This window comes from Pseudomonas sp. SED1 (assembly GCF_034044025.1).
GTDB lineage: Bacteria > Pseudomonadota > Gammaproteobacteria > Pseudomonadales > Pseudomonadaceae > Aquipseudomonas.
The window spans coordinates 1-113,022 of sequence record NZ_JAXCIS010000238.1 but is presented as its reverse complement, the minus strand read 5'-3'; the positions used below and the strand labels follow the sequence as shown (position 1 = coordinate 113,022).

At 60.5% G+C, this 113,022-nt stretch carries 102 protein-coding genes, 2 tRNA genes and 1 pseudogene (1 of these 105 only partly in view); 52 read left to right on the top strand and 53 right to left on the bottom strand.

Annotated elements, in window-relative coordinates:
* From SNL23_RS31200 to SNL23_RS31150, 11 genes are all read left to right on the top strand, one after another.
* Positions 1-351, top strand: the 3' portion of a protein-coding gene (locus tag SNL23_RS31200; protein ID WP_076013865.1) for a cysteine dioxygenase. 246 nt of this gene lie to the left of the window's left edge; only the last 351 of its 597 coding nucleotides appear in the window; its start codon lies off the left edge, out of view; the stop codon is at positions 349-351.
* A gap of 133 nt (positions 352-484) precedes the next feature.
* On the top strand, positions 485-1,132 hold the full coding sequence (locus SNL23_RS31195; RefSeq protein WP_318304716.1) for a glutathione S-transferase family protein: 648 nt from the start codon (positions 485-487) through the stop codon (positions 1,130-1,132).
* A gap of 25 nt (positions 1,133-1,157) precedes the next feature.
* Complete coding sequence (gene metC / locus SNL23_RS31190) at positions 1,158-3,872, top strand: cystathionine beta-lyase (RefSeq protein WP_318304715.1); 2,715 nt, start codon at positions 1,158-1,160, stop codon at positions 3,870-3,872.
* A 108-nt stretch (positions 3,873-3,980) separates the two neighbouring features.
* On the top strand, positions 3,981-4,481 hold the full coding sequence (gene tpx / locus SNL23_RS31185; RefSeq protein WP_003207496.1) for a thiol peroxidase: 501 nt from the start codon (positions 3,981-3,983) through the stop codon (positions 4,479-4,481).
* A gap of 231 nt (positions 4,482-4,712) precedes the next feature.
* Complete coding sequence (locus SNL23_RS31180) at positions 4,713-6,020, top strand: MdtA/MuxA family multidrug efflux RND transporter periplasmic adaptor subunit (RefSeq protein WP_076013868.1); 1,308 nt, start codon at positions 4,713-4,715, stop codon at positions 6,018-6,020.
* Positions 6,017-9,118, top strand: coding sequence for an MdtB/MuxB family multidrug efflux RND transporter permease subunit (locus tag SNL23_RS31175; RefSeq protein WP_076013869.1), 3,102 nt, complete (start codon positions 6,017-6,019; stop codon positions 9,116-9,118). The genes SNL23_RS31180 and SNL23_RS31175 overlap by 4 nt, the downstream gene beginning before the upstream one ends.
* Complete coding sequence (locus tag SNL23_RS31170) at positions 9,115-12,222, top strand: efflux RND transporter permease subunit (RefSeq protein ID WP_318304712.1); 3,108 nt, start codon at positions 9,115-9,117, stop codon at positions 12,220-12,222. Before SNL23_RS31175 ends, SNL23_RS31170 begins: the two co-directional genes overlap by 4 nt.
* On the top strand, positions 12,219-13,751 hold the full coding sequence (locus tag SNL23_RS31165; RefSeq protein ID WP_318304711.1) for an efflux transporter outer membrane subunit: 1,533 nt from the start codon (positions 12,219-12,221) through the stop codon (positions 13,749-13,751). The genes SNL23_RS31170 and SNL23_RS31165 overlap by 4 nt, the downstream gene beginning before the upstream one ends.
* A 273-nt stretch (positions 13,752-14,024) precedes the next feature.
* On the top strand, positions 14,025-16,136 hold the full coding sequence (locus SNL23_RS31160; protein ID WP_318304710.1) for a putative bifunctional diguanylate cyclase/phosphodiesterase: 2,112 nt from the start codon (positions 14,025-14,027) through the stop codon (positions 16,134-16,136).
* A gap of 67 nt (positions 16,137-16,203) precedes the next feature.
* Positions 16,204-17,328 (top strand): Kelch repeat-containing protein, encoded by a 1,125-nt coding sequence (locus SNL23_RS31155; protein WP_318304708.1) that lies wholly within the window; start codon positions 16,204-16,206, stop codon positions 17,326-17,328.
* Positions 17,329-17,428: 100 nt separating this feature from the next.
* Positions 17,429-18,175, top strand: a complete 747-nt coding sequence (locus SNL23_RS31150) for an SDR family oxidoreductase (RefSeq protein WP_076013874.1) — start codon at positions 17,429-17,431, stop codon at positions 18,173-18,175.
* 116 nt (positions 18,176-18,291) lie between these two features.
* On the opposite strand, the gene mapR is transcribed toward SNL23_RS31150, so the two are convergent.
* The 3 genes from mapR to SNL23_RS31135 form a co-directional block, all read right to left on the bottom strand.
* The gene (gene mapR, locus SNL23_RS31145; RefSeq protein WP_076013875.1) at positions 18,292-19,701 is read right to left on the bottom strand and encodes a GntR family transcriptional regulator MpaR; all 1,410 of its coding nucleotides are present in this window, start codon (positions 19,699-19,701) and stop codon (positions 18,292-18,294) included.
* Positions 19,702-19,808: 107 nt separating this feature from the next.
* Positions 19,809-21,224 (bottom strand): cytochrome c oxidase accessory protein CcoG, encoded by a 1,416-nt coding sequence (gene ccoG, locus SNL23_RS31140; protein WP_076013876.1) that lies wholly within the window; start codon positions 21,222-21,224, stop codon positions 19,809-19,811.
* A gap of 184 nt (positions 21,225-21,408) precedes the next feature.
* The gene (locus SNL23_RS31135; protein WP_076013877.1) at positions 21,409-21,648 is read right to left on the bottom strand and encodes a DUF3203 family protein; all 240 of its coding nucleotides are present in this window, start codon (positions 21,646-21,648) and stop codon (positions 21,409-21,411) included.
* 120 nt (positions 21,649-21,768) lie between these two features.
* Between SNL23_RS31135 and SNL23_RS31130 the strand changes: the two genes are divergently transcribed.
* Positions 21,769-22,260, top strand: a complete 492-nt coding sequence (locus SNL23_RS31130) for an MgtC/SapB family protein (protein WP_076013878.1) — start codon at positions 21,769-21,771, stop codon at positions 22,258-22,260.
* Here SNL23_RS31130 and SNL23_RS31125 read toward each other — a convergent pair.
* The gene (locus SNL23_RS31125) at positions 22,257-22,415 is read right to left on the bottom strand and encodes a hypothetical protein (RefSeq protein WP_167664995.1); all 159 of its coding nucleotides are present in this window, start codon (positions 22,413-22,415) and stop codon (positions 22,257-22,259) included. The genes SNL23_RS31130 and SNL23_RS31125 overlap by 4 nt on opposite strands.
* Before the next feature lie 205 nt (positions 22,416-22,620).
* Between SNL23_RS31125 and SNL23_RS31120 the strand changes: the two genes are divergently transcribed.
* From SNL23_RS31120 to glgB, 3 genes are all read left to right on the top strand, one after another.
* Entirely contained in the window at positions 22,621-24,618 is a 1,998-nt protein-coding gene (locus tag SNL23_RS31120) for an alpha-1,4-glucan--maltose-1-phosphate maltosyltransferase (RefSeq protein ID WP_318304705.1), read from the top strand.
* Positions 24,619-24,791: 173 nt separating this feature from the next.
* Entirely contained in the window at positions 24,792-28,139 is a 3,348-nt protein-coding gene (gene treS, locus SNL23_RS31115) for a maltose alpha-D-glucosyltransferase (RefSeq protein ID WP_318304704.1), read from the top strand.
* A complete protein-coding gene (gene glgB, locus SNL23_RS31110; RefSeq protein WP_318304703.1) occupies positions 28,136-30,370 on the top strand; it encodes a 1,4-alpha-glucan branching protein GlgB in 2,235 nt (744 codons plus the stop codon). The genes treS and glgB overlap by 4 nt, the downstream gene beginning before the upstream one ends.
* Positions 30,371-30,481: 111 nt before the next feature.
* Here the strand turns inward: glgB and SNL23_RS31105 are convergent, their stop codons facing one another.
* The 18 genes from SNL23_RS31105 to SNL23_RS31020 all read right to left on the bottom strand — a co-directional run bounded on the left by SNL23_RS31105 (position 30,482) and on the right by SNL23_RS31020 (position 54,004).
* Positions 30,482-33,076, bottom strand: coding sequence for an autotransporter family protein (locus SNL23_RS31105; RefSeq protein WP_318304702.1), 2,595 nt, complete (start codon positions 33,074-33,076; stop codon positions 30,482-30,484).
* Between the two features lie 95 nt (positions 33,077-33,171).
* Positions 33,172-33,933: a PIG-L deacetylase family protein gene (locus SNL23_RS31100; protein ID WP_076013883.1), complete on the bottom strand. Its 762-nt coding sequence runs from the start codon at positions 33,931-33,933 to the stop codon at positions 33,172-33,174.
* Between the two features lie 187 nt (positions 33,934-34,120).
* Entirely contained in the window at positions 34,121-34,780 is a 660-nt protein-coding gene (locus tag SNL23_RS31095) for a glycosyltransferase (RefSeq protein WP_167664991.1), read from the bottom strand.
* Positions 34,777-35,376 (bottom strand): SAM-dependent methyltransferase, encoded by a 600-nt coding sequence (locus SNL23_RS31090; RefSeq protein ID WP_318304700.1) that lies wholly within the window; start codon positions 35,374-35,376, stop codon positions 34,777-34,779. The genes SNL23_RS31095 and SNL23_RS31090 overlap by 4 nt, the downstream gene beginning before the upstream one ends.
* Positions 35,373-36,131, bottom strand: coding sequence for a PIG-L deacetylase family protein (locus tag SNL23_RS31085; RefSeq protein WP_167664989.1), 759 nt, complete (start codon positions 36,129-36,131; stop codon positions 35,373-35,375). Before SNL23_RS31085 ends, SNL23_RS31090 begins: the two co-directional genes overlap by 4 nt.
* The gene (locus SNL23_RS31080; protein WP_318304699.1) at positions 36,128-37,126 is read right to left on the bottom strand and encodes an acyl-CoA dehydrogenase family protein; all 999 of its coding nucleotides are present in this window, start codon (positions 37,124-37,126) and stop codon (positions 36,128-36,130) included. Before SNL23_RS31080 ends, SNL23_RS31085 begins: the two co-directional genes overlap by 4 nt.
* Position 37,127: 1 nt before the next feature.
* A complete protein-coding gene (gene glgX, locus SNL23_RS31075) occupies positions 37,128-39,287 on the bottom strand; it encodes a glycogen debranching protein GlgX (protein ID WP_076013888.1) in 2,160 nt (719 codons plus the stop codon).
* A gap of 122 nt (positions 39,288-39,409) precedes the next feature.
* Positions 39,410-39,676, bottom strand: coding sequence for a DUF2934 domain-containing protein (locus SNL23_RS31070; protein WP_318304697.1), 267 nt, complete (start codon positions 39,674-39,676; stop codon positions 39,410-39,412).
* A 24-nt stretch (positions 39,677-39,700) separates the two neighbouring features.
* The gene (locus SNL23_RS31065) at positions 39,701-42,457 is read right to left on the bottom strand and encodes a malto-oligosyltrehalose synthase (RefSeq protein ID WP_318304696.1); all 2,757 of its coding nucleotides are present in this window, start codon (positions 42,455-42,457) and stop codon (positions 39,701-39,703) included.
* Positions 42,454-44,538, bottom strand: a complete 2,085-nt coding sequence (gene malQ, locus SNL23_RS31060) for a 4-alpha-glucanotransferase (RefSeq protein WP_318304695.1) — start codon at positions 44,536-44,538, stop codon at positions 42,454-42,456. The genes SNL23_RS31065 and malQ overlap by 4 nt, the downstream gene beginning before the upstream one ends.
* Positions 44,535-46,286: a malto-oligosyltrehalose trehalohydrolase gene (gene treZ / locus SNL23_RS31055; protein ID WP_318304694.1), complete on the bottom strand. Its 1,752-nt coding sequence runs from the start codon at positions 46,284-46,286 to the stop codon at positions 44,535-44,537. The genes malQ and treZ overlap by 4 nt, the downstream gene beginning before the upstream one ends.
* A 17-nt stretch (positions 46,287-46,303) precedes the next feature.
* Positions 46,304-47,863 carry a glycogen synthase GlgA gene (glgA, locus tag SNL23_RS31050; protein ID WP_076013892.1) on the bottom strand — a complete coding sequence of 520 codons (1,560 nt, stop codon included), beginning with the start codon at positions 47,861-47,863 and terminating at the stop codon, positions 46,304-46,306.
* A gap of 523 nt (positions 47,864-48,386) precedes the next feature.
* Positions 48,387-49,340 (bottom strand): D-2-hydroxyacid dehydrogenase family protein, encoded by a 954-nt coding sequence (locus SNL23_RS31045; protein ID WP_318304693.1) that lies wholly within the window; start codon positions 49,338-49,340, stop codon positions 48,387-48,389.
* Between the two features lie 26 nt (positions 49,341-49,366).
* Positions 49,367-50,380 (bottom strand): alpha/beta fold hydrolase, encoded by a 1,014-nt coding sequence (locus tag SNL23_RS31040; RefSeq protein ID WP_318304692.1) that lies wholly within the window; start codon positions 50,378-50,380, stop codon positions 49,367-49,369.
* A 56-nt stretch (positions 50,381-50,436) separates the two neighbouring features.
* Positions 50,437-50,868 (bottom strand): YqaA family protein, encoded by a 432-nt coding sequence (locus SNL23_RS31035; protein WP_167664982.1) that lies wholly within the window; start codon positions 50,866-50,868, stop codon positions 50,437-50,439.
* Between the two features lie 3 nt (positions 50,869-50,871).
* Positions 50,872-51,318: a DUF411 domain-containing protein gene (locus tag SNL23_RS31030; protein WP_318304690.1), complete on the bottom strand. Its 447-nt coding sequence runs from the start codon at positions 51,316-51,318 to the stop codon at positions 50,872-50,874.
* Between the two features lie 154 nt (positions 51,319-51,472).
* The gene (locus SNL23_RS31025; RefSeq protein WP_076013896.1) at positions 51,473-51,928 is read right to left on the bottom strand and encodes an SRPBCC family protein; all 456 of its coding nucleotides are present in this window, start codon (positions 51,926-51,928) and stop codon (positions 51,473-51,475) included.
* A gap of 81 nt (positions 51,929-52,009) precedes the next feature.
* On the bottom strand, positions 52,010-54,004 hold the full coding sequence (locus SNL23_RS31020) for a methyl-accepting chemotaxis protein (protein WP_076013897.1): 1,995 nt from the start codon (positions 54,002-54,004) through the stop codon (positions 52,010-52,012).
* A 199-nt stretch (positions 54,005-54,203) separates the two neighbouring features.
* Here SNL23_RS31020 and SNL23_RS31015 point away from each other — a divergent pair, with 199 nt between their 5' ends.
* Entirely contained in the window at positions 54,204-54,602 is a 399-nt protein-coding gene (locus tag SNL23_RS31015; RefSeq protein WP_167664980.1) for a hypothetical protein, read from the top strand.
* Between the two features lie 6 nt (positions 54,603-54,608).
* Here SNL23_RS31015 and SNL23_RS31010 read toward each other — a convergent pair whose 3' ends face one another.
* A complete protein-coding gene (locus SNL23_RS31010) occupies positions 54,609-55,604 on the bottom strand; it encodes an aldo/keto reductase (protein WP_318304689.1) in 996 nt (331 codons plus the stop codon).
* A 119-nt stretch (positions 55,605-55,723) separates the two neighbouring features.
* Here SNL23_RS31010 and SNL23_RS31005 point away from each other — a divergent pair, with 119 nt between their 5' ends.
* Positions 55,724-56,641 (top strand): LysR family transcriptional regulator, encoded by a 918-nt coding sequence (locus SNL23_RS31005; protein ID WP_167664978.1) that lies wholly within the window; start codon positions 55,724-55,726, stop codon positions 56,639-56,641.
* On the opposite strand, the gene SNL23_RS31000 is transcribed toward SNL23_RS31005, so the two are convergent.
* Positions 56,632-57,537, bottom strand: coding sequence for an AraC family transcriptional regulator (locus tag SNL23_RS31000; protein ID WP_076013901.1), 906 nt, complete (start codon positions 57,535-57,537; stop codon positions 56,632-56,634). The genes SNL23_RS31005 and SNL23_RS31000 overlap by 10 nt on opposite strands.
* A gap of 102 nt (positions 57,538-57,639) precedes the next feature.
* Here SNL23_RS31000 and SNL23_RS30995 point away from each other — a divergent pair, with 102 nt between their 5' ends.
* Genes SNL23_RS30995 through SNL23_RS30975 form a run of 5 tightly spaced genes read left to right on the top strand, consistent with a single transcriptional unit; the run spans position 57,640 to position 62,067 of the window.
* Positions 57,640-58,200: a carboxymuconolactone decarboxylase family protein gene (locus tag SNL23_RS30995; RefSeq protein ID WP_017477603.1), complete on the top strand. Its 561-nt coding sequence runs from the start codon at positions 57,640-57,642 to the stop codon at positions 58,198-58,200.
* Positions 58,201-58,252: 52 nt separating this feature from the next.
* Positions 58,253-59,314 carry an acyl-CoA dehydrogenase family protein gene (locus SNL23_RS30990; protein WP_318304688.1) on the top strand — a complete coding sequence of 354 codons (1,062 nt, stop codon included), beginning with the start codon at positions 58,253-58,255 and terminating at the stop codon, positions 59,312-59,314.
* Positions 59,311-60,114 (top strand): ABC transporter ATP-binding protein, encoded by an 804-nt coding sequence (locus tag SNL23_RS30985; protein WP_076013903.1) that lies wholly within the window; start codon positions 59,311-59,313, stop codon positions 60,112-60,114. The genes SNL23_RS30990 and SNL23_RS30985 overlap by 4 nt, the downstream gene beginning before the upstream one ends.
* Positions 60,101-61,300, top strand: coding sequence for an ABC transporter substrate-binding protein (locus tag SNL23_RS30980; protein ID WP_063030691.1), 1,200 nt, complete (start codon positions 60,101-60,103; stop codon positions 61,298-61,300). Before SNL23_RS30985 ends, SNL23_RS30980 begins: the two co-directional genes overlap by 14 nt.
* 14 nt (positions 61,301-61,314) lie before the next feature.
* Positions 61,315-62,067, top strand: coding sequence for an ABC transporter permease (locus tag SNL23_RS30975; RefSeq protein ID WP_318304736.1), 753 nt, complete (start codon positions 61,315-61,317; stop codon positions 62,065-62,067).
* A 47-nt stretch (positions 62,068-62,114) separates the two neighbouring features.
* Here SNL23_RS30975 and SNL23_RS30970 read toward each other — a convergent pair whose 3' ends face one another.
* Entirely contained in the window at positions 62,115-65,432 is a 3,318-nt protein-coding gene (locus SNL23_RS30970) for a membrane-targeted effector domain-containing toxin (protein ID WP_318304686.1), read from the bottom strand.
* 147 nt (positions 65,433-65,579) lie between these two features.
* Positions 65,580-65,717: a hypothetical protein gene (locus SNL23_RS30965; RefSeq protein WP_010171564.1), complete on the bottom strand. Its 138-nt coding sequence runs from the start codon at positions 65,715-65,717 to the stop codon at positions 65,580-65,582.
* A gap of 174 nt (positions 65,718-65,891) precedes the next feature.
* On the opposite strand from SNL23_RS30965, the gene SNL23_RS30960 reads away from it, so the two are divergent.
* Positions 65,892-66,086: a hypothetical protein gene (locus SNL23_RS30960; RefSeq protein WP_003207574.1), complete on the top strand. Its 195-nt coding sequence runs from the start codon at positions 65,892-65,894 to the stop codon at positions 66,084-66,086.
* A gap of 1 nt (position 66,087) precedes the next feature.
* Here SNL23_RS30960 and SNL23_RS30955 read toward each other — a convergent pair whose 3' ends face one another.
* Positions 66,088-66,465, bottom strand: coding sequence for a fe2+ zn2+ uptake regulation protein (locus SNL23_RS30955; protein ID WP_076013904.1), 378 nt, complete (start codon positions 66,463-66,465; stop codon positions 66,088-66,090).
* Between the two features lie 242 nt (positions 66,466-66,707).
* Between SNL23_RS30955 and pvdQ the strand changes: the two genes are divergently transcribed.
* Positions 66,708-69,005: a bifunctional acylase PvdQ gene (gene pvdQ, locus SNL23_RS30950; RefSeq protein ID WP_318304684.1), complete on the top strand. Its 2,298-nt coding sequence runs from the start codon at positions 66,708-66,710 to the stop codon at positions 69,003-69,005.
* 214 nt (positions 69,006-69,219) lie between these two features.
* Positions 69,220-69,293 (top strand) — tRNA-Cys (locus SNL23_RS30945).
* A 356-nt stretch (positions 69,294-69,649) separates the two neighbouring features.
* On the opposite strand, the gene SNL23_RS30940 is transcribed toward SNL23_RS30945, so the two are convergent.
* Positions 69,650-70,021, bottom strand: a complete 372-nt coding sequence (locus tag SNL23_RS30940) for a hypothetical protein (protein ID WP_318304683.1) — start codon at positions 70,019-70,021, stop codon at positions 69,650-69,652.
* Positions 70,022-70,407: 386 nt separating this feature from the next.
* Positions 70,408-72,433, bottom strand: a pseudogene (locus tag SNL23_RS30935) (DNA cytosine methyltransferase).
* Between the two features lie 44 nt (positions 72,434-72,477).
* Here SNL23_RS30935 and SNL23_RS31440 point away from each other — a divergent pair.
* Both SNL23_RS31440 and SNL23_RS30930 read left to right on the top strand, forming a co-directional pair.
* Positions 72,478-72,915, top strand: coding sequence for a hypothetical protein (locus tag SNL23_RS31440; protein WP_336417750.1), 438 nt, complete (start codon positions 72,478-72,480; stop codon positions 72,913-72,915).
* A gap of 84 nt (positions 72,916-72,999) precedes the next feature.
* Positions 73,000-73,167, top strand: a complete 168-nt coding sequence (locus SNL23_RS30930) for a hypothetical protein (RefSeq protein ID WP_318304682.1) — start codon at positions 73,000-73,002, stop codon at positions 73,165-73,167.
* 56 nt (positions 73,168-73,223) lie between these two features.
* On the opposite strand, the gene SNL23_RS30925 is transcribed toward SNL23_RS30930, so the two are convergent.
* Positions 73,224-73,424, bottom strand: coding sequence for a hypothetical protein (locus SNL23_RS30925; protein WP_318304680.1), 201 nt, complete (start codon positions 73,422-73,424; stop codon positions 73,224-73,226).
* Between the two features lie 893 nt (positions 73,425-74,317).
* Between SNL23_RS30925 and SNL23_RS30920 the strand changes: the two genes are divergently transcribed.
* Both SNL23_RS30920 and SNL23_RS30915 read left to right on the top strand, forming a co-directional pair.
* Complete coding sequence (locus SNL23_RS30920; protein WP_318304678.1) at positions 74,318-75,103, top strand: toll/interleukin-1 receptor domain-containing protein; 786 nt, start codon at positions 74,318-74,320, stop codon at positions 75,101-75,103.
* 176 nt (positions 75,104-75,279) lie between these two features.
* Positions 75,280-76,047 (top strand): hypothetical protein, encoded by a 768-nt coding sequence (locus SNL23_RS30915; RefSeq protein ID WP_318304677.1) that lies wholly within the window; start codon positions 75,280-75,282, stop codon positions 76,045-76,047.
* Positions 76,048-76,087: 40 nt separating this feature from the next.
* Here SNL23_RS30915 and SNL23_RS30910 read toward each other — a convergent pair whose 3' ends face one another.
* The 5 genes from SNL23_RS30910 to SNL23_RS30890 all read right to left on the bottom strand — a co-directional run bounded on the left by SNL23_RS30910 (position 76,088) and on the right by SNL23_RS30890 (position 79,194).
* Positions 76,088-76,297, bottom strand: a complete 210-nt coding sequence (locus tag SNL23_RS30910) for a hypothetical protein (protein WP_318304676.1) — start codon at positions 76,295-76,297, stop codon at positions 76,088-76,090.
* 215 nt (positions 76,298-76,512) lie between these two features.
* Complete coding sequence (locus tag SNL23_RS30905) at positions 76,513-76,818, bottom strand: DUF6124 family protein (protein WP_318304675.1); 306 nt, start codon at positions 76,816-76,818, stop codon at positions 76,513-76,515.
* Positions 76,819-77,308: 490 nt separating this feature from the next.
* Positions 77,309-77,689, bottom strand: coding sequence for a DUF1090 family protein (locus SNL23_RS30900; protein ID WP_318304673.1), 381 nt, complete (start codon positions 77,687-77,689; stop codon positions 77,309-77,311).
* A 225-nt stretch (positions 77,690-77,914) separates the two neighbouring features.
* Complete coding sequence (locus SNL23_RS30895) at positions 77,915-78,142, bottom strand: hypothetical protein (RefSeq protein ID WP_076013956.1); 228 nt, start codon at positions 78,140-78,142, stop codon at positions 77,915-77,917.
* A 95-nt stretch (positions 78,143-78,237) separates the two neighbouring features.
* Complete coding sequence (locus SNL23_RS30890; protein WP_318304672.1) at positions 78,238-79,194, bottom strand: glycoside hydrolase family 6 protein; 957 nt, start codon at positions 79,192-79,194, stop codon at positions 78,238-78,240.
* A gap of 145 nt (positions 79,195-79,339) precedes the next feature.
* Here SNL23_RS30890 and SNL23_RS30885 point away from each other — a divergent pair, with 145 nt between their 5' ends.
* Together SNL23_RS30885 and SNL23_RS30880 are read left to right on the top strand one after the other, a co-directional pair.
* Complete coding sequence (locus tag SNL23_RS30885; RefSeq protein ID WP_318304671.1) at positions 79,340-79,858, top strand: DUF1993 domain-containing protein; 519 nt, start codon at positions 79,340-79,342, stop codon at positions 79,856-79,858.
* A gap of 80 nt (positions 79,859-79,938) precedes the next feature.
* Positions 79,939-80,262, top strand: a complete 324-nt coding sequence (locus tag SNL23_RS30880) for a helix-turn-helix domain-containing protein (protein WP_076013958.1) — start codon at positions 79,939-79,941, stop codon at positions 80,260-80,262.
* Between the two features lie 34 nt (positions 80,263-80,296).
* Here the strand turns inward: SNL23_RS30880 and SNL23_RS30875 are convergent, their stop codons facing one another.
* From SNL23_RS30875 to SNL23_RS30865, 3 genes are read right to left on the bottom strand one after another with little or no spacing between them, the layout of a single operon-like run.
* Positions 80,297-81,673: a hypothetical protein gene (locus SNL23_RS30875; protein WP_318304670.1), complete on the bottom strand. Its 1,377-nt coding sequence runs from the start codon at positions 81,671-81,673 to the stop codon at positions 80,297-80,299.
* 4 nt (positions 81,674-81,677) lie between these two features.
* Complete coding sequence (locus SNL23_RS30870; RefSeq protein ID WP_318304668.1) at positions 81,678-82,865, bottom strand: DUF6384 family protein; 1,188 nt, start codon at positions 82,863-82,865, stop codon at positions 81,678-81,680.
* Complete coding sequence (locus SNL23_RS30865; protein ID WP_318304666.1) at positions 82,865-84,004, bottom strand: merozoite surface protein 3b; 1,140 nt, start codon at positions 84,002-84,004, stop codon at positions 82,865-82,867. Before SNL23_RS30865 ends, SNL23_RS30870 begins: the two co-directional genes overlap by 1 nt.
* 210 nt (positions 84,005-84,214) lie before the next feature.
* Between SNL23_RS30865 and SNL23_RS30860 the strand changes: the two genes are divergently transcribed.
* The 4 genes from SNL23_RS30860 to SNL23_RS30845 all read left to right on the top strand — a co-directional run bounded on the left by SNL23_RS30860 (position 84,215) and on the right by SNL23_RS30845 (position 86,768).
* Positions 84,215-84,823, top strand: a complete 609-nt coding sequence (locus SNL23_RS30860; protein ID WP_076013962.1) for a LysE family translocator — start codon at positions 84,215-84,217, stop codon at positions 84,821-84,823.
* 392 nt (positions 84,824-85,215) lie between these two features.
* Positions 85,216-85,503: a helix-turn-helix domain-containing protein gene (locus SNL23_RS30855; RefSeq protein ID WP_318304665.1), complete on the top strand. Its 288-nt coding sequence runs from the start codon at positions 85,216-85,218 to the stop codon at positions 85,501-85,503.
* Between the two features lie 354 nt (positions 85,504-85,857).
* A tRNA-Leu gene (locus tag SNL23_RS30850) sits at positions 85,858-85,944 on the top strand.
* Positions 85,945-86,120: 176 nt separating this feature from the next.
* Positions 86,121-86,768, top strand: a complete 648-nt coding sequence (locus tag SNL23_RS30845; protein WP_076013964.1) for a hypothetical protein — start codon at positions 86,121-86,123, stop codon at positions 86,766-86,768.
* Between the two features lie 139 nt (positions 86,769-86,907).
* On the opposite strand, the gene SNL23_RS30840 is transcribed toward SNL23_RS30845, so the two are convergent.
* Together SNL23_RS30840 and SNL23_RS30835 are read right to left on the bottom strand one after the other, a co-directional pair.
* Positions 86,908-87,249, bottom strand: coding sequence for an ASCH domain-containing protein (locus tag SNL23_RS30840; protein WP_076013965.1), 342 nt, complete (start codon positions 87,247-87,249; stop codon positions 86,908-86,910).
* Positions 87,250-87,421: 172 nt separating this feature from the next.
* The gene (locus tag SNL23_RS30835; protein WP_076013966.1) at positions 87,422-87,853 is read right to left on the bottom strand and encodes a hypothetical protein; all 432 of its coding nucleotides are present in this window, start codon (positions 87,851-87,853) and stop codon (positions 87,422-87,424) included.
* 279 nt (positions 87,854-88,132) lie between these two features.
* Here SNL23_RS30835 and SNL23_RS30830 point away from each other — a divergent pair, with 279 nt between their 5' ends.
* A complete protein-coding gene (locus SNL23_RS30830; RefSeq protein WP_318304664.1) occupies positions 88,133-89,158 on the top strand; it encodes an alpha/beta hydrolase in 1,026 nt (341 codons plus the stop codon).
* Here the strand turns inward: SNL23_RS30830 and SNL23_RS30825 are convergent.
* The gene (locus SNL23_RS30825) at positions 89,148-89,471 is read right to left on the bottom strand and encodes a MoaF-related domain-containing protein (RefSeq protein WP_318304662.1); all 324 of its coding nucleotides are present in this window, start codon (positions 89,469-89,471) and stop codon (positions 89,148-89,150) included. The two genes, SNL23_RS30830 and SNL23_RS30825, sit on opposite strands and share 11 nt — an antisense overlap.
* A 239-nt stretch (positions 89,472-89,710) precedes the next feature.
* Here SNL23_RS30825 and SNL23_RS30820 point away from each other — a divergent pair, with 239 nt between their 5' ends.
* The 5 genes from SNL23_RS30820 to SNL23_RS30800 all read left to right on the top strand — a co-directional run bounded on the left by SNL23_RS30820 (position 89,711) and on the right by SNL23_RS30800 (position 92,205).
* A complete protein-coding gene (locus tag SNL23_RS30820) occupies positions 89,711-89,872 on the top strand; it encodes a hypothetical protein (protein WP_167664954.1) in 162 nt (53 codons plus the stop codon).
* Between the two features lie 5 nt (positions 89,873-89,877).
* On the top strand, positions 89,878-90,195 hold the full coding sequence (locus SNL23_RS30815) for a hypothetical protein (protein ID WP_167665023.1): 318 nt from the start codon (positions 89,878-89,880) through the stop codon (positions 90,193-90,195).
* Positions 90,196-90,300: 105 nt separating this feature from the next.
* Positions 90,301-90,717, top strand: coding sequence for an NAD(+)--rifampin ADP-ribosyltransferase (gene arr / locus SNL23_RS30810; protein ID WP_167664953.1), 417 nt, complete (start codon positions 90,301-90,303; stop codon positions 90,715-90,717).
* 47 nt (positions 90,718-90,764) lie between these two features.
* A complete protein-coding gene (locus tag SNL23_RS30805) occupies positions 90,765-90,953 on the top strand; it encodes a DUF1737 domain-containing protein (RefSeq protein ID WP_167664952.1) in 189 nt (62 codons plus the stop codon).
* Between the two features lie 70 nt (positions 90,954-91,023).
* Entirely contained in the window at positions 91,024-92,205 is a 1,182-nt protein-coding gene (locus SNL23_RS30800) for an MFS transporter (RefSeq protein ID WP_318304661.1), read from the top strand.
* 39 nt (positions 92,206-92,244) lie between these two features.
* On the opposite strand, the gene SNL23_RS30795 is transcribed toward SNL23_RS30800, so the two are convergent.
* The 3 genes from SNL23_RS30795 to SNL23_RS30785 are packed head-to-tail and all read right to left on the bottom strand — an operon-like array spanning position 92,245 to position 95,015.
* Positions 92,245-93,171 (bottom strand): sugar ABC transporter substrate-binding protein, encoded by a 927-nt coding sequence (locus SNL23_RS30795; protein ID WP_076013969.1) that lies wholly within the window; start codon positions 93,169-93,171, stop codon positions 92,245-92,247.
* A 36-nt stretch (positions 93,172-93,207) separates the two neighbouring features.
* On the bottom strand, positions 93,208-93,996 hold the full coding sequence (locus SNL23_RS30790; protein WP_318304660.1) for a TIM barrel protein: 789 nt from the start codon (positions 93,994-93,996) through the stop codon (positions 93,208-93,210).
* Positions 93,993-95,015 (bottom strand): Gfo/Idh/MocA family oxidoreductase, encoded by a 1,023-nt coding sequence (locus tag SNL23_RS30785; protein ID WP_318304658.1) that lies wholly within the window; start codon positions 95,013-95,015, stop codon positions 93,993-93,995. Before SNL23_RS30785 ends, SNL23_RS30790 begins: the two co-directional genes overlap by 4 nt.
* A gap of 199 nt (positions 95,016-95,214) precedes the next feature.
* Between SNL23_RS30785 and SNL23_RS30780 the strand changes: the two genes are divergently transcribed.
* Positions 95,215-97,206: a sigma-54 interaction domain-containing protein gene (locus tag SNL23_RS30780; protein ID WP_318304735.1), complete on the top strand. Its 1,992-nt coding sequence runs from the start codon at positions 95,215-95,217 to the stop codon at positions 97,204-97,206.
* Here SNL23_RS30780 and SNL23_RS30775 read toward each other — a convergent pair.
* The gene (locus SNL23_RS30775; protein ID WP_318304657.1) at positions 97,186-98,235 is read right to left on the bottom strand and encodes a LacI family DNA-binding transcriptional regulator; all 1,050 of its coding nucleotides are present in this window, start codon (positions 98,233-98,235) and stop codon (positions 97,186-97,188) included. The genes SNL23_RS30780 and SNL23_RS30775 overlap by 21 nt on opposite strands.
* 183 nt (positions 98,236-98,418) lie before the next feature.
* Between SNL23_RS30775 and SNL23_RS30770 the strand changes: the two genes are divergently transcribed.
* From SNL23_RS30770 to SNL23_RS30745, 6 genes are all read left to right on the top strand, one after another.
* Entirely contained in the window at positions 98,419-99,519 is a 1,101-nt protein-coding gene (locus tag SNL23_RS30770) for a fatty acid desaturase family protein (protein ID WP_318304655.1), read from the top strand.
* 38 nt (positions 99,520-99,557) lie between these two features.
* Complete coding sequence (locus SNL23_RS30765) at positions 99,558-99,878, top strand: MocE family 2Fe-2S type ferredoxin (protein ID WP_076013976.1); 321 nt, start codon at positions 99,558-99,560, stop codon at positions 99,876-99,878.
* Positions 99,879-99,896: 18 nt separating this feature from the next.
* Positions 99,897-101,138 carry an NAD(P)/FAD-dependent oxidoreductase gene (locus tag SNL23_RS30760; protein ID WP_167664947.1) on the top strand — a complete coding sequence of 414 codons (1,242 nt, stop codon included), beginning with the start codon at positions 99,897-99,899 and terminating at the stop codon, positions 101,136-101,138.
* Position 101,139: 1 nt separating this feature from the next.
* Positions 101,140-101,982 carry a sugar phosphate isomerase/epimerase family protein gene (locus SNL23_RS30755; protein ID WP_076013978.1) on the top strand — a complete coding sequence of 281 codons (843 nt, stop codon included), beginning with the start codon at positions 101,140-101,142 and terminating at the stop codon, positions 101,980-101,982.
* Between the two features lie 175 nt (positions 101,983-102,157).
* On the top strand, positions 102,158-102,562 hold the full coding sequence (locus SNL23_RS30750) for a TonB family protein (RefSeq protein ID WP_076013979.1): 405 nt from the start codon (positions 102,158-102,160) through the stop codon (positions 102,560-102,562).
* Between the two features lie 271 nt (positions 102,563-102,833).
* Complete coding sequence (locus tag SNL23_RS30745) at positions 102,834-103,376, top strand: hypothetical protein (RefSeq protein WP_318304652.1); 543 nt, start codon at positions 102,834-102,836, stop codon at positions 103,374-103,376.
* Between the two features lie 61 nt (positions 103,377-103,437).
* On the opposite strand, the gene SNL23_RS30740 is transcribed toward SNL23_RS30745, so the two are convergent.
* Positions 103,438-103,959: a GNAT family N-acetyltransferase gene (locus SNL23_RS30740; protein ID WP_318304651.1), complete on the bottom strand. Its 522-nt coding sequence runs from the start codon at positions 103,957-103,959 to the stop codon at positions 103,438-103,440.
* 114 nt (positions 103,960-104,073) lie between these two features.
* Between SNL23_RS30740 and SNL23_RS30735 the strand changes: the two genes are divergently transcribed.
* Positions 104,074-104,265, top strand: coding sequence for a hypothetical protein (locus tag SNL23_RS30735; RefSeq protein WP_023658809.1), 192 nt, complete (start codon positions 104,074-104,076; stop codon positions 104,263-104,265).
* Between the two features lie 208 nt (positions 104,266-104,473).
* Entirely contained in the window at positions 104,474-105,109 is a 636-nt protein-coding gene (locus SNL23_RS30730; protein WP_318304649.1) for a LysE family translocator, read from the top strand.
* 1 nt (position 105,110) lies between these two features.
* Here the strand turns inward: SNL23_RS30730 and SNL23_RS30725 are convergent, their stop codons facing one another.
* Entirely contained in the window at positions 105,111-105,395 is a 285-nt protein-coding gene (locus tag SNL23_RS30725; protein WP_167664945.1) for a hypothetical protein, read from the bottom strand.
* 233 nt (positions 105,396-105,628) lie between these two features.
* Between SNL23_RS30725 and SNL23_RS30720 the strand changes: the two genes are divergently transcribed.
* Complete coding sequence (locus SNL23_RS30720; protein ID WP_167664944.1) at positions 105,629-106,084, top strand: GFA family protein; 456 nt, start codon at positions 105,629-105,631, stop codon at positions 106,082-106,084.
* Position 106,085: 1 nt separating this feature from the next.
* On the opposite strand, the gene SNL23_RS30715 is transcribed toward SNL23_RS30720, so the two are convergent.
* Positions 106,086-106,613 (bottom strand): DinB family protein, encoded by a 528-nt coding sequence (locus SNL23_RS30715; protein ID WP_318304648.1) that lies wholly within the window; start codon positions 106,611-106,613, stop codon positions 106,086-106,088.
* A gap of 124 nt (positions 106,614-106,737) precedes the next feature.
* Here SNL23_RS30715 and SNL23_RS30710 point away from each other — a divergent pair, with 124 nt between their 5' ends.
* Positions 106,738-107,457, top strand: a complete 720-nt coding sequence (locus tag SNL23_RS30710; RefSeq protein ID WP_167664942.1) for a tellurite resistance TerB family protein — start codon at positions 106,738-106,740, stop codon at positions 107,455-107,457.
* A 205-nt stretch (positions 107,458-107,662) separates the two neighbouring features.
* Here SNL23_RS30710 and SNL23_RS30705 read toward each other — a convergent pair whose 3' ends face one another.
* From SNL23_RS30705 to SNL23_RS30685, 5 genes are all read right to left on the bottom strand, one after another.
* Positions 107,663-108,466, bottom strand: a complete 804-nt coding sequence (locus SNL23_RS30705) for a hypothetical protein (RefSeq protein ID WP_076013987.1) — start codon at positions 108,464-108,466, stop codon at positions 107,663-107,665.
* 144 nt (positions 108,467-108,610) lie between these two features.
* Positions 108,611-108,958, bottom strand: a complete 348-nt coding sequence (locus SNL23_RS30700; RefSeq protein ID WP_010171459.1) for a DUF2493 domain-containing protein — start codon at positions 108,956-108,958, stop codon at positions 108,611-108,613.
* 31 nt (positions 108,959-108,989) lie between these two features.
* Complete coding sequence (locus SNL23_RS30695; RefSeq protein WP_256576853.1) at positions 108,990-109,193, bottom strand: hypothetical protein; 204 nt, start codon at positions 109,191-109,193, stop codon at positions 108,990-108,992.
* A 138-nt stretch (positions 109,194-109,331) separates the two neighbouring features.
* Positions 109,332-112,046 (bottom strand): magnesium-translocating P-type ATPase, encoded by a 2,715-nt coding sequence (gene mgtA / locus SNL23_RS30690; RefSeq protein ID WP_318304646.1) that lies wholly within the window; start codon positions 112,044-112,046, stop codon positions 109,332-109,334.
* Between the two features lie 246 nt (positions 112,047-112,292).
* The gene (locus SNL23_RS30685) at positions 112,293-112,586 is read right to left on the bottom strand and encodes a hypothetical protein (protein ID WP_318304645.1); all 294 of its coding nucleotides are present in this window, start codon (positions 112,584-112,586) and stop codon (positions 112,293-112,295) included.
* Positions 112,587-113,022 lie beyond the last annotated feature (436 nt).

The window sequence follows — 113,022 nt, the reverse complement described above, 5'->3', positions numbered from 1 at the left end:
CTGCCGGGCAAAAGCACCCTCCCTCACAACCACGAAACCTGGGCGATCATCAGTGCCGTCGAAGGCCAGGAAATCAACTACGTGTATGGCCGCAACGATGAAGGGCGGGATGCAGGCTTCACCACCCTGACCCTTGAGAAAGAAGTCATTGTGCAACCGGGCACTTCCATCTCGTTCCTCGGTGAAGACCTGCACGGGATTCGTGTTGAAGGTGAGCAGGCGACCTTGCACTTCCACCTGTACGGCTTGCCGCTGGAGTCCCTCAACGGCCGTTATGGCGTTGAGGCCGACGGCCGGATTCTCAACTACAACGCCTCGCAGATGGCGCCTTCAATCCGGGCCTATTCCTGAGCACAACACACATCAAATGTGGGAGCGGGCTTGCTCGCGAATGCGGTTTTTCAGTCAATGGAAGCGTTTCTGACCCACCGCATTCGCGAGCAAGCCCGCCCACAATTAGATCCGCGTTCATCCAGGGTTTTTTATGATTGATCTGTATTACTGGCCCACCGGCAATGGCCTGAAAGTCGGCATCCTGCTGGAAGAGCTGGAGGCGGAGTACCGTCTGATTCCGGTCAACATCCGCGAAGGCGCGCAGAAGCAGGAAAGCTTCCAGCGCATCAGTGCGAATGGGCGGATTCCGGCGATTGTCGACCACAGCCTTGAAGCACCCCTGAGCCTGTTCGAGTCCGGGGCGATCCTGAACTACCTGGCGGACAAGGCCGGGCGTTTCCTGCCGCCCGCTGGCACCGCCGAGCGCCAGAAGGTCCAGGAATGGCTGTTCTGGCAGGTGGGGCATATCACCCCGTACCTGAGCCAGTTGCAGCTGTTCAAGGAGAAGGCCCCGGAGCCGATTCCCTTCGCCCTCGACCTGCTTAACGCCGAAGCCACGCGCCTGTATCGGGTGCTGGAGCAGCGCTTGGACGAGGTTCCGTATGTAGCGGGTGAATACTCGGTGGCCGACATGGCGATCTTCCCGTGGATCCAGCCCCTGCGCCAAGGCCAGGACCTGGCCGACTACCCGAACATCCAGGCCTGGCGTTTGCGCATCAAGGCGCGCCCGGCGGTCCAGCGGGCCTACGCCAAGGGACGCGAAGTCGCCGCCGGCGAGCGTTCGCTGGCCTTGCAGTAACTCATCTTTTTTTTGCGGGACTTCCATGAGCCAGACCATCACACCCGGGCAATTGCAACAATGGCTGTTCGACGGCCAGGAAATCGCCCTGTTCGACGTACGCGAGCACGGCCAATACGGCGAGGCCCATCTGTTTCACGGGGTGAACCTGCCCTATAGCCGCCTGGAACTGGAGGTGCAGCGCCTGGCGCCCAACCCTCAGGTGCGCCTGGTGATTTACGACCAGGACGGCGGCGATGTGGCTGCGCGCACGGCGCTGCGCTTGCAGGCGTTGGGCTACCGGCATGTGCATGTACTGGAAGGGGGTGCTGACGGTTGGCTGGCTGCCGGCCTGCAGCTGTTTGCCGGGGTGCATGTACCGTCAAAGGCTTTTGGCGAGTTGGTGGAAGAAGCCAGCCACACGCCCCACGTCACCGCGCAGCAACTGGCGGAGTGGCAGGCCAAGGGCGAGCCGCTGGTGGTGCTGGACGGCAGGCCGTTTGATGAGTACCGCAAGATGACCATTCCTGGCTCCATCTGCTGCCCTAACGGTGAGCTGGGTTACCGCGTGCACGACCTGGTGCCGGATGAGACGACGCCGATCGTGGTCAATTGCGCCGGCCGTACCCGCAGCATTATCGGCGCCCAGACGTTGATCAACCTCGGCGTGAAGAACCCGGTTTATGCATTGGAAAACGGTACCCAGGGTTGGTACCTGGCGGATTTCAAACTGGAGCATGGCAGCACCCGCCGTTATGCCGATCAAGTCTCTACTGATCTGGTGCAGCAGCGCCAAGCCGCCCGGCAATTGGCGGAGCGGGCAGGGGTGGTCAGTGTCAAGGCGGAGCAGGTTCGCCAATGGGCAGCGGACCCGGCCCGCAGCCTGTTCCTGTGTGATGTGCGCACCGCTGAAGAGTTTGCCGCCGGCAGTTTGCCAGGGGCGCAACATGCGCCGGGCGGGCAGTTGATCCAGTCCACCGACCTGTACATCGGCGTGCGTCAGGCGCGGGTGGTGCTGCTGGACAGCGACGGCGTGCGTGCGCCGATTGTCGCCAGTTGGCTGCGCCAGTTGGGGCATGAGGCGTATGTGCTGGAGGGTGGAATCCACAGTGGATTGGCGCTGGAGGTAAAGGGGGCTGTCCCCTTTGAAGCGCTGCCGGTGATATCGGTGCAGGGGCTGGCTGACGCATTGAAGGATGGCACCGTTGACCTGGTGGACCTGCGCCCGAGCATGACCCATCGCAAGGGCCGGATTGCCGGTTCGCGCTGGTCGATTCGTTCGCGGTTGACCGCCGGTGCGCGTCTGTTGGTGCTGGTGGCGGAAGATCCGGCGCTGGCAGCTTTTGCTGCGCTGGAGTTGGGCGACGATGTGCGCTTGCTCGACGGCGGCTATGCCGCATGGGTGGCGGCAGGTTTGCCGGTGATCGAGGACGCGCAGACACCACCCGACGATCAATGCATCGACTTTTTGTTCTTTACCCACGACCGCCACAGCGGCAACAAGGACGCCGCCCGCCAGTATCTGGCCTGGGAAATCGGCCTGCTGGCACAAATGAGCGAAGCGGAAATCGCCAGTCTCAAACCCTTGTTGCCCGCGTCACGCGTGCGTACCCGGTTGATTCATGCCGCGCGTACTGAAGGGGGCAACGGTGGTCGGTCGGTCAACATACCGATCACCCGCCTGAGCACTGTGCTGTTCGACAACCTGGCCCAGATGCGTGACGCCCGCTCCCGACGCGACAGCGAGCGGGTCCTGAGCTACGGCGCACGTGGCAATCCCACTGCGTTTGCGCTGGAAGATCTGGTCACGGAACTGGAAGGCGGCTACCGCACCCGCTTATATGGCACGGGTCTCGCCGCAGCGGCGCAGACGTTGCTGGCCTACCTGCGGCCCGGCGACCATGTGTTGATCACCGACGCCGTGTATTCGCCGGTGCGCAAGCTGGCCAGCGAGTTCCTCCAGCCATTCGGCATCGAAGTCAGCTACTTCAGCCCGGACGGCAGCGGCCTGGAAGCGCAACTGCAAGCCAACACCAAAATGGTCTACGCAGAAGTCCCCGGTTCGCTGTTGTATGAACTGTGCGACCTGCCCGCGATAGCCGCACTGTGCAAGCCGCGCGGAATCTTGCTGGCGGTGGACAACACCTGGGGCGCAGCCTACCTGTACCGTCCGCTGGCGTTGGGCGCCGATATCTCCATCATGGCCCTGACCAAATACCTCGGCGGCCACAGCGACGTGATGATGGGCAGCGTCTGTACTACCGAAGCCGCATGGCCAGCCCTGGCGAAAATCAGCGATACCTTTGGCAATGCGGTGAGCGCCGACGATGCCTACCTGATCCTGCGTGGCGCACGCACCCTGGCTTCCCGGCTGGACGTGCACGAGCGCCAGGCGCTGGCGATTGCCCAATGGTTGCAGGTGCAGCCGCAGGTCAAGCGGGTGTTTCATCCGGCCTTGCCCGAGCATCCAGGGCATGCGCTGTGGAAGCGTGATTTCAGCGGCAGCAATGGCCTGCTTTCGTTCGAACTCAATAATGCCGATGCAGGCTATGTGGAGCGTTTTATCGACGGCCTGCAGCTGTTTGGCCTGGGCGCATCCTGGGGCGGCTATGAAAGCCTGGTGATCCTGGCCGACACGCAAGATCGCCAGAGCGCTGCCGACCGTGGCTTGAACCCGGTGGTGCGCCTGCACGTGGGGCTGGAGGATGTGGAGGCGTTGATCGAGGATCTGCAGCGCGGGTTCGTGGCAGCGGGGCGTTGAGCCTCGCACCATGACAATTTGCGTCCGACCATAGGTGCCCATCGAACTTTGTGTTTAACTTCGGCACCTGAAATTCGTTTCACTACCACCACTAGAAGGATTCCGTTCATGGCTCAAGTTACCCTCCGAGGCAACCCTGTCCAGGTCGAAGGCGATTTGCCGAAAGTCGGCGCCAAGGCGCCAGACTTCACCCTGACTGCTGGCGATCTGTCCGACGCGACCCTGGCGACCTTTGCCGGCAAGCGCAAAGTGCTGAACATCTTCCCAAGCGTTGATACCCCGACCTGCGCCACTTCGGTTCGCAAGTTCAACGCCCAGGTCAACGACGTGAACAACACCGTGGTGTTGTGCATCTCCACTGACCTGCCATTCGCCCAGGCGCGTTTCTGCGGTGCCGAAGGCCTGGAAAACGTGAAGAACCTGTCGGACTTCCGCGAGGCTGCATTCGCTGTCGACTACGGTGTTGCGATTGCTGATGGCCCGCTCAAAGGCCTGACCGCCCGCGCGGTCGTAGTGCTGGACGAGAACGACAACGTGCTGCACAGCGAACTGGTCAGCGAAATCGGCCAAGAGCCAAACTACGAAGCAGCCCTGGCTGTTTTGAAGTAACTGTAACTACGCGTGACTGTCGTTTTGCAGTAACACGTATGATGCAGTATTGCGGCCTGGCCTAGTCCAGGCCGTTTTTATTTGTGCTTCAGACGCTTAGCCGGATAGCCAATGGACTAAGCAAAGAAGTTAAAAGTTGTAAGTCCAAGGTAAATAGCCGGTAAAGGCGCTTTTCTTAACGCGCCCCAGTGCTTATCTTTCAGCCTCCCGAAGAAGAAGCTCTCGCACCCAATGGTTGATCACTCCATGCAATCCACCCCTCGTCACTCCCGCCGCTGGCTGTTCGGCCTGCTCGTGCTGCTGGTCATTGCCGGCTTGTGCTGGAAGTTCTGGCCCGGCAGCCACAAAGACAGCGCCGAGAAGAAGCCTGCCGGGCATGCCGGCAAGTCGGGCATGATGCGCCCGGGCTTTGGGGGTTCTACTGGCCCGGTGCCGGTGCGTGTGGCGCCTGCGGTGCAGGGGGAGTTCCCGGTGTACTACAAGGCACTGGGCACGGTCACGGCATTGAACACCATCAATGTGCGCAGCCGGGTAGGGGGAGAGCTGGTCAAGATCGCCTTTGAAGAAGGGCAGATGGTCAAGGCCGGTGACTTGCTGGCGGAAATCGACCCGCGCAGTTACCAGAATGCCTTGCTTCAGGCCCAGGGCACGTTGCTGCAGAACCAGGCCCAGTTGAAAAATGCCCAGGTCGACGTGCAGCGTTATCGCGACCTGTATGCGCAAGACAGTATCGCCAAGCAAACCCTGGACACCGCCGAAGCGCTGGTGTTGCAGTATCAGGGTACGGTCAAGACCAACCAGGGCGCGGTGGACGACGCCAAGCTCAACCTCGAATTCACCAAGATCCGCGCCCCGATTACCGGGCGTGTCGGCCTGCGTCAGGTAGACGTGGGTAACCTTGTCGCCGCCAACGACACCACCTTCCTGGCAGTGATTACCCAGACCCAACCCATCAGCGTGGCCTTCACGCTGCCGGAAAACACCCTGGAGACCGTGCTGGCGCGCTATCACGCCGGCAACAAGCTGCCGGTAGAAGCCTGGGACCGTGGCGATGTGGCGCTGAAAGCCAGCGGCGTGTTGCAGAGCCTGGACAACCAGATCGACGTCACCACCGGTACCCTCAAATTCAAGGCGCGGTTCGATAACAAGGACCAGGCGCTGTTCCCCAACCAGTTCGTGAATGTGCACCTGCTGGCCGACACCCTGCATAACGTGGTGCTGGCGCCGTCGGCAGCGATTCAGTTCGGCAACACCGGCACCTTTGTCTACGTGCTCGATGGCGACAAGAAGGTCAAGGTACGTCCACTGGTGATCGGTGATTCCGACGGCGACAACACCGTGATCAAGCAAGGCCTGGCCGCCGGCGATCGCGTCGTACTGGAGGGCACCGACCGCCTGAAGGACGGCAGCGACATCGAAGTGGTCAACGACAGCAGCGACGTGCCGACCACGCCGACCGAACACCTCCAGGGCCAGCCGGCAGCCAAGACGCAACAAGGCCCGGCTGATGCCGGCAAGGCGCAAAAGGGCGGCGCATGAACCTCTCGCGGCTATTCATCCTTCGCCCGGTAGCCACTACCCTGAGCATGCTGGCCATTGTTCTGGCCGGTGCGATCGCTTATCGCCTGTTGCCGGTCTCGGCCTTGCCCCAGGTGGATTACCCGACCATCCGGGTGATGACGCTGTACCCCGGCGCCAGCCCGGACGTGATGACCAGCGCGGTGACGGCGCCCCTGGAGCGTCAGTTCGGGCAAATGCCCGGCCTGACCCAGATGGCGTCCACCAGCTCCGGCGGCGCCTCGGTGCTGACCTTGCGCTTCAACCTCGACATCAACATGGATGTCGCCGAGCAACAGGTGCAAGCCGCGATCAACGCCGCCACCAACCTGCTGCCCAAGGACCTGCCGGCACCGCCGGTGTACAACAAGGTCAACCCGGCGGACACCCCGGTGCTGACCCTGGCCATCACCTCAAAGACCATGTTGCTGCCCAAGCTCAATGACCTGGTCGACACGCGCATGGCGCAGAAAATTGCGCAGATCAGCGGCGTCGGCATGGTCAGCATCGCCGGTGGCCAGCGCCAGGCAGTGCGGATCAAGGTCAACCCGGAAGCCCTGGCGGCCAACGGCCTGAACCTGTCGGACGTGCGCACACTGATCGCGGCATCCAACGTCAACCAGCCCAAGGGCAACTTCGACGGCCCAACGCGGGTGTCGATGCTCGACGCCAACGACCAGTTGGTCTCGCCCAAGGAATACGCCGAGCTGATCCTTGCCTACAACAACGGCGCGCCGTTGCGGCTCAAGGACGTGGCGCAGATTGTCGACGGCGCCGAGAACGAGCGCCTCGCGGCCTGGGCCAATGAAAACCAGGCGGTCTTGCTGAATATCCAGCGCCAGCCCGGGGCCAACGTCATCGAAGTGGTGGACCGGATCAAGGCATTGTTGCCGAGCATCACCGACAACCTGCCGGCCGGCCTCGACGTGACGGTGCTCACTGACCGGACCCAAACCATCCGTGCCTCGGTCCGTGACGTACAACACGAATTGCTGATCGCCATTGCCCTGGTGGTGATGGTGACGTTCCTGTTCCTGCGCCGTTTCAGCGCCACCATCATTCCGTCCATCGCCGTGCCACTGTCACTGGTGGGCACCTTTGGCGTGATGTACCTCGCCGGCTTCTCCATCAATAACCTGACGCTGATGGCCCTGACCATCGCCACCGGTTTTGTGGTGGACGACGCCATCGTGATGCTGGAGAACATTTCCCGCTATATCGAGGAAGGCGAGACGCCCATGGCGGCCGCGCTCAAGGGCGCCAAGCAGATCGGTTTCACCCTGATTTCCCTGACCCTGTCGCTGATCGCCGTATTGATCCCGTTGCTGTTCATGGCCGACGTGGTAGGGCGCTTGTTCCGTGAGTTCGCCATCACCCTGGCGGTGGCGATCCTGATTTCCCTGGTGGTGTCCCTGACCCTGACGCCGATGATGTGCGCGCGTTTGCTCAAGCGCGAACCCAAGGAAGAAGAGCAAGGCCGTTTCTACAAGGCAAGCGGCGCCTGGATCGACTGGCTGATCGAAGCCTACGGGCGCAAATTGCAGTGGGTGCTCAAACACCAGCCGCTGACCCTGCTGGTGGCCATCGCCACGTTGGGCCTGACTGTGGTGCTGTACCTGGTGGTGCCCAAGGGCTTCTTCCCGGTGCAGGACACCGGGGTGATCCAGGGCATTTCCGAAGCGCCGCAGTCGATCTCCTTTGCGGCCATGAGCCAGCGCCAGCAGGAACTGGCGAAGATCATCCTCGAAGACCCGTCGGTGGAGAGCCTGTCGTCCTACATCGGGGTGGACGGCGATAACGCCACCCTCAACAGCGGCCGCCTGCTGATCAACCTCAAGCCCCACGGCGAACGGGACCTCAGCGCGGCGCAGATCATCACGCGCCTGCAACCGCAACTGGACAAGCTGGTGGGTATACGCCTGTTCATGCAGCCGGTGCAGGACCTGACCATTGAAGACCGCGTCAGCCGCACCCAGTACCAGTTCAGCATGTCCTCACCGGACGCCGAGTTGCTGGCGCTGTGGAGCGAAAAGCTGGTGCACGCCCTCAGCCAGTTGCCGGAACTGTCCGACGTCGCCAGCGACCTGCAGGACAAAGGCTTGCAGGTGTACCTGGTGATCGACCGCGACGCCGCGTCGCGCCTTGGTGTGTCGGTGTCGACCATCACGGATGCGCTGTACGACGCCTTTGGCCAACGACAGATTTCCACCATCTACACCCAGGCCAGCCAGTACCGTGTGGTGTTGCAGGCGCAATCCGGTGAAACCCTCGGCCCGGACGCCCTGAACCAGATCCACGTGAAAACCACCGACGGCGGCCAGGTGCGGCTGTCGAGCCTGGCCCATGTGGAACAGCGCCAGGCCCAGTTGGCAATTGCGCATATCGGCCAGTTCCCGGCGGTGATGATGTCGTTCAACCTGGCCCCCGGCGTTGCGCTGGGCAAGGGCGTGGAGCTGATCAACCAGACGCAGAAAGACATTGGCATGCCCGTCGGCGTGCAGACTCAATTCCAGGGTGCGGCCCAGGCGTTCGAGGCTTCGCTGTCGAGTACCTTGCTGCTGATCCTGGCGGCGGTGGTCACCATGTACATCGTGCTGGGTGTGCTCTACGAGAGCTACATCCACCCGATCACCATTCTCTCGACCTTGCCCTCGGCAGCAGTGGGTGCCTTGCTGGCCTTGCTGCTCAGTGGCAATGACCTGGGGATGATCGCGATCATCGGCATCATCCTGTTGATCGGCATCGTGAAGAAGAACGCGATCATGATGATCGACTTCGCCCTCGACGCTGAGCGCAACCAGGGCCTGGACCCGCAAACCGCGATCTACCAGGCGGCACTGTTGCGATTCCGGCCGATCCTGATGACCACCCTGGCGGCGCTGTTCGGTGCGGTGCCGTTGATGCTCGCCACCGGTTCCGGTGCGGAGCTGCGCCAGCCCCTGGGCCTGGTGATGGTCGGTGGGCTGCTGGTGAGCCAGGTGTTGACCCTGTTTACCACCCCGGTGATCTACCTGTATTTCGACCGCCTCGGCCGTCGCTGGCGCAAAGAACCGGTGCGCCTGGAGCCGGTTGAGCCATGAACCTGTCCGGACCTTTCATTCGCCGGCCGGTAGCGACCATGCTCCTGAGCCTGGCGATCATGCTGCTGGGCGGCGTCAGCTTCAACCTGCTGCCGGTGTCGCCATTGCCGCAGATCGACTTTCCGGTGATCGTGGTGTCGGCCAGCTTGCCGGGGGCCAGCCCCGAGGTGATGGCGTCGACGGTGGCCACGCCGCTGGAGCGCTCCTTCGGCGCGATTGCCGGCATTACCACCATGAGCAGCTCGTCGAGCCAGGGTTCGACCCGGGTGATTCTGGCGTTCGACTCCGATCGTGACATCAACGGCGCAGCGCGGGAAGTGCAGGCGGCCATCAACGCCTCGCGTAACCTGCTGCCCAGCGGCATGCGCAGCATGCCCACCTACAAGAAGATCAACCCGTCCCAGGCGCCCATCATGGTGCTGTCGCTGACGTCGGACGTGTTGCCCAAGGGCCAGTTGTATGACCTGGCCTCGACCATCCTGTCCCAGAGCCTGTCCCAGGTGCCGGGGGTGGGTGAAGTACAGATCGGCGGCAGCTCCTTGCCTGCCGTGCGGATCGAACTTGAACCCAAGGCCCTCGACCAGTACGGCGTGGCCCTGGACGATGTGCGCAATACCATCGCCAATGCCAACGTGCGCCGGCCCAAGGGTTCGCTGGAAGACAGCCAGCGCAACTGGCAGATCCAGGCCAACGACCAGTTGGAAAAGGCCAAGGACTACGAACCACTGCTGATCCGCTACCAGAACGGCGCGGCCTTGCGCCTGGGGGATGTGGCGAAGATCAGCGACGGCGTCGAGGACCGCTACAACAGCGGCTTCTTCAACAACGACTCGGCGGTGCTGCTGGTGATCAACCGCCAGTCCGGTGCCAACATCATCGAGACCGTGAAGCAGATCAAGGCGCAACTGCCGGCCTTGCAGGCGGTGTTGCCGTCCAGCGTCAAGCTGAACCTGGCCATGGACCGTTCGCCGGTGATCACCGCCACCTTGCACGAAGCCGAGATGACTTTGCTGATTGCCGTGGCCCTGGTGATCCTGGTTGTGTACCTGTTCCTCGGTAACTTCCGTGCCTCGCTGATTCCCACCCTGGCGGTGCCGGTGTCGCTGGTGGGCACGTTTGCGGTGATGTACCTGTTCGGCTTCTCCCTGAACAACCTGTCGCTGATGGCGCTGATCCTCGCCACCGGGCTGGTGGTGGACGATGCCATCGTGGTGCTGGAGAACATCTCCCGGCATATCGACGAAGGCGTGCCGCCGATGAAGGCGGCGTACCTCGGTGCGCAGGAAGTCGGGTTCACCTTGCTGTCGATGAACGTCTCGCTGGTGGCGGTGTTCCTCTCGATCCTGTTTATGGGCGGGATCGTCACCAGCCTGTTCCGCGAGTTTTCCATCACCCTGGCGGCGGCGATCATCGTCTCGCTGGTGGTGTCGCTGACCCTGACCCCGATGCTCTGCGCCCGCTGGCTCAAGCCGCATGTAAAAGGCCAGGAGACAGGCTTGCAGCGCTGGAGCCAGAAGATCAACGACCGCATGGTTGCCGGCTACGCCAGCAGCCTGGATTGGGTATTGCGCCATAAACGCCTGACGCTGCTCAGCCTGTTCGTGACCATTGGTGTCAACGTCGCGCTGTATGTGGTGGTGCCGAAAACCTTCATGCCCCAGCAGGACACCGGGCAACTGATCGGCTTTGTGCGCGGCGATGACGGGCTGTCATTCACCGTGATGCAGCCGAAGATGGAAATCTTCCGCAAGGCGGTCCTGCAGGATCCCGCCGTATTGAGCGTGGCGGGGTTTATTGGCGGCAACAGCGGCACCAACAACGCGGTGATGCTGGTGCGGCTCAAGCCTATCAGCGAACGCAAGATTTCCGCCCAGGCGGTGATCGAGCGCATGCGCAAGAACGTGCCACTGGTGCCTGGCGGGCGCCTGATGCTGATGGCTGACCAGGACCTGCAATTTGGTGGCGGTCGCGACCAGACCACCTCACAGTATTCCTACATCCTGCAAAGCGGCGACCTCGCGGCCCTGCGTCTGTGGTACCCGAAAGTGGTCGCCGCGCTGCGTGAGCTGCCGGAACTGACCGCCATCGATGCCCGTGAAGGGCGCGGCGCGGCCCAGGTCACGTTGATTGTCGACCGCGACCAGGCCAAGCGCCTGGGCATTGATATGGACATGGTCACCGCTGTGCTCAACAACGCCTACAGCCAGCGGCAGATTTCCACCATCTACGACAGCCTTAACCAGTATCAGGTGGTGATGGAGGTCAATCCGAAGTACGCCCAGGACCCGATCACCCTGAATCAGGTGCAGGTGATCACCTCCACCGGTGCGCGCGTCCCGCTGTCGGCGATCGCTCACTATGAAAACAGCCTGGCGGATGACCGGGTCAGCCATGAAGGCCAGTTTGCCTCGGAAAATATTGCGTTCGATATGTCACCCGGAGTCACGGTGGAGCAGGGCACTGCCGCCATCGAGCGGGCGATTGCCAAGGTCGGCCTGCCCGAAGATGTGATCGCGAAGATGGCCGGTACTGCCGATGCTTTTGCCGCCACCCAGAAAGGCCAGCCGTTCATGATCCTCGGTGCGCTGGTGGCGGTGTACCTGGTACTGGGGATTCTGTACGAGAGCTACATTCACCCGCTGACGATTCTGTCGACCTTGCCGTCGGCCGGGGTGGGTGCCTTGCTCTCGATTTACCTGCTGGGGGGCGAGTTCAGCCTGATCTCGCTGCTGGGGCTGTTCCTACTGATCGGGGTGGTGAAGAAAAACGCGATCCTGATGATCGACCTTGCGCTGCAACTGGAGCGCAAGGACGGCATGACCCCGCTGGAATCGATCCGCGCCGCCTGCCTTGTGCGGCTGCGCCCGATCCTGATGACCACCCTGGCGGCGATTCTGGGTGCCGTGCCGTTGCTGCTCAGCAGTGCCGAAGGCGCGGAAATGCGCCAGCCCCTGGGCCTGACGATTATCGGCGGGCTGGTGTTCAGCCAGATCCTGACCCTATACACCACGCCTGTGGTTTACCTTTATCTCGACCGCCTGCGCCACCGTTTCAACGGCTGGCGCGGAGTGCGTACCGATGCTGCCCTGGACACTGCGCTATGACCGATTCAACGCGTTCCCCTGTAGGCGCGAGCTTGCTCGCGAAGGGCATCAACGATAACGCTGGCATCCTGACTGAACCTGGTGTTCTCAGGCTTTTCGCGAGCAAGCTCGCTCCTGCAGTGGGCCTCGTGCTGATGCTCAGCGCCTGCGCCGTGGGCCCGGATTACAAACGCCCCGAATTGACCGAACCGGCCCAGTACAAGGAAGCCCAGGGCTGGCGCCAGGCCGCGCCCAGCGACTCGTTGGCCCGAGGGGCCTGGTGGGAGCTGTATGGCGACAAACAACTCAATGAACTGGTAGAAAAACTCAACAACTCCAACCAGACCGTGGCCCAGGCCGAGGCGCGTTATCGCCAGGCGGCATCGCAGGTGCGCAGTGCCCGTGGGGCGTTCTTCCCGACCGTTGACCTGAGTGCCGGGAAAACCCGCGCCAGCCAGGGCACCGGAAGCAGTAACGCGAGCTTGAGCAGCTCCAGCAGCGGGATCCGCGACACCTTGAACGCCCAGTTGGGCGTGAGTTGGGAAGCGGATGTCTGGGGCAAATTGCGCCGGGGCCTGGAAGCCAATGAAGCCAGCGCCGAAGCCAGCGCAGCGGACCTCGCGGCAATGCGCCTGAGCCAGCAATCGGAACTGGTGCAGGATTACCTGCAACTGCGGGTCATGGACGAGCAGACCCGTTTGCTGCAAGCCACGGTGGACACCTACCAGCGCTCCCTGCAAATGACCCAGAACCAGTACCGCGCCGGTGTCTCGGGCAAGGACGCCATCGCCCAGGCCCAGACCCAGCTGAAAAGCACCCAGGCCAGCATGATCGACCTGATCTGGCAGCGCGCGCAGCTGGAAAACGCGATTGCCGTACTGACCGGCGTGCCGCCGGCCAACTTCAACCTGGCGGTGAGCAAGGATATTCCGGCGCTGCCGCAGATTCCGGTGAGCCTGCCGTCGCAACTGCTGGAACGCCGCCCGGATATTTCCCAGGCTGAGCGCTCGGTGATCGCGGCCAACGCGAATATCGGCGTGGCCAAGACCGCGTACTACCCGGACCTGACCCTGAGCCTGGCCGGCGGCTATTCCAGCAGCACCTACGCCGACTGGATCAGCCTGCCGAACCGCTTCTGGTCGGTGGGACCGAAACTGGCCATGACCCTGTTTGACGGCGGCCAGCGTTCGGCGGAAGTCGACCGCGCCGAAGCGTCCTACGACGAAACCGTGGCCAAGTATCGCCAGACCGTACTCGATGGTTTCCGCGAGGTGGAAAACTACATGGTCCAGCTCAAGGTCCTGGAAGACGAGGCGGTCGTCAGTAACGAGGCCCTCGAAGCTGCCCGGGAATCCCTGCGCCTGACCCAGAACCAGTACAAGGCCGGCCTGATCGCTTATCTTGATGTGGTCACCGTGCAAGCGACGGCCCTGAGCAACGAACGCACGGTGCTGACCCTGCTGCAAACCCGGCTGGTTGCCAGCGTGCAACTGATCGCCGCGCTGGGCGGTGGTTGGGATGGGCAGATGCAGCTGAGCGACAAGAAATAAACAACGATCCTGCAGGTGTACTGGCTTGTGTGTGCGGGCTTGCTCGCGAAAGCGGTGGGTCAGTCAACTGTGTATGAACTGACCCACCGCTTTCGCGAGCAAGTCCGTTCACACAAGGGTTTAGCGGTGTTTTTGAGCCAGTAGATTGGCGTCAAATTGTGAATGATGGCTATACGATAATATTTCAGGTGTACAAGATTTATTCTCGCTACAATCCCCGACTTTTCACCCGGGCATGGATGCCGTTTGGCCCATTTGGTCACGAGAAGTCCCATGCTCACCGGTAGTTATTCCCACGCCCTGGTCCTGATTTCCCTGTTCGTCGCGATCCTCGCGTCCTATACCGCGCTGGACATGACCGGGCGCATTGCCACGGCCAAAGGCCGCGCCGTCTACCTGTGGATTATCGGCGGTGCGCTGGCAATGGGCGTGGGCATCTGGTCGATGCACTTTATCGGTATGCTCGCCTTTCGCCTGCCTATCAGCCTGGGCTACGACATCGGCATCACGCTGCTGTCACTGCTGATCGCTGTCCTTTCCAGTGGCTTTGCCTTGTGGCTGGTGAGCCAGCCGCGTTTGCCAGCCTGGCAACTGGCATTTGGCGCGCTGATCATGGGCGCAGGCATCAGCGCGATGCATTACACCGGCATGGCCGCGATGCGCATGACGCCCGGCATTGACTATGACCCTACGCTGTTCACCGCCTCCTTGCTGATTGCCGTCGGAGCCTCGGCGGCCGCGTTGTGGATCGCCTTCAACCTGCGGCGCAACACGCCGTATGTGCGCCTGGCCCGGGGTGGCGCGGCGATGGTGATGGGCGTGGCCATTGTCGGCATGCACTACACCGGCATGGCCGCCGCGCGTTTCGCCGATGGCAGTTTTTGCGGCGCAGCCTTGACCGGCCTGAGCGGCAAGGGCCTGGATAACCTGGTGCTGGTGACCACCCTGGCGGTACTGATCATTGCGCTGCTGACCTCGCTGGCCGATGCCCGCCTGGAAGCCCGTACCGCCGTGTTGGCGGACTCCCTGACCCAGGCCAACCAGGAACTCACCCACCTGGCCCTGCACGACATGCTCACCGGCTTGCCCAATCGCACCTTGCTCGCCGACCGGATTCAACAGGCGATACAGCGGGTGAACGAGGAGGGCGGTTGCTTCGCGCTGATGTTTATCGACCTGGACGGTTTCAAACCGGTGAACGACGCCTTCGGTCACCACATGGGCGACCAGTTGTTGCAAGAGGTCGGCCTGCGCCTGCGGGAAGACTTGCGCAGCCAGGACACCTTGGCCCGCATCGGCGGTGACGAGTTTGTCTTGCTGGTGCAGTTGACCCAGCCCGACGACGCGCTGCGCCTGGCCGAGCGCCAGGTGGGCTTGATCAACCAGTCTTTCCGGGTAGCCGAGCACGAGTTGAAAATCTCCGCGAGCATCGGCATTGCGCTGTTCCCGGGCAACGGCGCCACGCCTCAGGAACTGCTGATGAACGCCGACGCGGCGATGTATCACGCCAAGGGCATGGGCAAGAACGGCTACAGCTTTTTCGATGTGTCGATGAACACCAATGCACGCAAACAACTGCAACTGCTGCAGGACTTGCGCAACGCGGTGGAGCATGAGCAGTTCCAGCTGTATTACCAGCCCAAGTTCGACGCTATCAGCGGCCGCCCGGTCGGCGCCGAAGCACTGTTGCGCTGGGAACACCCGCAACAAGGCTTGCTGCTGCCGGACAAGTTTATCGAGCTGGCGGAAAAGACCGGGCTGATCATCCCCATCGGCGAATGGGTGCTCAATGAAGCCTGCCGCCAGATGCAGGTGTGGTACGCCCAGGGCTATCACGACTGGCGCATCGCCGTGAACCTGTCCGCCTTGCAGTTCTGCCACGCCGGGCTGGTCAAGAGTGTCGCCAATGCCCTGGAGCGCCACCGGTTGCCAGCCAACAGCCTGACCCTGGAAATCACCGAGACCACCGCCATGAGCGATGCCGATGCGAGCATGAAGGTGTTGCAGAAGCTCTCGGACATGGGCGTCGACCTGTCCATCGACGACTTTGGTACCGGCTATTCGAGCCTGATGTACCTCAAGCGCCTGCCGGCCAACGAGCTGAAAATCGACCGCGGGTTTGTGCGCGACCTGGAACACGACAGCGACGACGCCGCCATCGTCTCGGCCATCGTCGCCCTCGGCCAGGCCTTGGGCCTGCGAATCGTTGCCGAAGGGGTGGAGACCGATGTACAGCAGAGTTTCCTGACGCGCCTGGGTTGCGATTCCCTGCAAGGTTATCTGCTGGGCCACCCGCTGCCGGCGGACAAGTTCATGATGGACATTGAAAAAGCCGGCGCCGAAGTGGTCGACACCCACGCCTTGAGTGGCGGCCGGACCTGTTAATTCTGACAGTAGCGACCGTGATACCGCAGGTATAGAGTCGATTCCAGGAAGCTGACCTGGGATCCATATGCCTGCGCTCATCACCGGTACTTTCACGCCGACAGGTTCGATGCTCGAACCCCGCTATTTCCACAACTGTGTGCGTATTGCCGACCAAGGTGTGTTGGTGATTGCGGGGGCAGGTCCCGGCGAGGCTTCAGGCTTGCGTTTCGATCAGCTGGCGCCTGGCACACCCGGTCGTTCATCTGCCACCCGCACCATGGCCAGCGTGGAGTTCTACCATCAGGCATCAGGGCGGTGGTCGACGGTTGCGCCGCTGCCCTTTTCTCGAGGTGCCAGTGGTGCGGTGGTGCTGCAGTCGGGCATCTTGCTGTTGACGGCCGGGAGCGAGGGTGGCCAGTCGATCAGCGACGCGCAGTTGTATAACGTTTTAACCAACCGCTGGACGCCAACGGGAGCCCTGCACACGCCTCGTTTCGGCCATACCGGCACGCTGCTCGCGTCAGGAAACGTCTTGGTGGTCGGCGGCAATAATCTGCAGTCAGGCGGCGGGCAGGTGCAAGACAGCGTTGAATGCTACGACCCGCTCACCGGCCATTGGCAGCGTAAAGCCTGGCTCCCTGTGGATGCCATGAATCACACCGCGACGTTGCTGTCGACGGGCGAGGTCCTGGTGGTCGGAGGCTATTCCGGCATGCAGAACGCCGCGCTGCCCCGGGCCTTTCTGTATGACCCTACCACCCACCGCTGGACTGAACGGCGGCCTTTGCCCGCGCCCCGTATGCAGCACACGGCTACTCTGTTGGCCGACGGCCGGGTGTTGATCTGCGGCGGTGCTGCCGAACCTTTTGGCCCGGCGCAAGACCTGGCCTTTATCTACGACCCGGTCCTGAACAGCTGGGACCGGACACTCATGTGTGTTCCGCGCAAAGAGCACAGCGCGACCCGTCTGGTGACCGGAGAAGTCCTGGTGGTGGGCGCCAGCAGCCTCTCCCAACCGGAACACGCGGCGACGGCTGAGCTGTACGACCCACGGTCCGCACAATGGTCGCTGACCGCGCCGCTCCAGCCCGGGCGTTTCGGGCATAGCGCATGCTGCCTTTCGACGGGGCAGGTGCTGATCGCGGGTGGTTCGAGGGCCACCCCGCATCCGGCGCCACTGTCCAATGCCGAGCTTTTTACGTTGGGGTGATCGACGGCGTCTTCCCGGGTTGACCTGAGCCCATGCAAAACCTGCCGGTCGCAGGTAGTATTGGATCCAACAGCTCACGTTGAGTCAGGAGACCTTACACATGGACAAAGTCGTCATCATCACCGGTGGCAGCCGTGGGATCGGCGCCGCCACGGCGTTGCTGGCCGCTGCCCAGGGCTATCGTATCTGCATCAATTACCAGGCCGACGAAGACGCCGCCCACCGGGTACTTGAGCAAGTGCGCGCCCTCGGCGCTCAGGCCATTGCGGTGCGGGCCGATGTCAGCATCGAAGACGAAGTGATCGGCCTGTTCCACCGTGTTGATACCGAGCTGGGCCGGGTGACGGCACTGGTGAACAACGCCGGTACCGTAGGGCACAAGTCGCGGGTCGATGAAATGTCCGAGTTCCGCATCCTGAAGACGCTCAAGACCAATGTGTTGGGGCCGATCCTCTGCGCCAAGCACGCGCTGCTGCGCATGTCGCCCAAACATGGCGGGCAGGGCGGCAGCATCGTCAACGTGTCGTCGGCCGCCGCGCGCCTGGGGGCGCCGGGGGAGTATGTGGATTACGCCGCGTCCAAGGGCGCATTGGACACCTTCACACTCGGGCTTTCCAAGGAAGTGGCGGGTGAGGGGATCCGGGTCAATGGCGTGCGTCCAGGTTTCATCTTCACCGAGTTCCACGCGCTGAGCGGCGACCCTGACCGAGTCAGCAAGCTGGAACCGGGGATTCCCATGGCCCGTGGCGGGCGTGCCGAAGAAGTCGCGGAAGGGATTATCTGGCTGCTGTCGGACAAGGCGTCCTATGCCACCGGAACCTTTATTGACCTGGCAGGTGGTCGATAACGTCATAGCGCCTGTGCGGGCGCCATCGCGGGCAAGCCCGGCTCCCACAGAGATACGCGATCCATTGTGGGAGCCGGGCTTGTCCGCGATGACGTCAGTTGTCTTCAAGCAGCCTGTCAAAACGAACGCACAATCTTCCCCAGCGTTTCCATGGCCTTTTCACACGACTCGTCCCACGGACTGCCGTAATTCAAGCGAATGCAGTTCCTGAAGCGCTGTGTCGGCGAAAAGATCGGCCCCGGTGCGATGCTGATGCCCTGGGCCAGGGCCATCTGGAACAGCTTCAACGAGTCGGTCTGCTCCGGCAATTCCAGCCACAGGAAGTAACCGCCAGCGGGCTGGCTGACCCGTGTCTGCGCCGGAAAGTAACGGGCGATGGCCGCGAGCATGGCGCTCTGCTGCTCCTCCAGCGCATAGCGCAACTTGCGCAGGTGCCGATCGTAGCCGCCGTGTTGCAGGTAATCGGCAATCGCCGCCTGGGCCGGCATCGATGCGCACAGCGACGTCATCAACTTCAACCGCTCGATCTTCTGCGCATAACGCCCGGCGGCCACCCAGCCTATGCGGTAACCCGGGGCCAGGCTTTTGGCGAACGAGCCGCAATGCATCACCAGGCCTTCGGTGTCGAACGCCTTGGCCGGTTTCGGCGCTTGTTGGCCGTAGTACAACTCGGCGTACACGTCGTCTTCGATCAGCGGCACCTGGTGGCTGCGCAGCAACTCCACCAGCTCCTGCTTCTTGGCCTCGGGCATGGTCGCGCCCATCGGGTTCTGGAAACTGGTCATGCACCAGCACGCCTTGATCGGGTAACGCTCCAGGCTTTGCGCCAGCACCTTGAGGTCAATGCCATCGCGCGGGTGCACGGGGATTTCCACCGCCTTGAGCTTCAGGCGTTCGAGGATTTGCAGGCTGGCATAAAACGCCGGGGCTTCGATGGCTACCAGGTCGCCCGGTTCGGTCACGGCTTGCAGGCACAGGTTAAGCGCCTCGAGCGCACCGTTGGTGATCAACAGTTCTTCCATTGGCAGCATCAGCCCGCCAACCATGTAGCGCAGGGCGATTTGCCGGCGCAGTTGCGGGTTGCCTGGCGACATGTCGGTGACCACCATGCGCGGGTCCATTTCCCGGCTGGCGCTGGCCAGGGAGCGGGCCAGGCGTGGCAAGGGGAACAGCGTCGGGCTGGGGAAGGCCGAGCCGAAGGGCACGGTTTGCGGGTCCTTGATGGAGTCGAGCACCGAGAACACCAGCTCGCTCACGTCCACTTCGGTGGATTCGTGCACATGAGCACTCACCACCGGCTCGGAGAACGGGCTCGGCGCATGGGTATTGACGAAGTACCCGGAGCGCGGCCGGGCGCGGATCAGCCCGCGACGTTCCAGCAGGTAGTAAGCCTGGAACACCGTGGACGGGCTGACCCCGTAGGTCTGGCTGGCGTAGCGCACCGAAGGCACGCGCTGGCCGGGGCCGAGGACGCCGGAGCGAATCAGTTCTGCGATGTCGTCGGCGAATTTTTCGTAGCGTTTCATTGAGTCTCAGTGCTTTGAACAGATTTTGCTGGTTGAACACAGATCTAATGTGGGAGCTGGCAAGCCAGCTCCCACATTAGATCTCCAGTGTTGCTGAAAGCTCGGGTTCAGCGATTCAATGGCGCCACAAACCGGCTGTCCGCCGCGCTGTAGATCCACGGTTCATCCACGTCCGTGACCTTGAAGCGGATGGTCTGTGAACTGCTGGCCGGCTTGTCTGCCGTCATCGCCACCGACACCGGCACATCGGTAATTTCCCCCGGCGCCAGGCTGATGTCCGTCTTGCCCTGCAACTGGAAGCCATCGCCGTCTATCAGCTCCAGGCGGTAATCCTGGCGCTGCTGGGTCTTGTTGATGACCTTGAGGCTGTAGATGTTCTCGATCAAGCCTTCACTGTTTTCGCGAAACATCCCACGGTCTTTGGTCACGTCCAGCGACACCATCGGGCGCGCCACCAGGGCCACCACCAGCGCGCCGATCATCACCAGCAGCACGGCACTGTAGCCGATCAGCCGTGGCCTGAGCAGATGGGTCTTGCCACCTTGCAACTGATGCTCCGAGGTATAGCTGACGAGGCCGCGGGCATAGCCCATCTTGTCCATGATCGAATCACAGGCATCGATACACGCGGCGCAGCCGATGCATTCCATTTGCAGGCCGTCACGGATGTCGATGCCGGTGGGGCACACCTGCACGCACAGCTGGCAGTCAATGCAGTCGCCCAGCCCGACGTCCGCCGGTTGCACGTCACGTTTGCGTGGGCCACGGTTTTCGCCACGGGCCACGTCGTAGGAAATGGTCAGGGTGTCTTTGTCGAACATCACACTCTGGAACCGCGCATACGGGCACATGTGCATGCACACCGCTTCCCGCAGCCAGCCGGCGTTGATGTAGGTGGCGCCGGTGAAAAACAGCACCCAGAACAGGCTGACGCCGCCCATTTGCCAGGTCAGCAGTTCCACGGCCAGCGGCCGGATCGGCGTGAAATAGCCGACAAACGTCAGCCCGGTCAGCACGCTGATACCCAGCCATAGCGTGTGCTTGGCCGAGCGCCGTGCCAGCTTGTTCAAGCCCCAGGGCGCGGCTTGCAGCTTGATGCGCTGGTTTCGCTCGCCTTCAGTGACCTTTTCGCACCACATGAACAGCCAGGTAAACGAGCTTTGCGGGCAGGTATAGCCGCACCACACCCGCCCTGCGAACACGGTGATCGCAAACAGGCCGAATGCGCAGATGATCAACAGCGCCGACAGCAGGATGAAATCCTGGGGCCAGAACGTGGCACCAAAGATGTGGAATTTACTTTCAGCCAGGTCCCACAGCACCGCTTGCCGGCCGCCCCAGTTCAGCCACACGGTGCCGAAAAACGCCAGGAACAGAAAGCCTGCGCCCACCACACGCAAGGTGCGAAACAGGCCGGTAAAACTGCGGGTATGAATCAGGTTGTCGCTGGATTTGGCCTTCATCTTCTTTGGATGTGCAGGCTCAAACACTTCTACGGTTCGGACGGGGATTCTATCGCTCATGGTCTTTCGCTCATCAGCCTCCATCAGGCAGATGAACTATGCCGGGCGCTCTGTTTGCATAACAGACTCAGCTATGGCGATAAAAAGCGGATCAGATGGCCCGGCGGTGACGCCCTGCGACAATGTGCTGCACCCTGTGGCGCGTGGGGTGCAGCGCTTTTCAGGCAGTGATGATCCAGGTCAATCAAATCACCGAATCACCGTCGGTGGCCTTCAAATGCTTACGGCCGTCGGTGGCGCCTGCTACGGTCAATGCGTCGGCTTCTGCTTCGGTGATGTAGATCCGCTCGCCGTTCAACTCAACGGCCGACATGGATTTGGCGCTGTCGGTAATCACGGTGACATCGGTGGCGGCGAGGCTTTTTTCTTCGCCGTTTTCATCGACCTTGAAGTAACAGGTCTGGTTTTCGATACGTACGGGCATGGTGCTGTCCTTTTCCTGGGGTACTCAAGGTTAGGCGTTGCCCGTGGATGAATGGTTCTGCGCAACTGACTGACGGTCGGCGCTGTCCATTTCGTATCTACCCATGAAAAGGACACGTCCATGGACGCGTGGTGGCATGAAGTCTGGCAAACCCTGCAAACGGAATTTGCCGACATCGGCGATGCCCGGCAACTGACACAAGTCACGGTGCGGTTGCTGATCGCGGCGATTCTCGGCGGCATCCTCGGTTTTGAGCGCGAACACAAAGGCAAGGCGGCCGGGGTGCGCACCCACATGTTAGTGGCCATAGGCGCCGCGCTGTTCGTGCTGGTGCCGAGCATGTCGGGCTCCCAGGCTGATGCCATGAGCCGCGTGCTGCAAGGCGTGATCGCGGGTATCGGGTTTCTGGGTGCCGGTACCATCCTCAAGGGCAAGGAAGATGAAGAAGGCCACGTCAAAGGCCTGACCACCGCGGCTGGCCTGTGGATGACCGCCGCCATTGGCGTGGCGGCGGGGATGGGGCGCGAGTCCACTGCCGTGCTCAGCACCTTGCTGGCGTTGGCGGTGTTCAATGTGATGCCAAGGATCGTGCGCCTGTTCGAGAAGGACTAGACGATGACGGGCGGCATCGTCGTCGGTGGCTCCTCCACCGGCGGTGGCTGTGTCCCAGGCGGTTCCTGCTCGGGAATCGGGTCGGGCTCTGTAGGTGGCAATGTCGGTTTATCGATGTTCGGGTCAGGCGTTTCAGCCGGGATCGGGATATTCATCGGTGTGGCCTCCTTTGTGCTTTGCTCTATCGGTGGACAATCGCCCGGTGGATTTGATTCCCCGCCCGATGGCGTCATATCCACCTGAACTTTTCAATCGACGGCATGCTCGGAACCTATACGGCCCTGCTCAGGGAGAGCACTGCCGTTTCAGAATTTGGATCAAGCGCAAGAGCGTCCACTGGGCGTTAAGGGGAGATGCTCGATGACTGCTGAAACACTGACCCAAGACGATTCAACCTCCACATTACCGCTGTCCCAGGCACTGTTGCTGCCAAGGATTGCGATTGAAAGCACCACTCCGGTTATCGATGGCGGCGCGTTTGCGGTCAAGGCTGTAGTGGGCCAGCGGGTCCAGGTTGCCAGCAAGGTGTTCGCTGACGGCCACGACAAGCTGGCAGTGCTGATCCGCTGGCGCCCGCTGAGCGAAGAAAGCTGGCACAGCGTGGTGATGACCGATGTCGGCAACAACGGCTGGGAAGGGGCGTTCACCGTGACAGCCCAGGGGCCGCATGAGTATTGCATCGAGGCCTGGATCGACACGTTCGCCAGCTTCCGCTACGAATTAAGCAAGAAACACGAGGTCGGGGTACCGGTCAGCCTGGAGCTGCAGGAAGGCCGCAGCCAGGTCTTGCAAGCCGCCGAACGCAGTGACAACGAACTGCGCGACCGCCTGATGCTGCTGCACCACGAACTCTCCGGCCTGTTGGAAACCGAGCAAATCGCGCTGTTTCTGCACGAAGACAGTGCACATTTGATGACCCAGGCCGATCACCGCGCCTATTTGAGCATCAGCCCGGTATTCCCGATTGACGTGGAACGCGAAGCCGCGCAGTTCGCCAGCTGGTACGAGCTGTTTCCCCGCTCGATCACCGACGATCCGGCGCGCCACGGCACCTTTAACGACGTGCACTCACGTTTGTCGATGATCCATGACATGGGTTTTGACGTGCTGTACTTCCCGCCGATCCATCCCATCGGCCGCAGCCACCGCAAGGGCAAGAACAACTCCCTGACTGCCGGGCCCAATGATCCGGGTAGCCCGTATGCCATCGGCAGCGAAGAGGGCGGCCACGAGGCGATCCACTCCCAGCTGGGCACCCGTGAAGACTTCCGCAACCTGGTCAAGGCCGCCGCCGACCATGGCCTGGAAATCGCCCTGGATTTCGCGATCCAGTGTTCCCAGGATCACCCGTGGCTCAAGCAGCATCCGGGCTGGTTCAACTGGCGGCCCGACGGCACGATCAAATACGCCGAGAACCCGCCGAAGAAATACCAGGATATCGTTAACGTCGACTTCTATGCGGCGGATGCGATTCCCAGCCTGTGGATCGAGTTGCGCGACATCGTGGTCGGTTGGGTGGAAGAGGGCGTGAAGACCTTTCGCGTCGACAATCCCCACACCAAGCCGCTGCCGTTCTGGCAATGGCTGATCAGCGATGTGCGCTCCAAGTACCCGGAAGTGATCTTCCTCGCCGAAGCCTTCACCACCCCGGCGATGATGGCGCGGTTGGGCAAGGTCGGTTACACCCAGAGCTACACCTACTTCACCTGGCGCAACACCAAGGCCGAGTTGAGTGAGTACCTGAGCGAGTTGAACGAGTCACCGTGGCGCGAGTGCTTCCGGCCGAACTTCTTCGTCAATACGCCAGACATCAACCCGGGCTTCCTGCATGAATCCGGCCGCGCGGGCTTCTTGATCCGTGCCGCGCTGGCCACCATGGGCTCGGGCCTGTGGGGCATGTATTCCGGTTTTGAACTGTGCGAAGCGGCCCCGGTGCCGGGCAAGGAAGAGTACCTCGATTCGGAAAAGTACGAGATCCGCCCGCGAGACTTCACGGCCCCCGGCAACATCATTGCCGAGATCGCCCAGCTCAACCGCATCCGTCGGCAGAACCCGGCGTTGCAGACGCATCTGGGGCTGAAACTCTACAACGCGTGGAACGACAACATCCTGTACTTCGGCAAAAGCAGCGAGGACGGCAGTAACTTCATTCTGGTGGCCGTGAGTCTCGACCCGTTCAACGCCCAGGAGGCCAATTTCGAGTTGCCGCTGTGGGAGATGGGCCTGCCGGATGACGCCCAGACCCAAGGCGAAGACTTGATGACCGGCCACCGTTGGACTTGGTACGGCAAGACCCAGTGGATGCGCATCGAGCCGTGGCAACAGCCGTTTGGCATTTGGCGCATTACCGTTTCCTGAATCGACACCGATCTCCAAACCACTGGAGATCAAATGTGGGAGCGGGCTTGCTCGCGAAAGCGAAGTGTCAGTCTCCGAATCGGTCCACTGATATACCGCTTTCGCGAGCAAGCCCGCTCCCACATTGACCGAGTTCCTTCAGGCAGAATTTTTCGAATTCCCAGGAGTTTCCAATGGCGAAGAAACCCAAGGCTGCCACCTTTATCAAAGACCCGCTCTGGTACAAGGACGCGGTGATTTATCAGGTTCACGTCAAATCCTATTTCGACTCCAACAACGACGGCATCGGTGACTTTCCCGGGCTGATCGCCAAGCTTGACTACATCGCCGACCTCGGCGTGAACACCATCTGGCTGCTGCCGTTCTATCCCTCGCCACGCCGTGATGATGGCTACGACATCGCCGAGTACCGTGGCGTGCACAGCGACTACGGAACCATGGCCGACGCCAAGCGCTTTATCGCCGAAGCCCACAAACGCGGGTTGCGGGTCATCACCGAACTGGTGATCAACCACACGTCGGACCAGCACCCGTGGTTTCAGCGCGCTCGCAAGGCCAAGCCGGGTTCGGCAGCGCGGGACTTCTACGTGTGGTCCGATGACGACCAGAAATACGACGGCACCCGCATCATTTTCCTCGACACCGAAAAGTCCAACTGGACCTGGGACCCGGTCGCCGGCCAATACTTCTGGCACCGCTTCTATTCCCACCAGCCGGACCTCAACTTCGACAACCCGCAGGTCATGAAAGCCGTGCTGTCGGTGATGCGCTACTGGCTCGACATGGGCATCGACGGCCTGCGCCTGGATGCCATCCCGTACCTGATCGAACGCGACGGCACCAACAACGAAAACCTCCCGGAAACCCACGATCTGCTCAAGCAGATCCGCGCCGAGATCGACGCCAACTACCCCGACCGCATGCTCCTGGCCGAAGCCAACCAATGGCCGGAAGACACCCAGCTGTACTTCGGGGACAAAAAGGGCGATGACGGCGACGAATGCCACATGGCGTTCCACTTCCCGCTGATGCCGCGCATGTACATGGCGCTGGCCCAGGAAGACCGTTTTCCGATTACCGACATCCTGCGCCAGACCCCGGAGATCCCGACCAATTGCCAATGGGCAATTTTCCTGCGCAACCACGATGAACTGACCCTGGAAATGGTCACCGACAAAGAGCGCGACTACCTCTGGAACTACTATGCCGCCGACCGCCGTGCGCGCATCAACCTGGGGATTCGCCGGCGCCTGGCGCCGTTGATGGAGCGTGACCGCCGCCGCATCGAGTTGCTCAACAGCCTGCTGCTGTCGATGCCTGGCACGCCGACCCTGTACTACGGCGATGAAATCGGCATGGGCGACAACATCTACCTCGGCGACCGCGACGGCGTGCGCACGCCGATGCAATGGTCCATCGACCGCAACGGCGGCTTCTCCCGCGCCGACCCGGCAAGCCTGGTATTGCCGCCGATCATGGACCCTCAATACGGCTACCAGTCGGTCAACGTCGAAACCCAGACACAAGACCCGCACTCGTTGCTGAACTGGACCCGACGCATGCTGGCCGTGCGTAAACAGTCCAAGGCTTTCGGTCGCGGCAGTCTGAAAATGCTCTCGCCCACCAACCGCCGCATCCTGGCGTATACCCGCGAATTCGTGGGCGCCGATGGCAAGAATGAAATCATCCTCTGCGTGGCCAACGTTTCCCGCAGCGCCCAGGCCGCCGAACTCGATCTTTCAGCGTTCGCCGGCATGGTCCCGGTGGAGATGCTCGGCGGCAATGCTTTCCCGCCCATTGGCCAGCTGAATTTCCTGCTGACGCTGGCACCGTACGGCTTCTATTGGTTCGTGCTTGCGGCGGAAAACCAGATGCCGAGCTGGCATGTGGAGCCGGCGCAAAGCATCCCGGACTTCACCACCCTGGTGCTGAAGAAACGCATGGAAGAACTGCTCGAAGCACCGTGCCGCACCACCCTGGAACAAAATGCCTTGCCCGTGTGGCTGCCCAAGCGCCGCTGGTTTGCCAGCAAGGACACGGCAATCGATGCCGTGCACATCGCTTACGGCGTGCGCTTTGGCGACCCGCAGCATCCGGTGTTGCTCAGTGAAATTGAAGTCACCAGTGCCGGGCAGGTCAGCCGCTATCAGCTGCCGTTCGGCTTCCTCGGCGAAGACCAGTTCACCAGCGCCTTGCCGCAACAACTGGCGCTTGCCCGTGTGCGGCGAGTGCGTCAGGTGGGCTTGGTGACCGATGCCTTCAGCCTCGACACCTATATCCGCGGCGTGATCCAAGGCCTGCAGGCCAAAACCGTCCTCGACTCCACCGATGGCGAGATTCGCTTCGAGCCCACGGCGCAGTTGGCCAAACTGGAATTGAACGACGAGTCGGAAGTGCGCTACCTCGCCGCCGAACAGTCCAACAGCTCAGTGGTGGTGGGCGGCAGCCTGGTGCTCAAGTTGATTCGCAAAGTCAGCGCCGGGGTTCACCCGGAACTGGAAATGGGCGCCTACCTGACCGAAGCTGGCTACGAACATATCTCGCCGCTGCTGGGTTCGGTGATTCGCCATGACGCCGACGGCCAGGACAACCTGCTGATGATTGCCCAGGGTTATCTCAGCAACCAGGGCGACGCCTGGGGCTGGACCCAGAACAACCTGGAACGGGCGATTCGCGACGAACTGGCCGAAGCCATCTCCGAGCAGGAACAGCACTACAACGCCCTCGGCGAACTGGCGGATTTTGCCGGTTTGCTCGGCCAGCGCCTCGGTGAAATGCATCAAGTGCTGGCAGCACCGACCGCCAACAAGGCCTTCAAGCCCGAGGTTACGTCCCTCAAGGACAGCCAGGGCTGGGCCAAGCATGTGGGCGCACAAATCGACCGTGCGTTGCAGTTGCTTAAGCAGCATCAAACCAAGTTGAACCCTGCCGATCAGGCATTGGTCAGTGCTTTACTGGATCAGAAAAAGGCCATCGCCAGTTACGTTCAGGACCTGGCGAAAGCCACGGTGGGCGGGTTGCGCATTCGCGTGCATGGCGACCTGCACCTGGGCCAGGTACTGGTGGTGAAAGGTGATGCCTACCTGATCGACTTCGAGGGCGAACCGGCGCGGCCGCTGCATGAACGTCGCGGCAAACACAGCCCGTACAAGGATGTGAGCGGGGTGCTACGGTCGTTTGATTACGCGGCGGCCATGGCGGTGAATGTGCAGGGGGTCGATCAGTCGCCTGAGGCCAATGCGTCCCGGCAACGGGTCGCCGATCGCTACTTGCATGAAGCCAGGCAGGCATTTATCCAGGCCTATCACGCTGCCACGACTACACTGGCCCATGACTGGCAGGATGCCAAAGGCCAGGACGCAGCGCTGGCGTTGTTCAGCCTGGAGAAGGCCGCGTACGAAGTGGCCTACGAAGCAGAGAATCGCCCAAGCTGGTTACCAGTGCCGTTGCAAGGTTTGCACGGGCTGCTCAGCGGGCTGAAACCATTATCGAAAACTGCACGCGGTGGGGAGTCGTCATGAGTTTTACAAGCAAAGAACCGCTGCAGCCAAAGTTGAGTGTGATGCCAGCGTCCAAGGACATCGAGGCGTTGGTGCGCGCAGAGCACCATGACCCGTTCTCGATCCTTGGGCCCCACGATGACGAACAGGGTGGCCAGTTCATTCGCGCCTTCCTGCCGGAAGCCTTGAGTGTCCAGGTGCTGGCCCGTGACAGCGGCGAGCACATTGGCAGCCTCGATGCGACCCAGGTGCCCGGCTTGTTTGTCGGCCATTTCGGCAGCCGCCAGGCGTACCTGCTGAAGATCCAGTGGGCCGGTGGCGAGCAGGTCACCGAAGACCCTTACAGCTTCCAGCAACTGCTGTTGGGCGAAATGGACCTGTACCTGTTCGCCGAAGGCAATCACCGCGACCTGAGCAGTTGCCTCGGCGCACAAGTGGCCAGCGTCGACGGCGTCGAGGGCGTGCGCTTTGCCGTATGGGCACCGAATGCCCGCCGCGTGTCGGTGGTGGGCGACTTCAACATCTGGGACGGGCGCCGCCATCCAATGCGCCTGCGCCATCCGTCCGGGGTCTGGGAAATCTTCATCCCGGGCCTGCAACCGGGCGCCGCCTACAAGTATGAAATTCTGGGTGCCCACGGGATCCTGCCGCTCAAGGCCGACCCCATGGCCCTGGCCACGCAGATGCCGCCGGATACCGCGTCCAAAGTCGCTCCGCCGCTGCAAGTCGACTGGCAGGACCATGACTGGATGCAATCGCGCGGCGAGCGGCAAAAACCCAGCGCGCCGCTGTCGATCTACGAGTTGCATGCGGGTTCCTGGCAGTGCGAACTGGACGAAGTCGGCGAAGTGTCGCGCCAGTACAGTTGGCGCGAGCTGACCGAGCGCTTGATTCCGTACGTGCAGCAGTTGGGCTTCACCCATATCGAACTGATGCCGATCATGGAGCACCCGTTTGGCGGTTCCTGGGGCTATCAGGCGCTGTCGCAATTTGCGCCCACGGCGCGTTTCGGCTCGCCGGAGGATTTCGCGTACTTCGTCAATGCCTGCCACCAGGCCGACATCGGCGTGATCCTCGATTGGGTGCCGGCGCATTTTCCCACCGACACCCATGGCCTGGCGCAATTCGACGGCACCGCGCTTTACGAATACGCCAACCCGCTGGAAGGCTTCCACCAGGATTGGGATACCCTGATCTACAACCTAGGGCGCACCGAAGTCCATGGCTTCATGCTGGCGTCGGCGCTGCACTGGCTCAAGCACTTCCATATCGACGGCCTGCGAGTGGATGCCGTGGCGTCGATGCTGTATCGCGACTATTCGCGCAAGGCTGGTGAATGGGTGCCGAACCGCCACGGAGGTCGTGAAAATCTCGAAGCCATCGACTTCCTGCGTCACCTCAACGACGTGGTCGCCCTGGAAGCCCCAGGCGCACTGGTGATCGCCGAGGAATCCACCGCATGGCCCGGCGTAAGCCAGCCGACCCAACAGGGCGGCCTGGGTTTCAACTACAAATGGAACATGGGCTGGATGCACGATTCGCTGCACTACATCCAGCAAGACCCGGTGTACCGCGCCCACCATCACAACGAGCTGAGTTTCGGCCTGGTGTATGCCTGGTCCGAGCGTTTTATCCTGCCGATTTCCCACGATGAAGTGGTGCACGGCAAACACTCGCTGATCGACAAGATGCCCGGGGACCGCTGGCAGAAGTTTGCCAACCTGCGGGCTTACCTGAGCTTCATGTGGATGCATCCGGGCAAGAAGCTGCTGTTCATGGGCTGCGAGTTCGGCCAATGGCGCGAGTGGAACCACGATCAGCAACTGGACTGGTACCTGCTGCAATACCCTGAACACCGGGGCGTGCAGAAACTGGTGGGTGACCTCAACCGCCTGTACCGCGAAGAACCCGCACTGCACGACCAGGACGACGCGCCACAGGGCTTCCAGTGGCTGATCGGCGACGATGCGATCAACAGCGTCTACGCCTGGCTGCGCTGGAGCAAGGACGGCAGGCCGGTGCTGGTGGTGGCCAACTTCACGCCGGTGCCACGCGAGGCCTACAAGGTCGGCGTGCCATTTGCCGGGCGCTGGAGCGAAGTGATCAACAGCGATGCCGACACTTATGCCGGTTCCAACTTTGGCAACGGTGGCGGGGCGTTTACGGAGGACGAGCCCAAGCATGGGCAGCCGTTGTCGCTGTCGCTGAACCTGCCGCCATTGGGCGTGCTGATCCTGCGACCGGAAGCCTGACACGCCTCTTGTAGGAGCGAGCTTGCTCGCGAAGACCGTTAACGATAACGCGGCTAATCTGGATGAGCGCGGTGTCTTGATGTTTTTCGCGAGCAAGCGCGCTCCTACAGGTTAGAAGTCGACCCTTATGCCAATCGTGCCCTTGCGCCCATTCAGCTGATTGCTGTCCAGATTGCTGTTGTACCCCACCTCGCCATACACACTGACGGTGCTCGATACCTGCAGCGTCGTCCCGGTGCTGATGTCCAGCGTGGTGGACTTTTGTTCGGTGTTGATGTCCGTGCTGTCATTGAACGTGACGGTGTTATTCCCGGCGCTGGCGTGCCACACGTTGGTACGCACATAAGGCAGCAGGGGCATGCCGCTCACGCTGTAGCTGCCCTTGAGGCGAATACCAAGGCGGGTGACGACGTTAGTGTCGGCGCTGAATGAGACATCTGAAATCCCGTCATTCTGGCTGTCCAGATAGCTACGATCGACAATCACCTGGGCCTGCGGCTCAACCTCCCAGTGTTCAGACACCGCAAACGGCATTCCCACCTCCACGGACCCCAGTACGTTGTGGCCCTTGGTCGGCAGTTTGAGGCCCCGGTCGGATTCACTGTGGCCATCGAACCGTGTACCCATCAGCACGAAATCGATATAGGCGCGGTTGGCGCCGATGAGCGTCCAATACGCGCCCAAGCTGTCACCGCGCAGGGTGGTGTTGCCGGCGTCCTTGCCTTGAAAACCGCTATTGAATCCCGCCACATTGCCCGTCAGGCGGCTGTGGCCGACAAAGAATCCGAAGCGTTGGGTCAGGCCAGCGTCGTCGGTCCAGGCATACAGGTCAGTGCCAACCTGGAAACCGGATATCGAGCTGTCCAGTGATGGGCTGACGGTACCGGCGAATGATTGCCGCGTGCTGCTGCCATACACCCGGCCCCAACCTGCCGCTAAAGCGCCAGGTTGCCGTTGCAGGCTTTGGTCACCCATGCGTTCGTGGTAGGTGCCCAGCATGCCTTGGACCATCTGTTGTACGGCGGGAAACAGCACGGCGTACACCGGGACTTCCGGGCGATAGATCGGTATCGGTTCTTCGCCTGGGAAAATCCCCGGAAGGTCCGGCGTGCCATCGGCCGGGACGGGTGGGAGGATGCCCACTGGGTCGTCAGGATCCTCAGGGTCAACAGGGTTGGGCAGCGGCGGCGCCACCACTGCGGATCGCAGGAACCAGTTTTGCCCGGTGCCCGGCGTCACGCCACCTTTGAACAGGTAGTACTCGTAGGCGCCTGCGGAAACGGCACCACCGCGCAGGGTAAACGCCAGGTCGCTGCTCGTGGCACCGTTAAGCGCCTCAACCACCTGGATGCCGTTTTGCCGGGTCATGGCGCCGGGGCCGGCAAGGTTGGTGACCGTGACGGTGGTGCCGCCTTGCAGCGTGCCCTGGCTCACCACCAGCTTGTCACTGGCCGAACCGTCGGCGCCGAGCACCGATTGCAGCGCCAGTTCGCCGCCATTGCCGGTGTAGTTGCCGTTGACGGTCAGGCTATCGGTCGCGCTGGAGCTGCCGGTGGTCATGTCGATCATGCCACCGTTGTTCAGGTTGGCTTGCTGCCCGGCCGTGAAGGGGCTGATGCTGCCTTGGGACACCTGCAGGGTGGCGCTGCCAAAAATGTTCATCGTGCCGGTGGCCGTAGCGCTGTCACCGAGCTTGAAGTCGCCACCCAGGGTCAGGCGCGAATTGTTGTCCAGGTTGATCGTTTCCCAGTTGATATAGCGGGTTGGCGTGGCGGATTGGGTGTTGTCGAAGGTCAGGGTGTCATTACCCAAACCACCGTCCAGCCGCGGTGTAGAGGCCAGGGTGGTTTCTGTCAGGTTGTGCAGGAAACCCTTGTCAGCGCCTTCGCCCATGAGGATTTCCTTATGGATCAGGCCACCGCCTTCCCAACTGAACTCATCGTCGCCAAAACTGGCGAGGATCTGCCCATCTATCTCACCGCCGCTGACTTTGATGATGTCGTTGCCGCCGCTGACGCTGATATTGCCACCGACGGTTCCTCCGGAAACCAGGATGGTATCGTTTCCGAAGCCGGTGACCAGATTGCCAAAGATTTCTCCCCCCCTCAGGTCGAACAGGTTGTTGTCGAGCTTCATGTCGACCCGTCCGATGCTGCCACCGGTCATCAGCGCAATATCGCCGTCTTCAAACGCACCGATGATCTTTCCGCTGCTCATGGTGAACTCGTCATGACCGTCGCCCTGAGCCAGTGAGGTGACGTTACCACCGCTCTGGAAGTACTGATCGACCCCATCACCCTGGGAGATTGCACCGGAACTGCCCCCGCTGATTTGCGCGATATCACGGCCTGAGCCTTGAGTCACTGTGCCGGAGATATTGCCATTGAACAGCTGAAAGATATTTCTTCCGTCGCCTTGGTTGATCGCGCCATTGATCGCGCCGGAATCCATCGTGACCCGATCATCACCCGCGCCATAGGTCACGTTACCGACGATGATGCCGGTGCCACCGACGGGGAACTCCAGGACGTTGCTTCCTTGTAAATCCGTCAGCGTGCCGGCACTGCCATCGCGGCAAAGGGTGGTGTCGTCGCCAGCGGTTATGACCAGCGTACAGGCAGCCTGCGCGGGGAGGGGCCAATTGAGCAACAGCGTCGTCACGCTGCAGACGCCCAGATACGTCACTGATGAAAACCGTGTGCTCATGATTCGCCCTCCCTGCAAGCCGGTATTCCAAGCTAGCCACACAGAGAGAGCGTTCGCTACTGTCAGAAGTTACAGGTATAGACGAGTGGGTGCGCCTACAAAAATACAATCTCATACGGCTCGCGCATGCGCTCCAGCAGCACTTGAGCCAGATTCGGCGCCAGGCCAATTTCCGGGTCGCCCGCCAATTGGCTGGCATAGGCGTGGGCAGCATGCAGCTTGCGGGCGACGCTCCAGGTGTCGAGCCGGACTTTGCGTGCGCGCTGCCAGGGGATTGCCGAGGTCTCTCGCGCGGGCCAATGCCAGGCCCAGATCGGCAGTTCATTCAGGTGCACGCCTTTGAGCGCACAGGCTTTGGCAGCGGCGCGGCCGACGGCGTCATGGTCATCATTGCCGTCGTTGCGCCAGGTCGTGAACACCACGTCGCCGGGTTGCAGGTAGCGCGCGATGAACTGGCTCATCTGCTGTTCCCGCACCGCCAGGGCGTTGTCGGCAAAGCCGCCGCGAATCCATTTCAGGCTGTGCAGGGGCACCCCCAGGCGGCGCAGGGCTTCCACACTTTCCTGGGGCCGCACCACGCTCAAGCGTTTGGCCGGCCACACGCTGGACCCCGGGTGGCTGGCGCTGCCGTCGGTAATCGAGATTAGTTGCAGAGGATATTCAAGGGTGCTGAGCAATTGCAGCAGACCGCCACAGGCGATCACTTCGTCGCCGGGATGCGGAGCGATGACCACCACGCGAGCGCCGGCAGGTACCAGGGTTGCGGGATTGATGGCAGGGATTTGCGCGAGTTGCGGGGCGCTGTTCCAGATTTGCGCGGGGCCCCGGCGGTTGTCACTTAACAGTGCAGGCTTCATGAGTGTCACGTCCTTGTTCATCGGTGGTGCAGGCCGTACCCCGTTGACGGGACGGCTCTTGTGGGACGCGAGCGTCATCCAATGCACGCTCGCGGCGCTACGGCGTTCCAACCCTGGATTGCCGTGCAAGGAATAGTGATGATAGTTATGAATCGCCGCTTTAACACCGCCGAGTGTCGCAATTTTTTCAGGAGGCTTGCATCAGGCTCTTCAGGTAGTCACCGAAGCCGCCCTGTGCGCGGCAATCCAGGCGGGCGCTGGTAATCACCTGGGGCGAGTGACTCCAGGCAATGGAAGCCCCGCAGCGCTCCAGTTGGCGTACCAGCTCCACGTCTTCATGGCAGGGCAACGGCTCAAAACCGCCGGCCCGCACGTACGCACCCGCGCTGATCCCCAGGTTGGCACCGTGAATATGCCGATGCCCGTCCCGGGCCTCATAGGCCTGGTGATAGCGAATTTGCGCCGCCGGGTCGAAGTCTTCGCTCCAGGCATCCACCGTCACCGTGCCACACACCGCATCCACACCCAGGGCCAGTTGCGCCACCAACCAATCGGGGGCGACGCGGCTGTCGGCGTCAGTGCAGGAAATCCAGCGCGCGCCATTGTTGAGCAAGTGCCGCGCGCCCACGCCACGCACGTGGCCCACGTTACGCGCCTGCACTTCCAGGGTTTGTACCTGGTATTCGCGGGCGATCATCGCGCTGCGATCGCTGCAACTGTCGAGCACCGTAAGAATCTGCACCTCTTCACCCAGCAGACCTGGATGACTGGCCGCGACCATTGCGGCTTTCAGGCATTCAGGCAGCAGTTTTTCTTCGTTATGCACGGGTATCAGGATGCCGATCATCGCAGTCCCTCCAGGGTGGCGACCGTAGTGCCGTCCCGGCTCCACAGGTCCAGTAGAAAATCGCTTTCGTGATGCTGCACCAGGTGTGGCATGTCGAGTCGCTGGGCAAGGCGCGCGTGCACCTGTTCGGCTGTCTGCGGGCAACCGTCGATGGGCGGGCGCCAATGGCAGGCGAGGATTTGTCCGTCAGGCGTCAGGCAGGCCAGGGCGCGATCGATCAGCCCGTCAAAGTCCTTCGGGTCCAGGTAGTAACACAGCTCGCTGAGCACGATCAGCTCGAAGGTCTCGCTGGGCCATTGCTCGGGCAGGCGGCTCTGCTGCACGGTGGCGTGGCTGAAGCCGCGCAGCCGCGCCTGTGCCAGGCTGACCGCCGCTTGCGCCGTGTCACAGCACAGCAGGCGGTCACAGCGCGGGGCCAGCTCGAAGCTCAGCTCCCCGTTGGCGCAGCCAGGCTCGAAAATCGAGGCGTAGCGGGGCCGGGTCAGCAGGGCCAGGGTCAGGGCCCGCTTGCGCCGCTCGTACCAGCGTTGGCGAAAGGCCCAAGGGTCGTCGTTGCCGGCAAACAGCTCATCGAAGTAGGGGGTGGCGACGCTCATACAAACACCACTTCAAAGGGTTGCAACAGGCGCTCCAGCACATAAGGTGCGAGCACCGGCGGCAGGCCGATCTGCGGGTCGCCCTCCAACTGGCTGGCGAACGCATGGATTGCATGCCGTTTACGGGCCACGGCTTCAGGTGTCAGGAGGATTTTGCGAGCGCGATCCCAAGGCACCTGGCTGTCTTCCGGGGTTGCCCAATGCCAGGTCCATACGGGCAGCTCCAGCAAGGTTGCGCCCACGGCCCGGGTCGCCTTGGCACTGGCACGGCCCACGGCCTCGTGGTCGCAATGGCCGTCTTCGCGCCAGGTGGTGAAGACCACGTCGCCGGGCTTGAGGTAGCGTTCGATGAAGCGGCCCAGGTCTTCTTCGCCCGCGGCGACCTGGCTGTCGCTGAACCCGGCCCGCAACCATTTGAGGCTGTGCAATGGCAAACCCAGTCGGTGCAGGGCCTGCGCCGACTCTTGCGGGCGCACCACGCTCAGGCGTTCCACCGGCCAGCGGCGTGACCCGGGATGACTGGCGCTGCCATCGGTGACGGAGATCAGCAGGATGGGCCGGTCCAGCGCGGCAAGGCCTTGCAACAGGCCGCCGCAGCCAAGGACTTCGTCGTCCGGATGCGGGGCGATGATCACGGCGCGGCTGCCCTCAGGCACCAGTTCGGCAATGTCCACGCAAGGCAGCTCGGCCAGTCGCGACGAGCTCTGCCACAGGTGCAAGGGAGTGCCCTGGCCGACGATTGGATTGATCTTCATAGTTCCCATCTCCCTGGGCGCTCTTCGGCGACCTGTTGACCAAGGGCGGCCAGGTCGCGCTCGGCGTGACTTTGCCGCAGGTACACCGGCAAGTCGGCAATCAGCTGCGCAAAATGCGGGTCCTTGCAATACGGCCCGGCCCCCAGTGCTCGGCCAACATGGTGAATCACCTGGTCGACGGTTTCTTCAATGCAGGCGCGGGCCTGTTGTGCCAATAGCCGGGCATCGGCCTTGGGCTGCCGGTCGATGTGGTTGGCGCTGTCGCGCAGCACACAGGCCGCACTGTGCAAGGCGCTGTCGACGCTGCCAAGGTGAGCCAGGGCGTGGGGCTCCGGGCGTTTTGCGCACTGCTCGCGCAAAGCCTCAGCCAAGCGTTGTGCCGCGCCGTACCAGCAGGCGGCGATCCCGATGCCGCCTTGCCAGAAGCCCGGGCGGGCCAGGTAGTCTCCGGGCTTGCCGATCGCCAGGCCAACGGCGTCGCTGAACAGCACTTCAACACTGCCGGTCTCCGCCATGCCCACGGCGGCCCAGCCGTCATCGGTGACCGTCACGCCCGGCTGGTGCATTTCCACCGCAACCAGTTGCTGGCGATCCTCTTCGTCCCACGCCGTTAGTAACCCGTGGCTGACAACCGCGGCGCCCGAGCACCAAGCCTTGCGGCCCTCCAGCCGCACACGCTGGCCGTCACGCCGGATCCGCACCTTCGCGGTTGGCGGCTCGGCGGCCCACATGCCCCACGTACTGCCAACAGGCGGCAAGGGGCTGTCGAGTTCAGCGATGATCGCCAGGGCGTCAGTGTGGCCTTCAAACAATTTGCACAGCCGCAGGTCATGGCCGGCGACTTGCGCCAGCCGGCTGAAGCGTTCCAGAGTTTGCCCGCTGCCCGGCAAGGGCAGTTGGTCCAGGCCTTCCTCCACCAAAGCCCTCAGCGCAGCGCCAAGGGCCTGGGTGTCCGGGTAATCCCGGTAGCCGCGAAGAAATTCATGCAAGGCCATGTCACACCTCGTCCTCATGCTGCAATTCAAACAGCAGCAGCGAACGCCCGGTGACGGCGTATTCGTGATCGAAATCGAAGCGCTCCTGACCCCGCACCGCCGGCTCGTTGGTGTCGAGCATGCACGTCCAGAAGCCGCCATCCGGCACCGGTGGCAGGCGGAAATTGACCATGTCGTGGTGGGCGTTGACCACCAGCAACAAGGTGGCATCGGCCCCCGGGCGGCGAATCCCGGTTTCCTGGGCGCGCCCATCCATCAGCATGCCGAGGCAGCGGCCGTGGCTGTCTTGCCATTGCTCGATGGTCATTTCATCACCGCTCGGCGCGAGCCAAGTGACGTCCTTGACGCCGATGTCTTCGTTGTAGTCGCCCACCAGGAAGCGTCCGCGACGCAGGATCGGGTACGCCAGGCGCAGCTTGATCAGGCGCTTGACGAACTTGAGCAGGGCCTTGCCGTCTTCATCCAGTTCCCAGTTGATCCAGCCGATCTCGCTGTCCTGACAATAGGCGTTGTTATTGCCGTGCTGGGTGCGGGCGAACTCGTCACCGGCCACCAGCATCGGCGTGCCCTGGGCCAGCAGCAGGGTGGCGAAGAAATTGCGCATCTGGCGCAGGCGCAGTGCGTTGATTTCCGGGTCGTCGGTGGGGCCTTCGACACCGTGGTTCCACGACAGGTTGTTGTTGCTGCCGTCCTGGTTGTTCTCGTCGTTGGCTTCGTTGTGCTTGTCGTTGTAGGACACTAGGTCGTGCAGGGTGAAACCGTCGTGGGCGGTGATGAAGTTCACCGAGCTGTATGGCCGCCGACCCCGCTGGTTGAACATCTCGCCCGAGGCCGTCATGCGCCCGGCGAAGTCCGCCAGTTGGCCGTCGTCGCCTTTCCAGAACGAGCGCACGGTATCGCGGAAGCGGTCGTTCCATTCCACCCAGCCCGGCGGGAAGCCACCGACCTGATAACCACCTGGGCCGCAGTCCCACGGCTCGGCAATCATTTTCACCTGGCGCAGCACCGGGTCCTGGCGGCAGGCCACGAGGAAACTGTGGCGCTCGTCGAAACCGTCGCGGTAGCGGCCAAGGATGGTTGCCAGGTCGAAGCGGAAACCGTCGACGTGCATCTCGGTGGCCCAGTAGCGCAACGAGTCCGTGACCATCTGCAGCACACACGGGTGGCTCAGGTCGAGGGTGTTGCCGGTGCCGGAATCGTTGATGTAGAAGCGCTTGTCATCGGGCATCAGGCGGTAGTACGAGGCGTTGTCGATGCCGCGCATGGACAGGGTCGGGCCTTGCTCGTTGCCTTCGGCGGTGTGGTTGTAGACCACGTCCAGGATCACTTCCAGCTTGGCTTCATGCAGGTGCGCAACCATCTCCTTGAATTCGGCGATCTTGCCGCTGGCCAGGTAGCGCGGGTCTGGGGCAAAGAACGCAATGCTGTTGTAGCCCCAGTAGTTGGTCATGCCTTTTTGCAGCAGGTGCTGGTCGTTGACGAAGGCGTGCACCGGTAGCAGTTCCACCGACGACACACCCAACTGGCGAATGTGCTTGAGCACATCGTCAACCATCAGCCCGGCGCAGGTACCGCGCACTTCTTCAGGCACCGAAGGGTGGCGCATGGTGATGCCGCGCAAATGGGTTTCATAAATGATCGTGCGGTCCCACGGCGTGCGTACCGGCTGGTCATTGCCCCAGGTGTGGGCCGGGTCGATGACTTTGCACTTGGGCACGAAGGGCGCGCTGTCGCGTTCGTCGAAACTGAGGTCGGCATCGGGGTGGCCGATGGTGTAGCCAAACAGTGCTTCCGACCATTTGAGTTCGCCCACCAACTGCTTGGCATAGGGGTCGATCAGCAGTTTGTTGTGGTTGAAGCGATGACCGTTGGCCGGGTCATAGGGACCGTACACGCGATAGCCGTAGATCAGCCCGGGATGGGCGTCGGGCAGGTAGCCGTGGAAGGTCTCGTCGGTGTATTCGGGGAGTTCGATACGTTCAAGCTCGACTTCGCCGCTGTCGTCGAAGATGCACAGTTCGACTTTGGTGGCGTTGGCCGAGAACAGCGCAAAGTTAACCCCAAGACCGTCCCAGGTCGCGCCGAGGGGGAAGGGCAAACCTTCACGAATCCGCGACGGCTCGTTTTCCGGCGTCGATTTGGGCTTGTTGGGTTTGCTCATGGAAGTGCTCCTGCAAGTAGTTTTTCCAGGCCGAACGGGGCCTTTCTGGCGTGAAGCCAGTTAAATATCGTGGGTTGGACGGCCTCCTGCGGTGCGGGCGCACGCGCAGGAGGATCTTCGGGTCAGGGCGCCTTGGGCTTCTTCGCAGCAGGCTTCTTCGCCGCCGGCACTGCGCTTGGCTTGGCTGCCGCTTTGGGCGCTGCCGCCGCCGGCTTGGCTTTAGGCTTGGCCTTGGCGGCCGCCTTGGGCGATTTGGATGGCGTCAACGCTTCGGCTTCCGCCAGCTTGCGCGCCATCTCCCAGTGTCGCGCGTCCTCGCCGTGGGGTTTGCCTTCCGACTCCCAGATCTGATGCGCCAGTTCGCGTATGCGTTTGTCTTCAGTACTCATCGCAATGCTCCTCACAGAAAATTTTCAGCTTTCTTGATCATCAGGATTGATAAAGACATTGACCGGGAAATCCCCCAGGGCAGCGCTGATCATGAGCTCCTTGTTTGGTGTGACTGCGCCTGTTCGGAAAAGTCCCTTCCAATTTCGGGTTGGTGCGGCGAACGGTAAACGGACCCGGGTATCGCCCCAAATCTGCGCGTTGATCAGCGGATGCACACCGTTTTCAAGCAGCCGATGAGGCCAGCGCGGCACCACCACGAGCAGCTGTTTACCCTGGTATTCGCGGTAGAAAGCGACCACCCGTTCGGCGTGCTCGCCCACCACTTCCAGAGGTTCGTAAGTGCCCTGGCGAAACAGCTGCGGGTACGTCTTGCGCAGCGCCAGGACCTGGCCGATCAATGCCTGTTTTATACGCCCGTCATGCCAGTTGAACATCAGCTCGCCGATGTCCGGCGGCGTGTGCAACCTCTTTTCTCGCGCGTGAAAATCCACCGGCCGGCGGTTATCAGGGTCTACCAGAGTGAAGTCCCAGAACTCATCGCCCTGATACAGATCCGGCACGCCCGGCACGGTGAGGCGAAGCAAGGATTGCGCCAGCCCGTTGACCGCGCCTGCCGGGGCGATGGCCTGGGCGGCTGCGCCGATGGCGTCGCGCAGGGCCTTGCCGGAGTCTTCCAGCAGCAGCCGTGACAGGAACGCTTCGACACCTTGTTCATACAGCTCGTTAGGCGCGCTCCAGCTGCTTTGCAGCTTGGCCTCGCGCAGGGCTTTTTGTTGCCACTGCCAGAGGCGCTGATGATAGTCCGCCAGGCCCTCGGCATCATCGCGATGCAGGTCCAGCGGCCAACTGCCGAGCAGCACCTGATAGAGGATCAACTCATCACCGGCTGATGGAGTGTTGGCATCGCTGCGCAAACGGGCGGCGTGGGTGCGCCATTGCTCCACCTGCTCGGCATACCACTCGGCGCATTCGCTGAGCACCGCCAGGCGTGCACGGGTGTCTTCGCCGCGCTTGTGATCGTGGGTCGCGGTGGCCAGCAGGTTGTCGGGGAAGGTGCGCAGGCGCTGCTGGTTGACGGCGTGGAAGTCCGCCAGCGGTGCGCTGAATTGTTCGGTGCTGAAGCCCACGTCATTGCGCGACAGCAACACGCCCGAGCGATAGAACGCGGTGTCTTCCACGGCCTTGGCGGCCGCCGGTGAGGTCAGTTGCTGGAAGCGCACGCAGGCATGCTTGAGCATCTTGCGTTCGCGGCCCAATGGGCGGTCGCGCCAGGGTTGGCCGCCGAGCCATTTTTCCAGGTAGTCGAGCACCGGCCAGTCGCCTTCGCTCAAGGTGCTGCGGGCACCTGCCAGGGCTTGCAGGAAAAATACGTCGTCCAGTTCGCTGCGGCCCCGGGCGCTGATGTAGGTGCGGTACACCGGGAAGTGCACGATCAGTTCCTGCAATGCCCGGCGAATTGCACCCAGGGTCAGGTCGCGGCTCATCACATCGTCCCGGGCCACTTGCAGCAGGGCCTGGGCCACGCTTTCAAAGTCGCCGGCCAGGGAGCCGTTGAGTATCTGCTGGCGAGCCAGCCAGGCTTCTTCGATAAACGAAGAGGGGCGTTCGGTGTGGCGCGTCCACAACTCGGCCAGGGGCTCGAAGCCATCCGGGTCGTGTTGCAGCAACGACAGCTGGTTCATGAATTCGTAGCCGGTGGTGCCGTCCACTTGCCAGTCTTCGCGCAGGGTTTCGCCTTCGCCGAGGATCTTCTCGACGAAGATCGGCAAGTGCCGCCCACCGGCCAGGGAATCCACCCGGCGGCGCAGTTTGCGGCAATAACCGCGAGGGTCGGCGAGGCCGTCGATATGGTCGATACGCAGGCCATCGATCAGGCCTTCGCTGATCAGCTGGAAGATCTTGCCATGGGTGGCCTCGAACACCGCGCTGCGTTCAACCCGCAGGCCGCCCAGCTCGTTGACGTCAAAGAAGCGCCGCCAGTTGATATCGTCCGCCGCCGTGCGCCAACTGGCCAGGCGATAGCTTTGTTGTTCCAGCAGGTTGTGCAGGCGGGCGAAGCCTTCAGGCTGGCGCGCGTCGTAGAGGCTGAGGTTGTCTTCGATGGCCTTCAGGGTGTCCGGATCACGGGCAGCTTCGACCAACTCCTGTTTCAGCGCGGCGGCCTGGGGGTAGGCGTCTGGCTGGTAGGCCAGGCCGCTGAAGCGGTCGGCCAGCGTCTTGATCGGCAGCAGTTCGCCGTAATCTCGTGGGCAAATCGGGAAGCGATGTTCGTAGTGCTCGACGTAGAAGCTGCCGTGCTGCGGGTCGAAACGCAGGGGCAGGGCGCCGGTTTGCAGGGCTTCGCCGTAGTCGCTGCCAAGGAACGGCATCAGCAGTTGACCCTTGAGCAGCGGGTCTGGCGAGTGCCATTGAATGTCGAAGAACTCACTGTAGGGACTCAGGCGGCCCCATTCCAGCAGGCCAAGCCACCAGCGGTTATCGGCACCGCCGACGGCCATGTGGTTGGAGACGATGTCGAGGATCAGCCCCATCTCGTGCTCGCGCAGCGCTGCTACCAGCCGGCGCAGCGCCGGTTCGCCGCCCAGTTCGGGATTGACGGTGGTGGGATCGACCACGTCATAGCCGTGCATGGAACCGGCACGGGCACTCAGCAGCGGTGAAGCATAGAGGTGGCTGATGCCCAGTTCGGCAAAGTACGGCACCAACGGTACCGCGTCGTCGAGGGTGAAGCCCTTATGAAATTGCAGGCGCTGGGTGGCCCTTAGCGTCAATGGCTTCATCGGTCACGCTCGTGGGCCTGGATGCGCGCTACGGCCAGCAGCTCAAGGCGGCGGGCGGCGTTTTCATCGTCGAGCAGGGTGGTTGCATCGCCCGCCAGGCGGCGGCGCCAATTCGGATGGGTGTCGGTGGTGCCGGGCAGGTTGGCTTGCTCCTCAACCCCCAGGGCATCCTCCAGCGGCAGCAATACCAACGGTGCCCGGGTGTGGCCCAGGTAGCGCACGCTGGCGTCGATGACATGATCGGTTTCGTTGCGCACTTCATCGGTGAAGTTCTGCGGATCCTGGCTCAAGGCCTGGCGCAGCGCCTGGCGTTCCCGCAGGCGGTGGTCGCTCCATTGTTCGACGGTGGGAGCATCGATCAGCCCCAACTGGATATTCCAGTCGATATCGCGGCTGTGCCACCAGCCGTTGAGGGTCGGTAAATCGTGGGTGCTGGTGGTGGCCAGCGCGTTGTCCGGCCAATCCAGAATCGGCTTGAACTGGCCGTCGTGGTCTTGCTCGAACAACAGCACGCGCATGCCAAGGATCGAGCGGGCGATCAGTTTTTCCCGCAGGCCGTCGGGTACGGTGCCCAGGTCTTCACCGAGGACGATCGCCTGATGGCGGCTCGACTCCAGCGCCAATAAGCGCAGCATGTCGTCCACCGGGTAATACAGGTACGCACCTTCACGCGGTGAGGCATCCATCGGGATCACCCACAGGCGTTGCAGGCCCATCACATGGTCGATGCGCAAGCCGCCGGCATGGGCGAAGTTGGCCCGCAGCATTTCGATAAAAGCGCGAAAGCCATTGCGCTTGAGGCCTTCGGGAGAGAACGCAGAAATGCCCCAACCCTGGCCTGCGCGGTTGAGGATGTCCGGTGGCGCACCCACGGTGAGTTCCGCCAACAGTTCGTCCTGACGGCTCCAGGCCTGGCTGCCGCCGCCGTCAGCGCCTACGGCCAGGTCGGCGATCAGACCGACGCCCATGCCGCTGCCGCGCGCCGCTTGTTGCGCGCGCTCCAGGCAACGGGCGATCAACCATTGGCTGAAGGCGTAGAAGCCGATTTCATCCCGATTGGCTTCGGCAAATTGCACCAGCGCCGGGCTTTGCGGGCTCTGCCAGTCCTCGGGCCAGTGACGCCAGTCGAGGCTCTCGCCGCTGGCCGCACGTTCGGCCTGCACGGCTTCGAAGCGGCAGTGGTTTTCCAGGGCTTCACCGCCAGCCTGGCGGAAGCTCAGGAAGTCGGCGTGTTGCGGGTGGTCGCCCCGGCGGAAGTCTTCATACAGGGTGCGCAACAGGCGCTGCTTGGCTTTGGCAGCGGCCGGCCAATCGATCAGCGATTGCTGCTCAAGGTCATGCAGCTCGTCGGCCAGGTCGCTGGCTTCGATGGCGATTTGCACCGCGCGCTCACCGAGGATGCAGCCGGGGGAGGCGTACAAGCTATTGAGGAACAGGCGGCTGGACGGGGAATACGGGCTGAAGCGTTCGGTGTCGGCGCTGAACATCGCGTGCATCGGGCTGATGGCCAGGGCATCGGCGCCGCGTTCGGCAGCAGAGCGGGCCAGTTGCTCCAGGGCCTGAGTGTCGCCAAAGCCTCCGTCGCCACTGCGTCGCAGGGAATACAGTTGGGCGCTCAGGCCCCAGGCGCGGGCGGTTTCGGTGTCGACCGCTTCAGCGACGGTGTAGCAATGAGTCGGTGCCACGGCCAGGGTGAAATGCTGGTCGGCGATATGCACCTGTTGGTAGCCCACCGGGATCGATCCGGACAACACCGCATTATCGTCCAGGCGCAGGTCCAGCACGCTGTCGTCTTCGAGGTGAATCTGGCACGGCGTACCGGGGGCGAAGTAGCGCGCCAGGTCGAGGCCCGCGCCGCTGTCGACGGTCATCAGGGGCGGCAGGTGCTTGTCTTGCTGCACGCGCTCCAGGTCTTGCAGGCTGGCTTCGATCTCGGTGTCGCTGTCGGCCGGGTGGCCCAGGCCTTTGAGCACGGCGCGCAGGGCGTCGGCTTTGACATGTTGCGGGCGGCCATTCGCGTCGATCCAATCGACGGCCAGGCCCGCTCGGCTGGCGAGTATTTCCAATTGCGCGTCGCTCAAGGGTGCTCTCCAACAGGGGAATGGGTGAGGCTGACGCGGGCGCTGAAGGGGGCCAATTGTTTGGCCCCGCTGGCCTGCGTCACAAATAGGAGGTGCTCGGCGGCCGGGTAGTTCAGAGAATCGGCGCTCAGGTTGAGGTCGATCTGCAGCAGGCTGCCATTGCCCAGGCGCCACCGCGCCGTGACCGCGCCTACCGCCAGCACTTGCGCGCCCAGAGCGACGCTGCCCGGCAGGTGCGGCACGATATGCTGGTGGCGCAGGCTCAGTAGCTGGCGGTAGAGCTGCGAGTCGCCGCAGTCGGCGAGGGCGGGCGCCGAGCGGCGGAAGGTTTGCAGGGAGTTGGGGTCGGGAATCCGTTCGCGGCGTTCGGGGTCGCTGAACGCAGCAAAGTCGGCAAACTCGTTGCGCCGGCCTTCGCGTACCGCCTCGGCCAGCTCGCCGTGGTGGTCGGTGAAGAACAGGAACGGTTCCTCGGCGTTGACTTCGTCGCCCATGAACATCAGCGGGATCATCGGTGACATCAGCAACAAGGTCGTCGCGGCGCTCAGGGCCTGAGGCGAACACAGTTGATGCAGGCGTTCGCCCAGAGCGCGGTTGCCGATCTGGTCGTGGTTCTGCAGGAACAGCACAAAGGCGCTGGGCGGCAGGTGGCCGCTGGGTTCGCCCCGTGCGTGGCCATGGCGCGTGGTGTGGCCCTGGTAGATAAAACCTTCACTCAGGCAGTGGGCCAGTTTGCCGGTGGGGTCTTCGGCGAAGTCGGTGTAGTAAGCGTCGGTTTCGCCGGTGAGCAGCACGTGCAGCGCGTTGTGGCCGTCATCGTTCCACTGCGCATCGAAGCCGCGCTCCAGCAGGCTGGCCTGGTTGAATTCGTTTTCCAGTACCAGCCACACATGGCGGCCAGTGTCGACTTGCTGGCGTACTTTTTGCGCCAGTTCCTCAAGAAATTCGGGATCGTTGATGGCGTGCACGGCGTCCAGGCGCAGGCCGTCGAAGCGGTATTCCAGCAGCCACATCAGCGCGTTGTCGATGAAGAAGTCGCGGACCTCACGTCGATCAAAATCGATGCCGGCGCCCCAGGGTGTGTGCACGTCTTCGCGAAAGAAGCCTTTGGCGTAGGTGCCGAGGTAGTTGCCGTCGGGGCCGAAGTGGTTGTAGACCACATCAAGGATCACCGCGAGGCCATGGTGGTGCGCGCTGTCGATCAACTGTTTCAGTTGCTCGGGCGAACCGTAGGAAGATTGGGGGGCGTAGGGCAGGACGCCGTCGTAGCCCCAGTTGCGTTCGCCGGGGAATTGCGCGATGGGCATCAGCTCAATGGCGGTGACGCCCAGTTCGGCGAGGCGCGGCAGTTGTTTTTCGACCTCGGCGTAGCCCCCCAGTACGCCCACGTGCAACTCGTAGATCACCGCTTCGTGCCATGGCCGGCCTTGCCAGTGGCTTTGGCGCCACTGATAGGCCAGCGGGTCGACCACCACGCTGAAGCCGTGAACGTCCGTGGCCTGTGCCCGGGAAGCCGGGTCGGGAACGTCCTGTTCGCCGTCGATGTTGTAGCGGTAGCGTGTGCCCGGTGGGCATTGCAGCTGCACCACAAACCAGCCATCGGCCTGGGGCAGCATCGCGACCGATTCACCTTCTTCAAATTCAACGCTGACATAAAACGCGTCTGGCGCCCACAAGGCGAAACGGGTGTGTTCCGCATCCAGCATGATCGCGCCGTGGGGCCAGGTTTCCAGAGTCCTTGACGGCATCTATGAAGACCTCTTTTTTACTGTTTCCCCGATCTTCCCAGCGCTTTCGCTACCAGTTGCTCATAAAGTTCGGCATAGGGTTCCACTGCCTGGCACCAGTTGAACGGTGCGGCCATAGCCCGGCAACGCATGGCGTTGAGCAAGCCTGGGAAGGCGAAAACCTTGAATGCGCGGCTCAGGGCCGCTTTATAGCTTTCGACAGTGGATTCGTTGAACAAGAAACCGGTGACGCCATCTTCGATGGTGTCGGCCAGGCCGCCAGTGTTGCGGGCAACCGGCAACGAGCCGAAGCGCTGGGCGTACATCTGGCTCAGGCCGCAGGGTTCGTAACGGGATGGCATCAGCAGGAAGTCACTGCCGGCGAACATGCGCCGAGCGTCGGTCTCGTTGAAACCGATGCGCACGCCGATCTGGCCGGGAAAGCGCAGCGCCAGGGCGCGCATTGCTTGCTCTTCTTCCGGCTCGCCGCGACCGATGATCGCGATCTGGCCGCCGTTTTCGACAATAAAACTGGAGACCGCTTCGGTCAGGTCCAGGCCTTTCTGGTAGACCAGCCGCGACACCACGGCGAACAGCGGGCCGGTGGAGTCGTCCAGGCCGAACAGGTTGCGTACATGGGCGGCGTTCTGTGCCTTGCCTTCCCAGTCACCGATGTTGAAGGGGTGAGTCAGGTGCGGGTCGGTAGACGATTCCCAGCTTTCATCAATGCCGTTGGGAATACCGCTGAGCAAGCCTTGCTGGGTCTTGCTGGCGAGGAAGCCATCCAGACCGCAGCCGAATTCGGGGGTGGTAATTTCCTGGGCGTACGTGGCGCTGACCGTGGTGATATGGCTGGAATACGCCATGCCGGCCTTAAGGAACGAGAGCTTGCCGTAGAACTCCATGCCTTCCTGTTGCAAGGCGTGTTCGGGAATCCCCAGCTCCGGGCACGAGGCCAGGCTGACCACGCCTTGGTAGGCGAGGTTATGAATGGTGAACAGCGTAGGGGTACGTGACCCACGCCAGTGCATATAGGCCGGCGCCAGGCCTGCGGGCCAGTCATGGGCGTGCACCAGGTCCGGGCACCAGTGGATTTGCGCCAGGTTGGCGGCAATATCGGCGGCGGCCAGGCCCAGGCGGGCGAAGCGGATATGGTTATCGGGCCAGTCACGGCCGTTATTGGCGCCGTAGGGCGTGCCTTCGCGTTCATACAGTTCGGGGCAGATCAGCACGTAGATGACCAGGCCATCCTTGAGGTCCATGCGCCCGATCTTGCACGGCGGCAGCGCAGCGTGGCCGCCCAGCTCACCGATGATATGGATGGGGTTGTCGCTTTCCAGCACCTGCGGGTAGCCGGGGATCAGCACGCGCACATCATGCAGGTGCGCCATGGCGCGGGGCAGGGCGGCGGACACATCACCCAGGCCGCCGGTTTTCACCAGGTCAGCCAGTTCCGAGGTGACAAACAGCACTTTCTTGCGATTGGGATTACGACTTTGAACCGGCCGCAGCGTGTTGGGAAGGTCAACCAAAGAGGTCGGCCCGCCAACCGGCTGACTAAAACGCTCTCCCTGAGTATCTACAGCGGCACTGATCATAGTTCTCTCCCATGTGTTGGTCGGCTGATGGCATATGGCAATCAGCAAAGGTTGACCGCATCCTGCGGCCAGGCGCACAAGCGCTACACAGACTGGCAAGCCTTATGCCAGTTGTGCTGGAGTCTTGAATTGAGTGGATGGACGGGCGTTCGGTGTGAACCGTCAGCGCTCGCCTTACCTTAAACCTGACCTACGGCAGAGTTGGAAAGTTTCGATTTTTTGCGGGGTTTTTGTTTTGGATCGGACCCATCGGTCATGAGTCTAGGACAGATCCTAGAGCCCGTGGGGTCTGTGGGAGATTTTTGTAGGACAAAATTTTTTTCATGTGCGGGAAGTACCGTTCTCCTCTGGTGAGACGGCCCTTTGTGGCGAGGGGGCTTGTCCCCCGTTGGGCTGCGCAGCAGCGCTGGAAGGGGCATCGCGTGCTTCAGGCAGACCTCAGTGCCTGATTTAGGGCCGCTACGCAGCCCAACGGGGGACAAGCCCCCTCGCCACAGAAGTGCATCTGCGCGATTTTGGTGCGTTAGCTCAATGCGCGAAGGGGCGCTCCTTTGGCCCATGACTGAATATCTTCGATCATTTGCTGGTAGAACTGGCGGTAGTTCTGCTCACTGACGTATCCAACATGGGGCGTGGCCAATACGTTGGGTAACTGGCGGAACGGATGCCCGGCCGGCAGAGGCTCCTGGGCGTACACATCCAGTGCCGCTCCCGCCAGGCGGCCACTGGCCAGCGCATCAATCAAAGCTGCTTCGTCGACAATCGGTCCGCGGGCCGTGTTCACCAGATGCGCTGTAGGTTTCATCCAGCCCAACGCCTCGGCGTTTACCAGACCGCGGCTGCGGTCGCTGAGCACCAGGTGAATCGACAACACATCCGCCTGCTCGAACAGTTCGCGCTTGCTGACCCAGGTCACGCCGGATTCGGCGGCGCGTTCCGGCGTGAGGTTTTCGCTCCAGGCAATCACGCGCATGCCGAACGCCTGACCAAACTTCGCGACCTTCTGGCCAATGCTGCCCAGGCCGAGAATCCCCAGGGTCTTGCCGTACAGATCACCGCCCAGGCCCACCTGCCAACCGCCGGAGCGCAGGGAATTGGCTTCGGCCAGCAGGTTGCGGGTGGAGGCCATGACCAGCGCCCAGGTCAGTTCCGGGGCGGCGTGCTTGCAGCTGTCGGTGCCGCAGACTTGAATGCCCAAGGCCTTGGCCGCTGGAATGTCGATGGCGGCGTTGCGCATGCCGCCGGTCACCAGCAGCTTCAGCTTGGGCAAGCCTTGCAGCAGGGCCTGATCGAAAGTGGTGCGTTCGCGCATCACGCAAATCACCTCGAAGCCCTGTAAACGCTCGATCAAGGTGGCGGTGTCCGCTGGGTACTCGTGGAGGAAGTGCACCTGGCCGACCGACGCCAGGACTGACCAGTCCACCACGCCACTGGCCACATTCTGCCAATCATCAATCACTGCGATCTGTACCGACATGCACGCGAGCCTCGAAAAAGGTTGGATTAGAGGGCGTTCAGCCCTTGCAGCAGCGCCTTGTGAAACTGTGCCGGTTCTTCCATTTGCGGGGCATGGCCCAGGCCCGGGAATTCCACCAGGGTAGCGTGGGGAATCAGCTTGGCCACTTGCTTGCCCAATACCGCATAGTTGCCGATCTTCGCCTTGACCGCCGGTGGCGCCAGGTCTTTGCCAATGGCGGTGTTGTCGGACGTGCCGATCAACAGCAGGGTGGGCATCTGCAGGTCCTTGAACTCGTAGTACACCGGCTGGGTGAAGATCATGTCGTAAATCAGCGCCGAGTTCCACGCCACTTGGGTGTGGCCGGGGCCTTTATTCATCCCGGCGAGCATATCGACCCAGCGGTCGTATTCAGGCTTCCAGCGGCCGACGTAGTAGGTGTCGAGCTCGTACTTGCGGATGCCTTCGGCGGTCAGTTTCAACTCGCGCTCGTACCATTGGTCAACGCTGCGATAGGGCACGCCAATGGCCTTCCAGTCTTCCAGGCCGATGGGGTTCACCAGTGCAAGCTGTTCGGTTTGCTGCGGATAGAGCAGGGCGTAGCGTGTGGCGAGCATCCCACCGGTGGAATGGCCGAGGAGCGTGGCTTTCTGAATGCCGAGTTTTTCCAGGAGTTGGTGGGTGTTGATCGCCAGTTGCTGGAAGCTGTACTGGTAATTGTCCGGCTTGCTGGAGGTGCAGAACCCGACCTGGTCCGGGGCGATCACCCGGTAGCCGGCGTCGCTCAGGGCCTTGATCGATTCATCCCAGGTGGCGCCGCAGAAATTCTTGCCGTGCATCAGCACGATGCTGCGCCCGTTCGCCTTGCCCTTGGCCGGCACGTCCATGTAGCCCATCTGCAGGGATTTGCCCTGGGATTGGAAGGTGAAGTGTTCCACCGGGTAAGGGTATTTGAAACCTTGCAGTTCCGGGCCGTAGGTCGGGCCCTCGGTGGCGGCAAAGGCGGGAAGTGCGCTGCCGAGCAGCAGACTGGCGACGCAGAGTGAGCGGATTTTGGACATTGGTATAGGCTCCGGGAACAGTGCCCGGATGCTGTGGCGAGGGGATTAACGGGAGATTAAATCCAGTGCAGGGTGAGCATGGCCAATACCCCGTAGCGCGCCCCTTTGGCCAGGCTCACCAGCAGCAGGAAACGCCAGAATGGCTCGCGCATGACCCCGGCCACCAGGGTCAGGGGGTCGCCGATGATCGGCACCCAACTGAGCAACAATGACCAATGGCCCCAGCGTTGATAGTGGGTACGGGCCTTTTCCAGATGCTTCGGACTCACCGGGAACCAGCGCCGCTCCTTGAACCGCTCAACCGAGCGCCCGAGCAGCCAATTCACCACCGAGCCCAATACGTTGCCAACCGTTGCAACCGCAAGCAGCAGCCAGAGACTGTAGTGCCCGCTGATCAACAGCCCCACCAGCACCGCCTCTGATTGCATCGGCAACAGCGTGGCGGCGCCGAAGGCGGCGAAAAACAGTCCCAGGTAACCGGCAAGCATCAATCAGCGTGCCGGATAGTCAGCCACTACCACGTCTTTGCCTTCGCGAGTCAGGCCGATCACCTGGTAGGCATCGCTGCTGCCGTCCATTTCCATGCCCGGCGAGCCCATAGGCATGCCCGGTGCAGCAATGCCCAGCAAGTCGTCGCGCTTGCGCAGGGCCAATACCTGATCGGCAGGTACATGGCCTTCTACGAATTTGCCGTCGATCACGCCGGTATGGCACGACGCCAGGCGCGGCGCCACGCCCAGGCGTTGCTTGACCTCGCTCATGTTGGTTTCCACATGGTCGTTGACCTTGAAGCCGTTGCTTTCCAGATGGGCAATCCACTTCTTGCAGCACCCGCAGTTGGCATCGCGGTGCACATCAATCGGGATCAGCTCGGCAGCCTGGGCCAGGGGGCTCATGAGCAGGGCCGACAGCACGGCCAGTCGCAGGGTAGTTTTCATCATCATCTCGTCAGATAAAGGGCAACAGCCGGGCATTCTCCGCGCTTTTTACAAAAGGGTTTTCCGGGATTGTTACGAGGTTTTACGAAACACCGGCAGCACCAGAATAACGGCCTGGTGCTGTCGGAAAACTGAGAGGGAGATGACGGTTTTGTCAGGAAGACGGGGATTCCAGGCGCTGCTTGAGCTGGTCAAGGGCTTGGTTGGACAGGGCGATCATGCGTTCATGCAAGGTGGGCAGTTGCAGTTCGGTTTCATAGATAAGCACACGGGTAAACAAGGTGCCGTCGCCTTTGGCCTGCAAGAAATAGTGAATGCAGCCGTCCACTGCCAGCGAAGTAAATGCGGTCTTGAACTCCCGCGGTCGCTGCGCAACCTGCACGCGATAGCTCATGGGTACCCGCACACCCAGCAGGTCGATGGTCTCGGTAAAACGATGGCCACTGGGCAAGGAGCCCGTGGTGCCGGTGTCGGCGCCCAAGGATGTCGGATGCCATTCATGCCAGCGATCCGGTTGGGTGACATAGTCGTAAACGGTTTCGATAGGGGCCTGGATATAGCGTTCCTGACTGATCCGCTCCAGACGGATCGGGTGCTCAACTGCGTGCATGACACACCTCCTGTGTGGCGGAGCGAACTGTCAGAATAGTCTGGCTCCCGCGCATTGCACGGGAGCTTTCAGGCTATTTTTTTAACGCACCTTGAAGCGTCCCATCAATGCAATAACCCGGCCATTCGCATCCAGCAGGCTCTGGGTGTTGTGCTCCGTGGCGTGGCCGCTTTGCACCAGTTCTTCGACCATGTGGCGGATGTGCACCATGCTGCGGTTGATTTCCTCGGTCACCGCGCTTTGCTGTTCGGCGGCGGTGGCGATCTGGGTGCTGAGGTTGTTGATATGGCTGACGGAGCCGGCCATCTCGTCCAGCCCCGTGTTGACCCGCGCCGTGGCGTCAGCGGCAGACTGGCAACTGGCCTGGGTGGCTTCCATGGCCGTCACCGATGAACTCACGCCGGTGGTCAGGCGTGCCAGCATCTCATTGATCTGCGAGGTACTGGCCTGGGTACGGGCGGCGAGGGCGCGGACTTCGTCGGCCACCACCGCAAAACCCCGGCCTTGTTCGCCGGCCCGGGCGGCTTCGATGGCCGCATTGAGTGCCAGCAGGTTGGTCTGGCCGGCGATGGCGCCGATCACGCCGAGGGTTTCAGTGATGCGCGCGGCGTCCTGGCGCATGTTTTCCACGGTGTGGGTGGCGCTGGAAACTTCGCCGATCAGCGCGCTGACGCTGCGGGAAGCTTCCCCGACCACTACCCGTGAACGGTCGGCATGCTCGTTGGCACGCTGAGTGAACGCGGCGGTTTCGGCGGCGTTCTCGGCCACGGTATCGGCGGTGGAGCTCATCTCGGTGATGGCGGTGACGGTCTGGTCGGTTTCCGAGGCATGGCGCACCAGGATCTGGTTGGTCTGGGCCGAGGTCTGCTGCAATTGCGCCAGGCTCGACGACATGGCGCCGGTGGCCAGGGTCACCTCGCCGATCATGTTTTGCAGGTAGACGATAAAGCGGTTCACCGAATGGCCAATCGCGCCCAGTTCGTCCTCGGCACGAATGGTGATGCGCCGAGTCAGGTCGGCGTCGCCGTTGGACAGCGCGTCGATATTGGTTTTCAGCGCGGTCATCCGATGTACCAGCTGGCGGATGGCATACACCTGCAACAGCACCAGTAGCAGAATCATCGGGATTTGCAGCATCGCCAGCGTACCCAACACATCATCCCGCTGGGCGGTGATCAGCGAAGTCGGCAGCGCAGTAGCGAGGAACCACGGGGTGCCCTCGATCGGGCGCATGAAGAAGGTGCTGGCCACGCCCTGGTTGTCGAACTCACTGCGTTGCAGGGTTTGATCACGATGGGCCAGGCCGGCGCTGACCTGGGCGGCAAAGGCCGAGGTGCCGGCCAATTCGCTGATGTTTTTCAACACCACCGGGCCGCTGATGCGTGTGCTGTTGCTGATGATCTTGCCGTCGGCTTCGACAATCAGCATTTGCCCGCCGAGGTCTTTTTCCTTGCTGGCCACCAGGTCGTTGAAGAAACCCAGGGTCACGTCGATGGTGGCGACGCCATACGCGGCGCCGTCACGCTGGATGGCCATGGCGCAGTTGGTGCGTGGCTCCTGGCTGGCGTCATCCTTGTAGGCCGCCGCCCAGGCGCACTGGCCGCGGGGCGAAGCGAGGCCGCCTTTGTACCAGCTCTGATCGTAGTAGTTGGGGGCTGCGTCGCTGTTCCAGAACGTATTCACTGCCAGCTTGCCCGAGGCATCGCGGTGCCAGAAGGTGCTGTGCTTGTTGCGTCCCGGCGTGCGCTGGTTGGGCAGGGGCCAGATGCCGCCGCCGAACACTTTCAATTCGCCGTACTGGTCCACCAGGCCGGGCAGCACCTTGTCGATGGCATCGCTGTCCAGCAGCGGGATGGTTTGGGTGATGCTGCGTTGCTGGGCCTGAACCTTGTTCAGCTCGCCCTGGATCTGCTCGGCCACTTCGGCAATGCGATTGAGGGCCACCTGTTCTTCGGTGTGGCGCAGCTTGGGGGCCACCAACTGTCCGATGCCCACGACCGTCAATACGAATAACAACAGGACGAACAGCACCAAAAACAGGGTGTAACGGGCTTGGATAGAGCGCAATGAGGGCATGGGGTCGTCCTTACGAAGCGTTTATTGTGCGACGCGGCTTTGTTAGAGCTTCGAAGGGCTATCGGCTTGGGAAGGGCGAGCTTTAGGTACTATGGTGCAAGAAAGTGCAATGAATAAAAAAGCCTGCACAAGGCTTCTATTTTGGGGGCCTGCGGTGTTTGATACGGGCCAGAGTTTCTAATGGATTCAACCGTAAAACATGGACGAAATCATCTACCAGGTCGTCAAGTGGCTGGGCATCCAGCATCACACGGTCAGAGGCACCACCTATAACTTCATGGCGTTTGTTTACCTGGCGTTGGCAATTGGCAGCGTCGTGGTTGCCAAGGAACTGGCCGCCAAGCGCAAAGCCCTGAAGGCACGAACCACCCAAGCGTTAACTGCGGCGCCATTGACCGCCACCTCGTTCGCCGAGGAAGGTGGCCAACCGGTCAAGAGCACTGGCACCCTGCGCCAGGACGCCGACGGCTATTCCGTCAGCGTCACGCGAAACAGCGTTGAGTCCCACAGCGAGCCATTGCGCTCGCTGGATGAGGTTGATACCTGGCTCAGGACTCACACTCCATTCATCCTGTCGGACTTTCGCCAGCGCAATTGAGTGGGGCTATTTGTCCAGCATCTGCATAACCGCTTCCGGATAACGCAGCCCTGCCGTTGCATTGGCCGGGAAGATCGCCTCCAGCGCCGCCAGCTCGGCCGGGCTGAGCTTGACCTCCAATGCCGCGACGTTTTCTTCCAGGTACTTGCGTTGCTTGGTCCCCGGGATCGGGATCAGGTAATCCCCTTGCGCCAGCACCCAGGCCAACGCCAGTTGCCCGGCCGTCACGCCCTTGTCGGCGGCCAGGGCTTGTACCTGGTCCACCAGCAGCAGGTTCTTCGCAAAGTTCTCGCCCTGGAAGCGCGGGCTGAACCGACGATAGTCATCCGCCGCAAAATCATCCGGGCTTTTCAATGCGCCGGTGAGGAAGCCCCGGCCCAGTGGGCTGTAAGGCACAAATGCGATCCCCAGGCGCTGGCAAGCGGCGAGGCAACCGTTGTCTTCCTGGTCACGGCTCCATAGCGAATATTCGCTTTGCAGGGCGCTGATGGGATGCACTTTATGGGCGCGCTCGAGGGTGGCCGCCGACGCTTCACTCAAGCCCAGGTAACGCACTTTGCCTTGCTTGACCAACTCGGCCATGGCGCCGACGGTTTCTTCAATCGCCACTTCAGGGTCGATGCGGTGCTGGTAGTAGAGGTCCAGGGTTTCCACGCCGAGGCGTTTCAGGGTGCCGTCGATGGCGTCGCGAATGTACTCGGGACGGCCATTTACTCCACGCAACGCCGGGTTCGCCGGGTCACGCACGATGCCGAACTTGCTGGCGAGGAAGACCTGGTCGCGCTTGCCGGCGATGGCTTTGCCAATCAGTTCTTCGTTGGTGTGGGGACCGTACATGTCGGCGGTGTCCAGCAGGTTGATTCCAAGCTCCAGGGCGCGGTGCAAGGTAGCGGTGGCTTCGGCGGTATCGGTGCCGGTGGTGTAGAAATCGGTCATGCCCATGCAGCCGAGGCCGATGGCGGAAACCCGGGGGCCGTTTTTGCCGAGTTGACGTGTGTGCATGGGTTCAGCTCCTGTGTGGGGAAGGGCTCCATTGTTGCCCTCGACAAAAGCGGGATAAACCAGCTAAAACCACTATCACTATTATGAAATTCTAAATAATCCCTGAAGGAAACCGGCCCGTGGACCGTTTTAATGCGATGCGAGTGTTCGTGCGGATTGTCGAGCTGGGCGGGTTTGCCAAGGCGGCTGACAGCCTGCAACTGCCGCGCGCCTCGGTCACGATCCTGATCAAACAACTGGAGGCGCACCTTGGGGTGCAACTGTTGCAGCGCACCACGCGCCAGGTCAGCCCGACCCTGGACGGTGCCGCCTATTACCAGCGTTGCGTGAGCCTGCTGGCGGACCTTGAGGAAACCGAGGCGGTGTTCTCCACCAGCCGCCGCAACCCGCGCGGCACGTTGCGTATCGATATGCCGTCCGGGATCGGGCGCTTCCTGGTGATTCCGGCAATGCCCGAGTTCACCACGCGTTACCCGCAGATTGACTTGGAAATCGGCCTCAACGACCGCCCGGTGGACCTGATCCGCGAAGGCGTGGATTGCGTGTTGCGCGGCGGCCTGGCGCTGGACGAGTCGCTGGTGGCCCGGCCGCTGGCGATGATGGATCAGGTGACCTGCGCCAGTCCCGGTTACCTGCAGCAGTTCGGCATGCCATCGACGCTGGAGGCGCTGGCCGGCCATCAAGTGGTGGAGTATTTCTCCAGCACCAGCGGCAAACGGTATGGCCTGGAATTTCAGATCGGCAACGACATCCGTCTGGTCGATCTGCCCAAGCAAGTCTCGGTCAACAGCGCCGACGGTTACCTGGCCGCCTGTGAAGCGGGTTACGGCCTGGTGCAGACGCCGTACTACCACGCCGTTCGCCAGTTGGAAGCGGGCACGCTGGTGGAGGTGCTGGCGCATCAGCCGCCGCCGAAGCTGCCACTGACCGCGCTGTACCCGCCGCATCGCCAGCTGTCGCAACGGGTGCGGGTATTTGTCGATTGGCTGGTGGAGCTTTGCGCCCGGCCGGGCAACGGGTTGCAGCGTCAGCCTTGAGCCTTGCGGTAGGCGCCGGGCTGGATGCCGGTGACTTTATGAAAGGCGCGGGTAAAGGCTGCGACGGATTGATAACCCACGGCGAGGGACACGTCCGCCACTGTCTGGTCCTGCTTGAACAGCTGGCAGGCGTGGCGCACGCGCATCATCAGCAGCACTTGCCCCGGCGACTGGCCGCACAGTTCATTAAAGCGCTTGAAGAACGCCGAGCGCGACAAGCCGGTGCAGGCCGCCATGCTTTCCAGGGTCCAGGGATCGGCGGGGCGTGCAATCAACTGTTCCAGCAGATTGGCAAACGCCGGTTGCCGGGCCAGCGCCGCGAGCCCGCCGAGGTCGGTGTTGTCCAGCACCTGTTGGCGCAGCACGTAGAGAAACAGCAGGTGGCACAGGCGCTCCAGCAAGGCGGGCGAGGGCGCCGGCGTGCGCTCGCATTCCTGCAGGATCAATTCGAACAGGTTGCGCGCAGCAGTCAGCGAAGGGTCACCGGCCCGCAGGACGATCCAGGCGGGCAGGGTGTCGACAATCATCGCAGACAGCCCGGACTGGAAATGAAAGAACCCGCACACCAGACCCACGCCGTCACTGGCGTGGCTGTCCAGCGGGACCATTGGCGTGCGCGGGCATTCCTGGGCGCCGGTGGCGGTGCCATCGCTGGACAAGCGGTACGCGAGGTCCCGCAGCAGGAATACCGCATCGCCGTTGTTCAGCGGATAAGGGGTCGAGTCGCCCTCGATGTGCATCCAGCACTGCCCTTGCACCACCAGATGAAAACTGGCACTCGCCAGGCCATGGGTGCTGGCGTGCCAGTCGCCGCAGTAACGCCCGACGTGAAACAGGCTGGTGTTGAGTTCGAGGCTATCTAATAACCAATCGACGAGGGAGCTGGACGAATTCATCTAACGGAAAGACTCTAGAGCAAGTAATCGCTACTTTAGACTATTGAGCAGATTTTTTATAACCAACAGACTGGGTACACGAATCCATGAGGAGACCACTCCATGTCCCGCGTACCGATGCTAACCCTGGAAACCGCCCCTGAAGCGGCCAAACCCTTTCTGGAAAATGCCCTGAAGGGTTCCGGGTTCATCCCCAATCTGTTGGCGGTGTTGGCCAATGCCCCGGCAGCACTGGAAACCTACATCACTGTCTCCGGCCTGAACGCCAAATCCGACCTGAGCCTGGCCGACCGCGAAGTGGTTCAACTGATTGCCGCCACGAACCACGGTTGCGATTTCTGCGTCGCCGGGCACACTGCCGTAGCGCGCAACAAAGCCAAGCTGCCGGAAGACGTGATCGACGCCCTGCGCCAACGCGGTGAATTGCCCAACGAGCGTTATGAGACACTGGCCGCGTTCACCCGTGAAGTGATCGCCACCCGCGGTGATGTCAGCGACGCCGGCTACGCCGCGTTCCGTGAGGCAGGCTACACCGACGGTCATGCGCTTGAGGTTATTCTGGGCGTCAGCCTGGCCACCCTGTGCAATTTCGCCAACGTGTTTGCGCGCACGCCGCTCAACCCGGAACTGGCGCAATACCGTTGGGAAAAACCGGCAAGCTGAAGGCGCGCAAGCGTTCGCGATGGTAAACATGCTGTAACAAGGAGAAACATGAATGCTTGACCCAATCTTGAGCCGTTGGCTCGATGTTCAAGCGCAGGCCCTGGATGTGGGCAGTTGCGATCCGCAGGAAGTGCTGCCACGGCTGGCAGAGGCCAATGTATTACGTATCGGTGTGCCCAAGGACCTCGGCGGCCTGGGCGGCGATGTCACGGGCGCCATAGAGGCGATTGCCGATGTGGCCAGCCATTCCCTGGCGTCGGCGTTTGTGTGCTGGGGCCAACGTTCGTTTATCGAGTATCTGCTGCAAAGCCCGAATCAGCGCCTGCGTGAGCAACTGCTGCCGGACCTGCTGAGCGGCAAGCTGGCCGGGGCGACCGGGCTGTCCAATGCGATGAAATTCTTGTCGGGTATCGAGTCTCTGCAAATCAGCGCCGAGCCGACCGATGACGGCTGGAACCTCAATGGCCGCCTGCACTGGGTGACCAACCTGCGCAAGAACGGGTTTGTGGTGGCCGCCGCCATCGAGCATGCCCAGGGCGGCGCGCCATTTATCCTGGCGATCCCCGATTCGGTGTCCGGGCTGCAACGTTCCCGCGACCTGGAACTGTTGGGCCTGCAATCGAGCAATACCGCAGCCCTGGGCTTTGAAGCGGTGGAACTGAGCCGCGATTGGTTGCTGCATGACGATTCACGCAAGTTCCTGCCGGCCGTGCGTCCGGCGTTTCTCGGTTTGCAATGTGGCATGTCCATCGGCCTGGCGCGGCGCTCGCTGGCGGAGGTGGCGAATCACCTGGGCTCCAGCCGCACCGTATTGCGTGAAGAGTTGGAAGTGCTGCGTACCTCGCTGGAGCAGGCGGTCAATGACCTCAAGAAAGGTTTGCTGAGCGGTCGCTTTGGTACCGAGCCGGTACCGTTATTCCGCCTGCGCATTGCCCTTGCGGAAATTGCTGCCAGCGCTGTGCAACTGGAGCTGCAAGCCAGCGGCGGCAAGGCCTACCTGACCGCCCACGGCAGCGGCTTTGCCCGGCGCTGGCGCGAGTCGGCATTTGTACCGATCGTGACCCCGAGCCTGGTGCAGTTGCGCACCGAGTTGAACCGTCAGGCGAATCTATGAGCCAGGCGGTATTGCACGCCCAGGGGATTTGCCTGGGGTATGCGGGCAATTCGGTGCTGGAAGGTTTCGACCTGCAATTGCAGCCCGGCGAAGTGGTGTCGATCCTCGGCCCCAGCGGTGTTGGCAAGTCCAGCCTGCTGCGGGTGCTCGCCGGTTTGCAGGCGCCTCAGGGCGGCAGTATCAGCCTGCTGGGCGAGCCATTGAATGGCCCGCATCCGCGGGTGGCGGTGGCGTTCCAGGACCCCAGCCTGTTGCCGTGGTTGAGCCTGGAAAAGAACGTCGCCTTCGGCCTGGATTTTGCCCGCCAACCGCACCTCAGCCCGCAAGAGCGACGCAGCCGGATTGACCACGCGATCAACGCGGTGGGCCTGGAACACGCCCGTCAGCAGTTTCCGGCAGCGCTGTCCGGCGGCATGGCCCAGCGTACTGCGCTGGCCCGCTGCCTGGCGCGCCAGCCGCAGGTATTGCTGCTGGACGAACCCTTCGGCGCCCTGGATGAAGTGACCCGTGCCGACATGCAGCACCTGCTGCTCAAGGTCAATCGCGAGCAAGGTTCGGCGGCAGTGCTGATCACTCACGACATCGACGAAGCGCTGCTGTTGTCCGACCGGATTCTGCTACTGGGTAACCGCCCGGCGCGGACCCTCGGCGAATGGCGGATCGACCTGCCGCAACCGCGGGAAGAACAGGTGGAAGCCATCGGCACCCTGCGCATCGAGATTCTCAAAACCCTACGGCAGGCGAGCCGCAACGACCCCCAACCCACTGAACTGCTGGAGCCCTGCCATGTGTCTGGATGACCTCACTCACTCGCGCCGTGATTTTCTCAAACTCTCGGCCGTGCTCAGTGCCGCCGGTGCCTTGCCGCTGCTGAGCAGCTTGCAGGCCCGCGCGGCCAGTGAGCCGGACGCACCGGTACGCATCGGCTACCTGCCGATCACCGACGCCACGCCGCTGCTGGTGGCCCACAACAACGGCCTGTTCGAAGCCGAAGGCATCAAGGCCGAGCGCCCGGTGCTGCTGCGCAGTTGGGCCCAGGTGATCGAGGCGTTTATTTCCGGCCAGGTCAACGTGATTCACCTGTTGTCGCCGATGACGGTTTGGGCGCGTTATGGCAGCAAGGTCCCGGCCAAGGTCGTGGCCTGGAACCACGTGGGCGGCTCAGGTTTGACCGTGTCCCCAGGCATTACCGATGTGAAGCAATTGGGCGGCAAGTCGGTGGCGATTCCGTTCTGGTACTCGATCCACAACGTGGTGGTGCAGCAGCTGTTCCGTGACAACGGCCTGACCCCGGTGGCCCGTGCCGCCGGCAGTGCGATTGCGGCCAACGAGGTCAACCTGATCGTGTTGCCGCCTTCGGACATGCCGCCGGCCCTGGCCAGCAAACGCATCGACGGCTACATCGTCGCCGAGCCGTTCAACGCCCTCGCCGAAAACCTCAACGTGGGCCGCGTGCAGCGCTTTACCGGCGACGTGTGGCGCAACCATGCGTGCTGCGTGGTGTTCATGCATGAGCACGACCTGACCAACCGCCCGGAATGGTCGCAGAAGGTCGTCAATGCAATCGTCAAGGCTCAGGTCTGGACCCGCGACAACCGTGAAGAGGCGGTGAAGCTGCTGTCCAAGGACGGCGAAAATCGCTACACGCCGCATGCCGAGCCGGTACTGCGCAAAGTCCTGGCGCCGGCTGCCAGCGACCGCGCGGCATACCTGGCTGACGGCGCGATCCAGCACGCCAACTGGGACGAGCACCGCATCGACTTCCAACCGTATCCATTCCCCAGCTATACCGAGGAACTGGTGCGCCGCCTGAAAGACACGCTGATCGAGGGCGACAAGAAATTCCTCGCCGACCTGGATCCGGCGTTTGTCGCCAAAGACCTGGTGGACGACCGCTTCGTGCGCAACGCCATCGCAGCGGTGGGCGGCATGAAGACCTTCGGCTTGCCGGAAGGCTTCGAGCGGCACGAGGAGATTGGCGTTTGAACAACGGCAAAACCTTGGGGTTGCCCGGCTGGTTGCTTGGCTTGAGCGGGCTGGTAGGGTTGTTGTTGCTCTGGTGGCTGGGAGTGAAAGTGTTTGGCAGTGCGGACGGTTTGTCTGCGCGGTTTTCGCTGTCGGCGACCCTCGCCAGCCTGTGGGAATTGCTCGGGCGCAGTGAGCTGTACCTGAACATTGCCGTGAGCCTCAAGCGGATCTTCGTCGGGCTGTTCCTGGCATTGCTGATTGGCGTGCCGTTGGGCTTGCTGGTGGGCAGTTCGCGCAAGCTGGAGGCGGCGACCACGCCGGCTTTCCAGTTTTTGCGGATGATCTCGCCGCTGTCTTGGATGCCCATCGTGGTGATGTTGATGGGCGTGGGCGACCAGCCGATCTACTTCCTGCTGGCGTTCGCAGCAGTCTGGCCGATTTTGCTGAATACCGCGGCGGGTGTGCGCCAGCTTGATCCGCGCTGGTTGCAACTGAGCAAGAGCTTGAGCGCCACACGCTGGGAAACCTTGCGCCGGGTGATTATTCCCGGGGTGATGGGGCACGTGCTGACCGGCGTGCGCCTGGCCATCGGGATCCTGTGGATTGTGCTGGTGCCGTGCGAGATGCTCGGGGTCAGCGCGGGGCTGGGTTATTACATCCTCGACACCCGCGATCGGCTGGCCTATTCCGAGCTGATGGCGATGGTGCTGCTGATCGGCCTGTTGGGGTTTGCCCTGGATGCGTTTGCGCGGTGGCTGCATCAGCGTTGGGTGCATGGAGGGTAACAACCTCATGCAAAGGCTCGGAGGCTTTCCGGGCCTTTGCGATTGGCTCAGGGTTTCACATAGATGTGCAGGTCGCCGGGAAGGTCGCCGGGCTGTAACGGTTTGTTCGGGTCTGGCACATGGGTATGTGCTTTAAGCCCGATGCTGTGGTAAGGCATGTTCTTGTTGTCAAACACCCCGATACCGATGCTTTCCGTGAGCTCCGCCAAGCCGGGAACACCTTCGGAGGTGTTCATGTGCGCGTGCCCCACCAATGCGACCCACTTTTCGGTGCCTGAGTTCGCCTGGATAGTTTCAGCAGCGTAGTAGTTGAACTCCTTGAGTCGCTTCTCGGAGTTGATCCCGGTCTGGGTGCGATCACGGGATTTATCGTATTTGTGTCGCGTCAGATAGTAATGATCGAGGGGCAGGAGTTCTATTCCATTGGCCTCAAGTTTGTTCTTGAGTTGCTCAAGTGACGGATGTGTGCGACGAGTCCCGCTGCTTCCGAGCATTCCGATTCCATCATCAATGGGGCCATGGAGCATGTCGATATACCCTTCCAAGTAGACTTTTTTGACACCTTGGTCCTTTAACGTACTGACGTTGTCGAACAGAACTTTAAAGCTGGCCATCTGCTTGTGAGATTCTCCAAATACCAGCCCGCTTGATGTTTTAAGTGCCTCCTTGATCAGGTCGCCTACCGCGAGTGGTATCGGCACTTCGGGTATAACAGGGCGAGGCGGTATGCCGTCGATATCGATAGCCTTATAGTAATCCTTCATTTCCTGCTGAAACTTGTCCATGGTTGCCTGGCGGGTATCTGTTTTGAAGTGGTCGGCTTCCAGTTTTCCTTTCATGGCTTCCGCATAAGTGCCTTCCGGTAATGGTTTCCTGACTTTACGCGGGGGGGGGATTACGTTTATCGGGTTGAATCGGTGAGCGCCCCGGCTCAGCGGCGCGTAAGGGTTCGGAGATGGAGGCATTAGCGTGTCACTGGATTCGAACGGTTGCAGGGGGCTGCCATACGGTTGCTGTTTCTGTGCATCGAGGGCGTACCATTTGCCGTTAACCTGCACAGCGCTCCCTTCGACAGTCTGCGTGCCCACCTTGAAGGTGCCGGTAGCGGCGGCTTCAAACCGGTCACCGGGGACAATAAGGGCTGTGTTATTGGTCGTGCCCTTTAGTGTTCTCATGCTCTGGCTGGCAGCGTTTGCTCCCTGGAGGCTGAGTTTTCCAGCGCCTATCGCCAAATCGCCAAGGCCGCTCAGCGGATTGAGTTCCGAGAGGGCGGCAGCCCCGAAAATCTTGCTGACCTTAAGCGCTTTGCTCACTGCGCCGCCGGCCGTACCCAGCGTCTTTCCGGCCTTCGCAACGGCGCCCACGCCTGCTGTGAGCAAGCCCAACGCATCAAATGCCAAGTCAGAGAACCCGTCTTTATAGTGGCCGTTACTTAAGTTGACGATGGCTGACCTGAGGGGAATAAGGTCGAGGAAAAAATTGCCGATGGTGCCAGCGACGGCCTCTCTATGCTCATCCGGGGTACTTCCGGCGGCCTGCTGTCTTATCGCATCGAGGTCGAGCCCCTCGACGATCGAATCCGCGAGGTATTCTGCCCGCAAATTCTTGAACAGGTTGGGATTAAACCCCTCGAGTGGGTTCTCCTGCTTTATATAATCGCGCTTGGAACCGAAGGTGGAGAACTCTTCTATTCGGGTGACTTCGTCGGCAATCTTTTGGTCCCCGCGCGTGATGATGGAGTTGCCGACTTTTCTGATGGTGCCTTTTTCAGTATCGAACTCGTAGGTGGACAGGTTTTCCTGGTTTTTTGTGGTGACGAGTATTTTTTTGCTGGTATGGAAGAGCGTTTCTCCAGCGAGTGGAACCCAGCTGACTCTGTAGGATTTTTCTTTGTAGAAGTTCAGCTTCCCCAGCCGCAAGTTGTTTTTGTCATCCGGTGGAAGGTTGGCCAGGGCATTCAAGATGGAATATTTTTTGACGGTTTTGTAGTCGCTTATGGTCTGGCTGATGGCGTTGTCAAAGGTGTCGGGGACTTTAAAGTGCGGCCCTTGGGTAAACGCCGCAAACGCATCAAGGTCGACGCCTTGCGATCCAGGCTTGAGCGCCCACTCGGATGCGTTTATTTTTTCGCCCTGCATGGTCAGGTCCAGCATGGAATAAGGACCACGAGTGGGGATCATCTTGTTGGCGGTTTTGTTGGGCTTGAGAAGCACCTTCTCTTCAAAGGGCACGCCTTTTCCGAATTTTTCCTTGAGCAAGTCCAGCGCTAGCTGCTGGCGGGTGGGCAGCGGGGCGTCAAGCAGGCTGGAGGCGTGTTTGAGTTTTTCCAACTGATGATTGAAGGCATCCATCGCGGTATCGATGTCCGCTTTTTCGTGAAGCGCATCGTCTTTCGCCTCAAGCACACCGTTGACAATGGCCCAATCCAACAGAGCGGCTGTCTTGGCCGACTCGGGAGCGGCGCGGCTGGCGTCGGCGGTAATCATTACTTCGGCAAAGCTCATGTTCGCCACCCTGCCGGGAGACTCGGCTTCGATGGCCGCCGCCGCGATGCACAGGTTGGCCCAAGCCTGGCTGCCGTACACCACGCTGTCGGGAATATCCTTGATCAAAAATTGTGGCGCTGTCCGCATCAGCAGCAGGTGGGCGCCAAGCGTGGCGTAAGGGGATGACGCTTTGCCGGTGTCGCTCAGGTGCTGGCGCAGGCCGGCGACAATCGACGAGACGGGTTTGCCCCAATGCTGTTTTTGTGTCAGGTCAAAACCGGCTACTTGATTGCGATGAGGTTGGGCTATGGACTCCTGATCCAGGTCCAGGTTGATGGCTGCGAGTACGTAATCACTCACACTGCTATCGGTCGAAATGCCCTCCAGCTTGATCTGCAAGGCCTCTCCCAATGCCTGGCCACGGTGGGAGCCGATAAGGGCTTCCAGTGATTTGACCGGGTCGATCGAGGCGTCGTTGGGGAGCGGCAGGTTACTGTTCAGAAACTCCAGCAGCCCTCCCTGCCGGCTGACTTGCGCAGAACCCGGAGCGTTATCGGCATGTTCTATGGCGGCTGCCAGCAACGCGTTCTGCTGACTCGTGCTCAGGGGCAGGGGCCAAGACAAGCCACCGCCCAGGTTTCCCCATGGATGAGGTTGTGAGCGTGCCGGCGTCTGCCAGTTTTTTCGGTCGCCCAGGGTGGTTTTCAGTGCTCTCGGGGCATCAGGATTCGGTGGCTCAGCCGCAGGATCCTCATGGTCCGTTGCGCTTTGTAATATTTCATCGGGGTATGACGGGATAACGGGGAGTGGTATCGGAGGAGGGGGAGGTGGCGGATAGATAGTGGAGGAAAGAACGGAGTTACTGACTATTGAGGTCATCGTGAACACCTTCAGGCACGCTCATTCAGGAATGCGCCTTTCAGGAAAACCTCCCTGCTTCCTGGACGCTCTTCCTGAGTGTCGGAAACAGGGGTGGCGGCTCCGCCTGGACAGTGTTCAAGTTGTCAGAAAATGTACGAATGACGATCAGCGATGGTAATACCCTGGTCCGCCGTCGTAGTAGCGATGGTCATGCCAACCGCCACCGCCGTGGGGGAAAATAATGCAGCCGCTCATGCTCAACATGATCAACAAGGGAATCAGCAGTGTGATTCGACGAAGCATTTCAAAATCCTCTAGGGTACTCACAGGTTCAATCAGGCGTTGGGCAAGCCAAAGTTTTTCATCGCCTGTAACATGAGACCCCGCCGACCCCATTCCATCCCCGCCAATGGGTATGTGCTTGGTGTGGCAGTCGATACAAAGTGGATACAATTTTTTTAGCTTCAGGACCCCGTCATGACCCAAAAGCAACGTTTGAAATACTCGATTCTGATTTCCCTGCTGGTGCTGGGGACGATGTTTGGCCTGTCCTACTTGCAGAACAATGGCGTCATCAGCGAAAAAACGTTCCAGTACATCGCCATTGCCGTAGCGGTGACGGTGGTGGTGATCAACGGCGTGATGCGCCGCAAGGTCAAACCCAACCTTTGAGTCAGGCCCGGCTTTCCAGGACTTTGGCAGCCTGCTCGTGCAGGCTGTAGCTTTTGTCGGTGTTGAGGGTGATCACGCCCTCGGCGCACAGGCGCTTGAGCACCTCGCGTACGCTGAGAAACGACAGCGGGATGCCCAGCTCCAGCAAGTGGCTGTGCACGCCGCGCACGCCGAGGGTGCGCTGGTTATCGGCCGCAGTCAGCAGCGCGTCGATGACCTTCAGCCGAATCAGGCTGGTGCGCAGGCCGAAACACTTGAGCAAATGACGAATGCGCTGGTTGCCATGCTCCGGCGCCTTGCCGAACGCCTGGTTGCCGGTGCTGAAACCTCCGTCATGCATGGATGAGTGTCCTTCCGTGGGCGGTTGCGGGTTGTACATGCAAAAACTCCTTATCAGAGCCTGATCAGGAAAATGATGGCGCTCTTAGTTAATAAGACGTACGAGCAGCCGAAATCATGAAGCGCGGGATGTAGAAATTTTGTCGGTAACATCCTGGAGACACACCGACATGTCCGAATAAACATCTGCGGCTGCTAAATTATTCCCGGTTTTTACGTCTTAACTGAGGTGTTGGCGAAGCTGTCCCTCGTCACGGTGTTTAATTTGGCTGTGGAGTCTGCGTGATTATTTCCAACGGGTTGTTCAGGGTGTGCGTGGCTGGGGCGTTGCTGGGGCTGAGTGTTTCGGCCACGGCGCGGGTGCAGGAGCAACAGACCACCGCGGAGATTCGGCGTACCAGCTTTGGTGTCCCGCATATCCGGGCCAACGATGAGCGTGGGCTGGGTTATGGCATTGGTTACGCCTATGCCCAGGACAATCTGTGCCTGTTGGCCAATGAGGTGGTGACCGTCAACGGCGAGCGCGCCAAGTACTTTGGCCCCGAACAGGCAACCCAGGAAGGGCGCAATAACCTGACCAACGACGTGTTCTTCACGTGGCTGAACACACCCGAGGCCGTTGCGGCATTCTGGAAGGCGCAACCCCCGGCGATGCAGCAGCGCATTGAAGGGTATGTTGCCGGCTACAACCGTTACCTCAAGGAGCGGACCGCCCAAGGCTTGCCGGCGCAGTGCCAGGCGGCCTGGGTACGGCCGATCACGGCAGAAGACCTGGTCAAGGTGACTCGCCGGCTGCTGGTGGAAGGTGGCGTCGGGCAGTTTGCCGAAGCGGTGGTGGGCGCCACGCCGCCCAATGCCGTGGCTCAGGTGGATGCCAAGGCATTTGAGGTCGCAGCCGCCAATCAGCAACGTTTTGCCCTGGATCGCGGCAGCAACGCCGTCGCCGTCGGCCGCGACCGTTCGTTCAACGGCCGCGGCATGTTGCTGGCCAACCCGCATTTTCCGTGGATTGGCGGCATGCGTTTCTACGAGATGCACCTGACCATTCCCGGCCAGCTGGATGTAATGGGCGCCGCCTTGCCGGGCCTGCCGGTGATCAACATCGGCTTCAACCAGCACGTGGCCTGGACGCACACCGTTGATACGTCCAAGCACTTCACCCTGTACCGCCTGACCCTGGACCCGAAAGACCCGACCCGCTACCTGCTGGACGGCAAATCCCTGCCCATGGAAAAAACCAGCATCAACGTGCAGGTCAAAGCCGCCGACGGCAGCACCAAGGAACAGTCCCGCACGGTCTACAGCTCGCAGTTCGGCCCGGTGGTGCAATGGCCCGGCAAGCTGGACTGGGACAACAAATATGCCTTCAGCCTGCGGGACGCCAACCTGGGCAACGACCGCGTTCTGCAACAGTGGTACGCGATGAACCGCGCCGCCAACCTCAAGGAGCTGCAAGACTCGGTGCACACCCTGCAAGGTATCCCGTGGGTCAACACTCTGGCGGCGGACGATCAGGGACAGAGCCTGTACATGAACCTGTCGGTGGTACCGAACGTCAGCGCGAAAAAACTCGCGCAGTGCAGCGACCCCCGGGTTGGCCTGCAATTCATCATGCTCGACGGCTCCCGCAGCGCCTGCGCCTGGGACGTGGACCCGCGTGCCGCCCAGGCCGGGATCTTCCCGGCCGATCAACTGCCGCAACTGCAGCGCACCGACTACGTGCAGCACTCCAATGACTCGGCGTGGATGGCCAACCCCAAGGCGCCGCTGACCGGATTCTCGCCGGTGATCAGCCAGGAGAAAATCGGCCTGGGCCCACGTGCCCGTTTCGCCTTGCAGCGCTTGCAGGAACTCGACAAGCAGCCGATCAAGGCCGCCGACTTGCAGAACATGGTCATGGACAACCAGGTGTATCTCGCCAGCCAAGTCATGCCGGACCTGCTCAAATACTGCGCGGGTGCCGACGCCGCCGTGAAATCCGTGTGCGACAGCCTCAAAAACTGGGACCAACGCGCCAACCTCGACAGCGGCCTGGGCCTGGTGCACTTCATCAACCTGGCGGAGCAACTGGCGCAAGCGCCCGACGCATGGAAGGTGGGTTTCAACCCGGCACAACCATTGACCACGCCGCGTGGATTGGCGATTGAACGCGCAGGCGTGGCCAAGGCACTGCATGAAGCGATGCTCGCCTCAGCCGCCGACGTAGCCAAACGCGGGCTGACCGCCGACAGCCGCTGGGGTGACATCCAGGTCTCGGGCCAAACCCCGATCCATGGCGGACCGCAAGAGCTCGGCGTGTACAACGCCATGCAAAGCGTGCCAAGGGCTGACGGGAAGCGCGAAGTCGTCAGTGGCAGCAGCTACTTGCAGATCGTGACCTTCGACGAGAAGGGCCCCAATGCCGAAGGCGTGCTGGCGTTCTCCCTGTCCAGCGACCCGGCGTCGAAATACTACAAGGACCAGACCCAAGCGTTTTCCGAGAAAAAACTCAGCCCGCTGCCGTTTACCGAACAGCAGATCAAGGCAGACCCGCAGTACCAATTGCAGGTTATCCGTGACAAGGAAGAAGCCGGGCGGTAGGGTAGCCCACCGGGAAACGATGCCCCTTGAGAGAATATTTTTTGAAATCAAGGGGTTGCAAGCCCTGGCAAATGAGTACATAATTGCGCCCATCGAACGCACTGAAGCATTAAAAACTTCAATGTTTTCAATGAGGTAGAGTAGAGGCAAGCTTCACATAGCCCACTCAAGTTTGTATGCGGTGAATGTCGGTTGTAAGGCATTGATCGTTTGAGGCCGAGTAGCAAAATGGTTATGCAGCGGATTGCAAATCCGCCTACGCCGGTTCGATTCCGACCTCGGCCTCCACTCTTAGAAACCCCGTAGATTAGCGTCTACGGGGTTTTTTTATTGGCTGCGGGAAAAGGGGGGCGTACCAAAACTTTTGGGTAGCCGTACCAAAACCTCTCTATTTTGTTGGGTTGGCAATAGCACCGACGCGGACGTAAATCTTCTTCGTAATCTCCTGCGTTGAGTGTCCAAGGAGCCGGCTGGCATCGTCCAGGTCGAGGATTTCAGAGGCAGCCTTCGGTCGGATGTCTCTGAACTGAAATCCGGCGATTTTGTGGACGAAGGCCTGGTCACCATTGGCTACGGCTTCCGCTACCGCTTTCGACCTCGCGTCATCCCACCTCTGGCATAGCATCCGCTCGGATAGATGCGTTTCATCCTGCCTCCGCGATGGGTTGGCGGAACACTGGAAGGGCGCAGGCCTGTTCGCGGAAAGCCTTCATGCCTTCCACGTCGTAACCCCAGATGTTGCTGTCGCCGAACCGCTCAGGCCCGAGGTAACCAGGGTGCATTGGCTCCCCGATACGGATGTAATCCCGGAACCCTTCAACGAGTGACCGAAGCGTGCTGCCATGGCTGAAGCCTCGCCACCGGCCACCCCAGGTTGTTTTGTGCGTGAAGATCCGCCGCGCGCTGTAGCCGTCGATGAACCAGACCTTGCCGCGCTGATCCACTTCCATGCTGGCGTAGCGATCCGCGACCTGGTTGAAGAAGCGCCGGCCGTGGGCCCCGATGATACCGATCACTGGTTGACCTGCTCGGTACGCTGCTGCTTCAGGGTGAGTTTGTTCTCTGTATGCATGAGGAGTCCTTGCCGGGCCATGCCCGGGCGGTGGAGAGTGTTGAGAGATCAGCTACAGTTGAATGGTCATTCACAAGGAGTGCAGAAAATGGCATGTCGAATTTGTAATGAGCCGGCAAAAGACATTGCTCCACTTGGCGACTATCAGGATTGGAACTGCGGCGAATGTGGCAGATATCGGATATCTGGAACACTTCTGGCTGAGCTGGATGCAAACCGACAGAGCCTTGATGTGAAGGCGACAAGGATTTGGATTGCAACCAATCGGGCAACAGGTGACGTACCAAACCTTTCAACGTTCGCAGCAAAACAACACAACCTGATAAGGGGTTAGGCAGCGCGTGCTTGGCGTTCTTCGGAGCGCCAGGGGTCGTTGGCTCGAGCCAGGGCAGCCGTGGGCGGCGGGCTGACGCTGTTGCCGCACATGTGCACCTGCTGGGTTTTGGTGAACGGCTTGCCGTCGGCACCGTGGCTGATGATGTAATCGGCCGGGAAGCCCTGGGCCTTGTACAGCTCGGACGGCTTCAGCATCCGTAGGTAGATGTCGACGATTACGTAGGGGTTCCCTTGACCATCACGGTGACCATTGCAAGGCGGTCCTTGGTGGTGATCGTCGGCGCGGGCGAGTCGCAAGCACTGATGTTCTCCGTGCCGTGGTAGCTGATCAGGAAGGCGGCAACGCGCAGGGCGCCAGCCTCATGCTCTGGCGACAACGTGAACGGCACCAGGGAGCTCTTACCGTCACCACCGGCGGTAATGGTCGGCGCTGGCCCCTCCTGGCCCTGTCCAAGACTGCCGCCGAATGCCCGCTCCATGAATGCGCTGGCCAATCCGTGGTGCAGGCCGCCGGCGCTGATGGTGTGCAGCGGATCATTTACGTCCCGGGCATCGCAGTTGCCGCGCAAGTGCACCATGTTCGCCGCCACCAGCTGTTGCTGGCTGCCGGTGTTGGTCACCGTGGTCATCGGGTCTTCGATGCTCTTAGCGTCGGTGGTGTTGAAGCCGCCATTCATTTGCGCCATGAACACCGTGGATATGCCCATGGCGTGAGCGGCACCGGCCGGGCGCTGATAGTTGCCGCCGCTGGTGATGGTCGGCAGTGGCTCATCCAGCGCCTTGCCCGCGTCGTTGAATCGAAACTTCACCAGGTGTGCTGATGCGATCGCGCGGTGGCTGCGCGTCATGAGCATGCCTACCGGTTTATCCACTGCTACCGGGTGTCCGGCATAGATCGGACCGCCGGCCCCGACCATCAACGGTCTGATCATTGTCAGCTCTCCGCGATTAGCACATCACAGTGGGCAGCGGCTCAAGCGGATCATTGATGCGGTCGCTGCCCTGGTGTGTTGCCGGGGCAATGATCGGGCTGACCACCGAGATGGCGCCGCCCTTCGAGTAGGAGGTGACGGTGCGCAGCGGCTCATCGGCTGACTGCACTGCCTCGCCGGACCAGTTGGCAATCGGCACAATGAACGGCGCCGCGCTGTCGATGACGAACTTCTTCATGCCCTTGGCAGCGCGGCGCAGGGTGGCCGGGGTCAGGTCTTTCTTGCGGCCGAATATGCTTTTGCCCAGGTCAGTGAAGTCGATGCAGTCGGCGGCGGTCTTTCACTTCTGCTGGCCCTTAGTGGGGTTCTTGGCGTGGGTTGGTTCCGGCCACACGATTGACTGACCGTCGCACCGGGCAATCATGAGCAGGCGTTCCCGGCCGGTCGGCGCGCCGAAGTCGCAGGCCTTGATGACTTTCCACTCCACGACGTAGCCCATGCCTTCCAGCAGGGCCACGAAACGGCGCCAGGTCCGGCCACGCTGCTTTGGGTCGGGGATCAGGAATTGTTGGCCCACTGGTACAACCTCAACAGGTGCGGCAATGTCGCCGCCGAGTTTCACTACCCGGCGGGTGGCCTTGTCGCGCTTGGCGATCAGCCGGCCCCAACTGAAGGATCTGCTTTACGTTCTCCTGGCTGATTACCCGGGGCCGCTTGATGCCTGCCCACTTGAGGCCGATCCACGACAGATTGCGGATCTCGCGCTTGCGCGGCTGGCCGCCGGCCTCCTGGCTGTGGTGCGTGCAGTCCGGTGACATGTGGACCAGCCGACGGCCTTACCGCCGCATTCAGTGTCCGGATCACCCTCGAACACGTCGGTGGTGAAGTGCTGGGCGACTGGGTGGTTCATGGTGTGCATGCTGATCGCTTGCGGACTGTGGTTCTTCGCCAGGTTCACCGCGCGGCCCAGACCAATCTCCAGGCCGGCACCACCGCCACAGTCGACAACGATCTCATCGTCCTGTGGGTTGAAGCCGAGTCCGTATTGGGTTTTGAAATCGAAGGGGTTTCTCCTGTTGTGCGGACATGGATAATCCTTACCGCAAATAGCGGTTTATCGGAGAGGCTGAAAATGGAAATGCTTTACAGAGGAGTGGATTGCCGCACCGATGAAGAGAGCGGCGGGAAGATCCGAGCCAAGGGAGATGCTGAGCAACTCATTTTTTTTGCCGGTGATTCAACAGTGATGGCGGGGAATGAGCTCAATACAACTGATGCTTCAAGCCGCAATGCGATGCACGGTCACAATATATGCAGTGACCAGTACACAACCACCTATGTTTCCTTCACCACGGATCGGCCAACAGCGGAAAAATTGGCAACCAATTCAGGGGGTACGGATGGGTACATCTACGTAATCAGTGCCAAGGCGCTAAGTGAGTTGGGGATTGCCTACTCTTCTCAGGAGGCACAGGTGAACAGTCACGAGTTCGAGGTGTTGGTAAATTTGGCAGGGTTTGATTCGCTCCCACAACCTGCGATCATCGAAAAGATATCGATAACAGTGTGAAATAAACACGTAGTTAGGTGTCAATCTTGCCAGTGTTGGGGTATTACGGGTAACCGGCATGGAGCCGGATCAAGGAGCAAAAAAATGAAGGTAGTTATTGAAAGGCACGATGGCACCAAGTACACCTACGAAGACATCGAGCAGATTCAGAACCCAGATAAGTATCAGACGATCTTGATCAAAGACGGTCAGCGGGTTGCGATAGAGCAAACCAACGACATCAAAAGTCTGCACACCATCAATCCAGACTGATTAAATCTGCTTTCTCAAAAGCGTTTTGTGCATCGGGCACGTGCGGGTCATGCCGCCTAGCGCTGGCCCAGCACCTGCTGGCGCGCCGCTTCAAATTCGCTGCCGAGTATCTCGGTGCCGCCTTCAATCTGCTCGACTCCATCATCAAGCCGAATGCCTAAGTTCAAATAAACCGCGCCGCCCAGTTGGAAGAACACACCGCCGCACATCCACAGTGCAGCTGGGTTCAGACCGATCGCCTCCCTGGCCGCGGCCATGTCGATGCTGGCAGGGCAATGCTCGTTCCACAGAGCCGACAGGGGCTCATGCTCGGCGACCTATGCGGCGCGCGATTCTTTCGGCTTCCCTTTGGCATGCTTTGCGCTCGAGCGAAGTGCCCGGTAGCCGTCCTGATCGGGGCGGCACCAGTGCACGTCCATTTCGCTGCTATCACTGAGCTTCACGCCACCGACATAGCTTCGATTGCCTGACCGCATCGGCGAGGCCGCGCCACCTAACACTTGGTCAAGCTTGGCGCTGGGCATCCCACTCTTTGCGCTTGGTTTCCCAGGCGTTTACCGCGGCAACCACGGCGGGGGCGGTGGTCTTGTACATGTAGCTGCTCATGGATTATCTCCAGTCAAGTGCCGCCCTCCGGTGGCCGGTGGTGGCAATTTGGTTTTGGTGGGCTATAACTTGTGAGCTGGCATTGGGCTAGCAGAAGCACGTGAGGTGTCTATGCGAGCAAGGACTTGGATAGGTTGGTCCGTCGCCTTGATTTTTTCTGGACCAGCTATGGCGGATCCGGTTGTAACAGTCAAATACAATGAGCGCTGCGGGTTCGCCTCTACCGGCCAAATCGCTCATCTGATAAACAGCGATGCCAAACGGGCATATAAGGTCGTTGTAAAAGAGATCTTCAACCCATGGGGCGGGGCAAAGCCAACAGAAACCTTAAAATCCTTCACTCTTCAACCTACAGAGGATCTTTCCTTGCAGTGCAGCTACGGCGACGACCACTATCCATACAAAATGAGATGGGTAGTCGTAAGCGAAACCCCACGCTGAGTATCGTGCTTATTTAGGTAGGCACCATTCTCCGGGGTAATGGCAGTTTTGTGTTGGCGACGGTATTACGGGTGACCGGCATGGAGCCGGATCAAGGAGCAACATGAAACTCTTTTTAAGTCACAACTCGAAAGATAAACCTACAGTCAGGCATGTAGCTTCTTACTTGGAGCAAAGAGGATATGAGGTGTGGCTGGATGAGTGGGAGATGACGCCGGGCGATTCACTCATCTCTAAAATTTCTGAGGGTGTTGAAGGTGCTGACAAGCTTTTAGTGTTCCTGTCGCCAACTTCAGTTGAGTCTGAGTGGGTTAAAAAGGAAGTTAATGGCGGCCTGATAATGGAGGTTGCCGAGGAGAAAGGCCTAGGTAGTAAGTTTGTGATACCGGTTTTGATTGAGGCTTGTAAGGTTCCATTCATGCTGCGCGAAAAACTTTACTCCAATTTCACAAATAAATCTTTTGAAGATGCTTGCGAGGAATTGGTTTCAGGTATCGAAGGTAAGGCTATAAAAGCCAAGCTTCAGCCCTATTCGAATGCAGTGATCAACTCGTATGATTTAGGGCAGCGCGGAGATGGAAAGTTTGTCTTGGTTGTTGAAGTGACTAGCAATCTTTCACCTATAAATGGATTGACGGTTGAGATTCAAACAAATGGGTTTTTGCATACTTCAGAGCGTATAGGAGCATCTGGCGATATAAACCCTACTGGCGTGATAGCGACTAGCTTTTCGAATACTAGCACTCACTCTGATAATGGATATTTCTTTAGGAAATTTACGGGGCCTGAAATAAAAAAAGGGATTAGTTATTTTGTTGAGTTTATATCCGAACAGCCCGTAGTAATAAAATCTCTTGGGTATGCCGATGGATACGGCAAGGAAGTCTGATAGGTGGTGTGTTTACCTGAGGCGTGTGTTGCTTCCTAGTGCTAGGCAGCAACACCAACGGTTACCGGATGCGGCGAGTTAGATGGGTTATGCTGGGCTTTGAGAGTTAATCTTTATGGGCACGATTTTCAGATAAAATATTTCCCTGGGATTTTATTAAGGAACGCGTATTGGACATGGATTTAGAGTTTCTTTCTCAACATCAAAAAATCATCGAAGGTTGCGAAGGCCGAATAAAATGGTCCGCAATGAACGCAGTGTTCCACCTTAAAAAAGCGAAAGAGATATCTGAAATTGATCCGCTTATGGCAGCATTTCGATCGGTATGCGCGGAGGAAGAGGCTGCCACCGCGCTAATCGCGTCCCTACAAGAGCAAAATTACCTTGGTAGTGAAAAGATAAACTTCCGAAGTCATAACGATAAGCACACAGTTATTGTGTTTATTCAGGCGGTTATATTGTGGCTCGAAAAACTGAAAACGCAAATTGGCCCTGCAATCGGAAGGCATAGGCTTTTTACTGATGAGGTAAACGGGCGTCTTGCCATCCGTATCGGGTTTCAGTTGGGCGATACCAAAAATCAAATAGTTCCTAATCCACCGTTACACCTCATCACGCAAGGTGATAAAACTTTGGCAGATGTATTTGAGAAGGAAGTTAATGCGGTTTTAGGCAAGAAAAAGCTTAGCCAGGTTAAACGTGCGATCTCGAGTCGTGCGAACTTTCGAAACAAGCTTTTATATGCTACGCCGCAAGGTCCATACCGGCATAAGGGGGATATCAGTCAGTGGGTAATGAACCAAGCCGGGATTGTGAATTCGTTATTAATCGCACTCGCACTTGTAGACCCATGGCGGAAACCGGAGTTTCCGCATTCTGGAATCGTGATTGCATTGATTGATGTATTCTTGAAGTTGGTGTCTAGGCTTGAAAAGAGTAGCTGAATTGACTTTCGTCAGACATCGATTGCGATAAACGGGTGAACTATTCTTCTTCGGCGTCGAGCCGCAATGCCTGACGCTGGCCGCGAACGTAGAGCTCTGCCGCCACGTTTTCGTTAACTTCGATTTTGTGGCGCGAATGAAGCGTTTCGGCTGCACCGGCCGGGCCGACGGGGCGCACATAGCGCGGGCATTCTGCGATCACCAATGCCTGCTCCGTGTCTTCAGTCCGGGCTATCAGGTCGGCAAGCATCTGTTTTTCGCCAGCTCGAACCCGGCGCCGAAGTTCTTACTCGCCAACCTCCTTGCAGATCGCTGCTGATGGCTCAGCCGAGCTGGATTGGCATGAGATCTTTGCGGTAGCAACGCTACCGAATGACCGGATTTGTGACCTTGTAACTGCGCTGAAAGCGTCTGGGCGCAGCCCCGGGGATAGACGGGGCTGATTTGATCAGCCCCAATACTGCGTTAGTGCGGTTTCAAACAATCCAGCGCCTGATCCGCCAAGGTTCTGGCCATGTCGATCAAGTGCACGGTGGAACGCGCCATGTCGCGGTTGTCTCCAGGTGATCCCTGCACAGAACCCTCAGCCGTTGCGGCTGCACAGCGCAGCAATTCAGAGATTTGAGCGATTGCGTCTTCAAAGCTGACGTCTGGGTGAACGGTAAATATTGGGTGGGAGGCGGGATCGGGTCGGAGGTAGTGACTCAAGGCGCGATCAAAGGCTTCGCGGTCTTGGGTGGTACGAGGTGGATCTGGAACGATCTTGTCCATGCATAAGCTCCTACTGGTGGTGAGCCATCCTGGTGTCGGTCTCACTCGACAAAAGGTGGCAGCTATGTGCAGGGTGAGAATACCGGACAGTAGGACTCCGGCCAGACCGAAGTCTGCCCGCACACAGCCGCCATAGAGCATGCTACAGACGGTCGTGGCGCTTGGCGCCTACTGGTTCCGGATTCTCACACCCGGTCGCTGATATGCAGCGACGGAGCGAAGACTAGCCAGTGATTCCAGCGGCCACAAGGCCAAAAGATTCTCTAGGAAACGTCCCGCAAGTTAAAGCGATTTGCCTTGCTGGCCCTTAAAAAACCGAGAAGATTTTAAACAGAGGAAGCAAGGTCAAGGGGGCGGATTTATCTGATTACGTGCTCGACTCTCAATAGCCCTGCAGATTAACGTCTACGGGGTTTTTATTGCCTGTTGGAAAGTGCAATGGACGAAAAAAAGCCCGCAATCACGGGCCTTTCTCACAGGGCATTCCAACTTACTTGAACAGGCCGCCAATGGCGTTGATCGCATCCGCAGCCTTGTTCACGTTTTGCTGGCGTTGGGGATTGGTATCCACCTGCGCCTGAGCGTTGTAAGTGCTGTTGCTGCAACTTTTGTTGGTTTGTGTCAGTGCCGCCTGGAACGCGGTCGCGCGCAAGGTATCGCCCTTGGCATTGGCCGCGTTGATATTCGTTTGTAGGTCGCGGATCTGTTGCTGGCAGGAGGCGTTATTGGCGTTGACGGTGCTGTTGCTGTTGCTGGCGCCACCCAGGGCAGATGACAGGGCGCCCGTGAGGGCTGACAGGTCGGCGGCTTGGGCGGTGAGGGTAAACAGGCTGAACAGGGCGGCGGCGGGTGCGAGTTTGGAAAGGCGCATGGCAAACCTCAATGTTTTATTGCCTGCGCAGTTCCGGGAGCCCGAGCAAGCGCAGAACAATATCCATATAGAGGTGAGCGCTCGGGTGAAGCGAAATATATTTGGTCAATTTTTGACCTTCAACAGCGGAGCTCCATAAGTGTGAGTTGTTTCACGTTGTTTCTTAGACGTTGATGGGTGTTACAGCGGTGTTTACTTGAAAGGATGCAAAATGAGGCAGCTACCTCACTTGGCGCAGTGCACACCCGATAGCCGCACCAGCAGCGTCAGAGCAACGATTGCCCAGCCAAAGTTGAGCGCAACAAACATCCATTCAGGTGGAGTTGCACTCAGGAAAATCATCGAGGTAATCGTTAAAAAAACCATCAAAAACCCAAGCGTAAGCCAGAACCAGCGATTCGCCTGGCGCGGACATCCCTCGATCTTCAACGGGTTGTCTTCAGGGAGCGTCATGTTCGTTCGGCCTCGGTAACGTGATGCTTCCTTGCCGGTGTTGAGCTCAAGAGGGCCATCCTGAGCAATGGGGCAGCGCGATGCAAGGGGCGCTCTTAGTTCCCATCCATCAGGCGCATCGCCAGTTCGGGGCTGAACGTGCCTGCCGCCGGGCCGCCGTGACAATCGGTTTTTGTTGAAGACGCACCGTCCGAGTTGCCCGGAAGTTTGATCCATAGGGCAACCAACCGCGGTGAAAGCACTTGGGGTGTCATACCGATCCTGCGACCCGTGGGGTTGCACCAGTCACCAGGCGTTGCGCCGTTGCCGTTGCGGCTGGTGTCTACCGCGATGGCTTTTGTATAGGTGTATTCGCTTAACAGCCTGGCATTGATCGCGTCACCGTAACTGCGCACCTGGGCGAGGGTGTAGAAGTTGGCGATATTCAGGGCAAACCCGCGGGCCTCTTTCACACCGGCTGCATTCAGCGCCTCGGCCATGGCGCCTGGGGATTTCCAGCCTGGATTGCCGGCGTCCAGATATACATCCGTATGGGGCGAGCGCTGCTTGAGCCCCGAGACGGCGTAATTGATCAGCTGCAGCCGCTCGGAGTGCTTGTCCTTGTCCAGGCACTGCATATCGGCCAGCGCATCCGGTTCCAGAATGACCACCGCAGATTTGTCTCCAATACCGTTGATCAGTTGGTCTACCCAGGCCCGGTATGCTGTTGCATTCGGCGCACCGCCTGCAGACGCGCCGCCGCTGCAGTCACGATGGGGCAAGTTGTAGGCCACCAGGATCGGCGTTTTATCCGCGCCGGCAGCGGCCGATACGTAACGATTGACTCGATCCGGGAGCGTGCCCGCAGCCTGGCTGGTGCGGGTCAGCCACAGGGCACTGGGCACCTCGGCAATGGTTGAGCGGATCTTTGCGGTGGCAGGCGTATCGGGGTGCTGCTGGACCCACTGTGCGGCGGTTGACTGCGGGTTGACGTAGAACCCATCGCTCGCCTGGGCAGCAGGCAACATCGACAGGCCGATAAAGCCGGCGGCAAGGGTGGCGATCTTTAGCACGCTCTACACCAGTAAGAGGGGCGGGTGGCCAAGGTAAGTCGGCTCGCCGCCGACGTCACGTGAAGCTGTATGAAGCTTGGCGGGTAGCCGCGTAGGCCGTGGCCATGGCATGCTCCCGCGCTCAGCATCCAGTCAAGGAAGAACGATGTCGATTTATGCAATCACCGTCCCCTGCTTTGCGCAGATGTTGCGGTCGCTCCAGGGGCTTTTGTCCAAAGGCGAAGCGCACGCCAGCGAGTTGGCCTATGACTCGCAAAACCTGCTGGACGCGCGGCTGGCGCCGGACATGCACACCCTTGCAACGCAGATCCGGTTTGCGTGCACCCAGGCTCAGGAGTCGGTCCAGCGTCTTACCCACCAGCCGCTGCCGGTCCTGAGCACACCCGTGACCTTGAGCGAGACGCATGGTTTGATCGAGCAAACCCTGCAAGCCCTCGCTTTGGCAGATCGCGAACTTATCGACAGCAGCGAGCGTGTCGTCTCGATCGAGCTTCCAGACGGCGTCATCTTTGATATGACTGCCCACGAATACGCGGTCAATTGGGCCATTCCCCAGTTCTATTTCCACCTGATGACCGCCTACAACATCCTTCGCCATAACGGTGTGCCGCTCGGCAAGGCCGATTACGTGCCGCATATGTTCGCCTTCGTGCGCGCGCAATAAGCAGCCACCCGAATGAATGGACCCCGGTTCTGCACATAAGCGTATGGTGGGTGTTAAACGCGCTTATTGAGGTACCCACCATGGACGATCGGCTCGGCACCCGCCTGAAAGAAGAACGCAAGGTCCTGGGGCTTTCCCAACAGGAGTTCGGCGCGATTGGCGGTGTCGCTGCGAATGCCCAGGTGCATTACGAGAGCGGTGCTCGACTGCCCAAATCCGATTACCTGATAGCCATCCGGCGCAAAGGCGTGGACATACTTTATGTGCTGACGGGGGAGCGGGCGGTTATCAATCTGGACACGCTCAGCGACAAGGAAACGTTGATCATCAACCACTACCGCACGCTGGACGGGATGGATCAGGATGCGATTGCGCAGATCACTTCCTCGTTGTCTGACAGCTAGCAACGAGGAAGTCCCGGATTTGCTTTGCGCCAGGCTAGAAGCTGTCGGTCGTCCTGAAGTTGCCGCCGCCTGCACTGCCTGACGACGAAAAGCTGACCGTGTTGTTATTGCTGTTGCTGTCGACGGTGATGACGCCGTAGCTGATAGGGCTGATCGATGCGCTGACATAGCCCCGCGTCGCGCCGGCGGCTACCTGGCTGCGGCGCACGATTTTAAGGCCCCGGCCAAGCACATCCACCACTTGCCCAAGTGTCACGTCCTGCGTCATGTAGCCGGCTACCAGCCGCTCGAAGTCTGTCGACAGGTCAAAGTAAACATCGCGACCGGTAAAGTCATCGGTGCGAACTCTACGCTCCAGATCTTTGGCGCGCTGGTAGTCGCTCTTATACAGCTTGATTGCATCCTCGGCCTCCGCCAACTTCTGTAACACCATTACCAAGCGCAGATGCGAAGTTTGCAGTCGCTCCACGATCAGGTCGTCAGCCGCGTCCGGAGTCTGGCTGGCGAGGTCAATCAATTCGCCGATGCTGCGGGTTTTCAGTTGGTCAGTGAGCAACTGCCGAGCACGCTGGTACTGCGGGTCTTCGTTGCGCAAGTAGCTACCGAGCTTTTCCTGGATAGCATTCGCCTGGCGCTTGGCGTTGTCGATCACCTGTTGCAGGGCGTCGAGCTCGGGTTGTATTGAGGCCTGCCCGAGTTGGTCTCGTGCCTGAGTCAGTTGCGCATCGACACTTGTGCTCAGGTTGCTGATCAGATCGCTGCGTTCGGCCTGCAAGGCTTCGTTTCGCTCATCAAGGGCGATCAGGCTAAGCTCGTTTTTGCGGTTGGCGAGGTAATTCACCTTGGTGGCCAGCCAGTTGTCCATCCAGCGGTTCAGTCGATTTCGCCGGTATTGGTCGGTGCCGAAAGCGTGCCCGCGCAGGTAGACGTAGACCAGGTTCGTATCATAGCCGCGGCGTTTCAGCGCGCACTCCTGGCGCAGTTCCTCATAACCGCTGATGTGTTCGCGGTGGGCGGCTTGGGCCAGGTCCAGTTGCTCGACCTGCCGCGCATAGTCCGCGTTCAGCTCCAGAGATAGCCGGGCTTGTTGGTCAAGAGAGTCGGCTCGTGCTTGCAGCTTTTCCTTGTCTGCCAGCGTACGGGCCACGTCGTGCTCTGCCTCACGCAGCTCCCGGTGGAGCAAGTCCTGAGACTGTTGGCGCATTTTCAGGGCGGAGGCGACTTGCTCGTTCTGCGTGTCGCCCAGTTGCAGGTGCAGGGCGGCGATGTGGCCCAAGCGCAGGGTCAGATCCTGCTCCAGCGCCAGTTGCTCGCCGAGCAGCTCAGACAGTTGTCGCTCGGCCGTGCGAATCATCAGCTCGGCGTTGCGGGAGTTACGTTCGGTGATGCCGATCAGGGTGTCAGGCGTCATGTCTTCACCACTCCAATATCGTTTCGAGCGGGTCGGTGGTCCGTTGGCTCAAATAGGTGACTTCCATCCTGCCGGCCGGCTTGCGGCCGATCACGCGGTGGGTCAGGTGGCCGTCGTCGAGTTTGTCGGCCTTGACCTTCAGGTATTCGGCCTGCGGCACCCGCACAGCGAACTGGCTGGCCCAGGCGCCGGTGCCGGTCTCAGTGCTGACGGTGGGCAGCAGCACCGGCCTGTCCGACAGGTCGACGGCTTCGACAACCAAATACCAGCTCTTGCCCTGGGTCGAACCAGGATTGGAATTACACAGCGCCTTGTCGTAGCAGCGCTCGACACCAGACGGTGTGCCGGGCCGGTCGACAACCCGGATGGTTACCTCCTTGGGGATCAGTTCGGTGTTGGCACGCAGTGCCCTGAGTTGGCCGCCGGCTTTTTCGATCTCGAATTTCCCGATGAGGTCTTTGATCATGACCAATTCGGCCTGCATGCCAAGCGTCGCTTTGCTGTCGGAGGCGGGCAGGTGAATATCGGCGACCTTGCGGGTCAACTCGTTGAGCTGGTCGGTCATCGGCTGGACCGCCTTGACCTTGGCCAAAAACGCTTCCAGCACGCCGATCTGCTCATTGGCGTAATCGACCCCCGAGGTATCGACCATGGCCAGGGCATGTTCGGCCTTGGTGTTCAGACGGGGCAGGGCACTGAACAGATCGCTGCCCTCAAGATAGGCCGGATCCTGTTGCACGGCGCTCAGGCGGGCCTTCAGGTTGGCGATGTCTGACTGTTTCTGTGCCACGTTCGTCTCAACGGCGATGGCCGCTCGTTGAGCCTCTTGGATTTCGTGCCTGGCGACCATCACCCGGCTGCATTGCACCACCAGCAAGGTGACCGCGATGAGCTGAATGACGAGTATGCCGCGATGGCGCTTGAGCAGTACCTTGCTCCAGAAACGGTCAAGCGCACTCAGTTCCGGGGCCTCGAACACCAGGCGTTTGGAAAAGAATTCGCGCACGCCCTGGTCGATCTGCGCTTCGGTGAATTGAATGCCGTTGTTCTGGTAATACTCACGGATGCGCGCCGCCACTTCGGCACGGCGTTGAGGCAGGCTCAGGTCTTTTTCCACAGCCATCTGTTGGTGGCGCAGTTGATCGACCAGCGCCATCGCGCCCAGTTGCTCGGAGAGGAGAATGTCGCTCATCAAGCGGCCTTGGTCAGCAATGCGGCGAACTTGCGTTTGGCCTCTTCGACGGCTTCGGCGATGTCACGGGACGCGTTGCTGGATTCAGCGCGGTAGGTTTCCGTCAGGCCGTGCATGTCCGTCTGGAAACTCAGGGTGGCGTCGGCCAGGGCGCGCACCGAGTCGACCTTGATCGTGGTGCCGTAGCTGGCCTGGACCGCCGCTTCCAGTTGCGTGTTGCCGGTGCTGCCCAGGGCTTCAAGACCCTTGCTGATGCCGTCGGTGGTGGCATTCAGTGTGTTGGTGGCTACGGCCAGGCCGCTGTTGCTGGTGAACGACACGGCGAGGCCGGTCAACACCACTTCGTTGGTGGAGAAGAACGAGACCATGCGCTGGTACTGGCGCTCCTTGATCACATGCACCTGGTTGATCCGGGCGAAGACCATTTCGGCCGTGTTGTAGCCGACCTTGAGGTCGTCGGCAATGTCCTTGACGATCTGATAGCGCTTGTCTTCGTCCTGCAGGGCGCGTACAGCTTCGTCGCGGCGCAGCTCCAGGGCCGCGCGCTCGGCCGGCGCCAGGGTTTCGGCAGCGGTGACTTGGGCGTTGGCCTCGTTCAAGGCCTGGGTCCGCTGCTCCAGCACCTGGCCGGCCGTGGCGAGCACTTGCTGGGCATCGACCTCGGCGGCTTTCATGGCCATGCGGAAGTCCAGGTAGGCCTCCAGAATCACGGTTTCCCGGGCGATCTGGTCATTGGCCGACTTGCACACCTGCAGGTATTTTTCACGGATTTCGCTGAAGCGGCTGGGGATCGAGCCACGACGCAGGTTCATCCAGCTCAGCTTGAGTTTCTCCAGCGTATCCAGGCGTCCGTCATCCATCCAGCCGGCCATGGCGGCCGCGTCTTCGCGGATCGAGGTGAAGCTTTGGGTTATGTCCATGAAGCGTGTGGAGATATCCATCCCGGCGATCTGTTCGCGAACCACGCTGTTGAAGGTGGTCGACTGTTGCAGCACGGCAGCGATAGCGGTGACTTTGGCGGTGTCGTACTGGGCCACGCGGTCCAGCAATACCAGGACCGGTGCATCTGGAACCGGCTGCAGAAGATTGATGCCCAGGGTCCGCAGGCCAGTCAGCGCGCGGTCGAGGTAGTTGCTCATCGAGTGTCCTTTCAGGATGTGTTCGGCACAGGTGCAGAGAAGTGCGCAAGTATACCGATCAATGAAGGCAAACCAATGGCAGTTTGGTGGGAACGCGCTTGTTGGCAGGCCTGACGAAGTGTATGCCTGTATCTGCCCGTAGCTGTACGGGGCGCAGGCTGGCGCAACGTTCTACTGTCACGGCCACAGTACTCGTTCGGATGTCGCGCCATGCTTATGTCTTCAAGCCTGTTGTCAGCCTTTGCGCTGTTCGCCTTTGTGTCCTCAATCACCCCTGGCCCCAATAACACCATGTTGCTGGCGTCGGGGGTGAACTTCGGTTTTGTCCGCTCTATTCCCCATGCGCTGGGCATCAGCATTGGCTTCATGTTGTTGGTGATCGCAGTGGGCTTGGGCCTGGGGGAAGTGTTCAAGGCGTTGCCGTGGGCCTACACCGTATTGCGCTATGTAGGGGCGGCGTATTTGCTGTACCTGGCGTGGAAGATTGCAACCTCCAGCGCGATGTCCGATGACACCGATGACAAGCGTAAACCCATGACCTTTCTCGGCGCGGCGGCGTTTCAGTGGGTGAACCCCAAGGCCTGGGTCATGGCGCTGGGTGCTATCACCACCTATACGCCTGCCGACGGTTATGTCACCAACGTGCTGTTGATTGCGGCGGTGTTTGCCCTGGTGAACCTGCCCAGTGTTTGTGTGTGGGCCGGCTGTGGCAGCGGCTTGCGCAATGTGTTGCGCGAGCCGCGTTGGTTGCGGCTGTTCAACTGGTCGATGGCGGGATTGTTGGTGCTGTCGTTGTATCCGATGTTTTTTGCCGGCTGAAACTACCGCTGAACGCAGGCGGCGGGGTGTGGATGCTAGACCGGTGAGATGGTGGCAAGCAGACCAATCGCGATGGTCAGCGCAAGAAAACCGAACAGGAAAAATGCCATCTTAGCCATAAGGCCTCCGAAATGAACGGGCCGGCAGGACGGTTCCTGTCGGGCTCCACGGGCGTGTCGGGAGTGGGTGTATTGTCAGGGCAGGACGAGTTTCGATACAGGGTCAGATGCACAAGAAAAAAGCGTATCAGATGCTCCCCGGCGCCGCCGGTGCCGGAGAACAGGGGGATGCTGGTTTTCGGGGATCAGGCAATAAATAGCGGGTCAGTTCGGTCAAGGAACTAACCTTTTGTGCGGAGTATCGTATTCACCATCCCACACAGGAGGTTTTTCATGAGCATTGGGGCGAGGTTAAAGGCAGAACGTGCCAGGCTTGGCTATTCTCAAGCGGCGCTGGGCAAGGTCGGAGGCGTTGAGACCAATGCCCAGGGGCGTTATGAAAACGGTGTGCGTTTTCCACGGGCAGATTACCTGGCGGCCATTGCCAAGGTCGGTGTCGACGTGTTGTTTGTCATCACCGGCAACCGGGCGGAAAATGGCAACGCCGATTCAGCCAAAGCGGCCGAAGCACTGGACAGCGCCACGGAGTGGCTGGAGAAGGCAAAAGAGTTGATTCACTGAAGCGGTTTGCATCGGGGCGAGTAGGCAAATGGGCAAAACGTTGGCTGCGCTGTCGTTTTTGATGACCCTGGTTTGGGTTTCAGTGGTCATTGCGGTAATGACTTATTTTTCCTGATGCACCTGGGGACGCGTGCGGTGGGGGCCGAAGCGGCCTGCGCTGCTATTGCCCACCACCGCGGCCGAAATCTGTAGATCACTGATCTGGCGAGCTTTTTTGTTTGCCGGGGTGCAGCTTGTTTGTTTGAAAAAGCCCGCGCTCGACCTTGCATCGAGGGGGCTGGATCTATATATTCCCTAGCCTGCTGCAACGCTCAAGGGCTGTTCAAGCTGCTTGGCTCGCTGTATAGCGCTACCGCCCGAATGGCGAAACTGGTAGACGCATGGGACTTAAAATCCCCCGCTCGTAAGGGCGTGCCGGTTCGATTCCGGCTTCGGGCACCACAATATTCAAGGACTTGCGTGATTTATCAGGCAGGTCCTTTTTTGTTTCCGCTCCGCAATTTCAACTGTTGCTCCGCAACTCACTTAGTTGGCGGATGCCCAGTCAGGCTTTTTACTGAGTGTTTTTAGTCTGGTTCGTACACGATGGATCTTAGGTAAACTCAAGGATGTAGTAGATGCGTAATACCTGGTTGCTGCTCTTTGTTTCGTCCATCGCCCTTGCTGGTTGTGGCGGGATCCCCTCTGTTCCCTATGTCGATCCACCTCAGGCCGACAATACGGCCCGAGTTCGTGTGATCACCAATTCCAATGTGTTTGGCGACAGTGTCACTGGCAGCTGTGCCCCGGATACTCGCCACAAAATGGCTGTAGCTGGTCGCTTCTCAGAGGATGGACAGCCGAGCATTAACTACCCTCAGTACCCACTTAAGCCGGCCGATCTTGGAATGCCGGGAAGGGTTTCACCCAAGCTTCAGCAGTACATCGGAGCCGTTCGGATGGCCGAAGGCTTGTACACCGAGATTGTGGCTGAGTACCGCGTTAAAACAGATGCACCCTTTCAGGTTGCGACATTAGGTGCGTCGGCCGGCAGCTACGGCAGCACTTACGCTGTGTGCCCAGGCCAGGCGAAAGTATTCAAACTGGAGCCCGGAAAAGACTACGAGGTTCTGGTGGGCCTCGGCAGCGCGCCCAACGCGGATGGAAATGCGGTGATTATGTGCGTGTTTGGCGTAGTCGAGCTTATGTCTATTCCTAATCTACCGATTGCATGGCCGAAAAAACTCACGGGCACGGAGTCGCCCCAGAAGCTTTGCAAGGGCTAAGTAGCACAGCTCATATTTTTTACGTGGTTGCCATATCTAAGCCCAGCGCGATTGCTGGGCTTTTTCGTTTTTGGCTATCCATCTCGGCAAGAGCGAGCGGGCATTGAAGATCTTGGCGCTATTGCTTGGAAGCACGCTCTCAAGAGCCTGAGGCAATCCGAATCTTTGTCTGCTCAGGTGTTTCATGCTCAACCACCTGAACCGTGTCCGATAGCTGAATGAGGGGATAGTGCTCGCGCATCCCCTCGAGCATCACCCTTGGTGGCCATTCGTCCTGCATACCGCAGAAAGCAGCGGCTTCGTTTAAAGGCATGTACGTGCAACGAGTAACCCACACGACGGTTGTCTTGCTCGGGTCGTCCTCACATTCGTAGCGCAAATAGCCTGGCTCTATATGCAGTTCGCCCATGCGGATCGTTGACCTCTTGCTGCCTTTGAGCAACTCAGGGAAAAGTCGAGGCACAATCCGCAACGTTTGCATGCACGAATCCTTAGAAAACACACATAAAAGGGAGTAATTGCCAGAGTCTTCCATGAGCCCTTTCTTTGATGCTTCCATTGCGATCTGAGCGCGTCACCGTAGCAGAGTAGGGCGCTCGCCAGAAATAAGAAGCCCAGCGCTGGGCCGGGCTTCGATGTAATAGCGTCAGAAACTAACGATGCTTGTTCTTGTGTTTATGCTTGTTTTTGCCATTGTGCTTCTTGCCATCAGATCGATGATTGCTCTCATCGTCCGCCAGGTTGTTTCCTAGCGCGCCACCCGCGGCGCCGCCGAGACCTGCACCGATCGTCGAGCCAGTGGCGCCGCCGAGGCGATTACCAATGAGTGACCCGCCAGCCGATCCGACACCGCCACCTATCGCGGCTTCCGCTCTGTTGCCTCTTTGAGCGCCGACAGCACTGCCGGCAGCACCACCTACGCCTGCGCCTACTGCCGCGCCCGTCGAGCCGCCGAGCTGTTGACCTACGATATTGCCAAGTGCACCACCAACGCCGCCTCCAAGAGCGGCTGTGCCATCTCCGGCTGCCATCGCGCCTTGCGAAATGAGGACACCCAGAACTAGGGCGGGTAGTGTCATTTTCATTTTTTGAACCTCTATGGGTTGTCAGCAGGCGCTCACGGTTTAAAGCACGCCTGGCATTAGGACTAGAGTGAAAGTTTGAAGTTCTCTAAGGGCAGTGCCCGCAGGCGAATGGTTGTAACAAGATATGCCGTGTTGGGTCTGGCTGCAGATGGCAGGTACAGGACTGACAATGACGGGAAGCTGGCAAGCATCATAGGGATCGTTACGCTAGGGTGCAGATTCAGCGGTGATTCTGCCGACATGGCGCTTATGTCGGCCGGCCTAGCATGAGGAGATCCTATGTCCACTTCCAAGCTCCCTTCACGTGTTTTCAGCACGCCCCGTCATACGACGCATTATGTAGAGCAGGGGCCTGCCGATGGACCATTGATGATGTTCCTGCACGGTTGGCCTGAGCTCAGTTTGATCTGGCGTGCGCAGATGGAAGCGTTCGCAGCTAAAGGCTGGCACTGCGTTGCACCCGACATGCGCGGTTATGGTGGCTCCTCTGCGCCAGCCACCATAGATGCTTACACGATTGAAAACATCGTGACAGACATGGCAGAACTTCATGACCATCTCGGCGCAATACCCGCAATCTGGGTAGGCCACGATTGGGGCAGCGTTGTGGCGGGTGAATTGGTTGCTCATGAACCTCAGCGGAGCCGCGGCGTGGTGCTGATTTCGGTCCCCTACTTCCCCTCCACGAACGCGCTGCCGACGCTGGTCCCGCTGGTTGACCGAGGGATTTATCCGGCGGACCAGTATCCAGACGGTCAATGGGACTATTACCGCTACTACAACACGCACTTTGCGTCCGCCGTCGCTGATCTTGATGCGGACAAAGCCGCGTCGCTGGCATCGATTTATCGGCGAGGCGACCCTGCGGGCATTGGCAAGGTTGCATCCAATGCCGAAGTGACCAGGAAAGGCGGGCGGTTTGGCGAAGCGCACCGGGCCCCACCCACCCGAACAGACGCCGCGCTCTGGCCCGAGGCGGACTTTGCTGCACTGGTGCGGACGTTCGAAGAGCGGGGCTTCCGCGCACCCTGCGCGTGGTACCTGAACGACGATGCCAACATCGAGTACGCCCACCGAGCGCCCGATGGTGGACGCCTGTCATTGCCCGTACTGTTTGTGAACGGCGATTACGACCAGATGAATACCATCAAGGGCAATCAACTGGGCGATCCAATGCGTGCGGCCTGCGCAGATCTCAGCGTGACGAGCGTGTCTGGCGGGCACTGGCTTCCGGTGGAGTGCAAGACAGAACTCGTAGTGGCCATAAGTACCTGGCTAGAAAGTAGAACGCTCTCTATACCTTAGTCAGCGAGCCTTCGAGTCGGTACAAGTCGAGGGTGGGAGTTGTGTAGAAAGAGAGCGATGTCTGTGCCGCGAAGTCGTCGATATGAACGACGGTCGCACCATCAGCTTCTTGCCAGGTGATCACGAAAGCGGTGGGCGAGATAGCCTTCCATTCGTAGTTGACCTCTCTTTTAGCGCCTTTGAGATCGCCGCCGATAATTTCATAGCTGAGGCTTTGGCCGTCTTCCGCATAAATATTGAGCGCGATTAAACCGTCGTAACGCACTTCGAACGTTTTTCCGGCGAAGGGTGGTTTGGTAGCTGAAGTCGACATGAGGCAGGAGCTTCCTGAGAGTGGTGATCGCGCATCATGTGCTTGTCCAGTGCTCCCTAAACAGCCGGGTAAACACAAAACATATTTGACGTACACGCACGAACGTTACGACTTTCGAAGTCTTCAGGCATGCTCAGCGTTCGGCTGTGCGGGTTGTTCGCAATGGCTAACGGAACGTATGATCGGAACGAGCGCCCTTATTTGGGCGCTGAGACTCACACCCTTTGAAGGACATGAGCATGGAAAAGCACTTCGGTAATTCAGGCCTGTTCAAGGCTGCTTCGTATCACTGCAACACGCTCCTGAGCAGCGGCATTGCGCGCTGGGAGCTGAAAAATATTGCGTTGAATACGAAGGAGTTTTTGATATGTCCAAAGAACTACTCGGAGTTTCTGCTCTAGGGTTGATGGTGCTCGGTGAGTTTTGTGCAATCTACAGTGAGGTGGTAACCGCCAAGCTTGCCCAAACAGGGAATGGTTCATGGGAAGGGTTCGTCCTTCCCGTTGTGGTTATGTGTTTTGCCGGGCTTTGCCTGCTGGGTGCGTATTGGCTGGGGTACATGGCTGTCGGTGATATCTGGATCGTCACCGTGGTCTCAGTCACCTCTTTGTTGCTGCTTGAGCCAGTGGTGGTCTGGTCTCTGTTTCATGAAGCACCAGGACGTGGCGCACTCATCGGGTTCGTCCTGGGAGCCTTGGGTATGCTTTCCACTGTATTGCTTTAACTCAGCCCTCTGGCCCGGTGATCAAACGCCGGGCAGTTCACCGCCGCTGGGTTCCGTGCAACCCTCATTATTGATTTTGTCATTCATCCACGGAGCAGACAGCCCATGTCAAACACCGCTGGCATGTTTACCCGTCAGTTTTTTCACGGCACCCGGGCTGATCTGGAACCGGGCGATCTGATCCGCGTCGGCTACCCATCCAACTTCACAGAAGGTAAACCACTGTCGTGGGTCTACTTCGCGGGCACCCTGGATGCCGCCATCTGGGGGGCTGAGCTGGCACTCGGCAGTGAGCGGGAACGGATTTATGTTGTGGAGCCAACGGGGTCAATCATGGATGATCCCAATGTGACGGATAAGAAGTTTCCCGGTAATCCCACGCTGTCCTATCGCTCCGCCGATCCGTTGCGGGTCGTCGCTGAAGTGACGAAGTGGCAAGGGCATCCGCCTGAGCGGTTGCAGCAGATGAAGGACAACCTCGCGCGCTTGAAGGCCGAGGGTCGCGATGTGATCATCGACTGATATAGATTGCCCAGTGGTTTTCTTTAACTATTCCAGCAGGTGCCCCCATGCAGAGTTCTCCTCCTGAAGGCTTACCCACCTATCGGATTCTGACAGGCAAGGACGATGCCTCCTTCTGTCACCGAGTCTCTGAAGCCCTTGCTCTGGGCTACCAGCTTTATGGTTCGCCAGCGGCAACATTTAACGGCGAATACGTTGTCGTGGCACAGGCCGTCGTTTGGAATCCCGATAACTAGCCGGTCTCAGTGAGCGACGCGCGAGGTGGAGTCACGACGACTCAGCCATGAACAGGGAAGGACATTGCCGGTGATCAACTCAGCCTTGCGGGTATGGTGTGCAGTCAGTGTGCTGTGCATCGCCTCCTTTACCATGGTGACTTCCGAGTTCGCCCCCATTGGTTTGCTGTCGCAACTATCTGCCGGCCTGAATCAAGCCCCGTCTACCGTCGGGCTGACCGTAACCCTATACGCGTGGATCGGGGCGGCCAGCGGCTTGTTATCCAACTGGTTGAGCCGCCGGGTTCCCCGCAAGGCGCTGCTGATCGCGTTGATGTTGATACTGGCCTTATCGAACGGCCTGGCAGCGTTATCCCCTGAATTTTCCTCTCTGCTCGGTGCCCGCGCCGTCGGCGCATTGGCCCATGGGGTGTTCTGGGCCATCGTGGCTGCCACTGCCGCGCATATTGTGCCGTCGCACCGCGTGGGGCTGGCCACCTCGATTGTGCTGGGCGGCATCACGATTGCCACGGTCATGGGCGTACCGCTGATTAATCTGGTGGGCCAATACGATGGTTGGCGCACAGCCTTTATGTGCCTGGCCTTGATGTGTGTCGCCAGCGCCGGCGCGATCGCCCTGGTGCTGCCTTCCATGCATATTCCCTCGCTGGCCAAAGGTCTGGGGTTTGCGGTGGTGCTGCGGCGCAAGGACCTGATGATCACTTACGTCATCACCGGCCTGACCGCCGCCGCGCATTTTGGCGCCTACACCTTTGTCGAACCGTTTATAGGCCAGGTACCCGGCATTACTTCGTATTGGATTGCTGTATTGCTGTTTGCTTTCGGCGCCGCAGGTTTTCTGGGCAACCTGCTGAGTGCACTGTTTATTGATCGTTACTTGAAGGCGTTCATTTTGCTGGCGTTGGTTGCGATGGCCTTGGCGTTGGTGACCTTGGGCATCTACGGTCCGCTACTGGGGCTCGCGCCCGTGGTGACGTTACTGGTGATCTGGGGCGTGGCCATTTCCGCTTTGTTTACCGGCCTGCAGACGTGGGTCTTGAGGATCGCCGGAGATCACATGGTACCGGCGACCGCCCTCCATACTGCCGTGCTCAACAGTGCAATCGGGCTGGGTGTGATTGTCGGAGGGAGCGTGCTGGACGTGGCCGGGCTCAAGGGGGCGATGCTGTCGGCCAGCGTGGTGATTGTTCCGGCTATTGTCCTGATGATTACCGTGGGGTTGCGTGCCCGCGCAGAGCCGGTTTTTTCGTGAGCGCCGCTGATCCCCAGTCGGGATCAGCGGCGGTCGGGGCTACTTGTAGTGCTGTTCAAACATGGCAACCTGCTCCGGTTTGATCAACTGAAACGGCACCCACACATCCGTCTCGACCGCTTCGCCCTTGATCATTTTGATGGCTGCTTGTACGGCAGCAGTGGCTTGGGCCTTGGGGTCTTGAAAGACTGAGGCAACCAGCATCCCGCGCTTGATCGCGGCCAGCCCGTCGGGCAAGCCGTCGATGCCGACGATGGCGATATCGCCTTTGGCTTTTCCCGCTTGCTGCAACGCCATCGCAGCTCCAATGGCCATCTCGTCGTTGTTGGCCACGATGGCATCGAAGTGAGTCCCCGCCAGCAACCAGTTGCTGGTCAGGTCCATGCTTTTGCTGCGCTGCCATTCAGCCGATTGCTGTTCCACGATCTTGATATCGGGATAATCCTTGAGCACCTGTTTAACCCCTTCGGTACGGTCATGGGTGGCGTTTTGCGCCAGGTCACCCATGATAATTGCGAGCGTCCCTTTGCCCTGGAGCTTCTCGGCGAGGTAGCGCATCTGCAATTGCCCGGCCTCAATATCATTGGACGCCACCGTCACCACGCCTTTGGGCAATACGCGCTCGTCCGGGTGGCGGTTGACGTAGACCAGCGGCGTATTCGCCTCGACAGCGGCGCGGGTCATGTTGGCAGTGGCGGCGGTGTCCACCGGCAAGACGATGACCGCATCGACTTTCTGATTGATAAACCCCTGGACCTGATTGAGCTGGCGCACCACGTCGCCCTGGGCGTCTTCGAACTGGATCTGGACATTCTCCTGTTTGGCCGCATCTTCCAGGCCGCTGCGCACGTAGGTCATGAAATTGTCGTCAACCCTGGCAATGCTGACGCCTACGCGATAGCTGGCGGCGGCCCATTGGCTGAAGAGGAGTAACAGCGTGGCGAAAAGCAATGTGCTGCGACGCATGATGGTGTTCCTTTTATTGTTATGAGTTGAAAGGCATCAAGACAAGGTGAAGGCTTGCCGGAAGCGTGCCAGTGCCGCCTCGCTGTCGCCACTGGCCCAGCCCTCAAGACCCACGACACCGGTGTATCCCAGGTTGTACAAAGCGCTGGCAATGGCGGGATAGTGGATCTCACCCGTGCCGGGCTCCTTGCGGCCAGGCACGTCCGCCACCTGGATTTCACCGATGGCGCTGCCGGCGCGCTGGATCAGTTCGATCAGGTTTCCTTCGCCGATCTGCGCGTGATAGAGGTCGAGGTTCATCTTCAGATGGGGGCTGCCCACTGCTTCGATCAGTGCCAGGGTGTCGTCGGCGCGAGCGAAGGGGGTGCCGGGATGGTCCACCTCGGTGTTGAGGTTTTCCAGCAGGAAAACCCGCCCGGCGTCTTCGCCCAGGCGCGCGATTTTTTCCAGGGTCTTGCAGGCGCTCAACCACATGCGCCCGGTGGTGCGAGCCACCGGCTTGACCGGCAAACCCCGGTCACCCAGGCCGGTGCCATGCAGGTTGAGGCTTGGGCAATTGAGCTGGGCGGCGATGGCCAAGGATTCCCGGGCGCTGTCGAGCAGTTGCGCAATCTCCTCGGGGTCGGTCAGGTTGCCCGAGATATAGCCCGTCATTGAAGTGAAGTCTGCGCCGGTGGCGGCCAGTGCCGGGATGTCCTTGGTCGTCCAGTCCCAGATTTCGGCGCTGAACCCCAGCGCATGTATGCGTTTGACACGCTCGGTGAAGGGCAGGTCGAGGAAGACCATTTCGGCACTGACCGCCAGCTTGAAGGGTACGAAGCTCATGAGCGACCGCCTTGCACACTTACGATTTTGCCTTGCTGGAAAGACTCGATGCACGCGCGGGCGATGGCCAGTGCGGCGCGGGCATCTTCGCCGCTGGCGAGAGGCTTCTCGCCGCTGCGCAGGCAACCCACGAAATGGTTGAGCTCGGCCACGTAGGCGTCACGCAGCAGGTCGGTGTCCAGGCGCTGGGTGTCAGCCTGGATGCCGCCGGCAACGTAGCGAACCAGGTCAGAGTCATGGACGCCGCCCATGGTCAGCATGCCCGCGCTGCCGAACACTTCCCCGCGAACATCGTAGCCGTACACCGCCTGGAAGTTCGCTTCAGCTGTAGCGATGGCTCCGTTGTCGAAGCGGATCGTGACCACCGCGGTGTCCAGGAAACCTTTGCTTTTGTAGTCCGGTGCAATCAACGCATCGGCCATGACAAACACATCGACGGCTTCGGCGCCGGGGTTCAGGTAGCGCAGGGTGTCGAAGTCATGGATCAGGGTTTCGAGGAAGATCACCCATTGCGGTGAGGCGGCGGGATTGTTCAGTGCCGGATCCCGTGTCAGCGAGCGCAGCAACTGTGGCGTTCCGATACGGCCTGCGACTACATCCAGGTGAGCCGTGCGAAAACTTTTGGCGAAGCGGCGGTTGAAGCCCACTTGAAGCGTCACCTGGGCATCGGCAGCGGCGGCGATGGCGCGGTCGGCTTCTTCGAGGGTAATGGCCATGGGCTTTTCGCAAAATACCCCTTTGCCGGCGCGGGCGGCGCTGATCACCAATTCGGCATGGCTGCGGGCCGGAGCGGCGATCAGTACGCCGTCGATGTCCGGGTCATCGAGCAGTTGCTGGGGATCGGTGTAGACCCGTTGTACGCCCAGCTCTGACGCCAGGCGCGCAGCTTGGCCGGGTGTCGGGTCGGCAATGGCGGCCAGGCAGGCACCGGGGATATGCCGGGCGGCTGTCAGGCCATGGAAGCTACCCATGCGGCCGGCGCCGATGAGACCGAGGCGGATGTTCTTGGATGTACTCATGAAATGACTCCTTTTTATTGTTGTACCGCAGGGATCTTCTGCTGGTACAGACCTAGCAGCAAGGGTTGTGCCAATATTTAAACCATTGATATGTAAGAGATTAATGAGAGTTTATTCAAATTAGTGTTCATTCAGATGACATGTCTATACTGACATGTCAAAAATATGAACACAGGAGCAGCCCGTGATCCCACAGCCTATGGCCTTCAGCGAGCAAGACCTCGACTACATCACTGCACTTGGCCCGGCGCAATTGAGCGAGGGACCGATTGCTCAACTGGAACAGGCGTGGGATGCGTGCCTGAAGGGGCTTGTTGATCGACCTGCCGGGGTGAGACAGGTGATCTGGGATTCATGGCAGCGCAGCGTCAGCGCCGGCATCGACCCTGCCGACGGCGACTACCGGTTTGTCGCCCCTGATGAGCTCACCGCGACGCTGGCCGCCAATCGTGTGTTGATCGCGGCGGCGGCGCAGGTCATGCGTGGATTGCTGGCCTACAACCCCAGGGGTCATATCAACCTCACGGACGCTCACGGCACGACCCTGTATTTTTGCGGCCTGGACCTCACGCCCGTGGGCAGCCGGTTGCTGGAATCGGTGCAGGGCACCAACTGCACGGGGCTGGCGTTGGCCGAAGACCGGTTGGTGTACGTGCTGGCCGAAGAGAATTTTGGGCTTGGCCTGCGCCAACGGCGCATGCATTGCGCCGCCGCACCCATCAGGGATGGCCTGGGCCGCACCCTGGCGATGCTGACGCTGACCGCAGAGCCAGGCTGGTTTCACTTTCATACCCTGGGCACCGTTCAGGCAGCGGCTGAAGCGGTCTCGCGGCAGATGGCGCTCCAGGCGTTGCTGGAAGAACAGCAAACCGTGCTGGAAGTGCTCAACGAAGGCCTTGTGGTGCTTGATGAACGCGGCTGCATCAAGGCGCTCAACCGCTATGCCCGGCAACTGTTTCGAGTAGGCCGGGACCTGCTGGGCAGTCCGTTCCAGCGTCTGGGGCAGAGTGAACTGACCGATGAGATTCTGCTGCGTGGCGGGGAGGGGCTGCGGGACCTGGATTGCACCTTCGAGCTGCACGATCGCAGTCACCTGGCCTGCCTGGTGTCGGTGTGCCCGCTGGAGCAGGGGGGGCGGGTTGTTTCGTTGCGCGAGAACCGGCGCATCCGGGAAATTACCCGGCGGATCATCGGCACCCAGGCCAGCTACACCTTCGATACGATTCAGGGCAGCTCCCGAGCGATTCAGGATGCGTTGCACCTGGGGAGGATCGCCAGTCGCAGCGATTCGACGACGTTGGTCCTGGGGGAAAGCGGCACCGGCAAGGAGCTGTTTGCCCAGGCGATCCACAACGCCAGTGACCGGTGCAATGGGCCGTTTGTGGCGGTCAATTGCGGAGCCATTCCGCGCGACCTGGTGCAGAGTGAGTTGTTCGGGCACGTTGAAGGCGCTTTCACCGGATCGGCCCGCGGCGGGTCGGCCGGCAAGTTCGAACTGGCCGATGGCGGCACGATCTTCCTTGATGAAATCGGCGACATGTCATTCGACGCTCAGGTCAGTCTGTTGCGGGTCTTGCAAGAAGGCGAGGTGACGCGAGTCGGCGCGAAGCAGTCCCGGCAGGTGAATGTGCGCATCATTGCCGCGACCCATCGAAACCTGAGCCAGGCGGTGGCCGATGGCGCGTTTCGCGAGGACCTCTACTACCGGCTCAACGTATTGAATCTGACAGTGCCGCCGCTGCGGATGCGACGCGAGGATATACCGCTGCTGGCGCGCCACTTCCTCAGCCGTTGCGCCCGCTCGCTACGTAAATCGGTGCAGGGTATCTCGCCTGAGGCGTTGGATATTCTGTCGGCGTATCACTGGCCAGGCAACGTTCGCGAACTGGAAAACGCCATTGAGCGGGCGACCAACCTGGCGATGAGCGAACAGCTATTGCCGGGTGACCTGCCGTTGGAAATCAAGACGCGACAGCAGACGTTTACTTCGGGACCTGTGCCCGAGCCTCGTACGTCGCTGGATCTCGGTGCCCATGAAATGAACGCGATCATTGCCGCCCTCAAAGGCACTCGCGGCAACATACGGCTGGCCGCGCAGCAACTCAACGTGTCCCGTGGCGGGCTGTACAACAAGATGAACCGGTTCGGACTGAGTGCCGATACGTTTCGCTCAGGGACGGGCGTTCTCTGAGGTCATGATCTGCAAGGGAATGTAGTGGCGATGCCTGGCTGGATCGAAGTCTGGCGATGTCTGCAACTCGATCAGCAAGTCGACGATGGCGGTGCCCAGCAGTCGCGGCTGGGAATCGATGATCAGGCTGATCAGACCCTCGGCCAGGGCCTGGCGCGACAGCTCGGTTGACTCTTGGAGAATGCAACACAGTGAGGGCCGTTTCGGCAGCTGTGACAGGGCGCTGATGACGCCGTCGCCGCCACCGCCGACCACGCACAAAGCGCGTAAGTCTTCATGGCGGGCCAACAGTTCCAGGGTCGCTTCTTCGGTGATGTCGCAATTGTCCAGGTTGATCACCGCTTCCAGCAATCGCAGCCCTGGGGCGTGCTCCGCCAGGTAACTACGCAACCCCTCGACCCGCGCCTGATGCCCCAGGAAACGGTGCCCACCGAGCAGCACACCGATGCTGCCCTTGCGAGCGCTGGCGGTGTGTGCCACCAGCCAGCCCATCGTGCGCCCGACCTCATGATTATCCTGGCCGACGTAAGGTTCTTGGGCCTCTTCATGAATGTCCGAGAGCAAGGCGATCACCGGCACCCCCGCATCCCTGATCTGGGCAATGGCGGCATTGATCAGTGGGTGCGCAAAACTGACCACCGCCAGGCCGTCGCACTGCACCGCCAGTTGTTCTATCTGGGCAATGATGGCGGTGGGGGAGCGGTCAAAAACGTAGTCGAATTGAACGCTCAGGTTGGTGCCCGACTGGCGCTGCGCCGCCTCGGAGATGGCGGCGGCGACGTTGCCATAGAACGCCTGCGCGGTACCGAGCAAAAGAACGCCGAAGCGGTAGCTGGGACGTCGTTCACGGATCCGCTGGCCGATCAGCCGGGCGGCAAAATAACCGACGGCTTCGGCGGCCTGGAATACCTGCTCGGCGGTGGCCGGGTTGACCGGCGCCCTTGCGTTAAGCACCCGGTCTACGGTGGCGACACTCAAGCCGGCATGCGCGGCAACGGTGGCAATGGTTGGGCGTTTATTATCGTTCATGGCGGGCCCCGTGAGCGTCTTGATAGAAAACTATCAAGCTTCAATGGGGCTGGATGATAGCTTGATAGGGAATGTATTCAAGGGGTTGAGGCCAATCAATGGGCTCTCTATCTTTTCTCTCAACGATGTGACCTCGCATCGAAGCAAGTGCCTGAAACCACCCAGCTTGCGGAGAACAATAAAATGTCTGAACACCACGCAGCCTATGAAAAAACCGGTAATGCCGCGCCTCGGGATTATCGTCTGACCGGCCCTGAAGCCGCCCGCGCGCTGCAAAAAGGCCTGGCCTCGGCCAACTGGTATCAATCGCCTATCCCGCGTAAGCGCCTGAAAGAACTGATGCAACGCCGTGATGGCCCTGCGTTGGTGGATACCGCTCTCTGGTTGCTGGCATTGGTGGTCACCGGGTTCGGTGGCTATTGGTTCTGGGGCTCCTGGGCCTGTGTACCGTTCTTCTTTGCCTACGGTTTGCTGTATGGCACCGCCTCCAATGCCCGGTGGCATGAGACGGGTCATGGCACAGCGTTCAAGACCCGTTGGCTGAATGATGCGATCTACCAGGTGTCGAGCTTCATGTTCATGTTCGAACCCCATGTATGGCGCTGGAGTCACGCCCGGCACCACACCGACACCATCATCGTCGGGCGTGATCCGGAGATCGTCGAGCCGCGTCCGCCGAGCCTGGTGAACATGGTGCTGAGCCTGTTCAGGATGCCCTATGTGTTCACGACGATGTGGTCGGTCTGCCGGCACGCAACAGGGCGGATTGCTGAAGAGGAGAGTACGTTTATCCCGGAATCAGAGTGGCCGAAAATTTTCACGGCGGCGCGTATCTGGCTGGTGATCTACGGGCTGACGGTGGCTGCCGCACTCTACTGGCAGAGCTGGTTGCCGCTGATGTTCATCGGCCTGCCAACCCTTTATGGCGGCTGGCTGTCGTACCTGTTCGGCCTGACGCAGCACGTCGGCCTGGCCGAGGACGTACTGGATCACCGCAGCAACTGCCGCACCATCTACATGAATCCGCTGCTGCGTTTTCTGTACCTCAACATGAACTATCACCTCGAGCACCACATGTACCCGATGGTGCCGTTCCACGCCCTGGCGCAGTTGCATGAAGAAATTCGTGATGACTGCCCGCCGCCCTACAACGGTTTGTTCGAGGCCCTGAAGGAAATCTTTCCGGTCATCTGGAAGCAGCGTAAGGACCCGACGTATTTCATCCGCCGCCCTCTGCCCCAGCGCGCAGAGCCGGCCGCCACCACTCAGGCAGAGCTGGCCTGACTGCTTTGTGTTTTACCCCTGACAAGAGAGAAACCGCCATGACCGATCAATGGATCGATGTCTGTGCCGTGGGCGATATAGACGAAGAAGACGTCATTCGTTTTGACCATGGCCAGCACACTTACGCTGTCTATCGCTCTGCCGAGGACCAGTTTTTCGCGACGGCGGGCCTTTGCACCCACGAATCCATCCACCTTGCCGATGGCCTGGTGATGGACCATGTGATCGAGTGCCCCAAGCATAATGGGCGGTTCGACTACCGCTCAGGTAAAGCATTAGGGGCGCCGGTATGCGTCAACCTTAAGACCTATCCGGTCCGTGTCGAGGCGGGGCGGGTCCTGCTCGCGATTGCCGTTTAACTGCCTGGAGGCTGTGCCATGAACCTTGCTGATGCTCCACTGGTTATCGTGGGGGCCGGACACGCCGGCGGCCGCGCGGCGCTGACCTTGCGCGCCGAAGGCTATCGCGGTCGCCTGGTCCTGATCGGTGACGAGCCGCATGCGCCCTACGAACGTCCGCCCCTGTCCAAGGGCTTGCTGCAGGGCACTGTTGAACTGGCGAATTGCAACGTGTGCGACCATGCGCAGCTCGCCGAGTTGGGTATCGAACACCTGACCGGCAAGCCGGTGACAGGCCTCGACCCACAGCAGCACCGCCTGCGATTTGCCGATGGCAGCGGGTTGCAGTACGCCCGCCTGTTGCTGGCGACCGGGGGCAGGGCACGACGCTTACCGGATGTGCCGGCGCATCTGGCCAATGTGTTTTATCTGCGAACCCATGATGAGGCGTTGGCATTGCGTGCGTCGCTGCAGCCGGGTACGCGTCTGGTGATCATCGGCGGTGGCTTTATCGGGCTTGAAGTCGCCGCCTCCGCCCATGCCTTGGGTTGTGCGGTGACGGTGCTGGAAGCCGGGTCACGGCTGGCGGGTCGAGTCCTGCCGGAACGCGCGTCCGGTGCCCTGTTGGAGCTGCATCGCAAGCAGGGCGTGGACGTTCGCTTGAACGTAGCCATCGAAGCGGTGCAGGGCGACCTGTGTGCAGCGTCGGTGCGGTTGGTCGGCGGTGAGGTGTTGGCGTGCGACCTGCTCGTCGTCGGTATCGGCATGCAACCCAATATCGAGCTGGCAACGGCTGCCGGGCTTGATGTAGGGCATGGCATTCGTGTCGATGCGCAGTTGCGTACCAGTGAGCCGGACATCTTTGCCGCAGGCGATGTCTGTGAGTTCCGGCTGCACCCTCAAGGCGCTTTCCAGCGGCAGGAAACCTGGCGCAACGCGGAAACCCAGGGCCGTCACGCCGCCTTGAACCTGCTGGGTGGTGAATTACCCTTCGAGGGGATTTCGGGGTTCTGGTCCGATCAGTACGACTGGGGGCTGCAAACCGTGGGAGTGATCAGCCACACAGAACCCTCGGCGAGCCGGGCAATGCCGGGGGGCGGGTTCCTGCTGTTCTACCTCAATGCCGATCAACATCTGCAAGGGGCTTTTGGTTGGGGGCAGGGCAATAGCATCGCCAAGGACATCAAGCTGTGCGAACGCCTGATCGCCAATCGCGGCCCGCTGTCGGTGCGCGACTTGGGAGATGCCGGGGTGCCGCTCAAACACCTGTTGAGGAGCTGACATGCGTGACTTCCTGGTATTCCAGTCGCTGTGGTCGATGCAAGATCACCGAGGCCAGTGCGATCTCCCAATTGAAGCGCAGCTTGAGAAAATTGCCGGCGCAGGCTTCGACGGGGTCACCGACCATTTCTGGCTTGCCCCACAGGCCAAGCGGTTGCATGCCGCCGCCAACGCCCAGGGCTTGCATATCGAGGGGCAGGTGTTTCCGCAAACTGTGGACGATCTGGCAGAGGCGCTCGACGCTGTCGCCCGCTATGGTTGTCATCACCTTACGCTTCAGGCAGACGTGCGGCCGCGTACGCTGTCCCAAGCGATGACACTGATCGAAGGCTGGCAGCGTTTGGCCGAACAGGTGGACTTTCCAATCCTGTTGGAAACCCATCGTTATCGCCTCACCAGTGACCTGCTGTTCACCCTCGACCTGCTGGCTGCAATGCCCGACCTCAAACTACTGGCCGACCTGTCTCACTATGTCGTAGGGCGCGAACTGCCGGCGCCGGCCATGGAGGAAGACGATGAGCACATTCACACCATCTTGCGCCACAGTTGGGGGTTTCACGGCCGGGTGGCCAACGGCGAGCAGGTTCAGGTGCCCTTGAGCTTCGATCAACACCGCCCTTGGCTGGAGCGATTCCTGGGCTGGTGGCGTTACGGGATCGAAGATTGGCTGGCCCGTGCGCATACGCCTGCCAGCCTATCGTTCACCTGCGAGCTCGGCCCGCCACCGTATGCCATTACCGGCGCGGACGGGCGCGATATCACTGATCGCTGGGCTGAAGCATTGATGCTCAAGGAACTGATGCGCGATGTCTGGAAAGACTGCCTGGCAAAGTCGTTGCTGTGAGCGTGCTCAGGCTCACAGCGGCACACGGGCAGCCTTGAATTGGCGCAGTACAAAGCTCGACTTCGAATGGCGCAACCCGGGACGCTACCTTGGTTAACGCGTTAAACTAATCAGCTAAACAGCGTCGGATGATTAGCCTCACTTCGCACACCAAAACGTCAACGGAACTGCGTTTATGAAATACAGCTGGATCGCACTTGTCTTACTGCTTTGCGCCTGCACGAGCGGCCCCAACCACCAGGAGCAAATGGTAGAGAAGCGCTTATGGGAATATCAGTTGCTCACTCACCTCAACCACTTCAAGTCCTATCCCGAAGAAGCTCGCCTGCAAAGGCTGACCGGCATGGTCAGGGTGGCCTTTGTCGTCGACGCCAAAGGCAACCTGATACGCCACAAAATTGTCAGCCACACGGGCTCGGATCTGTTTGTCGGGGCTGTGGAGGCATTGATTCCGGCGGCATCGCCAGTGCCTGCGCCCCCGCCCTCCATGCTGCGTAAAGGTGAAATTGAAGTGGTGGCGCCCTTTGTATTCTGCATCGAGCAGGGCGCTTGCACCGGCTCACCGCCGCAGCGAATTTAGCGAAAACCGGTGGGCAAATGACAGGCAAAGAAAAGCCCGCGATGGGGAGCGCGGGCTTAAAGGTTTTTACCAGGAGCTGAGATGACCATAGGCGCCTGGGTGTGAAAGGTGTGTGAAAGGACAGCACATCGCACCGTCAGTTGGATATTTCGAGCCCCGGCGTTTGCCGGGGCTTTTTCGTATACGGCGTCGCAACTTCTCACGGGAACAAGTGTTCAAAAATGCAGTCATAGCGATGTGCCATCTCGGCAGATCAGAAAGGAATCAATTGATGTCTATCATGGGTAAAGCTTCGTTCGCTGTTGTCGCTTCGTTGTTGATCGGTGCAATGGCCCCGTCAGTTCAGGCGGCGAGTCCGGCGCGGTGGGGGGAATTCGGTGCGTCGGTCGGTAACAAACTCACCGCGAGCAGTTCGGGCGCAGGTGGCGAATATTTCCTGCACCCGTCGGACATTTCGGTAGGTGACATTCAGGACATGCGCGACTTGCTCAAGCGCAATGACAGCGAAATTCAAAGCCTGGAAAGCAAGCTGGACGGCCAGGCTCGCGCCCTTGAAGACCTGAAGAAAAACACTGGCTCAAGTTCCAGCTCCAGTGACGGCCAGCTGTCCGAGCTCAAGCGCACCGTATCCGATCAGAAAAACACCATCGACAAACTCAAGAGCGAGATTGAAGACCTGAAGCGCAATTCAAGTTCCAGCTCAAACTCCAGCTCCAGCGAACTGTCCAGCCTCAAAAGCACCGTCAGTGATCAGAAGCGCAGCCTTGAAGACCTCAAGCGCAGTGTCGACAACCTCAGCAGCAAGGTGAAGTAAAAGCGCATCAGCCTTGTTGCCGCTGAAAGCCTGGCCAAGAGGTCTGCCGTTACTGCGCCTTTTACCGGGCCAAACGGTGGGACATGAGCACCATTGGGATCGCTGTGATGTCGGTGCTGAATGGGATTTCTGCCAGGCGTTCAAACCCGCAGCGCTGATAAAACCGTTGGGCACTTTCGTTGGTTTTGAGTACTTCGAGCCACAGCAGCGGTTGTTGGTGGGTGTGTGCAAGCTGAAGCACATGGTCCAACAACTGCTGCCCGTGGCCTTTGCCGGCCTCGGACTTCAGGAAGTAGATTTTTTGCAGCTCTGCGCCGGTTTCATCGCTGCTTGGGATCGCTCGGTTCCAGTTGACTTTGGCGAACCCGACGGCGCGTGCCTGCTCATCCCGGGCGAGTAACCAGCAATGCGCTGTGGGACGCTCAAGGGTGTCTTGCAGCGCTTCGGGAGAGAAGTCCTTATCCAGGAAATCCTGCATGCCCGCCAGGCTCCAGATGGCCGAGAAATGCTCGGTGTAGGTCTCGATGCCAATGTCACGCAGCACTGCACAATCGCTGACCGTCGCCTGTTTGATGCTGATCATCTTCCCTGCTCCATGAGTGCACGCCTGTGCGACGCCCGGTAGGTTACACCGCTTTACCCGGGTGTATGGTAGACCGGGCAAACACCTGGATTATCTCTGGAGAGAGAGGTGACTATGAGCACGCCCATGCTGAACAAACTGCATCTCAACGGCTATGACATCGTGCAGGTCAACAGTGGCCCGTGGCGGGTCTGTACCAAGGCTGACCGCCTGGCATCCTTCGGCTCCCGGGAGCAGGCACTGGCCTATGCCGCTGCACTGCCGGGATACAAGGCGCGGTCGAGGCCGGTAGCCAACGATGCTTGAACCCTCAACAGCCTCGGTCAGTCCGGGGCTTTTTATTGGGTCTCGCTTGAGCAATACATAAACGGTGGCGAGGGAGCTTGCTCCCGCTGGAGTGCGAAGCGCTCCCAGGATTTTGGGGCCGCTGCGCAGCCCAACGGGAGCAAGCTCCCTCGCCACACAGCGGATATTTTGGGATGATTCGCAGCTGATTAGCCCGTAGGAACCTGTCATGTCCCTGGCAACCTTATTTCTGTTTGTCATGATGAGCGCCGCGATTATCGCGATTCCCGGCCCGACGGTTTTGCTGGCCCTGCAAAACGGTTCGCGCCACGGTTTGCAGGCGGCGTTCTGGGGCATGGCCGGAGCGGTGTTGGCGGACGCGTTGCTGGTAACGGCGGTGGCTTGCGGCCTGGGGCTGTTGCTGGCGGCCAGCGAAGGGTTGTTTCAGGCGCTGAAATGGATGGGTTCGGCGTACCTCATCTGGATCGGTTGGCAGATGCTGCGCGCACCCCAAGTCGCGCTACCGACCGTGGGCGAAGGTGAGGACACTGGCACTCGCACTGCGAGTATTTTCACCCGCAGCTTCCTCGTGGCGATTTCCAATCCCAAGGCGTTGTTGTTCATGTCGGCGTTCCTGCCGCAATTCGTCGACAGCACCCAGGCGCAACTGCCGCAGTACGCGTGCCTGTTGCTGGCGCTGTGTGTGCTGAACGTCAGCATCATGATGTTCTATGCGGTGTGTGGGGCGCGCCTGCTCAGTCGCCTGCGGCCCGCACACTTGCAGCGCTTCAACCGTGGGGCGGGTGGTTTGCTGGTGACAATGGGCGTGCTGTTGGCCGCCTATCGTCGTGCTCCGGCTGCTTGAGCTAGACGAATGGCTGGCCGCTGAAACCGCGTGGCAGGCGCTGACGGCCTGGCAGGTCAGTCAGGCGCTGTGTCCAGGCGCTGCGCCAATCACCGGCGACATGTTCCGCTTTTGATCTGCGTGCAGCACGTCGGGCGGCGTTGCGTTGGGTGCGGCGGGCTTCCTTGAAGGCTTCGGTGTTACGGCAGGTACGGCATTTGACCCGCTTCAGCTCGGTGCTGGAAGGGAGGTTATTGCCGTGATGACCGCAGGCGAGGTGGCCGGCGACTTTGAAGTGAATGACCATGTAAGCGTCTCCTTCTGGGGGGATGCGTCGCATCGGCAAGCTGTTGATGCGCGCGGGCAGGGCGGGCAGCCATTGGCTGACTTTCACCGCTCTGTCTTTTATGACAGTTCGCTGCCCCATGCGTTCGTTTGAGGGTATTTCGCGACCGACGACACCCATAGCGCCTGCTGCTATTCGTGAGGCACTCGCTCGTTTACTCTCCAGGCACACACACAATGTGAATGGAGTGGAAGATGAGTCATCAAGAGTCCCAGGAAGGCGGCTGCCGTTGTGATCGGGTGCGGTTTATCGTGACCGAAAAACCGCTGATTACCATGGCGTGTCATTGCACCGGTTGCCAGAAGATGTCGTCCAGCGCGTTCTCCCTGAGCGCGCTGATCCCCGCCAGTGGATTTACCATCACCCAGGGCAACCCGGTGATCGGCGGGTTGCATGGCGTAGACCGCCATTACTGCTGCCCGCACTGCATGAGTTGGATGTTCTCCCGCCCGAATGGCGTCGAGGACCTGATCAACCTGCGGCCCACCATGTTTGATGATGTCAGCGGCTATGTGCCATTCATTGAAACCTGGACCAGTGAAAAGCTGCCGTGGGCGTCTACGCCGGCGCAGCACAGCTTTGCGCAGCTCCCGGAGCGGGAGGATTTTCCCGCGCTGATTCAGGCGTACGCCGAATACAGCGCCGGTTGAACTAATCCATCAGCGCCAGCAGGTCGGTGTCGCCCACGTCGCGCCCGGCCTGGGTCAGCAGCGTGGTCACCTGGCCCCGGTGGTGGGTCTGGTGATTGAAGAAGTGCACGAGTAACGCATGAAAGTTCTTGTGCATGGCCGTACCTGCCATGTTGCGGTAGGCCAGTGGCTGATCCAGCTCCGGCTCGCTGATGGATTGCGTCCAGTCGATGATGATCTGGTCGAGCCAGGCGCGATGGGCCGACAGTTCACGGATATTGGCGAAGGCCAGTTGATCCAGGCGTGGCGGCAATGCCAAAGCGCTTAATGGCGCCAGCGCGGCAAAGCCTGCCGGATGTTCGGCGAAACGCTTGAGCCAGACGCGGTCACCCAGGGCGAGGTGGTTCAGCGTGCCAAGGATCGAGCCGAAGAACGCACCACGGTCGGCAATCAGATCCGCGTCGCTCAGGCCGCCGGCCGCCTCGTACACCTTGCGGTTCATCCACTGGTTGTAGATCGCCATCAAGGCAATCTGCTCGGTACGGGTCACGTGGGGCTTCCTCGATAGGCGGGTGGCACCATCATAAAGCGCGCCTGTCGGGCGGTCATGGTGTTCTGGCGCAGCCGGTCTATTGTTGTTGATCTGGAACTCTGCGCCCTGGGAGGGTGACACCATGAATACCGGCGATCTACTGGAACAATTGCTGCGCGCGGGCCAAGGCTCTACGAGTCAACAGGGCGGCTCTGCCCCCGCGTCTCAGGGCGGGCTGGGTGGCTTGGGCGGGCTGCTTGGCGGTTTGCTGGGCGGCGGCGGTGCTTCGGCTTCAGGCGGTGGCGGCCTCGGTGGTTTGCTCGGTGGACTGGGAGGCATGCTCGGCGGCACCCGCACCGCGCCGCAAGGGCGCACGGGCGGCACCAATTACGCGGCGCTGGCGTCCCTGGGCATGATGGCGTTCCAGGCGTATCAGGCCTGGCAGCGGCAACAGGCGTCGGCACCGCAGGAGGCGTTGCAGACGGTTGACCAGCTGTCTGGCGCGCAGGTCGAAGAACACAGCCACGCCGTGCTGCGCGCATTGATCGCGGCGGCCAAGGCGGATGGCGAGATTGATGAGCGCGAGCAGCAGATGATCTCGGCCGAAATCGGCAAGCACACCGATGATCCACAATTGCAGACGTGGCTGGATGCCGAGGTGGCCAAGCCGCTGAATGCGGCGGATTTTGCCGAGTTTGCCGGGGATCCGGCGGTGGCGGCCGAGGTGTACCTGGTCAGTGTGCTGCTGGTGGATGACCAGCAGGACGCGGAGCGCAGTTACCTGGATGAACTGGCGGGGCAGTTGAAGATTGATCCTGCGTTGCAGGTGCATCTGGAGCAGCAGGCCAAGGGACAGGTTTAGTTGCTGTGGCAAATCTTGCGCCGAACTATTGGGGCGAGGAGGCTTGTCTGTGGCGAGGGGGCTTGTCCCCCGTTGGGCTGCGAAGCAGCCCCTCTCAGAGCGCTACGTTCATTCAGGTTGAATCAAACCGTCAGTTTTGGGGCTGCTGCGCAGCCCAACGGGGGACAAGCCCCCTCGCCACAGGTTGTGTATATATCTTGAGTTTTTAGAACCGCAGCGTGGCCCCCGTCGTGAGCCACTGATGCTGATCCCCGATCAAACTGCGCCCCACCACCAGGTCCACATCCACATTCTTGCCGATGTGTACCCTCGGCCCCGCCTGCCACGCCTGGTCGCCACCTTGCTGGCCGTAACGTTCGGCGATCAGCGTCAGCGAATCCATCACGCTGTATTCAAACCCGGTGCCCCAGGTCGGCCGATGAGTCTGGTCGCCGTCGTTATAGGCATGGCTCCAACCCGCGTTGAAGTTCAGCCGCAGGGCCTCCAGCGGTTGCCAGGTAAACGGTACATTCAAGTCCGCGCCATCAAACGAATGTTGACGGTTCAGCGCGTAATGCACGCCGGCAGACGCGGCCAGTTCCAGGCCCAGGTCTTCCCGGGCCCACAACTGGGCCTTGAGCTGCGGATTGACCTGGGTTTCCCCGTCGCCATCATGGTTGGCTCGCGACACGGCGGCGGTCCACTGCAACCAGGGAATGGCGGTAGAGGTGCAAGCCGGCGCCAGGGTTTCGTTGTGGGTGGAGCCGTCGTGCCGATTGGCGGTGAACCAGGCGTCGACATTGCATTCGCCCGGGGCATTGATCGCGCCATCATCGACCACGTAGGAGCCGCCGGCCGCGTTGGCATTCGACATCAGGCTGAGCACCAGCACGATGCCCGCGGTCACGCCGACGAACATCAGGTTGCGCCGCACCGCGCGTCGCTTGGAGGCGGGCAGGGGATGGAAGGTAAGGTGGGTGGTGCGGTTGCGGTATTTAGCGAAACCGTCAGGGGTGTGTTTCTTGTACATGGTGAACCTCGATCAACAGCCGGAGGCGTGTCCCGACCGGACTTGGCAGGGACGCGCCGTGATTCAAATAGAAAAAGGTGTGCAACGGGGTGCGGCTACAACTGGGTTCTTCTTTCATGTCTGGATGCTCCAATAAGGGTTGATTCAGCTGTCTACAGTCAGCACATGGATGCCACAGGCCTTGGCCTGGCTCACCAGTTCCGAGGTGTCATCGCCGCCGGGCAGCGCGATGATCACGTCGGGGCGGCTGTCGGTGAGCATGAACTGGTTACGGTGACGCTCGGCTTGCTTGCCATGGCGTTGCCAGTTGGGTGGGTAACGCACCACATCCACTCCCGTTTCCCGTGCCCAGTCCTCCACGTCACTGCCCAGGAACTGACTGCCGCCGTGGATCAATACCTGCACCGGGCGCAGGCGGTGATAGGCGTCCAGCACCTGGCGAGACATTTTTGTATCGGCGTAATGACGACCTGCACAGATCAAGACGCGCATGGTGATGTTTCCTTGTATTGCGTATTGCCATTTATCGACGCGGACGCAGCAAGCGGATGCACGTGCTGTTCAAGCTGCTGGAAAAGCCCAGCATGAAGCGCATTTCCACGGCACTGAGCAGGTTGCGCGCGTAGAGCCGCACGCCCAGCACCATCACCGTCTTGGCGGCTTGGGCGAGGGCGAATACCAATACGGCGCGTGCGGCGTTGTCGAGGTAGCTCATCAGTGTTTTCATCGCCTCTCTCCATCAAAGGCTGCGGTTACTGTAGGAGCGAGCTTGCTCGCGAAAAACCCGAGAGCACCGCGTTTAGCCAGGACACCCGCGTTATCGTTAACGACCTTCGCAAGCAAGCTCGCTCCTACAGAGAGCCGATCAGTACCACTGCTTGAAGCGGCGGATGTAAATGGTTTTCATCAGTTGTGCCACGCAGCAGTAGGCAACCAGGGTGCCCACCAGCCATGGGAAGTACGCCAGTGGCAGCGGCTCCAGGCCGACCATCGCACCCAGCGGCGAGAACGGTACGTAGATGCCCAGCGCGATCACGATGCAGGTCATCATCATCACCGGCCATGCGGCGTTGCTCTGGAAGAACGGGATCTTGCGGGTGCGCAGCATATGCACCACCAAGGTTTGCGAGAGCAGCCCCTCGATGAACCAGCCGGACTGGAACAGGGTCTGCATTTCCACGCTGTTGGCCGAGAACACGTACCACATCAGGGCAAAGGTGGTCATGTCGAAGATCGACGAGGTCGGCCCGATCCAGAGCATGAAGCGGCCAATGTTTTTCGCGTCCCACTTGCGTGGCTTGGCCAGGTACTCCTTGTCCATCTTGTCCCACGGCAAGGCCAGCTGGGAGATGTCGTACATCAGGTTCTGCAGCAGCAGGTGGATCGACAGCATCGGCAGGAACGGAATGAACGCACTGGCCACCAGCACCGAGAACACGTTGCCGAAGTTGGAGCTGGCGGTCATGTTCAGGTACTTCATGATATTGCCGAAGGTCTCGCGGCCTTTCAGCACGCCTTCTTCCAGCACCATCAGGCTCTTTTCCAGCAGGATGATGTCGGCGGATTCCTTGGCAATGTCCGTCGCGCTGTCCACCGAGATACCTACGTCGGCATCCCGCAGGGCCGGTGCATCGTTGATGCCGTCGCCGAGGAAACCCACGGTGTGGCCGTTGGACTGCAAGGTCTTCAGTACCCGCGACTTCTGCAGCGGCGTCAGCTTGGCGAAGACTGTGCGTTCCTCAACCCGCAGCTTGAGGGTGGCGTCGTCCATTGCTTCGATTTCTGTCCCGAGCAACGGTACGCCAGGCTCCAGGCCGACTTGACGGCAGATCTTGCTGGTAACGATGGCGTTGTCGCCGGTGAGCACTTTGACTGCCACGCCGATCTCGCGCAGGGCGGCGATCGCCGGGCCCGCGGTTTCCTTTGGTGGATCGAGGAAGGTCAGGAAGCCACGGATCACCAGGTTGCGTTCATCGGTCGTGGTGTACTGCTTGCGTGCGACGGCCTTGGGAATGTTGCGGGTGGCCAGGACCAGCACCCGGAAGCCGTCTTCGTTGTAGTCCTGGGCAATCGCCAGCAACTCGTTGCGACGACGATCATCCAGCTCGACGGCAACATCGCCTTCCATCACGTGCGTGGAAATGCTCAGCATCTCCTCGACTGCGCCCTTGCACACCAGCAGGTGATCGTTTTGCGCGTCCTTGACCACAATCGACAGGCGACGGCGGATAAAGTCGAACGGCAGTTCATCCACCTTGCTGTAGGCGAACGGCACCTGGAACTTCGGATTCTGCTCCGAGAACTGGACGACCGCCTGATCCATCAGGTTCTTCATGCCGCTCTGGTGATGGCTGTTGAGCCAGGCCAGGGTCAGCACCGAGTCATCACGTTTGCCGAAGGCGTTGACGTGGTGCTCGAGGATGATCTTGTCCTGGGTCAGGGTGCCGGTCTTGTCGGTGCACAGCACGTCCATCGAACCGAAGTTCTGGATAGCGTTGAGACGCTTGACCACCACCTTGCGCTTGGCCATGGCGGTAGCGCCCTTGGCCAGGTTGGCGCTGACGATCATCGGCAGCATTTCCGGGGTCAGGCCTACTGCGACCGCCAGGGCGAACAGCAAGGCATCGCTCCAGTCACCCTTGGAGAAACCGTTGAGGAAGAACACGATCGGCGTCATCACCAGCATGAAGCGAATCAACAGCCAACTGACGCTGTTCACCCCACGGTCAAACGCGGTTTGCACCCGGGAACCGACAATCGCCTTGGCCAGGGAGCCAAAGTAGGTGCGCGGGCCGGTGGCAACCACCACGGCTTGCGCCCGGCCACTGACCACGTTGGTGCCCATGAAGCAGATGTTCGGCAAGTCCAGCAGGTTGCCTTGGTCCGCTGCCATTGAGGTGGCGGATTTTTGCGTGACGTCCCCGAGAGTGTCGTACTTCTCCACCGGCAAGGCTTCACCGGTCAGCACGGCCTGGCTGATGAACAGGTCGCGGGACTCGATCAGGCGGATGTCGGCCGGGATCATGTCGCCGGCTGACAGCTGCACGATATCGCCGGCCACCAGGTCGCGCATCGGCACTTCCCGCAGGGTCGGCTTGGAGCCTACTTGCTCGCGGCGCAACACGGTGGCGGTGGTGCGCACCATGGCCTTCAAGGCCTCGGCGGACTTGGCCGAACGGTGTTCCTGCCAGAACCGCAGCAGGCTGCTGAGCATGACCATGGTCATGATAATGATGACCTTGGTCAGGTCGGCTTCTTCACCGTCCTGCAGTGGCAGCCAGTAGTCAGTGACGAAGCTGATGGCGCCGAGGGTCAGCAGCACATAGATGAACGGGTTGTTCAGGGCCTGGAGGAATTGCACGATGGCGTGAGGCGGCTTGTCGTGGGCCACCTCGTTGTAGCCTTCACGTTGCAGGCGAGCAGAGGCATCCAGCTCGGTCAGGCCATCCTTGGTTGCCCGGACATTGGCGAGGGTTGCCGAGAGGCCATTCTGGGCTTCGCGGGCAGCACGCATCGACAGCTTGGTGTCGGTGTCCGTGCCGTTTTTCTTGTGCAGTTTCGGGTTTTTTACTGCGCTCATTGTGTGTACTCCTGTCGCCAATTTTTCGACAAAACATACCCGGTACTTACCTGATGACAGGCGAGCGAAAGCATGCCGAGTCGCTGACTGCGCGATCGGTTTAAATAAAGTGTTGGGTAACTTTCTACAGGCCCGCTAACAGCGCGTTAGTTAACTAGCGCGCAGCGGGCTACTACTGGCTTCGTCCATAGAGAACTCCAGCTAAACAATTAACGGATAATCAGGAAGTTGCTGTTTCCAGCCGGCTTACGCCGCGCGAGCGTCCACGTAGAGGCTCAGCATCAGGCTCGCTTGCGCGACCAGGCTGGAAACGTCCCGTCTCTGTGGGTCTTGAGGGTCGGCGTGGTCCCATTGCTGGACCAGGTGGCCGGTGGTAGGGCAGATATGCCAGTGCGCCCGGGGAGCGGGGCACACGCGGGGGGAGGAGGTAACAAAGGCGCTGCGGGTAGGGGAAAAGCCTACGGGCTCGCGGCACAATTTGGCACGCAGGGCCGCGGGCAGCGTGCGTAGATCAGGCAAAACAATCAGTTGAAAGGTCATAACACACCTCGGGACCGGACTGGCATCCGGTGAGGCAGTTACGTTGGAGCGTCAGGCTCTAGCGCAGCTTACTCGGCCGGAAAGGCGAGTCCCGTCATTTTTTCTGGGTTTAGCGCCCGATTTGCCGCATTCACGGTGATCGGACAGCGACTAGATACTGTGTCCATTGGCTTCTTTTGTGAGGTTGAAAAATGGCCCTGAGTTGCAGGCACGGGGAATTTACTCAGGCAGTTGCCGGATGTCAACGGTTAATGACTTAATTTGTTACTGGTTCAGAGTTTGTTCAGATAGATGGTGGGGAAGTTGCAGTGGTAAGTGTGGTTATTGATAAATGATCTGTGTGTGGTGGCTAGGTGAGGGGACATATCCGTTATTTAGGTGATTTTTGATATTGGTTCCGCTCTTACAGCGGCTCACTTTTGAAAGGAGCCCAAAA

Excerpts from the sequence above, each read along its gene's own strand:
- SNL23_RS31195 (WP_318304716.1), top strand. The coding sequence starts at position 485 with ATGATTGATCTGTATTACTGGCCCACCGGCAATGGCCTGAAAGTCGGC.
- metC (WP_318304715.1), top strand. The coding sequence starts at position 1,158 with ATGAGCCAGACCATCACACCCGGGCAATTGCAACAATGGCTGTTCGAC.
- tpx (WP_003207496.1), top strand. The coding sequence starts at position 3,981 with ATGGCTCAAGTTACCCTCCGAGGCAACCCTGTCCAGGTCGAAGGCGAT.
- SNL23_RS31180 (WP_076013868.1), top strand. The coding sequence starts at position 4,713 with ATGGTTGATCACTCCATGCAATCCACCCCTCGTCACTCCCGCCGCTGG.
- SNL23_RS31175 (WP_076013869.1), top strand. The coding sequence starts at position 6,017 with ATGAACCTCTCGCGGCTATTCATCCTTCGCCCGGTAGCCACTACCCTG.
- SNL23_RS31170 (WP_318304712.1), top strand. The coding sequence starts at position 9,115 with ATGAACCTGTCCGGACCTTTCATTCGCCGGCCGGTAGCGACCATGCTC.
- SNL23_RS31165 (WP_318304711.1), top strand. The coding sequence starts at position 12,219 with ATGACCGATTCAACGCGTTCCCCTGTAGGCGCGAGCTTGCTCGCGAAG.
- SNL23_RS31160 (WP_318304710.1), top strand. The coding sequence starts at position 14,025 with ATGCTCACCGGTAGTTATTCCCACGCCCTGGTCCTGATTTCCCTGTTC.
- SNL23_RS31155 (WP_318304708.1), top strand. The coding sequence starts at position 16,204 with ATGCCTGCGCTCATCACCGGTACTTTCACGCCGACAGGTTCGATGCTC.
- SNL23_RS31150 (WP_076013874.1), top strand. The coding sequence starts at position 17,429 with ATGGACAAAGTCGTCATCATCACCGGTGGCAGCCGTGGGATCGGCGCC.
- mapR (WP_076013875.1), bottom strand. The coding sequence starts at position 19,701 with ATGAAACGCTACGAAAAATTCGCCGACGACATCGCAGAACTGATTCGC.
- ccoG (WP_076013876.1), bottom strand. The coding sequence starts at position 21,224 with ATGAGCGATAGAATCCCCGTCCGAACCGTAGAAGTGTTTGAGCCTGCA.
- SNL23_RS31135 (WP_076013877.1), bottom strand. The coding sequence starts at position 21,648 with ATGCCCGTACGTATCGAAAACCAGACCTGTTACTTCAAGGTCGATGAA.
- SNL23_RS31130 (WP_076013878.1), top strand. The coding sequence starts at position 21,769 with ATGGACGCGTGGTGGCATGAAGTCTGGCAAACCCTGCAAACGGAATTT.
- SNL23_RS31125 (WP_167664995.1), bottom strand. The coding sequence starts at position 22,415 with ATGAATATCCCGATCCCGGCTGAAACGCCTGACCCGAACATCGATAAA.
- SNL23_RS31120 (WP_318304705.1), top strand. The coding sequence starts at position 22,621 with ATGACTGCTGAAACACTGACCCAAGACGATTCAACCTCCACATTACCG.
- treS (WP_318304704.1), top strand. The coding sequence starts at position 24,792 with ATGGCGAAGAAACCCAAGGCTGCCACCTTTATCAAAGACCCGCTCTGG.
- glgB (WP_318304703.1), top strand. The coding sequence starts at position 28,136 with ATGAGTTTTACAAGCAAAGAACCGCTGCAGCCAAAGTTGAGTGTGATG.
- SNL23_RS31105 (WP_318304702.1), bottom strand. The coding sequence starts at position 33,076 with ATGAGCACACGGTTTTCATCAGTGACGTATCTGGGCGTCTGCAGCGTG.
- SNL23_RS31100 (WP_076013883.1), bottom strand. The coding sequence starts at position 33,933 with ATGAAGCCTGCACTGTTAAGTGACAACCGCCGGGGCCCCGCGCAAATC.
- SNL23_RS31095 (WP_167664991.1), bottom strand. The coding sequence starts at position 34,780 with ATGATCGGCATCCTGATACCCGTGCATAACGAAGAAAAACTGCTGCCT.
- SNL23_RS31090 (WP_318304700.1), bottom strand. The coding sequence starts at position 35,376 with ATGAGCGTCGCCACCCCCTACTTCGATGAGCTGTTTGCCGGCAACGAC.
- SNL23_RS31085 (WP_167664989.1), bottom strand. The coding sequence starts at position 36,131 with ATGAAGATCAATCCAATCGTCGGCCAGGGCACTCCCTTGCACCTGTGG.
- SNL23_RS31080 (WP_318304699.1), bottom strand. The coding sequence starts at position 37,126 with ATGGCCTTGCATGAATTTCTTCGCGGCTACCGGGATTACCCGGACACC.
- glgX (WP_076013888.1), bottom strand. The coding sequence starts at position 39,287 with ATGAGCAAACCCAACAAGCCCAAATCGACGCCGGAAAACGAGCCGTCG.
- SNL23_RS31070 (WP_318304697.1), bottom strand. The coding sequence starts at position 39,676 with ATGAGTACTGAAGACAAACGCATACGCGAACTGGCGCATCAGATCTGG.
- SNL23_RS31065 (WP_318304696.1), bottom strand. The coding sequence starts at position 42,457 with ATGAAGCCATTGACGCTAAGGGCCACCCAGCGCCTGCAATTTCATAAG.
- treZ (WP_318304694.1), bottom strand. The coding sequence starts at position 46,286 with ATGCCGTCAAGGACTCTGGAAACCTGGCCCCACGGCGCGATCATGCTG.
- glgA (WP_076013892.1), bottom strand. The coding sequence starts at position 47,863 with ATGATCAGTGCCGCTGTAGATACTCAGGGAGAGCGTTTTAGTCAGCCG.
- SNL23_RS31045 (WP_318304693.1), bottom strand. The coding sequence starts at position 49,340 with ATGTCGGTACAGATCGCAGTGATTGATGATTGGCAGAATGTGGCCAGT.
- SNL23_RS31040 (WP_318304692.1), bottom strand. The coding sequence starts at position 50,380 with ATGTCCAAAATCCGCTCACTCTGCGTCGCCAGTCTGCTGCTCGGCAGC.
- SNL23_RS31035 (WP_167664982.1), bottom strand. The coding sequence starts at position 50,868 with ATGCTTGCCGGTTACCTGGGACTGTTTTTCGCCGCCTTCGGCGCCGCC.
- SNL23_RS31030 (WP_318304690.1), bottom strand. The coding sequence starts at position 51,318 with ATGAAAACTACCCTGCGACTGGCCGTGCTGTCGGCCCTGCTCATGAGC.
- SNL23_RS31025 (WP_076013896.1), bottom strand. The coding sequence starts at position 51,928 with ATGCACGCAGTTGAGCACCCGATCCGTCTGGAGCGGATCAGTCAGGAA.
- SNL23_RS31020 (WP_076013897.1), bottom strand. The coding sequence starts at position 54,004 with ATGCCCTCATTGCGCTCTATCCAAGCCCGTTACACCCTGTTTTTGGTG.
- SNL23_RS31015 (WP_167664980.1), top strand. The coding sequence starts at position 54,204 with ATGGACGAAATCATCTACCAGGTCGTCAAGTGGCTGGGCATCCAGCAT.
- SNL23_RS31010 (WP_318304689.1), bottom strand. The coding sequence starts at position 55,604 with ATGCACACACGTCAACTCGGCAAAAACGGCCCCCGGGTTTCCGCCATC.
- SNL23_RS31000 (WP_076013901.1), bottom strand. The coding sequence starts at position 57,537 with ATGAATTCGTCCAGCTCCCTCGTCGATTGGTTATTAGATAGCCTCGAA.
- SNL23_RS30995 (WP_017477603.1), top strand. The coding sequence starts at position 57,640 with ATGTCCCGCGTACCGATGCTAACCCTGGAAACCGCCCCTGAAGCGGCC.
- SNL23_RS30990 (WP_318304688.1), top strand. The coding sequence starts at position 58,253 with ATGCTTGACCCAATCTTGAGCCGTTGGCTCGATGTTCAAGCGCAGGCC.
- SNL23_RS30985 (WP_076013903.1), top strand. The coding sequence starts at position 59,311 with ATGAGCCAGGCGGTATTGCACGCCCAGGGGATTTGCCTGGGGTATGCG.
- SNL23_RS30980 (WP_063030691.1), top strand. The coding sequence starts at position 60,101 with ATGTGTCTGGATGACCTCACTCACTCGCGCCGTGATTTTCTCAAACTC.
- SNL23_RS30970 (WP_318304686.1), bottom strand. The coding sequence starts at position 65,432 with ATGACCTCAATAGTCAGTAACTCCGTTCTTTCCTCCACTATCTATCCG.
- SNL23_RS30965 (WP_010171564.1), bottom strand. The coding sequence starts at position 65,717 with ATGCTTCGTCGAATCACACTGCTGATTCCCTTGTTGATCATGTTGAGC.
- SNL23_RS30960 (WP_003207574.1), top strand. The coding sequence starts at position 65,892 with ATGACCCAAAAGCAACGTTTGAAATACTCGATTCTGATTTCCCTGCTG.
- SNL23_RS30955 (WP_076013904.1), bottom strand. The coding sequence starts at position 66,465 with ATGTACAACCCGCAACCGCCCACGGAAGGACACTCATCCATGCATGAC.
- SNL23_RS31440 (WP_336417750.1), top strand. The coding sequence starts at position 72,478 with ATGGAAATGCTTTACAGAGGAGTGGATTGCCGCACCGATGAAGAGAGC.
- SNL23_RS30930 (WP_318304682.1), top strand. The coding sequence starts at position 73,000 with ATGAAGGTAGTTATTGAAAGGCACGATGGCACCAAGTACACCTACGAA.
- SNL23_RS30925 (WP_318304680.1), bottom strand. The coding sequence starts at position 73,424 with ATGGCCGCGGCCAGGGAGGCGATCGGTCTGAACCCAGCTGCACTGTGG.
- SNL23_RS30920 (WP_318304678.1), top strand. The coding sequence starts at position 74,318 with ATGAAACTCTTTTTAAGTCACAACTCGAAAGATAAACCTACAGTCAGG.
- SNL23_RS30915 (WP_318304677.1), top strand. The coding sequence starts at position 75,280 with ATGGATTTAGAGTTTCTTTCTCAACATCAAAAAATCATCGAAGGTTGC.
- SNL23_RS30910 (WP_318304676.1), bottom strand. The coding sequence starts at position 76,297 with ATGCTTGCCGACCTGATAGCCCGGACTGAAGACACGGAGCAGGCATTG.
- SNL23_RS30905 (WP_318304675.1), bottom strand. The coding sequence starts at position 76,818 with ATGGACAAGATCGTTCCAGATCCACCTCGTACCACCCAAGACCGCGAA.
- SNL23_RS30900 (WP_318304673.1), bottom strand. The coding sequence starts at position 77,689 with ATGCGCCTTTCCAAACTCGCACCCGCCGCCGCCCTGTTCAGCCTGTTT.
- SNL23_RS30895 (WP_076013956.1), bottom strand. The coding sequence starts at position 78,142 with ATGACGCTCCCTGAAGACAACCCGTTGAAGATCGAGGGATGTCCGCGC.
- SNL23_RS30885 (WP_318304671.1), top strand. The coding sequence starts at position 79,340 with ATGTCGATTTATGCAATCACCGTCCCCTGCTTTGCGCAGATGTTGCGG.
- SNL23_RS30880 (WP_076013958.1), top strand. The coding sequence starts at position 79,939 with ATGGACGATCGGCTCGGCACCCGCCTGAAAGAAGAACGCAAGGTCCTG.
- SNL23_RS30875 (WP_318304670.1), bottom strand. The coding sequence starts at position 81,673 with ATGACGCCTGACACCCTGATCGGCATCACCGAACGTAACTCCCGCAAC.
- SNL23_RS30870 (WP_318304668.1), bottom strand. The coding sequence starts at position 82,865 with ATGAGCGACATTCTCCTCTCCGAGCAACTGGGCGCGATGGCGCTGGTC.
- SNL23_RS30865 (WP_318304666.1), bottom strand. The coding sequence starts at position 84,004 with ATGAGCAACTACCTCGACCGCGCGCTGACTGGCCTGCGGACCCTGGGC.
- SNL23_RS30860 (WP_076013962.1), top strand. The coding sequence starts at position 84,215 with ATGCTTATGTCTTCAAGCCTGTTGTCAGCCTTTGCGCTGTTCGCCTTT.
- SNL23_RS30855 (WP_318304665.1), top strand. The coding sequence starts at position 85,216 with ATGAGCATTGGGGCGAGGTTAAAGGCAGAACGTGCCAGGCTTGGCTAT.
- SNL23_RS30845 (WP_076013964.1), top strand. The coding sequence starts at position 86,121 with ATGCGTAATACCTGGTTGCTGCTCTTTGTTTCGTCCATCGCCCTTGCT.
- SNL23_RS30840 (WP_076013965.1), bottom strand. The coding sequence starts at position 87,249 with ATGCAAACGTTGCGGATTGTGCCTCGACTTTTCCCTGAGTTGCTCAAA.
- SNL23_RS30835 (WP_076013966.1), bottom strand. The coding sequence starts at position 87,853 with ATGAAAATGACACTACCCGCCCTAGTTCTGGGTGTCCTCATTTCGCAA.
- SNL23_RS30830 (WP_318304664.1), top strand. The coding sequence starts at position 88,133 with ATGTCCACTTCCAAGCTCCCTTCACGTGTTTTCAGCACGCCCCGTCAT.
- SNL23_RS30825 (WP_318304662.1), bottom strand. The coding sequence starts at position 89,471 with ATGTCGACTTCAGCTACCAAACCACCCTTCGCCGGAAAAACGTTCGAA.
- SNL23_RS30820 (WP_167664954.1), top strand. The coding sequence starts at position 89,711 with ATGGAAAAGCACTTCGGTAATTCAGGCCTGTTCAAGGCTGCTTCGTAT.
- SNL23_RS30815 (WP_167665023.1), top strand. The coding sequence starts at position 89,878 with ATGGTGCTCGGTGAGTTTTGTGCAATCTACAGTGAGGTGGTAACCGCC.
- arr (WP_167664953.1), top strand. The coding sequence starts at position 90,301 with ATGTCAAACACCGCTGGCATGTTTACCCGTCAGTTTTTTCACGGCACC.
- SNL23_RS30805 (WP_167664952.1), top strand. The coding sequence starts at position 90,765 with ATGCAGAGTTCTCCTCCTGAAGGCTTACCCACCTATCGGATTCTGACA.
- SNL23_RS30795 (WP_076013969.1), bottom strand. The coding sequence starts at position 93,171 with ATGCGTCGCAGCACATTGCTTTTCGCCACGCTGTTACTCCTCTTCAGC.
- SNL23_RS30790 (WP_318304660.1), bottom strand. The coding sequence starts at position 93,996 with ATGAGCTTCGTACCCTTCAAGCTGGCGGTCAGTGCCGAAATGGTCTTC.
- SNL23_RS30785 (WP_318304658.1), bottom strand. The coding sequence starts at position 95,015 with ATGAGTACATCCAAGAACATCCGCCTCGGTCTCATCGGCGCCGGCCGC.
- SNL23_RS30780 (WP_318304735.1), top strand. The coding sequence starts at position 95,215 with ATGGCCTTCAGCGAGCAAGACCTCGACTACATCACTGCACTTGGCCCG.
- SNL23_RS30775 (WP_318304657.1), bottom strand. The coding sequence starts at position 98,235 with ATGAACGATAATAAACGCCCAACCATTGCCACCGTTGCCGCGCATGCC.
- SNL23_RS30770 (WP_318304655.1), top strand. The coding sequence starts at position 98,419 with ATGTCTGAACACCACGCAGCCTATGAAAAAACCGGTAATGCCGCGCCT.
- SNL23_RS30765 (WP_076013976.1), top strand. The coding sequence starts at position 99,558 with ATGACCGATCAATGGATCGATGTCTGTGCCGTGGGCGATATAGACGAA.
- SNL23_RS30760 (WP_167664947.1), top strand. The coding sequence starts at position 99,897 with ATGAACCTTGCTGATGCTCCACTGGTTATCGTGGGGGCCGGACACGCC.
- SNL23_RS30755 (WP_076013978.1), top strand. The coding sequence starts at position 101,140 with ATGCGTGACTTCCTGGTATTCCAGTCGCTGTGGTCGATGCAAGATCAC.
- SNL23_RS30750 (WP_076013979.1), top strand. The coding sequence starts at position 102,158 with ATGAAATACAGCTGGATCGCACTTGTCTTACTGCTTTGCGCCTGCACG.
- SNL23_RS30745 (WP_318304652.1), top strand. The coding sequence starts at position 102,834 with ATGTCTATCATGGGTAAAGCTTCGTTCGCTGTTGTCGCTTCGTTGTTG.
- SNL23_RS30740 (WP_318304651.1), bottom strand. The coding sequence starts at position 103,959 with ATGATCAGCATCAAACAGGCGACGGTCAGCGATTGTGCAGTGCTGCGT.
- SNL23_RS30735 (WP_023658809.1), top strand. The coding sequence starts at position 104,074 with ATGAGCACGCCCATGCTGAACAAACTGCATCTCAACGGCTATGACATC.
- SNL23_RS30730 (WP_318304649.1), top strand. The coding sequence starts at position 104,474 with ATGTCCCTGGCAACCTTATTTCTGTTTGTCATGATGAGCGCCGCGATT.
- SNL23_RS30725 (WP_167664945.1), bottom strand. The coding sequence starts at position 105,395 with ATGGTCATTCACTTCAAAGTCGCCGGCCACCTCGCCTGCGGTCATCAC.
- SNL23_RS30720 (WP_167664944.1), top strand. The coding sequence starts at position 105,629 with ATGAGTCATCAAGAGTCCCAGGAAGGCGGCTGCCGTTGTGATCGGGTG.
- SNL23_RS30710 (WP_167664942.1), top strand. The coding sequence starts at position 106,738 with ATGAATACCGGCGATCTACTGGAACAATTGCTGCGCGCGGGCCAAGGC.
- SNL23_RS30705 (WP_076013987.1), bottom strand. The coding sequence starts at position 108,466 with ATGTACAAGAAACACACCCCTGACGGTTTCGCTAAATACCGCAACCGC.
- SNL23_RS30700 (WP_010171459.1), bottom strand. The coding sequence starts at position 108,958 with ATGCGCGTCTTGATCTGTGCAGGTCGTCATTACGCCGATACAAAAATG.
- SNL23_RS30695 (WP_256576853.1), bottom strand. The coding sequence starts at position 109,193 with ATGAAAACACTGATGAGCTACCTCGACAACGCCGCACGCGCCGTATTG.
- mgtA (WP_318304646.1), bottom strand. The coding sequence starts at position 112,046 with ATGAGCGCAGTAAAAAACCCGAAACTGCACAAGAAAAACGGCACGGAC.
- SNL23_RS30685 (WP_318304645.1), bottom strand. The coding sequence starts at position 112,586 with ATGACCTTTCAACTGATTGTTTTGCCTGATCTACGCACGCTGCCCGCG.